We start from the raw sequence: 115,343 nt of genomic DNA, 5'->3' as shown, positions 1-115,343 counted from the left end.
GCCTGTTGACCCTGGACAACCAGGAGGCGCATATCCTGGTGGGGCAGAACGTCGCCTTCAAGACCGGCTCCTACGTTACCCCCGGCAGTGGTTCGGAGAACCCGTTCACCACGGTCGAACGCAAGGATATCGGTATCAGCCTGAAGGTGCGCCCGCACATCAATGAGGGGCAAAGCCTGCGCCTGGAGGTCGAGCAGGAAAGCTCCGAAATCGCGCCGAGCACGGCCGAGAACGACCTGATCACCAACAAGCGTACGCTCAAGAGCACCATCCTGGCCTCCGACGGCGAGATCATCGTGATTGGCGGCCTGATCAAGGACAGCATGCGCCAGGTCGAGCGTGGGGTACCGTTGCTCAGCCGCATTCCGTGGCTTGGCGGTCTGTTCCGCTGGCGCAGCGACATTCAGGAGAAAACCAACCTGATGGTCTTCCTGCGCCCGACCATTCTGCGTAGCCAGGCGGAGCGGGTCGAGGTAGGGCGCAGGGCCTACGACGGGGTGCGCGCCGCCGATGATTCGCCCTTGCCGGCTGATGCCCAGCGCCTGTTCGAGCCGCGTCGCTTGCCAAGCGCGCAAGTGCCACAGCCATGAGTCCTGAGCTGCCATTCGGCTTCGCCCGGCGTCACGGGATCCTGCTCGACCGCCAGGCGCCCGAGCCGGTGCTGCTGATGCGAGAAGGCGCCTCCCTGGCCGCCCTGGCCGAAGCCTGCCGCTTGCTGGGCAATACCTGGCCGCTGCGCCAGGTGAGCGAAGCCGACTTCGCCGAGCGCCTGGCCAGTTGCTACGGCCTGGGTGGGGATGCCGCGCAATCGATCGTCCAGGGCCTGGACCAGGAAATCGACCTGCCACGGCTGGCCGAGGCCTTGCCGCAAACCAGCGACCTGCTCGAGCAGCAAGACGATGCGCCGATCATCCGCCTGCTCAATGCCCTGTTCAGCGAAGCGGTGCGCTCGCGGGCCTCGGATATCCACCTGGAAACCTTCGAGCATCAGCTGCGCGTGCGCATGCGCATCGACGGCGTCATGCGCGAAGTGCTGTCACCCCCGCGGGAACTGTCTGCCCTGCTGGTTTCGCGCATCAAGGTCATGGCGCGCCTGGACATCGCCGAGAAGCGCGTGCCCCAGGACGGTCGCATCAGCCTGCGCCTGGCTGGCCATGAAGTCGACGTGCGCGTATCGACTTTGCCTGCCACCCATGGCGAGCGGGTGGTGCTGCGGTTGCTGGACAAGCAAGCCGTGCGCCTGGACATCGACCACATGCAGATGCCGGCGGCTGTGCGTGGTGGCTTCATGAGCATGCTGGAAAAGCCACACGGCATTTTCCTAGTCACCGGCCCAACCGGCTCGGGCAAGACCACCACCTTGTACACCGCGCTTGCGTACCTGAACCAGGAGTCGCGCAATATCCTCACCGTGGAGGACCCGATCGAGTACCACCTGGCGGGCATCGGGCAAACCCAGGTCAACCCCAAGGTCGACATGACCTTCGCCCGTGGCCTGCGCGCCATTCTGCGTCAGGACCCGGACGTGGTCATGGTGGGCGAAATCCGCGACAAGGAAACCGCCAACATCGCGGTGCAGGCGTCGCTGACGGGCCACCTGGTACTTTCCACCCTGCACACCAACAGCGCGCTGGGGGCAATCACGCGGCTTGCCGACATGGGCATCGATACCTGCCTGCTGGCTTCGTCGCTGGCCGGGGTGATGGCCCAGCGCCTGGTACGCCGGCTCTGCCCGCACTGCAAGGTGGCCTGCGAGGTGGACCAGGCCATGGCCAGCGCCTTGGGCAACCCTGCCGGGCTGCCCGCGCAGCTTTACCAGGCGCAGGGCTGCAGTGAATGCCAGGCGGGCTACAGTGGGCGCCTGGCCTTGCACGAGATGGTGGTGGTCAAGCCCGCACTGGCTCAGGCGATCCACACCCAGGCATCCCAGGCCGCCATGCATGAACTGATTCGCCAGGACACGCCGAGCCTGTTCCAGCACGGTGTTCAGCGTGTCTGCCAAGGGCAGACCAGCGTGGCAGAACTGCTGCGCGTGACCGGGCAGGACTGACATGCAGCTGTTTCGCTATCAGGCCCAGGATGCCAAGGGCGCCCGCCAGCGCGGTACGCTGGAAGCCCCAGGGGCGCGTCAGGCTCGGCAAACCTTGCGCGAGCAAGGCTGGCAGGTGCTGAAACTGCGCCCCGTGCCGCGGTCACTGCTGGCGGGCGTGCTGAACCGTAGCGGTTTGAGCCTGGCCCGGCGCTCGCTGCTGACCCGCCAGCTGGCGACCCTGCTGCAGGCCGGGCTGCCGTTGACCGAAGCCTTGCAGGCGGTTGCCGAGCAAGGCACCCGGCGCCAGGAGCGGCAGGTGTTGCGCGGCGTGGCAGAGCGGGTTGCCGAAGGCCATGCCCTGGCCCAGGCGCTGGCCCATTACCCGCGCGCGTTCCCGGTCATCTACCGGGCCACCGTGGCCGCTGCGGAGCGCTCCGGGCGCTTGGCGGACGTGCTCGAACGTTTGGCCGCGCATGGCGAGGACGAGCAAGCCTTGCGGCAGAAAGTGCAGCTGGCCATGGTCTACCCGGTGATTCTGCTGGCCGTCTCGTTGCTGGTGGTGGGGTTTCTGCTGGGCTATGTCGTGCCTGATGTGGTGCAGGCATTCTCCCGCGACCAGGCGCGCCTGCCGTTGGCCACGCAAGTGCTGATTGCCCTGAGCGATGCCGCCAACCAGTACGGCCTGACAGCGCTCACGCTGCTGCTGGCCGGCATTGCTCTGGGCGCGTGGGCCCTGCAACAACCGCCATGGCGTAGCCGGTGGCATGCCTTGGCACTGCGCCTGCCAGGTTATGGCGAATTCGCGCGGGCCAGCGAGGCGGCGCGGTTCATCAGCACCCTGGCGATCCTGGGGCGCAGCGGCGTGGCCTTGGTAGAAGCGATGAACATCGCTGCGGCGGTGATCGGCAACCTCACCCTGCGCGAGCGTCTGCTGCAGGCCGCCCGCGAGCTGGCCGAGGGCAGCGCCTTGGCCAGTTGCCTGACACGCAGCGACACCCTGCCACCGCTCATGCTGCACATGATCGCCAGCGGCGAACGCGCCGGTGAACTGGACACCATGCTTGAACGTGCCGCAGACCTCCAGGCCAGGCAACTGGCAGGGCGTATCGCGCTGCTGGTGAGCCTCTGCGAACCCCTGATGCTGCTGGTGATGGGGGGCATCGTGCTGTTCATCGTGCTGGCCATCCTGCTGCCGATCCTCAACCTCAACCAACTGGTCAACTGACATGTCCCTTCGTGCTACACGCCACGCGCAACGTGGCTTCACACTCATCGAAATCATGGTGGTGGTCATCATCCTGGGCGTGCTTGGCGCGCTGGTGCTGCCCAACGTGATGAGCCGTCCCGACCATGCCAAGCTGACCGCGGCCCGCACCGACCTGCAGTCGATCGCCACCGCGCTGGAAATCTATCGGTTGGACAACGGCCGTTATCCAACGTCCGCGCAGGGCCTGGACGCCTTGGTCACACGCCCCAGCGTGGCGCCATTGCCGCGCAACTGGAGTGCCCAGGGCTATCTGAAGCGTACGCCTACCGACCCTTGGGGCTCGCCTTACCAGTACGTGAACCCGGGCAGCCGTTCGAACCAGGGGTATGACCTTTACTCGCTGGGTGCCGACGGGCAGCCGGGCGGCGAACAGATGGATGCCGATATCGGCAACTGGTCTGAATGAAACGGCCCCGCGCGCAAGGCTTCACACTGCTGGAACTGTTGCTGGTCCTGCTGCTGCTGAGCATCGTCATGGGCATGGCGGGGCTCGGTATCGGGCGCGACCCGCAGCGCCTGGCCAGCCAGGAGGCCAACCTGTTTTTGCAAATGGTGCAACACGCACGGCAACAGGCTGTGCTGGAGGGCGTGGCGCTGGGTATCCGAATCGACCCGCAAGGCTATCAGCTGCTGAAGGCCCGCGGTGACAGCTGGGAGCCCGCGGGCCAGCAGCGCGATATTGGCCTGGACCTGCGCCTGCAGATCGATGGGCTGCCAGTGCCACCCGCCGTGCCTGGCAAGGCGCCGCAACTGGTGATGTACGGCAATGACGAGCACACGCCGTTTTCCCTGTATTTCGAGGCCGACACCGTGCGCCTGGTCTCCCTGTCTAGCGATGGCCTCAATGCCCCGCAGTTCCAGCCCTGAACGCGGCTTCACCCTGCTCGAGGTGTTGGTGGCGCTGGCGATCTTCGCGGTGCTGGCCGTGGCGGTGAGCACGGCCAGCCAGCGCATACTGGTGCAGTCGCAGGGGTTGCAGGACCGTCTTTTTGCCAGCTGGGTCGCCGACAACCACCTGATGGAGATGCGCCTGCAACCGGCCCTGGCGCCCGGCCAGCGCAGCATGGAGGTGATGTTCGGCCAGCGTCGCTGGCTGCTGCAGGAAAGCCGGCGACGGCTGGGCGGGGCTGGCCTGCTGGAGGTCGAGGTACACGTGGGCCTTGCGGCCGATCGCCAGGTGTTGCACCAGGCCACCGGGTGGCAGGGGGGCAGCGATGCTTCACGCTAGGCCCCGCCAGCGCGGTTTCACCTTGATCGAACTGCTGCTGGCCATGGCCCTCTTTGCCTTGTTGGCGGTGGGCAGTGCGCGTGTGCTGGATGTGGTCATGCGGGCCGAGCGTGCGCGCCAGGCCCAGGCCGAGCAGTTGCATGCGCTGGGCAGGGCCATGAGCCTGATCCAGCGCGATGCCTTGCAAGGGTATCTGCCGGCGAGCCTGGCCAAGGGCGGTTACGGCATCCTGCTGAACGGCGACCGGGCCCATTGGCTGACCCGCGAACCCGACCACCAGGCGCTCAAGCGCAGCGAACTGAGGGTGGTCGAATACTGGCTCGCCGACGGCGTGCTGTGGCGCCAGCGGCGCACCCAGGGGCAGGGCCAGCCGCGCCCGCAGCGTTTGCTCGAAGGTGTGGGCGAACTGCAGTGGCGCCTGTATGTACCCGGTAGCGGCTGGCAGGCGCATTGGCCAATGGCCCAGCGCCGGGCCCTGCCACCGCAGGCGCTGGAGGTGACCCTGTCCACCCGGCGCTTGGCGCAGATTCGGCGGGTACTGACGCTTGGCGGGGCCAGCCAGTGAAGCGGCAACGGCAGAAGGGGCTGGCGCTGATTACCGTGCTGCTGGTGATGGCGCTGCTGACGTTATTGATAGCCGGCATGTTGCACAGCCATCGCCTGCTGCTTGGCGGTGTTGCCCAGCAGCTCGAAGCCACGCGCCTGTTGCGCCTGGCGCAAGCCGGCGAACAACAGGCGCTTGCGAGCCTGCGGGGTGAGGTAGGGGAGATCCTCCAGGTGACCCACGGGCGGCAGGGCTGGGGCCAACCCCGTGTGTTGACCTTGGGCGAAGGCCGGGTGCAACTACAGCTGGAGGACCTTGCAGGGCGCTTCAACCTCGGCGCCCTGACCGCAGGTAAAACCCCCGACCCCTTGCTGCTCGAGCGTTGGCAGCGCCTGTGCCATGCACTGCAGGTGGCGCCGGCGGCCTTGGAGGCGCTGGCGGGCCAGCCGCTGCTGGACCCTACCCAGTTGCGGGCCCTGCCGGGCGTCACTGCCGAGGTGATGGCGCGTTTGCAGCCTTGGGTAGTGGTGTTGCCCAAGGAGGCGCGGCTCAACATCAACACGGCCCCGGCACGCCTGTTGGCAGCACTGGCGGAGTTGTCGCCAGCGGTGGCCGCCGACCTCATACGACAACGCCCCGAGGCGGGCTACCCGACGGTGGAGCGTTTTCTGGCCTCTGCGCAATTGGAAGGCGTGGGCGTGAACAGGCGCGGGCTTGCCGTGACCAGCCGCTGGTTTCGCCTTGAGGTGCAGGCACAGCAGGCGGGGAGGCGCATGTACCTGTACAGCGACCTGGAGATCGATTTGAACACGCACCAGGTTCGTGTGGTGCGGCGTGTATTTACTGCAATGCGGGAGCGAAGAGCAGATGAGTGAAACCTGGCTGTACCTATTGCCCGCGGGTGTTGCGGCGGCCGATGCGCAGTGGCCGGTGTGGCTGCGAGCAGGCGATGGCAGCGTGCGCAAGACGCGTCTGGACGCGCTCGGGGCGACCCTGGCCGGCCCTGTGATCCTTGTCTTGCCGATGGAAATGCTCGGCAGTTGCGAAATCGGCCCCGTGCCAGGCAAGCGGCCGAAGCCTGAAGCATTGGCCTACGCCGCCGAAGAGCAGTTGGCAGCGGCGCTGGAATCGGTGCACCTGGTTTTTGCCGCAGCTGATATGCAAGGGCACCGCCGTGCGCTGGTGGTAGAGCGTCAGGTGCTGCGCAATGTTTTGACCCTGTTGCAAACGCTGGGTATCGACCCGGTCGCGATCCATGCCGATGCCGACCTGCTGGGTGGCGAGCAGCCCAGTGCACTGTGGCTTGACGGGCGCTGGCTAGTGGGCGGCGGAGGTGGGCCGTGGCTGGTCGCCACGCCCCAGGCAGCCGAAATCGTGGCGCGGCAATTGCCGCCGATGGCCTGGCAGGCCGCTGCTGCCGATGGCGGGCAACCGCTGGTCAACCACAGGGTCGACAATGCCTTCCAGACCTTGCTGCAAGGGCGAGCCAAGGCGCTGGACCTGCGCCAGGGGCCATTCCGCCGTCAGCGCCTGGCGTTACCCTGGTCGGCGTTGGCGGGCGCAGTGCTGCTGGGCTTCGCCATGCTGTGCGTGGCCGATCATTGGCGTGTCGAGGGGCTGTTGCAGCGCGTGGCTCAACAGCATGCCGAAAACGTTCAGGCATTCCAGCGGTGGGCGCCCGGGCAGCCCGTCACCGGTGACCTGGCGGTGCGCGTCAGGGCGTTGCAGGCCGGCCCTCGTACGACCACCCGCATGGAAGGCCTGGCGGCCGTCGCGCAGCCGCTGGTGGAAACCGGGAACATTACCCTTGAACGGGCCGCGTTCAGCCCGGCGCAAGGGTGGCGTATGGATGTGCTGGCCCTGGGGTTCGATGACCTCGAGCGCTTGCGTTTGCTGGCCCCTGCCGTGCTGATGGACCAGGCCCGGCAGACTGCCCAAGGGGTGCGGGCAACCCTGACCTGGAGCGGGACTTGATGAAGCACAGGTTTGAGCAGGCTCTTGTTCGCCAATGGCAAACCCTACCCGCCACGCGGCGGGCACTGATCAGGGCCACGCTATGGGGGGTGGCCATGCTGGCGCTCTGGCAACTGGCTTGGCTGCCTGGTAAGCAGCGCATGCTGCAGGCCGAGCTTGCCCATGGGCAGGCGCTGGAGCTGGCCGGGCAGTTGCAGCAGGTGGCGTCAGCGCCGGTCGGGGGGCGCGAAGCGGTGCGGGCACTGACGCCCGCCGCGCTCAATGAGCGTGCCTTGGCCGCCGGTTTGCGCGTTGTCGGGCTGCAGGCTCGGGCCAATCAGCTCGATGTCAGCCTCGAAGGCCAGCCCACGGCAGTGCTGAGCTGGCTGCACACGCTGGAACGTGACGGCGCACAGCTGCGCAGTGTGCAGCTACAGGTGACTGGCGCGCAGTTGCAGGTGCAGCTGGCGCTGGAACTGGACGAAGCCTGGGGCGATTAAGATTGGATTCAGCCAGCTTCGGTAGGCTGTTCCCATCCAAACCGAAACAGGACCTGCCTCCATGAAAACCCGTTACCTTGCCCTGATCCTCGCCCCGCTGTTCAGCACTGCTGCCCTGGCTGCCGGCTATACCGGCCCGGGTGCACAAGCGGTAACCACCGTGGCCGCTGCGAACGATGCCGCCGATGACACGCCGGTGGTGCTGCAGGGCTTCGTCACCAAGAAGATCAACAACGACGACAAATACGAATTCAAGGACAACACCGGCACCATCACCGTGGAAATCGATGATGAAGACCTGCCACCGACGCCATTCAACGACAAGACCAAGGTCAAGCTGACCGGTGAGGTGGAGAAACACCTGATGAGCCGTGAAGTGGATGTGGATATCGTCGAAATCATCAACTGATTCCCGGGCCAGTTCGCGGGCGTGCCCGCGAATGCCTCACGCCGACTTCGGTGGTAACTTGCTCAGGTGTAGCGCCACCAGCAACGCCACTGCCAGCAAGCTGCCTATGAACAGGCCGATGCCATTCCAGCCCCATTGGTGCCAGAACACCCCGCCCGCCGTCCCGGCCACGCTCGAGCCGGCGTAATAGCTGAACAGGTACAGCGACGACGCCTGCCCTTTGGCCTTCAGCGCCCGCCGGCCGATCCAGCTACTGGCCACCGAGTGCGCGCCAAAGAAGCCGAAGGTGAACACCAGCATGCCCACGATCACCATGGCCAGTGGGCTGGCCAGGGTCATCAGCAAACCACACGCCATGACCACGATGCTGGCCCAGAACACCTTGCGTCGGCCCAGCTTGTCCGCCAAGGCGCCGACCTGCGCCGAGCTGTAGATGCCGGACAGGTACACCACCGACAGCAAGCCGACCAGTGCCTGGTTCATGTGATAGGGCTCGGCCAGCAGGCGGTAGCCGATGTAGTTGAACAGGGTGACGAAGGCACCCATCAGCAGGAAGGCCTCCAGAAACAGCCAGGGCAGGCCGGCATCCTTGAAATGCATGACGAACCCGTCCAGCAGGCTGCGCGGGCTCATCGTCTGCGGGCGGAAATTGCGTGACTCCGGCAGCACCTTCCAGAACACCAGGGCGGCGCCCAGGGCCAGGCCGCCGATGGTCAGCATGGCTGTGTGCCAGCTGACGAAGTCGATCAACACGCCAGTGATCAGCCGCCCGCTCATGCCGCCAATGGCGTTGCCGCCGATGTACAAACCCATGGCCAGGCCAATGTGCTGGGGGTGGATCTCTTCGCTCAGGTAGGTCATGGCCACTGCTGCCAGGCCGCTCAGCGACAGGCCGACCAGCGCGCGGGTGGCCAGCACCAGTTCCCAGCTCGGCATCACCGCGCTGGCCAGGGTGGAGAGCGCGGCGCACACCAGGGCGAACACCATCACCGGCTTACGGCCGATGCGGTCCGAGATCGGACCGGTGACAAGCAGGCCGAACGCCAGCATCGCGGTCGACACCGACAGCACCAGGCTGCTCTGTGCGGCGTTGATGGCGAATTCTTTAGACAGCAACGGCATCATCGGCTGTACGCAATACAGCAGGGCGAAGGTAGCGAAGCCGCCGCTGAACAGGGCCAGCACGGTCTTCATGAAGGCGGGGGTGCCTTTTTCGATCCACATGTCGGTCAAGGTGGCAGGTTCGAGCTGGATGGGCTGCGCGGCTACAGCAGTTTTCACGGCGGGTACCTCTGGTGCAATGAAAAAAGCATATAGCTGGCTAATGATTAGATCCAATATATTGTTCGACCTATTTAAGACGTTGTGCGACTTGTTTGGAGCGAACCATGGAACTGCGCCATCTGCGTTATTTCATTGCCGTGGCAGAAGAGCTGCACTTCGGCCGCGCCGCCCAGCAACTGGGCATTTCGCAACCGCCGCTGAGCCAGCAGATCCAGGCGCTGGAACAGGAGCTGGGGGCGTGCTTGTTCGAGCGCACCAACCGCCGGGTCGAGCTGAGCGAGGCAGGCCGGCTGTTCCTGGGCGAGGCGCGTCAGGTGCTGGCGCAGGTGGAGAAGGCGGCGGATGTGGCGCGGCGTGCACAACTGGGTGAATTGGGCGAGATGAAGATCGGCTTTACCTCCTCGGCCCCGTTCACATCGAAGATCCCCAAGGCCATTCATGCCTTTCGCCAGCGCTTCCCCGCAGTGCACCTGAACCTCAAGGAAATGAGCAGCCGCGATGTTGCCGAAGGGGTGTTCGATGAGTCCATCGAAATCGGCCTGATGCGGCCAATGCCGCTGCCGGAAGGGTTGCTGGCCACCGAGCTGTTCCGCGAGCCACTGGTGGCGGTGATCAATGCCTCACACCCGCTGGCCGAAGCCAGCGGGCAAGGCGTGCACATGGCGGCGCTGGCCCATGAGCCGTTCGTGTTCTTCCCGCGCAGCTATGGCAGCGGCTTGCATGCGCAGTTGCTGAGCCTGGCGCGGCAGGCCGGGTTCAGCCCGCATTTTGCCCAGGAGGCAGGGGAGGCGATGACCATCATCGGCCTGGTGTCGGCGGGGTTGGGGGTGTCGGTGCTGCCGGCCTCGTTCCAGCGCATGCGTATCGAAGGGGTGGTGTACCGCACCTTGCTCGACGAGGGGGCGATGACCGCGGTGTGGCTGGTGCAGCGCGAAGGCGGCGGGTCGGCCATGGCCAAGGCGTTTGCGCAGCTGCTTCAGGCGAATAGCACTGGCCATGGCGGCGACACCGCCACATACTCGGGCATTCGTTGAAACACGGAGGTCAACCATGCGGCGCGTGGTGTTCAATCAGAAAGGTGGCGTGGGCAAGTCGAGCATCGCCTGCAACCTGGCGGCGGTCAGTGCCAATGAAGGCTACCGGACCCTGCTGGTCGACCTGGATGCCCAGGCCAACTCGACACAGTACCTCACCGGGCTGACGGGTGAGGATATCCCCATGGGTATCGCCGATTTCTTCAAGCAGAGCCTGTCCAGCGGGCCATTCAGCAAGAAGAACAAGGTGGATATCTATGAAACCCCGTTCGACAACCTGCATGTGGTGACTGCAACGCCTGAACTGGCCGACCTGCAGCCCAAGCTCGAGGCCAAGCACAAGATCAACAAGCTGCGTAAGCTGCTCGATGAGCTAGACGAGGATTACGAGCGGATCTATATCGACACCCCGCCGGCGCTTAATTTTTATGCAGTTTCGGCGCTGATCGCGGCTGACCGTGTGCTGATTCCCTTCGACTGCGACAGCTTTTCGCGCCAGGCCCTGTATGGCCTGCTGGCCGAAATTGAAGACCTCAAGGAAGACCATAACGAAGACCTCGTAGTCGAAGGCATCGTGGTCAACCAGTTCCAGTCGCGTGCCAGCCTGCCGCAGCAGATGCTCGACGAACTGCTGGCCGAAGGGCTGCCGGTGCTGCCGGTGTACCTTGGCAGCTCGGTGAAGATGCGTGAATCGCACCACGCCAGCCTGCCGCTGATTCACCTGGAGCCCAGGCACAAGCTGACACAGCAGTTTGTCGAGTTGCATGATTTGCTGGAGCGCAGCGAGTAGGTATCTAGCCCGCTTCCTTATTGGGGGTAACAAGTACCGGCTTGTGGTTGATATGCAGTACCGCGCCGGTATCGCCTGGGTGAAGTTCGTCGGTACGCACAAGCGCTATGACGAGATTGACGTGGAGACAATCTGTGAATATTAAGCCGATTCGTAACGAGGACGATCCCCGAGCAGCATTCCAGCGCCTCGAAGCCATTTTTCAGTCTGAAGCGGGCACGCCTGAGGCTGATGAAATGGAAGTGCTTGTGACACTGATCGAAGTGTACGAGAACAGGCACTATCCCATTCACCCCGCCAATCCCATCGAGGCTATCAAGTTTTGTATGGATCAGCAGGGGCTCACGCCAAGAGATCTTGAACCGTACATCGGTCCAAGCGGGCGAGTTTCGGAAGTACTGAGCGGGAAGCGCGGGCTGAGCCTTTCCATGATCAAGCGCCTGCATGATGGCCTTCGCATTCCCTATGAGTCGCTGCTGGCAAGCGCTTGAAAACTAAACCCCCTGGCTGCGCACCCACTCCAACAACGCCTGGAGTGGAAACGCCCCGGCCTGGCGGCTGACTTCGCGGCCGTTCTTGAACAGCAGCAGGCTGGGGATCGAGCGGATGCCCAGTTGCCCGGCCAGGTTGCGGTTGGCTTCGCTGTCGAGCTTGGCCAGGCGGCAGCGGCCGGCCAGTTGGCGGGCGGCTTGTTCGAAGGTGGGGGCGAACGATTTGCACGGGCCGCACCAGTCGGCCCAGACATCCACCAACAGCGGTAGGTCGCCTTTGATTTGGCTGGCGTAGCTGGCTTCGGTGAGTTCGAAAGGGGCGCTCAGCAGGACCTGCTGTTTGCAGCGGCCGCATTTCGGCGCGTCGCCCAGGCGCTCGGCAGGCAAGCGGTTGAGGCCGTTGCAGTGGGGGCAGGGGATGACCAGTGGTTCGGACATATTGGTTCCTCGAGATTATTGGGGCTGCTTTGCAGCCCATCGCGACACAAGGCCGCTCCCACAGGGGTTAAGCGCCAATCAGGAAGAGCAGCTGATTTCCAGGTGCTTGCCCCATTCCGGTGGGCGCTCGGCGTAGGCCTGCATCCCGGGTTGCTCCTCGAAGGGGTTGCTGAGCACCTGGTGCAGCCGCCGCACTTCACTGTAATCCCCCGCTTCAGCTGCCTCGATGGCTTTCTGCGCCAGGTAGTTGCGCAGCACGTACAACGGGTTCACTGCATGCATGCGTTCGCGGCGCCCCTCGGCATTACCAGCTTCACGCTCGCAGCGGGCCAGGTATTCGGCGCCCCAGGCATCGAAGCCGGCCAGGTCGATGAAGTCATTGCGTACCACCTTCAACGCTTCGGCCACCGGTTGCCCGCCCAGCCGGCGGAAGAACAGGTTGTAGTCCACACCACCGCGCTGCATGCACTGCAGCAGGCGCTCGACCAGCGCCATGTCGTCATCCTCGGCCGTGGTCAGGCCCAGGCGCCTGCGCATCAGGTCCAGGTAATGGGCCTGGTACAGTGGCAGGAACAGGCTCAACGCCTGCTTCAACGGCTCCACCTCGACCACCGTGGTCAGCGCCTGGGCCAGCGCGCTGAGGTTCCAGTGGGCGATGGGCACCTGGTTGGCGTAGCTGTAACGACCACGGTCGTCGGAGTGGTTGCAGATGAAATTGGCGTCGAAGTCGTCGAGGAAGGCGTACGGGCCGAAGTCGAAGGTAATGCCGAGGATCGACATGTTGTCGGTATTCATGACCCCGTGGCAGAAGCCATAGGCCTGCCAGCGGGCGATCAGGTCGGCGTTGCGCTCGACGATGGTGCGGAACATCGCCAGGTAAGGTTGCTCGGCGGTGCCGCACTCGGCGTAGTGCTGTTGCAAGACGTGGTCGAGCAGCACCCGTTGCTGCTCAGGCTGCTTGGTGTAGTAGAAATACTCGAAATGACCGAAGCGTACGTGGCTCTGCGCCACGCGGGTGAGCATGGCCGCGCTTTCCCGTGTTTCGCGCCATACCGGGGTGCTCGAGCCGATGACGCACAGCGCGCGGCTAGTGGGAATGTGCAGGGCGTGCAGGGCTTCGGAGGCGAGGAACTCGCGGATCGATGAGCGCAGCACGGCGCGGCCGTCGCCCATGCGCGAGTACGGCGTCTGGCCGGCCCCCTTGAGGTGCAGGTCCCAGTGCTGATTGGCGTCGTTCAGGACCTCGGCCAGCAACAGGCCGCGGCCATCGCCCAGGCGCGGGTTGTACGAGCCGAATTGGTGGCCGGAGTACACCATCGCCCTTGGGTCGGCCTGGTCCCACAGCTTGTGGCCGCTGAACAGTTCGGCGAACAGAGGCAGTTCGGCCTGGGCCGGGTCGAGGTCCAGCAGCGCCATGGCCGACTCGCTCGCCACCACCAGGCGGGGCTCGGCGATGGGCTCGGGCAGCACCTGGGTAGAAAACGCATCGCCCAGGCGGGCGAAGCGGTTGTCGAAAGTGAGTTGGTCGAGGGCTTTCACGGGCTGCTCCTGGAAGTCGGTGCCATTGGGGCCGCTTTGCGGGGCCCAGCTGTGGGGGCTGGCTTGCCGGCGATCGAGGGCCAAGCCCTCGCAGGCATTCTGGGCGTTCATGCCCTATGGCGTCCACTCACACAGGTTGGGTGCCATCGGGTTTGGGCTGCTCCATCGGTATCAGCTGCTGCTTGCCGCCGGCTGCGTCCATCAGGAACACCTCGACCTGGCGTACCGAGATCTTGATGTCGTGCGCCTTGAACTCGCGGCTGATGAAGCGGTTGAGTTCATCCAGCGTCGGGTTGCGGTCACCCAGGTCGCGCACGTGCATGCGCAGTTCGTGGTCCAGCGAGCTTTCGCCGAAGTTGAGGAAGTACACGATCGGTTCCGGGTCCTTGAGCACCCGTGGGTTTTCATGCGCGCCCCTGAGCAGCAGCTCGCGCACCAGGTCGAGGTCGGAGCCATAGTCGATGCCCAGCTTCAGCGTGACCCGGGTGACCGTGTCGGTCAGCGACCAGTTGATCAGTTGGCCGGTGATGAAGGTCTTGTTGGGGACGATGATGTCCTTGCGGTCGAAGTCGGTGATGGTGGTGGCGCGGATGCGGATCTTACTCACCGTGCCCGACAGGTTGCCGATGGTGATGGTGTCGCCGATGCGTACCGGGCGCTCGAACAGGATCATGATGCCGGAAATGAAGTTGGCGAAGATTTCCTGCATGCCGAAGCCCAGGCCCACCGACAGCGCCGCCACCAGCCATTGCAGCTTGTCCCAGCTGACCCCCAGGGTCGACAGGGTGCTGACGATACCCACGCCGACGATGGTGTACGACAACAGGGTGGTGGTGGCGTAGGCGCTGCCCTGGGCAAGGTTCAGGCGTGACAGCACCAGCACCTCCAGCAGGCCTGGCAGGTTGCCGGCCAGGGCGAAGGTAATGCCGACGATCACCAGTGCCCCCAACAGGTCGCCCAGGCTGATGGGCACCATGCTGGCAGCGGCGCCGGTGCCGCTGGTGTATTCGTACAGCACGAAGTTGTTGAGGTAGGCGAACACCGAGAGCAGGTCGGCCCATACCCAGTACAGGCCAGCGATGAAACCGCCCAGCAGGGCCAGGCGGATCAGGCGCAGCGATTGCTGGTTGACCTGCTCGATGTCCAGGGTCGGCTCCTCGACGACCACTTCGCCGTCCAGCCCTTCCTTGGCCGCCGCGCGCTTGCTCAGTGCCCGTTGGTAGGCCAGGCGGCGGGCCGCAACCGACAGGCCGCGCACGAAGGCGGCCTCGATCACCAGCCAGAACAGCAGCAGGTAGAGGGTGTAGATCAGCCGGTCGGTGAGTTTCAGGGCGGTGTAGTAGTAGCCGAAGCACACCGCGACGAACAGGGCGATAGGCAGCGCAGTGAACGCCACGCCGACCGCCTTGCGGAACAGCGAAGTGTCACGGTGCGCCGGGCTGCTGAGCAGCAGGCGGCTGAGCAGCCAGGCCATCAGCGCATAGCAGGCCAGCACCACGCCAATACCCAGTACATCGTCGGCCAGCGCCGACGGCTGGTGCTCGGCCACCGCCACTACCCCGACCAGGGCCAGCACCACGGTGCCCAGGCGGCGTACCCAGCCCCGCAGGAACTCGACCTGGGGTTTGTACCAGCGGAAATGCACTTCCGCCACGCCGCCGGGTGCAAGGATGCGGTAGGCGGTATAGAACACCAGCCACGCCTGGGCCAGTTGCCACAGGGCCGCGCCAAGGTTGGCGTTCTGCCCGCGGGCGTCGATTTGCAGGGCATAGCTGCACAACGCCAGGACAAGGCTGACCGGCATCGCCAGCAGGATATTGATAAGAATCGCCTGTGGCGTATGCCACTGGCTGTCGCGGCGGAAATGGCCAATGTCCTGGTGCACCTTGCCCAGCCGTTGGTACAGGTACTTGCGCCGCCACAACAGAGCGCCGATCACCAGCAACAGCGGCAGGAACAGCAGCGGCCGGTGGCTGAGGCCGTCGGTCAGCTCGCTCAGGCTGGAGGCCCACGGCAGGTTGGCGACCTGGTCGGCCAGCCGTTGCGGCACGGTGCGCAGCCAGTCCCAGTCCAGGGGCTTGTTGCTGGGGATCCAGAACATCTGTTCGTCGAGGGTGGTGCGCAGGCTCTGGGCAGTGCCCAGCAATTGTTTCTGGTTGAGCTGCAGGGTGATCGATTCGTTGAGCAGCGCCGAAAGCTCGCGGTTCAGCCGCTCCAGCAGGTCGCTGCGGGTGATCGCCAGCTCCAGCAGGGCCTTGCGCAGCTGCGGGGTTACCTGTTCCTGCGGTTGGGCTGCCAGCAGCTTGTCGACATAGGTCACCGGGTTGCTCATCACCTCGCGCTGCTGGCTGACCTCGAACTGGTACAGGCGGGTGTCGGCGATCTGGTCGGCCAGGTCACGGTCGAGTTTCAGGTGTGGCAGGGTCTGTTTCTGTTTGTAGAGGATCTTGGACAGCAGCAGGCTACCCTTGAGCACGTTGATCTGCTCGTCCAGCGCCTGGTCGGCCTGGGTCAGGCTGTCCAGTTGCTGCTTGGTGCGCAGGTTCTGCTGGGTCAGCTCATTGAGGCGGTCGGTGCTTTTGAGCAGGTAGTCGGACAGCTTCAGGTTAGCTGCGCTTTCGGTGGCCAGCAGGCTGCTGCCGCCCGCCTTCTGCGCCTCGATCGATTGCTGGGTGACCGTTTCCTGGGACTGGGCCAGGCGCTTGTCGTTGATCAGCGTCTGCAGGTCCTGGATTTCCTGCTCAAGGCGCGCGGCACGCTCGATCAGCAGGTCATGGCGGGCGTTGCCAAGGTCCTGCAGCACGCTGTTGCCGGCCAGTTCCTGGCGGCGCAGCAGGGTCAGCGCGTTGAGCGAAGCCAGTTCTGCGTTCAGCTGGTTGCGCTGGTCGGCGTTGATCGACTTGCCACCGTCCTTGCCGGTCTTGAGGATGGTGTTGATCTGCTGGGCGCGGGTCTGGTTGCTGCTGATTTCGGCCTGGGCACGTTCGGGGCGGGTCTGCGAGTTGATGATCAGGCTGTTGGCGTCGGACAGCGACTTCTGCAGCTCGCCCTGCTGGGTGTTGCGCTCGCTGAGCATCTGTTCGAGCTGCTGCACGTTGAGGTTGGCATAGCGCTGGGCAACCGGCTGAACCTTGGTTTGCTTGAGCCGGGCCAGCTCTTTCTGGCTGTCGTCGGTTTCCTTGGGTGCGGCACTGAGTTGCTGCTTGAGGGCGGCCAGCTTCTTCTCGTTGTCGTCCTTGCTGGCCAGCAGGCTCAGGGTCTGTTCCAGCACCTGCTGCAAGGCCTTCTGGTCGGCCTCGGGCAGCTTGCGCTCGGCAATCTTGTCGAGGCTGTTCTGAATGCTGGCAGCCGTTGGCGGCTCTGCCGCGGTGGCCGCGAAGGAAAGGGACAGGCACAGCCCGAGCAGGGCTGTGCGAAGGTATGCGCGCAGGGACATAGGCAGACTACTTGTGGATCCGGCAGAAACGAAGTTTAGAGGAACAATCCTGGTCCGGGTCGCGTTCCTTCGGGGAATCTGACGCCCACTTTCTGGATCTTGTTCCCGACCATGGTCGCCACGGTCCAGATCGTGCCGTGCCATTCCACCTGGTCACCTACTACTGGAGCGCCTCCGACCTTCTGTCGGATGAACTGCGCCAGCGGCATTTTCGCGTCCAGGCCATCGAGTTTCAGGCCATACAGTGCGGCCACCGCACCCAGTTCGGCATCGCCTTCGAGAACGAAGTCGCCGAAGAAGCGCAGGTCCAGGCCACGCTGCGGCGCCTGGCTGAACAGTTTGCCCAGCGCCGGCAGGTTGTGTTCGTGGCCGATCACGCAGAGCATGTCGTCGACCTCCAGCACGGTGCTGCCAGAGGGGTGCAGCAACTGCTCGCCGCGGAACAGGGCGGCGATGCGTGTGCCTTCCGGCATCTTCAGCTCGCGCAGGGCGGCGCCGATGCACCACTTCTCCTTGCCCAGGCGGTAGACGAACATTTCCCACTCGCTGGTGATGTGCACCTCCAGCGCAGAGCGGGAGATGGGTGCCGGATCCGGTGGTACAGTCACCTTCAGCAGCTTGGCCATCCACGGCAGGCTGGTGCCTTGCACCAGCAGCGACACCAGCACGATGAAGAAAGCCAGGTTGAAGAACAGCTGGGCGTCCGGCAGGCCGGCCATCAGCGGGAACACCGCGAGAATGATCGGCACCGCGCCGCGCAGGCCAACCCACGAGATGAAGCCTTTTTCGCGGCCGTGGAAGGCCTTGAACGGCAGCAATGCCGCCACCACCGACAGAGGCCGCGCCACCAGGATCATCCACAACGCCAGGCCCAGTGCCGGCAGGGCAATGGGCAGCAGGTCGTGCGGTGTCACCAGCAGCCCCAGTACCAGGAACATGCCGATCTGCGCCAGCCAGGCCATGCCGTCGAGCATGTGCAGGATGCCATGGCGGCTGCGAATCGGCTTGTTGCCCAGCACCAGGCCGCACAGGTACACAGCCAGGAAGCCGCTGCCGTGCAGGGCGTTGGTCAGCGAGAACACCACCAGGCCACCGGCCACCACCAGAATGGGGTAGAGGCCACCGGCCAGGTTGATCCGGTTGACCATTTGCAGCATCAGCCAGCCGCCGCCCAGGCCCAGCAACCCGCCGATGCCGAACTCGCGCAGCAGGTGGGTGAGCAGGCTCCAGTGCAGGCCGGTCTGGCCGCTGGCAATCATGTCGATCAGCGTAACTGTCAGGAAGACCGCCATCGGGTCGTTGCTGCCCGACTCGATCTCCAGGGTGGCGGTAACCCGTTCGTTCAGGCCCTTGCCGCCCAGCAGCGAAAACACCGCTGCGGCGTCGGTGGAGCCGACGATGGCGCCGATCAGCAAGCCCTGGATCAGGCTCAGGTTGAACAGCCAGGCAGCAACAAGGCCGGTCAGGGCGGTGGTGATCATGACCCCGACCGTGGCCAGCGACAGTGCCGGCCATAGCGCTACGCGAAAGCTCGCCACCCGTGTGCGCAGGCCGCCGTCGAGCAGGATCACCGCCAGGGCGAGGTTGCCCACCAGGTAGGCGGTCGGGTAGTTGTTGAAGATGATGCCGCCACCATCGACACCAGCGACCATGCCCACGGCGAGAATGATGACCAGAATAGGGATGCCCAGGCGCGACGACAGCGAACTGACCAGAATACTCGCGCCCACCAGTAATGCGCCGATCAGGAACAGGCTGTTGATGGTGCTGGCATCCAAAGGCAGGTACTCCGGGATAACGCTGGAAAGGGGAATGACTGGCAAGTCGCGTGCCAATCGATTCTAACCTGATGAATTGGCAGCATGTAAAGCGTTTCTGCAGATGTGCAAAAGGCACCGCGGTGGGTGCCTTTTGTCATGTTGCCGGTGCTCAACCTCTGGCAGGCGGCTTGCCGGCGATGCGGCCGGTGCAGACTTACGCCTGCTTCACTTCACGCATCGGCTTGCCTTTGACCGGGGCATCACCAGCCACGTAGTACTTGGCGGTGCTGCGTGGCAACGGCTTGCGACCACGGATCTTGTCCGAGATTTTCTCCGCGATCATGATCGTGGTGGCGTTGAGGTTGCCGGTGATGATCAACGGCATGATCGAGGCATCCACTACGCGCAGGCCCTGCATGCCGTGCACACGGCCTTCGCCATCGACCACCGCCATGTCGTCGGTGCCCATTTTGCACGAGCAGGACGGGTGGAAGGCGGTTTCGGCGTGCTCGCGGATGAACTTGTCCAGCTCTTCATCGGTTTGCACATGCGCGCCGGGGCTGATTTCGCGGCCGCGGTACGGGTCCAGTGCCGGCTGGGCCATGATTTCGCGGGTCAGGCGGATGCCGTCACGGAATTCCTGCCAGTCCTGCTCGGAGGACATGTAGTTGAACAGGATGCTCGGGTGCTGGCGCGGGTCTTTCGACTTGGCCTGGATGCGGCCGCGGGACGGGGAGCGCATCGAACCCATGTGCGCCTGGAAGCCATGCTCCTTCACGCCATTGGAACCGTTGTAATTGATCGCCACCGGCAGGAAGTGGTACTGGATGTTCGGCCACTTGAATTCAGGGCGGCTGCGAATGAAACCGCCAGCCTCGAACTGGTTGCTGGCGCCGATGCCGGTGCCGTTGAACAGCCACTCGGCACCAATGGCCGGCTGGTTCCACCACAGCAGCGACGGGTACAGCGACACCGGCTGGGTGCAGGCGTACTGCAGGTAAAGCTCCAGGTGGTCCTGCAGGTTTTCACCCACGCCCGGCAGGTCGTGCACCACCGGAATGTCGAGGCTTTCCAGCAGGGCACGCGGGCCGACGCCGGAGCGCTGCAGCAGCTGCGGCGAAGCGATGGCGCCGGAGCTGACGATCACTTCCTTGCGGGCACGGGCTTCTACGCGCTCTTCGCTGTCGCCCACCAGGTAGGTGACGCCAACCGCGCGCTTGCCTTCGAACAGCACGCGGTCGCTGAGGGCGTGGGTCACGATGGTCAGGTTCGGGCGTTTCTTGGCCTGGTCCAGGTAGCCACGGGCGGTGCTGGAGCGGCGGCCGTTCTTGGTCACCGAACGGTCCATCGGGCCAAAGCCTTCCTGCTGGTAGCCGTTGAGGTCTTCGGTACGCGGGTAACCGGCCTGAACACCGGCTTCGACCATGGCGTTGAACAGCGGGTTGTTGCCTGCTTTGGGCGTGGCGACGCTGAGCGGGCCGTCACCGCCGTGGTAGTCGTTGGGGCCGATGTCGCGGGTTTCGGCCTTGCGGAAGTAAGGCAGGCAGTCGAGGTAGGTCCAGTCTTCCAGGCCTGGCAGTTCTGCCCAGCCGTCGAAGTCCATGGCGTTGCCGCGGATGTAGCACATGCCGTTGATCAGCGACGAACCACCCAGGCCCTTGCCGCGGCCGCACTCCATGCGGCGGCCGTCCATGAACGGCTCCGGGTCGGTCTCGTAGGCCCAGTTGTAGCGGCGGCCTTGCAGCGGGAAGGCCAGGGCTGCTGGCATCTGGGTGCGGAAGTCGAAGCGGTAGTCGGGGCCGCCGGCTTCCAGCAGCAGTACGGTGACGCCGGCATCTTCGGTCAGGCGGGTGGCCAGTGTGTTACCGGCGGAGCCGGCACCGACGATGATGTAATCGTATTCCATGGCATTTCTCCGAAATGCAGCGGCAAGTTTCTAGCTACAAGCTGCAAGAAAAAGCAGCTGGGCGAAGCTTGCGAATGGATGGTATCTGCAAGGGCCGGCGGTCTGACGCCGACCGGCTCTTTCTTGCAGCTTGAAGCTTGCGGCTTGCAACTGTCGGTCAGAAGACCGAGTTGTAGCCGCCCAGTTCGACCTGAACCGACTTGATACGGGTGTATTGGGCCAGCGAGCTGACGCCGTTTTCACGGCCTACGCCCGACTGCTTGTAGCCACCGACCGGCATCTCGGCCGGCGATTCACCCCAGGCGTTGATCCAGCAGATACCGGCTTCGAGCTTGTGGATGATGCGGTGGGCGCGGGTGATGTCGTTGGTGCAGACACCGGCGGCCAGGCCGTAGTCGGTGTCGTTGGCGCGGCGGATCACTTCTTCCTCGGTTTCATAGGTGAGGATGCTCATCACCGGGCCGAAGATCTCTTCCTTGACGATGGTCATGTCGTCGCTGCAGTCGGTGAACACGGTCGGGGCCACGAAGGCGCCTTTGGCGAACTCACCGGTGGTCAGACGCTCGCCGCCGCACAGCAGGCGGGCACCTTCCTCTTTGCCCTTGGCGATGTAGCCCAGCACGCTTTCCATGTGCTGGAAGCTGACCAGCGGGCCGAAGTTGGTGTTTTCGTCTTCCGGGTTGCCAACACGGATGCGCGCAACGCGCTCGGCGATCTTGGCTTCGAAGGCAGCCTTCATTTCAGCCGGGATGAACACGCGGGTACCGTTGGTGCATACCTGGCCCGAGCTGTAGAAGTTGGCCATCATGGCGATGTCGGCGGCCTTGTCCAGGTCGGCATCGGCGCAGATGATCAGCGGCGACTTGCCGCCCAGTTCCATGGTGACTTCCTTGAGCGACGAGCTCGAGGCGCTGGCCATGACCTTCTTGCCGGTGGTGGTGCCGCCGGTGAAGGAAACCTTTTCGATGCGGGGGTGCTCGGTCAGCCAGGTACCGACTTCACGGCCGCTGCCGGTCAGCACGTTGAACACGCCATTGGGCAGGCCGGCTTCGGTGTAGATCTCGGCCAGTTTGAGGGTGGTCAGCGACGTGACTTCCGATGGCTTGAAGATCATCGCGTTGCCAGCGGCCAGGGCCGGGGCGGATTTCCACAGGGCGATCTGGATCGGGTAGTTCCAGGCACCGATACCTACGGTCACGCCCAGCGGCTCGCGGCGGGTGTAGACGAAGGACGATTCACGCAGCGGGATCTGCTCGCCCTCGATGGCCGGTACCAGGCCTGCGTAGTACTCCAGCACATCGGCGCCGGTGACGATGTCGACGTAGCGGGTTTCCGAGTACGACTTGCCGGTGTCCAAGGTTTCCAGCATGGCCAGCTCGTCGTTGCGCTCGCGCAGGATGTCGACGGCGCGGCGCAGGATGCGCGAGCGCTGCATGGCGGTCATCGCAGCCCAGACTTTCTGGCCACGCTCGGCGCTTTCGACGGCTTTCTCGACGTCAGCCTCGGTCGCACGCTGCACGTGGGCAAGGACTTCGCCGGTAGCCGGGTTGATGGCTTCGAAAGTGGCATCGCTGCCAGCGTCGACGTAAGCGCCATCAATGTAGAGTTTTTGCGTTCCGAAACGGGCCATAGTGTCCTCGCAAGTGCAGTGTGTGGTTTGGCTTTGCGTCACGCTCCTGCCGGGTGGGCAAGGGCCGTGCGCGCTTGTTCAGCAGCCGGGTCGTTGGTGCCCAGGGTGTGCTGCTTAGCCAGTTGTAGATCCATGTATTCGTAAGCAATCCGTACTGCCTGGCCAGTGTCGAATGCATCGCCCGACAAGGCACCGCGCAGCCACAGACCGTCGATCAGGGCTGCCAGGCCGCGGGCGGCCTTGCGCGCATGGTAAAGCGGCAAGGCACGGCGAAACTGGCAACACAGGTTGGAGTACAAACGGTGGTCGTTGATCCGTTGCAACCTGTGCAAATCGGGCTGGTGCATGCTGGAAGCCCAAAAGGCCAACCAGGTTTTCATCGCCGGGCCGTTCACCTGGCTGGCATCGAAGTTGCCCTCGATGATCACTTTCAGGTGAGCGCGCGGGCTGTCGTCCGTCAGGGCCTGGCGACGTGCTCGAACGCCTTCGTTGAGCATATTCATGATGTAACCCATCGTCGCTGCTATCAGGCCGTTCTTGTCCCGAAAGTAGTGACTGATGATGCCGTTCGACACCCCGGCCAAACGGGCAATCAGCGCAATGCTGGCGTCCCCCAGGCCGACCTGGTCGACAGCCTGCAACGTGGCTTCGATCAACTGCTGGCGGCGGATGGGTTGCATACCGACCTTGGGCATCTTGCTATCTCCTCAGGCCTGCGAGCAGGCGACAGGCGGCTGACTCGGCGAAGACCAGTCTATTTTGTTTTGATTGAACGTTCAATCAATAAAGAATAAGCTCTGCGACAATTTGTGCCATTGACAGTCTTTCAGGTCGTCGAGCAGGCACGAATTGACACCCCAGGAAATCGCGTAACCCCCGTAATACAAGGCGTTGACGGGCATCAGCGATGCGAAATGCAGATTCTGCCATGTGGCCCCGGCCCTGCGGCGGGCCCTTGGAGCGGGCGGGGTGATCTGTGACGAATGCGCGCACCCAGCGGGTAAAGCGTGGCATTTACAGCAGACCACCTGTCTGTTTTTTGCAACGTATCGATTCGGGATCACGGTTTCCAGGGTGCTTTTATAACACCTGATGCAGTGGGGATATTCCACCAATTGCTCGGGAAAGAATGATTAGCCTCCACAGCCGCACTGCCCGGAGCATTCGTGCAATGAGTTCTGCCTCACTTACCAAGCCCCCCGCCGAGAGGGTACGGGTCAACCGCGTGGTGTTCTTCACCTCGGCGCTGATGATCCTTGTTCTGACTGCCTTGCTGATCGCTGTACCCGAAACTGCCGGCCAGGTGCTGGGCGTGGCCCAGAAGTGGCTGACGCGCACCTTTGGCTGGTACTACATGCTGGTGATCTGCGGTTACCTGCTGTTCGTCGTCTACCTGGCCTTCTCCGATTACGGCAGCCTCAAGCTCGGCGGCAAGGACGACCAGCCCGACTTCAGCTATGGCGCCTGGGCCGGCATGCTGTTCTCCTCGGGCATCGGTATTTCGCTGCTGTACTTTGGCGCCTCCGAACCGCTGGACCACTACTTCAACCCACCGGAGGGCACCCCGGCAAGCCTGGAAGCCGCGCGCCAGGGACTGCAGCTGACCTTCCTGCACTGGGGCCTGCATGGCTGGGCGATCTATGCGCTGGTCGGCCTGGCCGTGGGCTACTTCGCCTACCGGCATAACCAGCCGCTGGCGCTGCGCTCGGCGTTGTACCCCCTGGTCGGCGAACGTTGGGTCAAGGGTGCCGCCGGCAATGCCGTGGACATCTTCGGCATGTTCGTCACCCTGTTGGGCCTGGTCACCAACCTGGGCATCGGTGCCATGCAGGTGTCGTCCGGGCTGGAGTACCTGTTCGGCATGGACCACAGCAAGACCAACCTGCTGGTGGTGATCCTGGTGATGGCTGGCGTGGCTACCGTGGCGGCGGTTTCGGGTGTGGAAAACGGCATTCGCCGCCTGTCCAACCTGAACATCATGCTGTTCAGCGGCTTGCTGATCTTCGTCCTGCTGGGCGGCGAAACCCTGCACCTGCTGAACGGCTTCGTGCAGAACGTAGGCGATTACCTCAACGGGATCGTGCTGAAAACCTTCGACCTGTACGTGTATGAGGGCGAGGCTGGCAAGTCCGAACGCTGGTTGGGCCTCTGGACCGTGTTCTACTGGGCCTGGTGGATCTCCTGGGGCCCGTTCGTAGGCATGTTCATCGCCCGTATTTCCAAAGGCCGCACCGTGCGCCAGCTGGTCATGGGTGTGCTGCTGATCCCGCTGGGCTTCACCTTGGCCTGGCTGTCGATCTTCGGTAACACCGCGCTGGACCTGGTGATCAACCAGGGCGCGGTCGAGCTGGGCAAGACTGCGCTGGAACAACCCTCGATGTCGATCTACCAACTGCTGGAATACTTCCCGGCAGCCAAGCTCGTGATCGGGGTGGCGGTGTTCGTTGGCTTCGTGCTGTTCCTGACCCCGGCCGATTCCGGTGCGGTGATGATGGCCAACCTGTCCTGCAAAGGCGGCAAGGTCGACGAGGATGCCCCGCACTGGATGGTGGTGTTCTGGTCGGTGGTGATCACCCTGGTGACCATCGGTTTGCTGTTCGCCGGTAATTTCGAGGCCATGCAAACCATGGTCGTGCTGGCGGGCCTGCCGTTCTCGGTGGTGCTGGTGCTGTTCATGTTCGGCCTGTACAAGGCCATGAAACAGGACGTGGCGGTAGAGCAGGAGCGCGCCGAACTGGCTGCCCGTGGCCGACGTGGGTTCAGTGAGCGGCTGACCCAGCTGGAGCTGCAGCCGACCCAGGCCGTGGTGCAGCGCTTCATGGACAAGCAGGTCAGCCCGGCCCTCAAGGAGGCTGCTGCCCAGTTGCAGACCCTGGGCTTCGACGTGGAGTCCCGTGTTGGCCAGGCGCGCGACATGATGGGCTTGCGGGTGATGATGGAAGAAGGTAACCCGTTCGTCTACGAAGTGAGCCTGGACGGCTACCTGGCGGCACCGAGCGAGGCGCCGGTGGAAGGCGAGCCGGAAGTCCGTCAACGCTTCTACCGTGCCGAGGTTTACCTGCACGACGGCAGCCAGGAGTACGACCTGATGGGCTTTGCGCCCGAGCAGATCGTGCGTGACGTGCTGGACCAGTTCGAAAGCCATCGCCAGTTGCTGGGGCGAGTGTACAGCTGACGCTGCTGCGATGAAGAAAAGGCCTTGCCCACCGTGCAAGGCCTTTTTTTTGAGCAATATGTAGCGCGGGTATCGCACCTGAATACCGCAGCCTGCGTTTTTTTCAGCGGAGGCACCCAGCATGACGAGTTACAAGATACCCCCCTTCGATTTCCGCCAGGCCGTGGCCGGGCAGTTCGACGGCCGGCCGACCCTGCGCCAGGTCGCCAGTGCGCAGCTACTGCGCGTGCTGCTGTCGAACCTGCCGTGGTTGGCCTACGCCAAGCCTGCACTCACCAATGCTGACCCCTTGATGCTGGACAGCCCGGATCCCTCTACCACGTACTGGACCACGGCACCCTTTGTGGACCGAGTTCTGGAAGCCTTGCTCGACCCTCAGGCGTTGAGCCTGGAGCCACTGGCGGATGGGCGCCATTACAACCTCGGGCTGACGGGCATCCATCGTTTCTCCGGCTCGTCGAGCGAGTTCGACACCCGGCAGTTGCCAGACTTGTCAGCTGCCCTGAACCAGCTGGTTGAGGACTTGCCACGACACTTCTGCGAGGCCCAGCTCGAGTTCTGGCGAGGCAAGGGCAGCGCCGGGGTGAGTCGCGACGAATGGTTGCAGTTGCTGCTCAAGCTCGCGCTACTGCGCAGCTTGCCCTGGCAGGGACTGGGCCCGCAGGAGCAGGCCTGTATCCGCGGCCTGCTGCACGGCGGTGATGAGCAGCCCGCGGTGTACTTCGTGCAGACCCGGCTGACCAGTGCCTCCATGCAATACGATCAACTGCAATGCCAGATGCTGATAGCCGCCGAGTGGGATGAGCGTCAGGTCATCCTGTGGTGCGCACCTTCGGGGATAGTACGCAGTTTCGAGTCGTTGCACGCGTTCGGCCTGGCCTTGCGTGACGAACTGGCGCAACGCTACGCCTTCGAACGGATGAGTTGGCAACGCTATCCCGCCACCGGCAATGTGTTTGCCCAGCAGGTCTCGCTGCTGCTCGATACGGTGCTCGCCAGGGTCGAGCTTGCGCGTTATGCCGATATCCAGGATGTTCCGGCCCTTGAACAGCGTTTTGACCAGCTTGGCGACCCTTCTTCCTGGTTCGTGGGGTACCCGGATGAAACCCCGGCAGTGCAACCTCCCCCTGGGTTGATGGCCAGTGCGCAGGACAGTTTTGCCTGCAGCGCTGCCTTGCTGCAGCTCGCGCTTTACCAGCTCGACTCGGGTGGGGTCTCAGCACTGGATGGCGTTCAGTCGCTGACCGATTACGCCCGTCAACGGCTGACCAGGCAGATCCGCGAGGATCACGGGGCAGACAGCTCGCCGGACGATCTTGTATTCGACCTTTACCTGGCCCGTGGGATCCCTGGTGGGGCGGGCACAGGCACCGGCGGCGGCGAGCCATTGGCCTTCGTCGGGAGCAAGACGCTCACCGAATTTGCCATTGGCAACCTCGCGTCGCTCAAGGGGGCGGCAATCGAGCGCATTTACCTGCGTGGCGGGGGCGAGGCACCGGCATGGCTCGATGCCGACGCCGCCAGAGCCCTCGTAACCAAAGTGGATATCGGTAGCCATTATCCTGCCTATGTCGCGGCGCAACTGGACGATCCGGCCAAGCGCGCGGACCGTGTCACGCGCCTGGGGCGGGAATGGCGTGCAGCACTGCTGGCCGCTGCACTCACTGCCAAGATGGACGGCAAGATCAAAGAGCCAGGCCTGCAATGCGTGGTCGACTATTGTGCGGGGCACGTCGACCCCGACGCGCCGCGCATGATCCTGTTTCCGCTGGCGTTCAGGCGTAGCGCAGCGTCCAGGGTCACGGACCCGGTACGCTGCATGTACATCCTGTTTTGCGCGGAACCCTCGCTGGTGTTGCTGTACCGGCCCTTGTTCGCCAAAGACACGCTGCGTGAATATGCCAGCCTCTCGGCTTTGCTCGAACACGTGCGTGAATCGGAGATTTTGCAGGAGAGTATTCTCGACTGGATGCAGCCCAGCGTCAGGCCTGTCTACGACCATGGTGGTTTCCGCGAACCGCACATCAGCGTCATCGGCATCGACCCCTATGCGCTGCCTGAGCGTCCGGAACCTGCCAGGCTGGCGATCGAGTTCTGGCGTAGCAACATTGACGAGAAACTATATACAGCCAATCGGGACCTGCTGCTGACGCTCGCTGATGAACAGTCTGTGTCCAACGCCGAGAGCCGCTGGCAGACCTTGTGCGAGGGGGCATGGCTGCTGTTCGATGTCGTGACCTTGGCGCTTCGGGGGCCTGTGGCCTCGGTGGCCTGGTTGGTGCAATTGCTGAACGCGTTGCAGCAAGACATTGAGGCCTTGGAACGTGGCAATGAGTTTGATCGGTCGGCGGCAACGGTTGACCTGATATTGAACCTGGGCATGGTGTTGCTGCATGCCAGGCAACCCGCCAAAGCCTTTCCCTCCTATGCATTGCCCGGTGCGGCGGAGGTCGAGGGGCCTGAGGCGCAGCGCGGCGCATTTGCCGAAATTGCAATCGCGCCTATCGAGGAAACGCCTGCGCCTGGCCAAGCGCTGCCGAGCCGCTGGCTCGATTTTTCATGGCGAGGTCAGAGTGGCTTCAACTGGTTGCCGCGCGAACAGCGCGAAGCACTCAGGGCCATGCGTGCACCGGTCTCGCTTGCGGGCGTGCAGCCCTTGAACCAAGGTACGGCGACGGGCTTGTACCTGATCGACGGCGATCATTATGTAGCCCTGGCCAGTGATACCTACCGCGTGGAGCGGTTGCCAGAGGGTGTACGGGTGGTCGATGGTGGCGGAGCCGCGGGGCCCTGGCTGCGTTTCGTCGACGGCGTGTGGCGTGTGGACACGGCGCTTGGTCTGCGGGGTGGCATGGGGCGAGAGCGTACACAAAAGTGGCTGAGGGATCGGTTTCGCGACATGCACCAAAAGATAGAGGGCCTTGACAGTCGCGCCCGGGAGGCCAGAAAGCAAGCCGGGCCTTTTGCCAAGGCTGTGGACGAATTGCGCGAAAAACTGCTGAAACTCAGGGAGCTTCGGGCCACCGCATCCGAAAGGCTGGCCGCGTTGCCCGCCGAAGACGAAGCGGGTAAGTCGCAGTTGCGCACAACGCTCGCGCTTTACGATAAGCGCAAGATTACGTTCGAGCAGGACCACTTCACACAGATGAACCGGATGCTGAAGGAGCTGGAAGCTGCGGTCGGCGCCGATATTGAAATACTGGCGCTGCACGCGACCATGCGAGAAGACAAATTTGCCCGTGAGCGGGAAAAGGGGGGCTGGGACGGGGTGCTTGCCGAGCACGATAAAGTTGTTCGCAACAGCGCTATCAACGATGCCGAGATTACTTTCACCGAGCTCTGGAGCCTTGCGAATTACCCCGAGCTTGTGGAGATGCAAAACGCGCTGGATGGGCGGCCAGTCCGTGAATTCGCGGATTTGTATGAGAAGTTGCGCGTCAAACAGCAAGTCGTGATCGACGTGCAGGATCGCATGTTGGTCGGGAGTGAGCAGCTGGATCAATTGTTGACCGAAACGCCGGAAGATTTCGAGGTAAAGGATTGGGGGGGCAACGCCAAAGGCACCGTCGCAGACATAATTGCCAAGCGCAGCGTCAGTACAGTTCAACTGCGTTTCCACCAGGTGGTGAATCTGGCCGAGCTGGCGCTGCACCTGGAAAGCGACCGGCCAGACGTCATTGCAGGCTACAGAGCTGCCCTGGTCAGCTCAAGCCTGCGCAACGCGGCCGAAGCCCACGGCGAGCTGGCCTTCTCCAACCTGCCGGCGCAGGACAGGATCGTCATCCTGCACGAAGCCTGGGACGAATACAGTGCTGCGCTGGTCAACAGCGATCGCGTTCGCCGAGAGGGTGGGGCGTTGATCGAACCGGCCATGATCGAGCGCTATCGGGAGCACATCAGCAAACTCAAGCTCGATGTGAACGTACGTCTGGGCATAGCGTATGATGAGCAGGATCACCCCCTTCTACCGGCCGGGCGTAGGCCTTATCCGGCGTCCCGCGTGCCGCAGCGGTTGGTGCGTAATGGCCAGGGGCAACTGATGATCGGCAACCTTATCGAAGGGCAATCCTTGCTCGAGGTGCGTGAGAAGATCAGCGATAAGGTATTGGCCACCTTTGAACAAGTAGATGGCGAGTGGCGCGAGGTCCAGCAGCCATCGTTATCCGACGAAGCCCCCCTAGCCGATCTCGCTAGTTGGGTGCAGTCTCTACTGAATAAGAGCAATGCCCATCGAGCCTCAGCCAAGGCCTATGTCGAGATCGATATCAGCGGGTCGCTGGTGGCCAGGATATACGATCTTCAGCTGAACAAACTGACCGAGGCAGTGAGCGTAGTGCGCGATGCCGGTGGCGACGATGCGCTGATCAAGACCTTGGAACAGGAAGTGAATGCGCTGCGTGCAGAGAAGGAGGTGCAACTTACCACCCTGTACACCCACACCAGCCGCCCCACTGCCGAAGCCCTGCGCTTTCTTTACGATTTGAAGGCGATCAAGGTCGTATACCTCAAGCGGCATGTCATGGCGGACGGTAGCGCTTTCGATGAGTACCTGGTCCAGCTCTTGTCAAACAACCGTAAACTCTGGGCTGTGCATTTCCATTTGCGGTCGCAGGCTGCCTACGCCCGGGATTTTACTTCGGGGCACCTGAAGGTGTGGGCCCAGCGTTACCTGAGCAGCCAGGTTGCCAGGGATACAGGGCAGCAGCTTTACCGCGGCAAGCTGACACTACAGCAAGCCACGGGGATCATTCCTTTCGATCGTCCAGCAGCACAGTAGGTTCGGGTCATCGGTTGCTGTAGCGGCCCTGCCGGCCATGTGCCGGCATGGCCTGGTTGCTGCGCTCGGCAATCATCTGTGGCAGGCCCAGCAGCGTGATGCCCTGGCTTTTCAGGCGGGGCAGTTCGCGGGCCAGCACCTCCAGCGTTTGCGGGTAAGGGTGGCCGATCAGCACTGCCGAGCCTTGCTTGTGCGCCAGGGCCACGCCTTGTTGCAACTGCCCGGCAATGGCTTCGGTGGTGCGCACGTCATCGAGAAACACATCCCGCGAGACATGCGCCAGGCCTTGCGCCTGTGCTTCTGCAGCCGCGACGGTGGCGGCACTGGTGCGGCTGTCGACGAAGAACAGATGGCGACGTTGCAATTCGCCCATCAGCCAGGCCATGGGTTCGCGCTGGGCCGTCATGCGGCTGCCCATATGGTTGTTGATGCCGGCCGCGTAAGGCACCTTGAGCAGCGCGCTGTCCAGGCGCCGGGCCAGCTCTTCGCCGGCGATGCCGGGGTGCCAGGCATAGGGCCCGGTGGCCGGGTCCATTGGCATGTGCAGGATCACCGTTTTGCCAGCCTTGTGCGCTTGGCGGGCGAAGTCGGTTGCATGCGGGGTGTCGGGCATGATGGCCATGGTCACCGGGCCGGGTAGGGCCAAGGTGCGGCTGTCCCGGTTGGGGCTCTGGCCAAGGTCGTCGATGATGATGCTCATGTAGGCCTTGCCGGCCGGCGCCGCTTGCGCGACCCCGGCCAACAGGCAGAACACCAGGCACAGCAGGTACCGCACGGGCTGGATCATTTGCCCGAGGTGATGTTGAGGCCTTTGAGCAGGCTCAGTGCCTGGCTCAGTTGGAAGTCGTCGTCCTGTGGGCGCTCCTTGCGCTTGCTGCTGCCGGTCGGGCGGTCGGCGCCGCCGTTACCGTTGCCCAGGTGGCCCTGCAGGTCGGCTTCCTTGAAGTTGTCGGTGTCGACCTCGGCAGTGAGCTTGGCCTGACGTACTTCGATGTCGGGGACGATACCCTGGGCCTGGATCGAACGGCCATTGGGGGTGAAGTACAGTGCGGTGGTCAGCTTCAGGGCGCGGTCATTGGCCAATGGCAGCACGGTTTGTACCGAGCCTTTGCCGAAGCTGTCGGTGCCCATCAGCACGGCGCGCTTCTGGTCTTGCAGTGCGCCCGCTACAATTTCCGAAGCCGAGGCGCTGCCGCCGTTGATCAGCACCACCAGTGGCACCCCTTCGCTGGCGTCGGCCGGGTCGGCCGAGAAGCGCAGTTCGGAATTGGCGATGCGGCCCTTGGTGTAGACGATCAGGCCCTTGGTGAGGAAGTGGTCGGCCACTTCCACGGCCGATTGCAGCACGCCACCCGGGTTGTTGCGCAGGTCGAGCACCACCCCGCGCAGTTTCTTGCCGTTGTCCTTGCGCAGCTTGGCCAGGGCTTTGCCCACCTCGTCGCCGGTCTTGACCTGGAACTGGGTGATGCGGATATAGCCGTAGTCGTTTTCCAGCAGCTGGCTCTTCACGCTCTTGACCTGGATCACCGCGCGGGCCAGGGTCACGTCGAAGGGGTTACCGCCGTCGCGGACCAGGGTCAGGGTGATTTTGTCGCCGACCTTGCCGCGCATCTTGTCCACCGCTTCGGTCATGGTCTGGCCGCGGGTCGGGGCGCCGTTGATCTTGACGATCAGGTCGCCGGCCTGGACGCCTGCACGCGAGGCCGGGGTGTCATCGATCGGCGAGACCACCTTGATGAAGCCGTCTTCCTGGCCCACTTCGATACCCAGCCCGCCGAACTCGCCGCTGGTGCTTTCCTGCAGTTCCTGGAAGTCCTCGGGGCCTAGGTAGGCCGAGTGTGGGTCGAGGTTGCTGAGCATGCCCTTGATGGCATTCTCCAGCAGGGTCTTGTCATCTACCGGCTCGACATAGGCCGCCTTGATGCGGTCCATGACTTCGGCGAAGGTGCGCAGCTCTTCCAGTGGCAGTGGCGCCTTGGCAGTGACCTCGGTGGCCGGCACAGCTGCCGCCTTGGCCGGCTCCGCGGCAGTGGCCAGGGGCGCGCCGACCGCCAGGGCGATGGACAGGGCCAACTGGGTGAGACGAGGCGAGTGCAGCATGTCGAACGGACTCCTGATCCTGTAAGCGCTCCCTGCGGAGCATCGGTGCAGCGTTTGGGCCGCGCCGTAGAAAGTTGACTAACCCCGGCACCACTGCGAAGGGTCGGTAGGCCGGCCCTGCTGGCGGATGGCGAAGTACAAGCCTGCCGCGTCCTGGCCACCGCTGTCGCCGACGGTGGATATGGCTTCACCGGCCTTGACGATGTCACCGGCACTTTTCAGCAGGCTCTGGTTATGGCCGTACAGGCTCAGGTAACCGTTGCCATGATCGAGAATGACCAGAAGCCCGGCGCCGCGCAACCAGTCGGCGAACACCACACGCCCGCCGTGCACGGCGCGCACTTGTGTGCCGGGGTTGGCGCTGATCATCACACCGTCCCATTTGGCCCGGGCATCGTTGCCGCGTGCATCGCCGAAGCGTGCCAACAATCGACCATTGACTGGCCAAGGAAGTTTGCCCCGTGCTGCAGAAAATGCTCCGCCGTAGTTGGCTCCGTCGCTGGAAACCATCGGCCCGAGGGTGGTACGAGCCTTTTTCGGCGGCTCTACCGGCGCTTCAGGCTCGCGCGCCTGGTTGCGCGCAGCGGCGGCCAGGGCCTCTTGCTGCCGGCGTTTTTCCGCTTCCTGCTGCGCCAGCAAGGCTTTCTTGCGTGCCTCTTCAGCCTCGCGGGCCTGGCGTGCCAGGGTTTCCTCGATGGTCTTGAGGACTTTGGCCAGGTCGGCCTGGTCCTGCTGACGGGCCTGGAGCTTCTGGTCGCGGTCTTTCATGTCGCTGTTGAGCTTGGCCAATACCTGCTGGCGCTTGCCGCGTTCGCTCTCCAGGGCCTGGCGGCGGCTGTCAAGGTCGGCGCGCTGGGCCAGCAACTGTTGCTGCTGGGCAGACATCTGCTGCTCGACACTGGCCAGCTGGCGGAGGGTTTCGTTGAAGGTGCGCAGCTGCTCCAGGCGCGCCTTGCTCATGTAGTCGTAGTAGGTCAGGGTGCGGGCGAATTTCTCTGGGTTCTGCTGGTTGAGCAGCAGCTTGAGGTATTCCTCGCGACCGTTGTTCTGGTAGGCCGAGCGGGCCTGAATGGCGATCAGCCGTTGCTGTTCAACGCGGGCGGTCTGGAGTTTTTTTTTCTCGGTTTCAAGGCGCTCCAGCTCGCCCTCGGTCTTTTTTAGCGCTTGCTGCAGTGCCTCCACCTGCTTTTCGAGGTTGCCGATGTCGGTCTCGGTGGCTTTCAGGTCCTTTTGCACACCGGCTTTTTCTTCCTGGAGCTTGCCCAGTGTTTTCTTGAGCTCGGCAATGTCCTGGCGGGTGGCGTCCAGTTGCTGCTGGGTCTGTGCGCGCTCATCGGCGAAGGCCGGGCTGAGCAGGCATGACAAGGCTAGGAGGATCAGGGCGCGAAGCATGGGGTTTGGCGTACCAAGGATGGAGACTGGCCTAGTATGCCCGCCTGGGCGGGCAAAAAAAACGCCTCGCTGCCAGTGTCGCGAGGCGTTTGTCTGGAATTCAGGTGTTATCGGGGCCCTGTAGGAGCGGCCTTGCGTCGCGATGGGCCGCAAAGCGGCCCCAATACGCAGATTCAGGCGTCTACCAGAATCGAAGTGCCGGTCATTTCGGCAGGCTTTTCCAGCCCCAGCAGCTTCAACATGGTCGGCGCAACATCGGCCAGCACGCCGCCATCACGCACTTTCACGTTGCGCTTGCCGACATAGATGAACGGCACCGGCTCGGTGGTGTGTGCGGTGTGGGCCTGGCCGGTGGACTCGTCTTCCATCTGCTCGACGTTCCCGTGGTCGGCGGTGATCAGCGCTTCGCCACCGACCTTGTCCAGCGCCTCGACAATGCGGCCAACGCAGTTGTCCAGCGCTTCGACAGCCTTGACTGCCGCTTCGAACACGCCGGTGTGGCCGACCATGTCACCGTTGGCGTAGTTGACCACGATCACGTCGAAGCGCTGTTGCTCGATGGCTTCGACAATGCGGTCGGTCACTTGCGGTGCGCTCATTTCCGGCTGCAGGTCGTAGGTGGCGACCTTCGGCGATGGGATCAGGATGCGCTCTTCGCCTTCGAATGGCTCTTCGCGGCCACCGGAGAAGAAGAAGGTGACGTGGGCGTATTTTTCGGTTTCGGCGATACGCAGTTGGGTCTTGCCGTGCTTTGCCAGGTACTCGCCCAGTACATTGTTCAGGCTGGACGGAGCAAAGGCAGCGGGTGCCGGGATTTTCGCCGAATACTGGGTCAGGCCGATGTAGGCCGCCATTTCTGGCAGGCGCGCACGGGCGAATTCGGTGAAATCCGGCTCGACGAAGGCGCGCGACAGCTCGCGAGCGCGGTCGGCGCGGAAGTTCATGAAGATCACGGCATCGCCGTCTTCGACCTTGACTGCTGCGCCAATGCGCGTGGCCTTGACGAACTCGTCGCTCTCGTCACGGGCGTAGGCCGCTTGCAGGCCTGCCACGGCGGTGTCAGCGGTGTATTCGGCGCTGCTGTCGACGATCAGGTTGTAGGCGGCGCTGACGCGGTCCCAGCGGTTGTCGCGGTCCATGGCGTAGTAGCGGCCGATTAGGCTGGCGATGCGGCCCTTGCCCAGCTTGGCGAAGGTGGCGTCGAGCAGCTCGATGGACGACTGCGCGCTACGTGGCGGGGTGTCACGGCCATCGAGGAAGGCGTGCAGATAGATTTTTTCCGCGCCGCGCTGCGCGGCCAGTTCGGCCATGGCAACGATGTGGTCCTGGTGGCTGTGCACGCCGCCATCGGACAGCAGGCCAAGGATGTGCACGGCTTTGCCGGCACCGGCAGCCTTGTCCACCGCACCGGTGAGCACCGGGTTTTGGAAGAACTCACCGTCGCGGATGGCCTTGGTCACCCGGGTGAAGTCCTGATAGACGACGCGGCCCGCGCCCAGGTTCATGTGACCGACTTCGGAGTTGCCCATCTGCCCGTCCGGCAGGCCGACATCCATGCCCGAGCCGGAAATGAGGCCATGCGGCTGGCTGGCGCGCAGGCGGTCGTAGACCGGCGTGTTAGCGGCATAGATGGCGTTGTATTCAGGGCTTTCGCTGTGGCCGAAGCCATCCAGGATGATCAGGACCAGGGGTTTGGGCGTACTCGTCATCAATCAAACTCACGGTTGTTCAAAGATGATAAAGAAACGCATTTTAGGGCAAATACGCCACGTGCGGCGAATAATCGTCCCATCCCCCGACCGGCGCGCGTGCGCTGGCAACATGAAGCTGGTCTGGTGGCCGGCCCGTCGGGCTTTGGTGGTACCAAGGTGCTGTGTATACTGGCCGGCATTTTCAATCGCCTGGAACACCGCTGATGGTTGCTCACCTGATTCAATTCGCGACAGATCACTACATCCTGGTTGCGATCTTCTTCATTCTGCTGGCCCTGCTGCTCATCAATGAAATCCGCCGTGGCGGGCAGAGCCTGAGCAACGGTCAGCTGACTGCCCTGGTCAATGCCGACAAGGCGCTGGTGATCGATATCCGCCCGGCCAAGGAGTACTCCGCCGGTCACATCGTGGGTGCGGTGAACATTCCGCAGGACAAGCTGGCCAACCGCATGGCCGAGCTGGACAAGCACAAAGAGAAGACCCTGATCGTCGTCGACGCGATGGGCCAGCAGTCCGGCAGCATTTGCCGCGATCTGCTCAAGGCCGGTTACAACGCCGCCAAGCTGAGCGGTGGCGTTTCCAGCTGGAAAGCCGATAACCTGCCCCTGGTGAAGTGATATGAAGCCCGTCATCGTTTATTCCAGCGACTACTGCCCCTACTGCATGCGTGCCAAGTACCTGCTCGAGAGCAAGGGCGTGGCATTCGAGGAAATCAAGGTCGACGGCAAACCGCAACTGCGCGCCGAGATGGCCCAGAAAGCCGGCCGCACGTCGGTGCCGCAGATCTGGATCGGCAGTACCCATGTCGGTGGATGCGATGACCTCTATGCCCTGGAACGCGCCGGCAAGCTCGACGCGTTGCTGGCGGCCTGATTTGCACTGCATTCGAAAACATTAGGATAAGGATCTGCCATGACTGACCAACAGACCAACGGCGCTGCTGCTGAAGACAACAGCCCTCAGTTCTCCCTGCAGCGTATCTATGTGCGCGACCTGTCGTTCGAGGCCCCGAAAAGCCCGCAGATCTTCCGTCAGACCTGGGAGCCGAGCGTTGCCCTGGACCTGAACACCAAGCAAAAGGCCCTGGAAGGCGACTTCCATGAGGTGGTGCTGACCCTGTCGGTCACCGTGAAGAACGGCGACGAAGTCGCGTTCATCGCTGAAGTGCAGCAGGCGGGTATCTTCCTCATCGCCAACCTCGATGCTGCTTCTATGAGCCACACGCTGGGTGCGTTCTGCCCGAACATCCTGTTCCCGTATGCCCGCGAGACCCTGGACAGCCTGGTAACCCGTGGTTCGTTCCCGGCGCTGATGCTGTCGCCGGTCAACTTCGACGCCCTGTACGCGCAAGAAATGCAGCGCATGCAGGAAGCCGGCGAAGCGCCAACCGTTCAGTAACTGCTGCCGGTATCGGAAAAGCGCCTCTAGGGGCGCTTTTTTGTTGGCTGTGTGGGAAGCCGCACGTGGTCCCTGGGGGAGCCGGCTTGCCGGCGATAGGGCCAGTGCAGGCTTACACATCAGCTCCCGGCAAACCCGTTCTGCCGCCAGGCCTCATACACCGTCACCGCCACCGTGTTGGACAGGTTCAGGCTGCGGCAGCCTGGGCGCATGGGCAGGCGCAGGCGTTGCTCGGCGGGCAGGCTGTCGAGGACTTCTGCCGGCAGCCCGCGGCTCTCCGGCCCGAACAGGAACGCGTCACCCGGCTGGTACGCGACCTCGTGGAACGGGTGCGAGCCTTTGGTGGTAAAGGCGAACAGCCGTGGGTTGCCCAGGCTTTCCAGGCATTCGGCCAGGCTCTGGTGGCGCTTGAGCGTGGCATACTCGTGGTAATCCAGCCCCGCGCGGCGCAGGCGCTTGTCATCCAGTTCGAAGCTGATGGGTTCGATCAGGTGCAGGTGGCAGCCGCTGTTGGCGCACAGGCGAATGATATTGCCGGTATTCGGCGGAATTTCTGGTTGAAAAAGGATGACGTGAAACATGCACGGCTCCAAGCAAGAGGATGACGGGCATTCTACCCCCGAACCGGATGTGCGTTCGAAGGCGTTGCCGCGCATGCTGCTGTCGCTGGCGATCGTCGGGGTAATGGTGGGGCTGATGATCGGCCGCCTGACCGCCCCTGTAGAGCGCCAGTTGCAGCAGGTAGAGGTGTTGTCGAATGGGCTGGCGCTGTGGTTCAACGAAGAACCCAAGCTGCATGCCGAGAACGTCCAAGGCACGGTGGCTGTGCTGTTCCAGGCCCAGGGCACGGCCCGGCAGGGCCAATTGAGCCTGAACGGCAAACCGGTAAGCTGGCGGCTGCAGAACAGCCAGGAAGGGTTGTTGCTGACGGTGGTGGCCGCGCGCCCCCTGCACGGCCAATGGGCCGGTGCAGAAGACGCTGGGCGCTGGCGGCTGCAGGTGAGCCTGCAGGAATAAAAGAGGGGATATCCCGGCCTGCCTGTACCAGGGTCCCCAAAAGGGCTACGGCGTACTGCGTGTAAAGGGGGGATGGCCCGGCCTGCCTGTACCGAGGTCCCCAAAAACGGCGGTGTTGCTAATAAAAGAGGGGTTCACCCGGCCTGCCTGTACCAGGGCCCCCGAAACTGGGTATGTATTAGCTATTGCAGGGGGCGTGCCAATTTTGCAAAACCCGGAAATACTGGGCTTTGAGGGGGATTCGGCCGGTTTTTGAGGGGGTTTGTGCCTTGGCGAGGTGCAGCGGGCACAGGAACGGTGCATCGGAAGGCTGAAACAGCTGAGGCCGCTTTGCGGCCCTGTCGCGGCACAAGGCCGCTTACAATGGGCGGGGGTGGCCGGCAGTCCTGCGGAGCCGGGCCGGCATCATCAATCGATGTAGGAGCGCAAGCTTTTCAAATTTTGAGAAAGACAGTTGCTCCTGCAGGTAACCCACCAGCCCGGAAGCAGAGATGGTCCGTGTAGGAGCGGCCTTGTGTCGCGAAAGGGCTGCGCAGCAGCCCTAAAGATCTCGAGGGTTAACCTAGCGCTCAGTGCTCGTCACCTTCCTCGTCATCGCCACCCGCCACATTCATCCCCAGTTCCTTGATCTTGCGGGTCAGGGTGTTGCGGCCCCAGCCCAGCAACAGCGCCGCATCGCGGCGCCGGCCGGCGGTGTGCTTGAGGGCGGTCTCGATCATGATCCGCTCAAAGCTTGGCACCGCGCTGTCCAGCAGGTTGGATTGCCCACGCGCCAGTGCCTGGTCAGCCCACTGGCGCAGCGCCTGCTCCCAGTTGGTCACGGGGGCAGCGTCCTGGGGCAGGTTCAGCAACTCCGGCGGCAAGTCACCAATCAGTACCTCGCGGCTGGAGGCCATGACGGTGATCCAGCGGCAGGTGTTCTCCATCTGCCGCACGTTGCCCGGCCATGGCAGGTTGCGGATGAACTCCTCGGTTTCCGGCTTGAGCACCTTCGGCTCGACCGCCAGCTCTTGAGCGGCACGGGCAAGGAAATGGCGGGCGAGTGCGGGGATGTCTTCGCGCCGGTCAGCCAACCTCGGGATATGGATGCGAATCACGTTCAGGCGGTGGAACAAGTCTTCGCGGAACTTGCCAGCCTGCACCAGTGACTCGAGGTTCTGGTGAGTAGCGGCGATGATACGCACGTCTACCTTGACCGGCACGTGGCCGCCGACCCGGTAGAACTCGCCATCTGCCAGCACCCGCAGCAGGCGAGTCTGGGTTTCGGCGGGCATGTCGCCGATCTCGTCGAGGAACAGGGTGCCGCCATCGGCCTGCTCGAAGCGGCCCCGGCGCAGGTTGGCGGCGCCAGTGAAAGCGCCTTTTTCGTGGCCGAACAGCTCGGACTCCATCAGGTCCTTGGGGATGGCGGCCATGTTCAGGGCAATGAACGGTGCCGCTGCGCGCGGGCTGTGGCGGTGCAGGGCGTGGGCTACCAGTTCTTTGCCGGTACCGGACTCGCCATTGATCAGCACGGTGATGTTGGAGTGGCTGAGGCGGCCAATGGCGCGGAACACCTCCTGCATCGCCGGGGCTTCACCGATGATCTCCGGTGTGCGCGCCAGGCTTTGTGGCACGTCCAGCCCTTGCTGCTCCTGGGCGTGCTGGTTGGCCCGCTTGACCAGCGAAACCGCCTCGTCCACGTCGAACGGCTTGGGCAGGTACTCGAAAGCACCGCCTTGGTACGATGCCACGGCGCTGTCCAGGTCGGAATGGGCGGTCATGATGATGACCGGCAGGCGTGGGTGCTGCTCGCGAATCTGCGCCAGCAGGTCGAGGCCGCTGGCCCCCGGCATGCGGATGTCGGAAATGATCACGTCCGGCTGCTGGCGGGCCAGGCGGCCCATGACACCGTCTGCGCTATCGAAGCTCTGGGTGGTCATGCCTTCCTGTTGCAGGGCTTTTTCCAGGACCCAGCGGATGGAGCGATCATCGTCGACGATCCATACGGTTTCACTTCGGCTCATGAGGCGGTGGCTCCTTGTTCCAGAGGCAGGTAGATCGAGAAGGCGGTATGGCCTGCGTGGCTTTCACACTCGATCAGGCCCTGGTGCTGGCTGATGATGTTCTGGGTAATGGCCAGGCCGAGCCCGGTACCGTCCGGGCGACCGCTGACCATGGGATAGAAGAGGGTGTCTTGCAGTTCCAGCGGGATGCCCGGGCCGTTGTCGATGATCTCCACCCGGGCCACCAGGCGATGGCGCACGTGGCCGATGGTGAACTGGCGCAAGGCGCGGCTGCGCAAGGTGATGCGGCCCAGGCGCAGTTCGTTCTGCGAACTGATCGCCTGCATGGCGTTGCGCACGATATTGAGCACGGCCTGGATCATCTGTTCGCGGTCGATCAGGACATCCGGCAGGCTTGGGTCGTAGTCGCGCACCAATGTGATGCAGCCCTGGCTTTCGGCTTCGACCAGGCTGCAGACCCGCTCCAGTACTTCATGGATGTTGGTCATGGCCAGCGAGGGCAGCTTGTTCGAGCCCAGCATGCGGTCGACCAGGTTGCGCAGGCGGTCGGCCTCTTCGATGATCACATTGGTGTAGTCGCGCAGGCCGTCTTCGGGCAGCTCGCGGGCCAGCAGCTGGGCGGCGCCGCGGATGCCCCCGAGGGGGTTCTTGATTTCGTGAGCCAGGCCCCGCACCAGCATCTTGGTGGTTTCCTGTTTGCTCAGTTGCGCCTCTTCCTTGGTGATGCGCAGCAGCCGGTCGCGCGGGTGCACCTCCAGCAGCAGCAGGGTCTGGCCCTGGTGCAGGATTGGCGTTACCGCGTAGTCGACCGTGATCGTCTGCCCGGTCAGGGACGTCAGTTGTGCTTCGCGTTTGGTAAACGGGTGCGCCTGCTCGACCGCCTGGCGCAACGAGCTGAGCGCCTCGGTCGATTCAGTGAACAGTTCGCTGATGAACTGCCCGTGACTGCGCTGGCCACTGACCGCCAGCAACATTTCTGCAGCTGGGTTCATGTATTCCAGGCGCAGCTCACCGTTGAGCAATAGCGTGGCGGTGGTCAGGTTGTCCAGAAGCAGACGGTGCTGTGCATCGCTGATGGTCATAAGGCGTCGTTGACCTCTTTTGGCGCTTGTCTGGCAGGGTGCAGCCAGAACCCGGGGCGCAGTGAATCCGCTGATTCCAGTTTCAGTGCATAAAATGCAAGAAACAAACCAAAGCTCCGAAAAGAAGCGGAATTGTCCGATGAGCACCCGAAATCGCGCAGATTCGCACCAGAATGTTCTGGTTTAACGTTTCTTGTGACCTTTTTTGGGGTGCATTCAAGGGCGTCGCCCGCAAGAATGCACCAATAAGGAGCATAGAGCTTTCAGGATTTATCGCACAATTGACCGGTGGCGCGAACCAAGGCCTGGTGCAGTGGCTGGGGCGCGGAACGGCCGGCCAGTTCCTTGGCCAGCCGTGTGCTGCAGCCTGCCGCGGGCTCACGGTCGAAGGCTGCCAGCTTTTGCAGGAGTGTGCCCTGCAGGTCATCCAGTTGCGGGCGGATGTCAGTCTGCAAGTCGCGGCGTTGCGTGTGCGGCGCCGCGCCCTCGCGGTGCCAGTCGGACAGCAGGGTGTATTGCAGCAACTTGTTGGCTTCCATCTGGTCGGCGAAAAACGCCTCGGCGCGTTGTGGTGCCAGTCCGTGGCCAGGTGCGGCAGCACGGACATTCGCCAGCACTTGTTGCTCGCGCAGCGTTGCCTGCACGGGCTGGCCAGTGTCCCACTTGTGCAGCGCCACGGCTTCAGCCAGGGCCAGGCGACGTTCGATGTTGTCGAGCAGCGCGGATAACGCCGTATCCGGCGGTGCTTCTGCGGTGCAACCGGTCAGGGCCAATACAGCCACTGCGGCGAAGGGGAAATGACGCATGACAGACCTCCAGAGCATAGGGTGAAGGCCCGAGTGTGGCGGTGTTGCCTGATCCTCGGGGGTAGGACGCTTCCGAAAATAGTGACGGCAGAAACGAAAACGGCCTCCCGAGGGAGGCCGTTTGATCAGCTCACCGGCGCCGGGCGCCGATCAGATCAGCAGCTGTAGTACAGCTCGTATTCCAGCGGGTGCACGAAGGTGCGGACCTTGATTTCTTCTTCGCTCTTGAGCTCGATGAAGGCGTCGATGAAGTCGTCGGAGAACACGCCGCCCTTGGTGAGGAACGCACGGCCTTTATCCAGCTCTTCCAGAGCTTCTTTCAGGCTGCCGCACACTTGCGGGATGTTCTTGGCTTCTTCTGGCGGCAGGTCGTACAGGTTCTTGTCGGCCGCGTCGCCTGGGTGGATCTTGTTCTGGATACCGTCCAGGCCAGCCATCAGCAGTGCTGCGAAGGCCAGGTACGGGTTGGCCGATGGGTCCGGGAAGCGGGCTTCGATACGGCGGGCTTTAGGGCTGCCAACGTAAGGAATACGGATCGAAGCGGAACGGTTGCGCGCCGAGTAGGCCAGCATCACCGGGGCTTCGAAACCTGGAACCAGACGCTTGTACGAGTTGGTCGACGGGTTGGTGAAGCCGTTCAGGGCCTTACCGTGCTTGATGATACCGCCGATGAAATACAGGGCGGTGTCGGACAGGCCGGCATAGCCTTCGCCGGAGAAGGTGTTCTTGCCGTCTTTCCAGATCGACATGTGCACGTGCATGCCCGAACCGTTGTCGCCGTACAGTGGCTTCGGCATGAAGGTAGCGGTACGGCCGTAGGCGTCGGCAACGTTGTGCACAACGTACTTCAGCGCCTGGACTTCGTCAGCCTTCTTCACCAGGGTGTTGAACTTGACACCGATTTCGTTCTGGCCGGCAGTTGCCACTTCGTGGTGGTGAACTTCGACGGTCTGGCCCATTTCTTCCAGTGCGTTGCACATGGCAGTACGGATTTCGTGGTCGTGGTCGAACGGCGGAACCGGGAAGTAGCCGCCTTTCACGCCTGGGCGGTGGCCTTTGTTGCCGCCTTCCACGTCAGCGCCGGTCATCCACGAGCCTTGCTCGGAGAAGATCTTGAACATCGAGCCGGAGATGTCCGACTGGAACTTGACTTCGTCGAAGATGAAGAACTCTGGCTCCGGGCCGGCGAAGACAGTGTCACCGATGCCGGTGCTCTTCAGGTACTCTTCGGCACGCTTGGCGATGGCACGTGGGTCGCGGTCGTAGCCCTGCATGCTCGACGGGTCGACGATGTCGCAGGTGATGATCAGGGTTGGTTCTTCGGTGAACGGGTCCAGAACGGCGGTTTCGTCAACCGGCATCAGGATCATGTCGGAAGCTTCGATGCCTTTCCAGCCAGCGATGGAGGAACCGTCGAACATCTTGCCGACTTCGAAGAAGTCTTCGTCCAGCGCATCGCGCGCCGGCATGGTCACGTGGTGCTGAGTACCTTTGGTGTCCGTGAAACGCAGATCAATCCACTTGACGTCATGATCTTTGATGAGTTGAACCGACTTCGACATGTTGTCCTCCGGATGGTCTAGAGCGCGGTGGGCCGCTGCCCTGGAAAAAGGGTGTTGCCGGGCGCGGATAGTCGGCCAAGCTTACCTGCCTCACAAGGGAGCAAATTGCATGCCAGTGCCCGAAAATGGCGAGGGCGGGATAAAAGGGGGCGTTTGCAGGCATTTTGCGGGGGGCTGGGCTTGGAATGTGCACTTTTTAGATGCGTATTTTGGTATTGGTGCACCGGTATGGTGCACGACCTGGAGGGTGTGCTTTCTTTGAGGGCTTCATCGCCTGTGAGATCGAGCGCCGCCCGCGCGGCGCATCGCGAGCTACGCTCGCTCCTACGTTTGTTTCGGGCCAATTATTCCTGTGGGATTTGTGCGCGAACGCCTTGGCGCATGCCTCATTATCGCGCGGTACAAACAAGGCGGTCGCGCGCACCTGGCACAGGGGTTACTGGCCCGAAACAAACGTAGGAGCGAGCGTAGCTCGCGATGCGCCGCGCGGGCGGCGCTCGGTCTCACGGGCACCAAAAAATCCTGCGCTGACATTTATCTCAAAGCTTCTGATCAAAAGTTGGTCAAATCCTGAGCAATTTCCGATATAATTCGCGCCCCTCATTTTCGGCAGGCCCTGCGCGCGCTGTTAACCAATGAAACTCATCGTCAAAGTCTTCCCAGAAATCACCATCAAGAGCCGGCCGGTGCGCAAGCGCTTCATCCGCCAGCTCGGCAAGAATATCCGCAACGTGCTCAAGGACCTCGACCCTGAGCTTGCGGTGGATGGTGTGTGGGACAACCTCGAAGTGGTTACCCGCGTCGAAGACGAGAAAGTCCAGCGCGAGATGATCGAGCGCCTCACCTGCACCCCGGGTATTACCCATTTCCTGCAGGTAGAGGAATACCCGCTGGGTGATTTCGACGATATCGTCGCCAAGTGCAAGCACCATTTTGGCCACCTGCTGGCCGGCAAGCACTTCGCCGTGCGCTGCAAGCGCGGTGGTCACCATGACTTCACCTCGATGGACGTCGACCGTTACGTCGGCAGCCAGCTGCGCCAGCAATGCGGCGCTGCCGGCATCGCGCTGAAGAACCCCGAGGTGATGGTGCGCATCGAAATCCGCAACCAGCGCCTGTACGTGATCCACAACCAGCACAATGGCATTGGCGGTTACCCGCTCGGTGCGCTGGAGCAGACCCTGGTGCTGATGTCCGGTGGCTTCGACTCCACCGTGGCGGCCTACCAGATGATGCGCCGTGGCCTGATGACCCATTTCTGCTTCTTCAACCTTGGCGGCCGTGCCCACGAGCTGGGCGTGATGGAAGTGGCCCATTACCTGTGGAAGAAGTACGGCAGCAGCCAGCGCGTGCTGTTCATCAGCGTGCCGTTCGAGGAAGTGGTTGGCGAAATCCTCAACAAGGTCGACAACAGCTACATGGGCGTGACCCTCAAGCGCATGATGCTGCGCGGCGCCGCGCATATGGCCGACCGCCTGCAGATCGACGCATTGGTGACCGGCGAGGCGATTTCCCAGGTATCGAGCCAGACCTTGCCGAACCTGTCGATCATCGACTCGGCCACCGACAAGCTGGTGCTGCGCCCGCTGCTGGCCACGCACAAGCAGGACATCATCGACCAGGCCACCGAAATCGGCACCGCCGACTTCGCCAAGCACATGCCGGAATACTGTGGCGTGATCTCGGTGAACCCGACCACCCATGCCAAGCGCCACCGCATGGAGCACGAAGAAAAGCAGTTCGACATGGCCGTGCTGGAGCGCGCCCTGGAGCGCGCCAAGTTCATTTCCATCGACCACGTGATCGATGAATTGGGCAAGGACATCGAAATCGAGGAAGTGGCCGAGGCGCTGCCAGGCCAGATCGTCATCGACATTCGTCACCCCGACGCCCAGGAAGATCAGCCTCTGGTACTGGAAGGTATCGAGGTGCAGGCCATGCCGTTCTATGCCATCAACAGCAAGTTCAAGCACCTGGACCCCACGCGCCAGTACTTGCTGTATTGCGACAAGGGTGTGATGAGCCGTTTGCACGCACACCACCTGCTCAGTGAGGGACATGCCAATGTGCGTGTTTATCGTCCGACATAAGACGCCGGGGCTGTATGGCGGCAGTATCCGCCATCGCCCTCCCGACCGCCGGGCCCGCTGAGCCTTAAACAGTACATATTCGCCGCCTACCCTGGGCGGCAACCGAATCCTCTGATCGAGATACACTTGTGATCGAAAATCTGCGTAACATCGCCATCATCGCCCACGTTGACCATGGTAAAACCACCCTGGTCGACAAACTCCTGCGTCAGTCCGGCACCCTGGAGCGTAACGAGCTCAACGACGAGCGCGTCATGGACTCCAACGACCAGGAAAAAGAGCGCGGTATTACCATTCTGGCGAAGAACACCGCCATCAACTGGAACGGCTACCACATCAACATCGTCGACACCCCCGGCCACGCCGACTTCGGTGGCGAGGTCGAGCGTGTAATGTCGATGGTCGACTCGGTGCTGCTGCTGGTCGACGCCCAGGACGGCCCGATGCCGCAAACCCGCTTCGTGACCAAGAAGGCCTTCGAAGCCGGCCTGAAGCCCATCGTCGTGATCAACAAGGTCGACCGCCCGGGCGCGCGTCCGGACTGGGTTCTGGACCAGATCTTCGACCTGTTCGACAACCTCGGTGCCACCGATGAGCAGCTGGACTTCAAAGTCGTCTACGCCTCGGCCCTGAACGGCATCGCCGGTCTGGACCACACCGCCATGGGCGAAGACATGACTGCGCTGTACCAGTCGATCGTCGACAACGTACCAGCACCGTCTGTTGACCGTGACGGCCCGTTCCAGATGCAGATCTCCGCACTGGACTACAACAGCTTCCTCGGTGTTATCGGCGTTGGTCGTATCGCCCGTGGTCGCGTCAAGCCGAACACCCCGGTTGTCGCCATCGACACCAACGGCAAGAAGCGTAACGGCCGTATCCTGAAACTGATGGGCCACCACGGCCTGCACCGCGTCGACGTCGAAGAAGCCCAGGCTGGCGACATCGTCTGCATCAGCGGTTTCGACGAGCTGTTCATCTCCGACACCCTGTGCGCCCCAGACGCGGTAGAGGCGATGAAGCCGCTGACCGTTGACGAGCCAACCGTTTCCATGACCTTCCAGGTCAACGACTCGCCATTCTGCGGTAAAGAAGGCAAGTTCGTGACCAGCCGCAACATCAAGGACCGTCTGGACAAGGAGCTGCTGTACAACGTGGCCCTGCGCGTTCAGGAAACCGATTCCCCTGACAAGTTCAAGGTATCGGGCCGTGGCGAGCTGCACCTGTCGGTACTGATCGAAACCATGCGTCGTGAAGGCTTCGAGATGGCTGTTGGCCGCCCTGAAGTGATCATCCGCGAAGTCGACGGCGTGAAGCAGGAACCGTTCGAGAACGTCACCATCGACATCCCTGAAGAATCCCAGGGCAAGGTCATGGAAGAGATGGGCCTGCGTAAGGGTGACCTGACCAACATGGTGCCGGATGGCAAGGGCCGTGTTCGCCTGGAATACAACATTCCAGCCCGTGGTCTGATCGGCTTCCGTAACCAGTTCCTGACCCTGACCAACGGTGCAGGCATCCTGACCTCGATCTTCGACCGCTACGACACCATGAAGTCGGGCCAGATGTCTGGCCGCCTGAACGGTGTTCTGGTGTCGGTCGAAACCGGCAAGGCACTGACCTACTCGCTGGAAACCCTGCAGGCTCGCGGCAAGCTGTTCGTTGAACACGGCCAGGAGATCTACAACGGTCAGATCATCGGCCTGAACAGCCGTGACAACGACCTGGGCGTGAACCCGACCAAGGGCAAGAAGCTGGACAACATGCGTGCTTCGGGCAAAGACGAAGTTATCGCCCTGGTACCGCCAGTTCGCCACACCCTGGAACAGGCCCTGGAATTCATCCAGGACGACGAGCTGTGCGAAGTCACGCCTAAGTCGATCCGTCTGCGCAAGAAGATCCTGGACGAAGGCGAGCGTACCCGCGCTGCCAAGAAAGCCAAGAACTGAGTTAGCTCAGGCTGAATAAAAGCGCCCCCGGTCGAAAGGCCGGGGGCGTTTTTTTATGCTTGCAGAATTTGCGTTGGCCCTTTTCGCGGGCAAGCCCGCGAAGAGGCCCTTGACGGCTAACGCTTAGCGCCCGACCACCTTGGGCTTGTACGCACAATACCCCGGCCGGGGGCCAACCTTGGGGTGGTTGCGGCAGGTGTCCGGGCGCTTGTCATAAATGGTGCACAGGCGGCTTTTGCGATCCAGATACATGCAGTCGTCGTTGCTCATCCGGGTCAGGGTGAAGATGCCTGACTTCTGGTTGAAGCGCTCGATGATGCCTTCTTTCTGCAAACGCTTGGCCACGTTCTTCGGCGGTTCGTCTTTCTCGAATTCATCGACTACGCCGATGCGGATCAGATCCTTGATCTTCACCTCTACCGGCAGGGTGCAGCAGGTCGAATGGCAGCCATGGCACATGTTGCTGGTGTAGCGCTGCCAGGTCTCCAGGCGGTCGACTTCGGCTGCGGCGATCAGGGTCGTTTTCATCTTTATCAGGGGCGGATCACGGTCTTGGGGCGCGCGATGATACCGGAATTGTTCAATTTATGAACAACCTTTTGCCGGAATCACCAAGTCGGCATGAAAACTGCGAACCGTAACTGTCTCTCCCTGTCGAAGGGTCTAGTCTGAACACTCTCCCTCCGCTTTCGTCAACTTGCCCGAGGATGCCCCATGTCCCAGGAACCTGAAGCTCGTGACGCCGAAGTCGCGGATTTTCGCGCTGCCGTACTGAACAAGCTGACCTATGCGGTTGGCAAGGACCCGGAGCACGCCTTCGACCATGACTGGTTCGAAGCCATCGCCCTGGCCGCGCGCGATCACATGGTCGACCACTGGATGGACCACACCCGCCAGGCCTACCGGCGTAGCCAGAAACGGGTCTACTACCTTTCCCTGGAGTTTCTGATTGGCCGCCTGCTCTACGACAGCCTGAGCAACCTGGGCTTGCTGGACATCGCCCGAGAGGCCCTGCAAGACCTGGACGTGGACCTGGAGCGCATCCGCCTGCTGGAGCCCGATGCCGCACTGGGCAACGGTGGCCTGGGGCGTCTAGCCGCCTGCTTCATGGAAAGCATGTCGACCCTGGGCATTGCCGCCCATGGCTACGGTATCCGCTACGAGCATGGCTTGTTCCGCCAGGCACTGGTCGATGGTTGGCAGCAGGAGCAGACCGAGAACTGGCTGGACTTCGGCAACCCGTGGGAGTTCGAGCGTGCCGAAGTGATCTACCCGATCAGCTTTGGCGGTAGCGTCGAAACGGTGCACGACAACCATGGCAACCAACGCCAGGTGTGGTCACCTGGCGAGACCGTGCGTGCGGTAGCGTACGACACGCCGGTGGTCGGCTGGCGGGGTTCGAGCGTCAACACCCTGCGCCTGTGGCGGGCACGGGCGCTGGAAGAGCTGCACCTGGAGCGCTTCAACGCCGGTGACCACCTGGGCGCAGTGGCCGAGGTGGCACGTGCCGAAAGCATTTCGCGGGTGCTGTACCCGGCGGACAGTACCGAGGCCGGGCAGGAACTGCGCCTGCGCCAGGAGTATTTCTTCGTATCGGCATCACTGCAGGACTTGCTGCGCCGCCACCTGAACCAGCATGACTCGCTGCTCAACCTGCCCGATGCGGCCGCCATCCAGCTCAACGACACGCACCCGTCCATTGCCGTGGCGGAGCTGATGCGCTTGCTGGTGGACCAGCACGAAATCCCATGGGACAAGGCCTGGGAGCTGACCGTCGGCACCTTGGCCTACACCAACCACACCCTGTTGCCCGAAGCGCTGGAAACCTGGCCGGTGGCGTTGATGGAGCGCATGCTGCCGCGGCACATGCAGATCATCTACCTGATCAACGCGTACCATATCGACAGCCTGCGTGCCAAAGGCCTGCACGACTTCGACGTGCTGCGGGCGGTGTCGCTGATCGAGGAAGACAACGGCCGCCGAGTTCGCATGGGCAACCTGGCATTCCTCGGCTCGCACAGCGTCAACGGCGTTTCGGCGTTGCACAGCCAGCTGATGAAGAGCACGGTGTTCGCCGAGCTGCACAAGTTGTATCCGCAGCGTATCAACAACAAGACCAACGGCATTACCTTCCGCCGCTGGTTGTACCAGTCCAACCCGCAACTCACCGACATGCTGGTGGAGGCGCTGGGGCCGGAGCTCAAGGACGACCCGGAGGGGCGCCTGGCCGGTTTGGTGCCGTTCGCCGACAAGGCGGGTTTCCGCAAGCAGTTCGCGGCTCAGCGCCTGCACAGCAAGCGTGCCCTGGCCAGCATCATCCAGGACCGCGTTGGCGTCACGGTCAACCCCGAAGCGCTGTTCGACGTGCAGGTCAAGCGTATTCACGAGTACAAGCGCCAGTTGCTCAACCTGCTGCATACCGTGGCCCTGTACCAGGCCATGCGCAACGACCCTGGCACCAATTGGGTGCCGCGGGTGAAGATTTTCGCCGGCAAGGCGGCGGCCAGCTACCACCAGGCCAAGCTGATCATCAAGCTGACCAACGACATCGCCCGGGTGGTGAACAACGACCCGACCGTGCGTGGCCAGTTGAAGGTGGTGTTCCTGCCCAACTACAACGTCAGCCTGGCCGAGAGCATCATTCCGGCTGCGGACCTCTCCGAGCAGATTTCCACGGCCGGTTACGAAGCCTCGGGTACCAGCAACATGAAGTTCGGCCTGAACGGCGCACTGACCATCGGTACCCTGGATGGGGCCAACGTGGAAATGTGCGAGCAGGTTGGTGCCGACAACATGTTCATATTCGGCCTGACCGCCCAGCAGGTCGAGGCGCGCAAGCGGGCGGGTGATTTTGGCGCCACGGCGGCGATTGCTGCGTCCAACCGCCTCAACGACGTACTGCAGGCGATTCGCAGCGGTGTGTTCTCGCCGGACGACCCTTCGCGCTACACCGGCTTGATCGATGGGCTGGTGGCCTATGACCGCTTCCTGGTATGTGCCGATTTCGATGCCTACTGGGATGCCCAGCAGCGCGTCGAGGACTTGTGGCACACGCCGGAGCAATGGTGGCGCATGGCGGTGCTGAACACGGCGCGGATGGGCTGGTTCTCGTCGGACCGGACCATTCGCGAATATGCTACGCAGATCTGGAAAGCGCTGGATTGAAGGTGCCTGCACCGCCTTCTTCACGGGCTCGCTCGTGAAGAAGGCGGGCGCCGACCACCGGCCTGGCACACGCTGAACTACCGACCTATTGTGCCGTCAGAGTGCCGTGGCGAGTCTCATCACTCGCTAGCCTGCAACTCTCCCTGTAAACTGCGGGGGTTTTTCATCTCCCCCATCCTTTCGGAGCCATACATGTCCCGCGTTACCCTGAGTCGCTATCTGATTGAGCAGACCCGCAGCAACAATACCCCTGCCGATCTGCGCTTCCTGATCGAAGTGGTGGCGCGTGCGTGCAAGGAAATCAGCCATCACGTGTCCAAGGGCGCCCTCGGCGGTGTGCTGGGCAGCATGGGCACGGAAAACGTGCAGGGCGAAGTCCAGAAGAAACTGGACGTGATTTCCAACGATATCCTGCTGGAGGCCAACGAGTGGGGCGGCCACCTTGCCGGCATGGCCTCGGAAGAAATGGACAACGCCTACCAGATTCCGGGCAAGTACCCCAAAGGCGCCTACCTGCTGGTCTTCGACCCGCTGGACGGTTCGTCGAACATCGACGTCAACGTGTCGGTCGGCACCATCTTCTCGGTACTGCGTTGCCCTAACGAGTACCTGAGCCAGAACGAAACCCTGAACGAAAACGCCTTCCTGCAGCCAGGCACCCAGCAGGTGGCTGCCGGCTACGCCATCTACGGCCCGCAGACCATGCTCATCCTCACCCTGGGCAACGGCGTGAAGGGCTTCACCCTGGACCGCGAGCTGGGCAGCTTCGTGCTTACCCACGAGAACATCCGCGTGCCGGAAACCACCGCCGAGTTCGCCATCAACATGTCCAACCAGCGCCACTGGGAAGCCCCGGTGCAGCGCTACGTCGGCGAGTTGCTGGCAGGCGAGACCGGCCCGCTGAAAAAGAACTACAACATGCGCTGGATCGCCTCGATGGTGGCCGACGTGCACCGCATCCTGACCCGTGGCGGCCTGTTCATGTACCCACGTGACGCCCGCGAGCCAAGCAAGCCGGGCAAGCTGCGCCTGATGTACGAAGCCAACCCGATGTCGTTCATCATCGAACAGGCCGGTGGCGCTTCTACCAATGGTTACGATCGCATCCTCGACATCAAGCCAGAAAGCCTGCACCAGCGTGTGTCGGTCATTCTTGGCTCGAAAGAAGAGGTCGAGCGCGTTACCGCCTACCACAAGGAGTAAGTCATGCTCGCACCTTGGCAGCCGTTGCTGGAATGGTGGTTCGGTTGGGGCACCAGTGCCCAGGCCGTGGCTGACGAGAAGAGCACGCTGTGGTTCGGCAAGCACCACGATGCCGAGGCCCATGCGCAGTTCGGTGAACTGGTGGAGCACGCCCTGGCCGGCGGGCTCGACGAGTGGCAGCAAAGCCCGCAGGGCTGGTTGGGCCTGCTGCTGCTGCTCGACCAGCTGCCACGCATGATCTACCGCGACACGCCGCGCGCCTTCGAGGGTGACCGGCGTGCCCAGGTGGTGGCCATGCAGGGCCTGCAGAAGGGCTGGGACTACCAGCTGCTGCCGATCCAGCGGGTATTCGTGCTGGTGGTGCTGGAGCACGCCGAGGTGCTGGACTGGCAAAACCTGTGCGTCGAGCGCTTTCAGGTGCTGCTGGGCGAACAGCCCGAGGCCAGCCGCCGGTTGTTCGAAGGCTTCCTCGACTACGCCGAGCAGCACCAGCGGGTGATCGCCCGGTTTGGTCGCTTCCCGCACCGCAACCTGGTGCTGGATCGCCCGAGCACCAGCGAAGAGATGGACTTCCTGCTGGAGCCTGGGTCCAGGTTCTGAGATGGCACGGCCCTGCTGCGCAGGCCATCGCCACATAAGGCCGCCCCTACAAGGGGCGGCTTTTTTATTGGCCGTTGACTAATGCTTTGTGATTAATCGCACAGTAGTGGCCATCCGACCAATGGTGTAGGGGTACGGGGGGCAGGGCAGGGAACAAAGGAGGGATTTTCACGTCGAAGGTCACTGCAGGCCACTCGCCTGTCTCATTTTCCCAGGAGTGTCCTTCAATGTCGTTGCGTTCCCTCGCCCTGTTGTCGCTGTGCGTCGTGCTGACTGCCTGCAGCAAGATCAACCAGGAAAACTATTCCAAGATCAAGGCCGGTATGAGCAAGGCCGAGGTCGAGCAGCTGCTCGGCACGCCGACCGAATGTTCCGGCGCGTTGGGCATGAGCAGCTGCACCTGGGGGGACGAGAAGAGCTTCATCAGCGTGCAGTATGCGGCTGACAAAGTGTTGATGTACTCAGGGCAGGGCCTCAAATGAGGCGTGTGTACCTGCTGATGGCGGTATGCCTGGCGGTGCTGCTGGGCGGTTGCGCAGGCTCTGTGCATGACCCGCTGGCGCCGAAAACCGCCGGCAACGTAGACCTCAAGCGTTACCAGGGCAAATGGTACGAGCTGGCACGCCTGCCCATGCGCTTCCAGGAGGGCTGCGAACAGTCCGAGGCCCATTACAACCTCAAGCCCGATGGCAGCTACGGGGTACTCAACCGTTGCCGCACCATGGGTGACGAATGGTTGCGCGCTGAGGGGCATGCCAATATCCAGGAGCCGGGCCATACCGATAAATTGTGGGTCGAGTTCGATAACTGGTTCACCAAGCTGGTGCCGGGCGTGGCGCGGGGTGAATACTGGATTCTGTACGTTGACGAACACTACCGCACCGCCATCGTTGGCAGCCCGGACCGCAAGTACCTGTGGATCCTGTCACGCACGCCGACCCTGCCGGCCTGGCAGCGCGAGAGCCTGCTGGCCAAGGCCCGTCAGCAGGGCTATGACACCAGCCGCTTGATCTGGCGCGCTTCCGACCAGCAGATCGTCAAGATGCATTGATGGCAGCATTGCCGGCCTTATCGCCGGCAAGCCATCTCTCATAGAACACTACATAACTTACTGATTTAGTAGGGTCCTTGTGGGAGCGGGCGTGTCGAGGCGTCGAACCGCCGCGAACACCGGCGTAGCCGGTGCCAGCCACCGCGGTGTATTGTTCGCGGCGGTTCGACGCCTCGACACGCCCGCTCCCACAGGTACTACACAGTTCTCAAGCTTGGTGATGGCCCTGCATTACCCCAGCAACTGCCGCAGTACCTCGGCAAATGCCACCCGGCTTTGTTCCTCCTGTGCATGCCGCCCCTGGCGCACTACCCACTGCCCATTCACCATCACATCGCGCACCTGGCGATCGCCGCCGGCAAACAGCCAGCGGTTGAGGATGGCATCATCCTCGGCAATCGCCAGGTAAGGGTCCTGCCCGTCGAGCACCAGCCAGTCGGCACGTTTGCCCACGGCCAGCGCGCCGATTGGCTGCCCCAGCGCCTGGGCGCCGCCCGCCAGCGCGGCGTCATACAGGGTGCGCCCGACCATTGGCTGATCACCCCGATACAGGCGGTTGCGGCGCTGGTCACGCAGCCGCTGGCCATATTCCAGCCAGCGTAATTCCTCGACCACGCTCAGCGATACATGGCTGTCTGAACCAATGCCCATGCGCCCGCCCTGGGCCAGGAACTCCACGGCCGGGAAAATCCCGTCGCCCAGGTTGGCTTCAGTGGTCAGGCACAGGCCTGCCACCGCGCCGCTGCGGGCCATGGCTGCGACCTCGTCGGGAGCTGCGTGGGTGGCGTGTACCAGGCACCAGCGCCGGTCGACGTCGACATGCTCATACAGCCACTGCAGGGGCCGCAGGCCGCTCCAAGCCAGGCAGTCGTCGACTTCCTTCTGCTGCTCGGCGATATGGATATGCACCGGTGCTTGCGTGTCACTGGCCGCCAGCACTTCGGCGAGCTGCACCGGCGCCACCGCCCGTAGCGAGTGGAAGCACAGGCCCAGGCGCTGCGCGGGCTGTGTGGCCAGCGCGGGGGCCAGCTGCGCCTGCAGTTGCAGGTATTGGTCGGTGGTATTGATGAAGCGCCGCTGGCCGTGGTTCGGCGCCAGGCCACCGAACCCGGCATGGCTGTACAGCACCGGCAACAAGGTCAGGCCGATACCACTGTCAGCGGCGGCCGCACTGATGCGGCGGGATAACTCGGCGGGGTCGGCGTAGGGCTTGCCGGCCTGGTCATGGTGCACATAGTGAAACTCGGCGACCGCGGTGTAGCCGGCCTTGAGCATCTCGATGTACAGCTGCCGGGCAATGACCTGCAGTTGTTCTGGGCTGATCTGGCCGACCAGCCGGTACATCAGGTCGCGCCAGGTCCAGAAGCTGTCGTTGGGGTTGCCAGCAACCTCGGCCAGCCCCGCCATGGCGCGCTGAAAGGCATGCGAGTGCAGGTTGGGCATGCCGGGGACCAAGGGCCCGGCGAGCCGTTCGGCACCCTCGGGCGCAGCCCCTGGCTCGATACTGGCCACGTAGCCATCGCCGGCGACCTCGATGCGGACATGGCGGGCCCAGCCGCTGGGCAGCAGGGCACGTTCGGCGAAGTAGGCGGGCATGGTGCGAATCCTGTTATTGTTAGCTTGTATATACATATACAGGCGTTTGCCTGCCGGGTAAACTGCGGCAAGCTACAGCCCATTAAATTCGCACAAGGATCCAACGCCGTGCCGACACCTCCTGTCTCCGCGCTGGTTGCCCAGATGGGCGAGGGCCCGGCGCCGCTGTATGCGCGGGTCAAACAGATGATCGTCCAGCAGATCGACAACGGCAGCTGGCCGCCGCATCACCGGGTCCCCTCGGAGAGCGAGCTGGTCAACGAGCTCGGCTTCAGCCGCATGACCATCAACCGCGCCCTGCGTGAACTCACGGCCGAAGGCCTGCTGGTGCGCATGCAAGGGGTGGGCACTTTCGTGGCTGAGCCCAAAGGTCGGTCGGCGCTGTTCGAGGTGAACAACATCGCCGACGAAATTGCCGCCCGTGGCCACAAGCATACGTGTCAGGTCATCACCCTCACCGAGGAAGCGGCCGGCTCGGAGCGCGCCTTGGCCCTGGACATGCGCGAGGGCCAGCGGGTGTTTCATTCGCTGATCGTGCATTTCGAGAACGGCGTGCCGGTGCAGATCGAGGACCGTTACGTCAATGCGGCGATCGCCCCCGACTACCTCAAGCAGGATTTCACCCGGCAGACGCCCTACGCCTACCTGTCCCAGGTGGCGCCGTTGACCGAAGGCGAGCACGTGGTCGAGGCGATCCTCGCCGAGCCGGAGGAATGCCGGCTGTTGCAGATCGAACGGGGCGAGCCTTGCCTGCTGATTCGGCGCCGCACCTGGTCGGGCCGCCAGCCGGTGACTGCCGCGCGGCTGATCCACCCCGGATCCCGTCATCGCCTGGAGGGGCGTTTCAGCAAATGAGCCAGTTGCAGGTGTTGCGCGCGCAGGATTACCCGCGCATGCCATGGAAGAACGGTGGCGGTTTCACTGAAGAAATCACCCGCGACAGCGGCGAAGGCCTGGACGGCTTCGGCTGGCGCCTGTCGATCGCCGATATCGAGGACTCGGGCGGCTTTTCCACGTTTGCCGGTTACCAGCGGATCATCACTGTGCTGCAGGGCGACGGCATGCGCCTGGTGGTGGACGGCCAGGCCAGCCGGCCATTGCTGGCCTGCGATGCATTTGCCTTCAGTGGCGAGAGCCAGGTCAGTTGCAGGTTGCTGGGCGGTGCGATTCGGGATTTCAACCTGATCTATGCGCCGCAGCGTTACCGGGCGCGGTTGCAGTGGCTGGACGGTACCCAGCGAATGTACACCTCGGCGTCGACGGTGTTGCTGTTTGCGGCCTGTAATCAGGTCGAGGTGGCCTTGGCTGGGCGTGAGGCGCAACGGCTGGGGTTGTATGACTGCCTGCGGCTGGAGGGCAACGAAGCGTTGCTGGAGCTGGATGTGCAGGGGCGGTGCTGCCTGATCGAACTCATTCCAACTTGAGATAGCCGGGGCTGCGTTGCAGCCCAATCGCCGGCAAGCCAGCTCCCACGGGGATCGCATCAGGGCTGACAGGTGTTTGCCACAAGGTATGCAGCGCCTGTTAGAGCGAGCGCCGCCCGCGCGGCGCATCGCGAGCTGCGCTCGCTCCTACGTTTGTTTCGGGCCAATTATTCCTGTGGGATTTGCGCGCGAACGCCTTGGCGCATGCCTCAATATCGCGCCGTACAAACAAGGCGGCCGCGCGCGCCTGTCACAGGCGTTACTGGCCCGAAACAAACGTAGGAGCGAGCGCAGCTCGCGATGCGCCGCGCGGGCGGCGCTCGATCCCACAGGCACTGAAGATGCAGCGGCTACCCTTGCCAGAAACCATAGAATCTCCCACAGGTATGCCACAAGTCTCGAAGGCTAGGTTCACCTGCGGGAGCTGGCTTGCCGGCGATTGGGTCGCGCAGCGGCCCCTCTGTTGCCCGATCCATTCAACGGACCGTTCCGATTATTTTGGTTGTCCATGCTTGTACATACAAGTAAAGGTGTGTTTGTATATTGTTCACGACATACCCGCCCGCGCTCGACCGCAGAGGACCCTTCCCGTGACCGACAACAATAAATACCGTGACGTTGAAATCCGTGCCCCACGTGGCAACAAGCTCACCGCCAAAAGCTGGCTGACCGAAGCGCCACTGCGCATGCTGATGAACAACCTCGACCCGCAGGTCGCGGAGAACCCGAAGGAGCTGGTGGTTTATGGGGGCATCGGCCGCGCCGCGCGCAACTGGGCATGCTACGACAAGATCGTCGAAACCCTGACCCGCCTGGAAGACGACGAAACCCTGCTGGTGCAGTCGGGCAAGCCGGTCGGGGTGTTCAAGACCCACAGCAACGCCCCACGTGTATTGATCGCCAACTCCAACCTGGTGCCGCACTGGGCCAGCTGGGAGCACTTCAACGAGCTGGATGCCAAAGGCCTGGCCATGTATGGCCAGATGACCGCCGGCAGCTGGATCTACATCGGTAGCCAGGGCATCGTCCAGGGCACCTATGAAACCTTCGTCGAAGCCGGTCGCCAGCACTATGGCGGCAACCTGAAGGGCAAGTGGGTACTCACCGCCGGCCTGGGCGGCATGGGCGGTGCCCAGCCACTGGCGGCGACCCTGGCCGGGGCTTGCTCGCTGAACATCGAATGCCAGCAGAGCCGCATCGACTTCCGCCTGCAAACCCGCTACGTCGACGAGCAGGCCACCGACCTCGAAGACGCCCTGGCACGCATCGCCAGGTACACCGCCGAAGGCCAGGCAATCTCCATCGCCCTGCACGGCAACGCCGCTGAAATCCTGCCCGAACTGGTCAAGCGCGGCGTGCGCCCGGACATGGTCACCGACCAGACCAGCGCCCACGACCCACTCAACGGTTACCTGCCCGTCGGCTGGACCTGGGAACAGTACCGCGACCGCGCGCAGACCGAACCTGCGGCAGTGGTCAAGGCCGCCAAGCAGTCGATGGCCGTGCACGTGCAGGCCATGCTCGACTTCCAGAAGCAGGGCGTCCCGACGTTCGACTACGGCAACAACATCCGCCAGATGGCCAAGGAAGAAGGCGTAGCGAACGCCTTCGACTTCCCAGGTTTCGTACCCGCTTACATCCGCCCGTTGTTCTGCCGCGGCGTTGGCCCGTTCCGCTGGGCGGCGCTGTCCGGTGAGGCCGACGACATCTACAAGACCGACGCCAAGGTCAAGGAGCTGATCCCCGACGACGCCCACCTGCACCGCTGGCTGGACATGGCCCGCGAGCGCATCAGCTTCCAGGGCTTGCCGGCGCGTATCTGCTGGGTTGGTCTGGGCCTGCGTGCCAAGCTGGGCCTGGCGTTCAACGAAATGGTCCGCAGCGGCGAGCTGTCGGCGCCGGTAGTGATTGGCCGCGACCACCTGGACTCCGGGTCGGTGGCCAGCCCCAACCGCGAAACCGAAGCCATGCGCGACGGCTCGGACGCTGTCTCCGACTGGCCGCTGCTCAACGCCTTGCTCAATACCGCGGGCGGCGCCACCTGGGTCTCGCTGCACCACGGTGGCGGCGTGGGCATGGGCTTCTCGCAGCACTCGGGCATGGTCATCGTCTGCGACGGTACCGATGAAGCCGCCGAGCGTATCGCCCGCGTGCTGACCAACGACCCGGGGACCGGTGTCATGCGCCACGCCGATGCCGGCTACGACATCGCCATCGACTGCGCCAGGGAGCAGGGCCTGGACCTGCCGATGATCACGGGCTGACCCCCGGCTTTGGCTCGCACCCCGCCAGGGGTGATACTGAACAACAAGAAGGAGCGCACAGGCACCACAGACGGGCCTGTGGCTCCAAGCGACTGGAGTAGCAACGTGACCGAATTGACCCTCAAGCCAGGCACCCTGACCCTGGCCCAGCTGCGCGCCATTCACGCCGCGCCCGTGCGCTTGCAGCTGGATGCCAGCGCCGCGCCCGCCATTGACGCCAGTGTGGCCTGCGTTGAGCAGATCATTGCCGAAGACCGCACCGCCTACGGTATCAACACCGGCTTTGGCCTGCTGGCGTCGACCCGTATCGCCAGCCACGACCTGGAAAACCTGCAACGCTCGCTGGTGCTTTCCCACGCTGCCGGTGTCGGTGCGCCGCTGGATGACGACCTGGTGCGGCTGATCATGGTGCTGAAGATCAACAGCCTCAGCCGCGGGTTCTCCGGCATTCGCCGCAAGGTCATCGACGCGCTGATCGCCCTGGTCAATGCCGAAGTCTACCCGCACATCCCGCTGAAAGGGTCGGTGGGGGCTTCCGGTGACCTCGCCCCCTTGGCGCATATGTCGCTGGTGCTGCTGGGCGAAGGCAAGGCACGCTACAAGGGCCAGTGGCTGTCAGCGACCGAAGCCTTGGCGGTGGCCGGCCTCGAGCCATTGACCCTGGCCGCCAAGGAGGGCCTGGCCCTGCTCAACGGCACGCAGGCTTCCACCGCCTATGCGCTGCGCGGCCTGTTCCAGGGTGAAGACCTGTACGCCGCCGCCATTGCCTGCGGTGGCCTGAGCGTCGAAGCCGCGCTGGGTTCGCGTTCGCCATTCGATGCGCGTATCCACGAAGTGCGGGGCCAGCGTGGCCAGATCGACACCGCGGCGTGCTTCCGCGACCTGTTGGGCGACGCCAGCGAAGTGTCGCTGTCGCACAAGAACTGCGACAAGGTGCAGGACCCGTATTCGTTGCGCTGCCAGCCGCAGGTCATGGGTGCGTGCCTGACCCAGTTGCGCCAGGCCGCCGAAGTGCTGGCGGTCGAAGCCAACGCCGTATCCGACAACCCGCTGGTGTTCGCTGCCGAAGGGGACGTGATTTCCGGCGGCAACTTCCACGCCGAGCCGGTGGCCATGGCCGCCGACAACATTGCCTTGGCCATCGCCGAAATCGGCTCGCTCAGCGAGCGCCGCATCTCGCTGATGATGGACAAGCACATGTCCCAGCTGCCGCCGTTCCTGGTGGAAAACGGCGGGGTCAACTCCGGCTTCATGATTGCCCAGGTGACCGCTGCTGCGCTGGCCAGCGAGAACAAGGCCCTGTCCCACCCGCACAGCGTCGACAGCCTGCCCACCTCGGCGAACCAGGAAGACCACGTTTCGATGGCCCCGGCTGCCGGCAAGCGCCTGTGGGAAATGGCCGAGAATACCCGAGGCGTCCTGGCCATCGAATGGCTGGGTGCCTGCCAGGGCCTCGACCTGCGCAAAGGCCTGAAGACCTCCACCAAGCTGGAGCAGGCGCGCCAGGCGCTGCGCAGCGAAGTGCCGCACTATGACCGTGACCGTTTCTTTGCGCCAGACATCGAGAAGGCCGTGGAACTGCTGGCCAAGGGGAGCCTGACCGGTTTGCTGCCGGCCGGTGTGCTGCCAAGCCTGTAATGCCCCTGGGGCCGCCATGCGGCCCACTCGCCGGCAAGCCGGCTCCCACAGTGAGGGGGCTGGCTTGCCGGCGATCTGGCTGCAAGGCAGCCCCCTCTCGACCTCACGACCACAAAAACAATTCAAGGACGTGACATGCAACAAGCTCAAGGTCTCAAGCGTGGGCTAAGCGCCCGCCACATCCGTTTCATGGCCCTCGGTTCGGCCATCGGCACCGGGCTGTTCTACGGCTCTGCCTCGGCCATCCAGATGGCCGGCCCGGCCGTGTTGCTGGCCTACCTGATCGGCGGCGCCGCCGTGTTCATGGTCATGCGCGCCCTCGGCGAAATGGCCGTGCACAACCCGGTGGCCGGCTCGTTCGGCCACTACGCCACCACCTACCTCGGCCCCATGGCCGGCTTCATCCTCGGCTGGACCTACGCCTTCGAGATGGTCATCGTCGCCATTGCCGACGTGACCGCCTTCGGCATCTACATGGGGTTCTGGTTCCCCGAGGTCGCCCGCTGGATCTGGGTGCTGGGCATCGTGTTCCTGATTGGCGGCCTGAACCTGTGCAACGTCAAGGTCTTTGGCGAAATGGAGTTCTGGCTGTCGTTGCTCAAGGTCGGCGCCATCGTGGCGATGATCCTGGCCGGCCTGGGCATCATGGCCTTCGGCTTCAGCCAGGTGGGCAGCGGGCATGCCATTGGCGTGAGCAACCTGTTCGACCATGGCGGCTTCATGCCCAATGGCGTCGGTGGCCTGATCGCCTCGTTCGCCGTGGTGATGTTCGCCTTTGGCGGCATCGAGATCATCGGTGTCACGGCCGGTGAGGCCAAAGACCCACAGCGCGTGATCCCCAAGGCGATCAACGCGGTGCCGCTGCGCATCCTGCTGTTCTATGTGCTCACCTTGTTCGTGCTGATGTGCCTGTACCCATGGCCGCAGATCGGTAGCCAGGGCAGCCCGTTCGTGCAGATCTTCAGCAACCTGGGTATCGGTTCGGCGGCTGCGGTGCTGAACGTGGTGGTGATCTCGGCGGCGATTTCGGCCATCAACAGCGACATCTTCGGTGCCGGCCGCATGATGTATGGCCTGGCCCAGCAAGGCCATGCGCCGCGCGGCTTCAGCAAGTTGTCCAGGCACGGCGTGCCGTGGATGACCGTGGTCGTGATGGGGGCGGCACTGCTGGTCGGCGTGCTGCTCAACTACCTTATCCCCGAGAACGTGTTCCTGCTGATCGCCTCGATCGCCACCTTCGCCACCGTCTGGGTGTGGCTGATGATCCTGGTTACCCAGGTGGCCATGCGCCGCAGCCTGCGCCGTGAAGAGGTCGCCCAGCTGAAGTTCCCGGTACCGTTCTGGCCCTATGGCCCGGCCATGGCCATTGCCTTCATGGTGTTCATCTTTGGCGTGCTCGGTTACTTCCCGGATACCCAGGCGGCGTTGGTCGTCGGGGTGGTCTGGGTAGTGTTCCTGGTGGCGTCCTACCTGCTGTGGTGCAAGCCGCGGGCAGGGCAGGGCCAGCCAGTTGCAGAGCCGGCCGAGCTACACCGCTAGTACAGGAGATTGTGCATGAGAACCCTCTGGCAGCACTGCCATGCGGCAACCATGGCCGAAGGTCGTTATTCGCTTATCGAAGATGCGGCCATCGTCACCCACGCCGGGCTGATCGAATGGATCGGCCCGCGGGCCGGGCTAGGCCCGGTCGAGGCCGGGCGCACGGTGGACCTGGGCGGCGCCTGGGTCACCCCCGGGCTGATCGACTGCCATACCCACGCGGTATTCGGTGGCAACCGCAGTGGCGAGTTCGAACAGCGCCTGCAAGGCGTCAGCTATGCCGAAATCGCCGCCCAGGGCGGGGGCATTGCCAGCACCGTGCGGGCCACCCGTGCGGCCAGCGAGGATGAGCTGTTCGCCAGTGCGCGCCAGCGGGTTCAAGCCTTGATGCGCGACGGCGTGACAACCCTCGAGGTCAAGTCCGGCTACGGCCTGGACCTGGCCAACGAACGCAAGATGCTGCGCGTGGCCAGGCGGCTGGCGGATGCCCTGTCACTGACGGTGCGGGCCACCTGCCTGGCTGCCCACGCCTTGCCACCGGAATACGCCGGCCGGGCGGACGACTACATTACGCACATCTGCGACGAACTGCTGCCAAGCCTGGTCGGCGAAGGCCTGGTGGACGCAGTGGACGCCTTCTGCGAGCACCTGGCGTTCACCCCGGCCCAGGTCGAGCGGGTGTTCATCAAGGCGCGGGCGTTGGGGGTGCCGGTCAAGCTGCACGCCGAACAGTTGTCTTCGCTACACGGCTCCAGCCTGGCTGCGCGTTACCAGGCGCTGTCGGCCGACCACCTGGAATTCATGACTGAAGAAGACGCCATCGCCATGGCCAAGGCGGGCACGGTCGCGGTGCTGCTGCCGGGCGCTTTCTATTTTTTGCGCGAAACCCAACTGCCGCCGATGGACGCCTTGCGCCGCCATGGGGTGAAGATCGCCCTTGCCAGCGACCTCAACCCGGGTACCTCGCCCGGGTTGTCGCTGCGGTTGATGCTGAACATGGGCTGCACGTGCTTCCGTATGACGCCGGAAGAAGCCCTGGCCGGCGTCACGGTGCATGCCGCCACCGCGCTGGGCCTGGGTGACAGCCACGGCTCGCTGGAAGTTGGCAAGGTGGCCGACTTCGTCGCCTGGCAGGTCGAGCGCCCCGCCGACCTGGCGTACTGGCTCGGCGGCGACCTGCCCAAGCGCGTGGTGCGCAGTGGCCATGAAATTTTCAATTGAGGGAGGCAAGATGGACAAGGTATTGAGTTTCCACCAGGGGCATTTGCCGTTGCTGATCAGCATGCCCCACGCCGGCCTCAAGCTCACCCCGGCCGTGGACCAGGGCCTGGTCGACCAAGCGCGCAGCCTGCCCGACACGGATTGGCACATACCACGTCTCTACGACTTTGCCCGGGAACTGGGGGCCAGCGTGGTCGCCGCGCAGTATTCGCGGTTCGTCATCGACTTGAACCGCCCGGCTGACGACAAACCGTTATATGCCGGTGCTACAACCGGCTTGTATCCGGCCACGCTGTTCGATGGCGTGCCTTTGTTCAAGCAGGGGCTGGAGCCCACTGCCGAAGCGCGCGAGGCCTGCCTGGCGACGATCTGGCAGCCTTATCACCAAACGATCCGCAACGAGCTGGCGCGCCTGCGGGAAATCCACGGCTACGCGCTGCTGTGGGATGCCCACTCGATTCGTTCGCTGATCCCGCACCTGTTCGATGGCAGGCTGCCGGACTTCAACCTGGGCACGTTCAATGGCGCCAGTTGCGACCCGGACCTGGCCGAGCGGCTGGTGCAGGTGTGCAGCCAAGCCCAGGGTTACAGCCATGTGCTTAACGGGCGTTTCAAAGGCGGCCACATCACCCGGCATTACGGCGACCCGGCGCATGACATCCATGCCGTACAGCTGGAGCTGGCGCAAAGCACCTACATGGAAGAGCAGGAGCCGTTTACCTACCGCGAAGACCGCGCCCAGCCGACGCGCGAGGTGTTGAAGGCGTTGCTCCAGGCCGCATTGGCGTGGGGCCGGGAGCATTACGGCAAGTAATGAGCGGCGCGCCGTCGCGTGGGTTGGCTCAGCTATTACCCACGAAGGTGAGGGTGAGTTCGCGCAGCAGCGCCAGCTCTTCCTGCTGCTTGTCCTCCCAAAGGCCCTGCTGCAGAGCGACTTCCTCGTGCAGCGGGTGCTCGCTGCCGGACAGCTCCAGTACCCGCTGGCGGTAACGGGCCTCTATCTGCGCGAAGCGCGGCGCATGTTCGCCGCGCAGGCGCTGGGCCCAGCTGCTATTGGCCAGCAGGTAATCGATGAACATTTCACTGTGTTCGCTCTGGCGCACGCTTTCCAGTACCCGCGACAGCTCGCCACGGGCCAGGTTTGCGGCCCCGCGAAAACGCATGCTGTCGGCGATCGGCAGGTCCAGCTCCCTGGCCAGCTCGCGACGGTAGGCCAGGCGCACCGAGACCAGGTCGCCCGAACCGGTGCGCGTGGCGGCAAGCTTTTCCAGCTGGTCCACGCGGAACAGCCGTAACAGGCGCTGGTGCAGGCTGTGCAGGGTATCGCCAGCGTCGATCAGCAGGCGGTTGGCCATGAGGTACAGTTCGATGTTGTTGAACTCCTGAAGTGCGCCGTCGTGGCACGTCTGCGAGCCCGTCTCTGGGTCGGGCAGCGCCGCTGCGGCAATGCTTTCCATGATCGGCCGTTCATCCTGGTTGGCTGCGGCTGCCACCAGCATCAGGCGCACCCGCGCACAGAAGTCGCCCCGGGTGGTAGGGTCGACGAACGGCGCGGCATTGTGCAAACGGCCTGCTAGCCGCAACAGGTCGCTGCCCTCCAGCTGTTGCCAGCAGCTGCGCAAGGCTTCGTTCTGAGCCTCGTCACCCAGCAGCCAGTCTTCGAGCCTGGGGGTGTCGTCGCCCTGCAACGGGAAGTGCGGATGGTCGAGCGAGCCTTCACTGGACGAGTTGACCAGCATCAGGTTGTCTGGAATGTCCAGGGCGAACGAGTAACTGCGCTGGCTATCCGAGTAGGCCCGCACGCGCAGGATGGTGGCGTCGGGCAAGGGGTTGTCGAACAACGAAATCGACGAAATCGGCATGGCGTTGTTCAGGTTGGAGAGGATGTGCTCGGGCAGTTGGGTGATGTTGTTCGAGCTGAGGTCCAGCAACTCCAGGGGTAGCAGCGCGTCGCACCAGTCTGGCCACGCGTGCAGGTTCATGTTGGTCAGTTCGAGGGACGTCAGGTTGGCGGACAACCGCGCAGGCACCTGGGTGATGTTGCCGACCCGGTTGCCAGACAGGTCGAGCGAGGTCAGGTGCTCAAGCTCGGCAAAGGTTTCCAGCATGGCCTGGTCGACCTCCAGGCCCATGTTGCGAAACTCCAGGTAGGTCAGGCGCGGCAGGCGCGGCAAGGCCGATGCCAGTGCAGGCGTAGCACCTTGGTGAGCATCGATGGTCAGGCGGGTGATGTTCGGAAAGCGGGCAAGCAGTTCGCTGAGTTGTGCTGAGGTGCCACTGAGGCGGGTCAGGGTCATGGCATGCACACGCTCGCCGAAGAACGCCGGGAGGCGACGCGGGAAGTGTTCGATGGCAACGTCCTCCAGTTGCAGGCGAAGGTATTGCTGGCCCTGCTCCTGGCGCTCCCAGAATGCGTTTATCGCTGCTGCCATACGCTGCCGGTCGGTCAGGGCCGCCTGGGTCAACGGGTTGCTCGAACTCGAGGCATGGACCCAGCCATCGATCGCATCGCGCATGAGTTGCCGCTCGCTGCGGAGGCGTTCCAGCCGTTGGTTCAGCGCCGGGGGCTGATCCACGGTGACCTGGGCGGTTTCCGGGCGTTCGTTCAGCAGCAGGCGTTGCAGGTGCGTTTCATTGATGGGGTTGCCTTGCAGCGAAATCACCGGCGCGCGTTGCAGCGGCGTTTCCCCCAGCAGGAACGCGGGCAGTGACGTCAGGTTGTTGTCCTGTAACGACAGGTGCCCGATACGGCTCAGGGTTTCGCTGTCGATACCGGTGGGCCATTGGCTCAGTTGCATCCGGTTCAAGCCCAGGTAATCCAGGGTAAACCAGTGGAAGCTGGCCCTGTCGATGCCTTGCTGCAGCCGGTTGCCACTGAGGTCCAGATGGGCAAGCCGTGCATGGCCTGCCAGCTCGCCAAGGTGGCTGTTGCTGAACGCCAGGTTCTGGTTGGTCATGGCCAGCCTGCGCAGGTTCGGCAGGGTCGAGGCAATGGTCGGCACGCTGGGCAGCAGTAGCGAGGGGGTTGCCCTGGGGTTGTACGGCCTGCTGATTTCCAGTGCTTCCAGCCCGGGCATCAGCCGCAGCAAGCGTTGCATCAGCCGCTCGCTCTGGCCCCAACCTGCCAGGGTGCCGCTTGGCAGGTCGAGCAGGTGCAGGCTGCGCACGCGGCGGTAGAAGAAATCGGGCAGGGTCAGCGGGATGTCGGTCAGCGGTACGCCTTGCACGCGCAGCTCGGCACCGAGCGCGGCATCATCCTCCAGGGCGGTGTCGTACCAGTGCTGCATGATCGCTTCACGCAGGGTGTCATAGGTGCGGGCCGCCTGGTCGGAGGCCGGTGAAATGGCTTCGCTCCAGTCGTCCAGGCTGCGTTGCAAGGCGTTGCGTTGCTCCATCAGCGTGGTCAGGTATTCGAGGATCTGCAGCCGGCTGCGGCCGTTGGCGGCAAGCGACATCAGCACCTGCTCGGCCGGCCTGCCGGTGCGTTCCGGAATGCCGGTGGCCCTCAGCGTGCTCAGCAGGTGCTGGCGCATGCTGCCCTGGCTTTGGTCATCACCGCTGCTCAAACGGTAGCCAACGCGGCCATCGGCAAGGCGCATCGGCGAGCGATAGCCGGGCCGGGGCGGTTGCATGCCCAACGCATCGCGTAAGGCCGGGCGGGGTAACAACGGGCTCTGTTGCAGCAGGTGCTGAAGGGCCTCGCCGCTGGTGACGCCCAGGCCTTGCATGGCGTCGGGCAAGGCTGCATGCAGCGCGCTGAAGAGCTGCGGGTAGCGACGCACCACCGCCCCGGGCTCGCCCTGCGCGTGAACGATGTAGCCGGCTGGCGAGTGGGTGATGGTCGCCCAGGGGCTGCTGCCCTGCGCGCCGATGGCATGGTCCTGGTCGGGCCAGTGACTGCGCTGCAACAGGCGCAGCCGCGTGTCTGCTGGCCAGCCCGGCAGGTGGGGCAGGGTTTGCATGATCAGCCGGTCGCTGTCCCAGCTTTGCGCGCCGGCCAGGTACAGGCCCTCATAAGCTCGGGCAAGGCGCACGTGTTGTTGGTAGGCGCGTATTTCCTCGGCCAGGTGCAGGGGCACCTTGCCGGCACCAAGGGCTTGCAGGTCAATGGCACTTGCGTTGCGCACCAGCTCATCGATGATCGGCGCTGGCAGGCTGGGGTAGACCCGGCGGATCACCTCGCCGTTGGCCGGCAGGGGGCTAGCGATGCGCGCGTACGCCGTGGTGAACGCTGCAGGCCAGGCGCTTTGGTCTGGCAGCTGGCGGATGTGGGCATCCAGCTTGAACCGCTGCAGGGTGTCTTCCAGCAGTGCGGGCAGCCGCCGGTTGTGGGCCAGGCAGTGGCGCAGCGTGTCTTCGTGGATATCGCAGACGTGCAGGATTCGCTGCAACGTCGCTTCATCGAAAGACCCGCTCAGGTGCCCCAGGCGGCGCAGCAGGCGTGCGCCGTCCCAGCTTTGCGGCTGCTCGGACTCCAGCAACCATGCCCCTGCACCATTGTGCAGCGCTTTGGGCTGGTAGCCTGCCGGGCGGGTCGGGTGTTCAAGGCGGTAACCCGTGGCAGCGGGGGTCACCGAGTAGACCCGGTTTTCCACGGGCAGCCAGGTTTTGCCGCCGTAGTGAAGCAGGCCGGATTCGTCTGGCTCCAGCCCACCCGGCAATACCCGGTCGTGGGCAAAGGGCGCCAGGTCCGCATGCCACAGGCGGCGCTCGCCGTCGGCCAGGTCGATTGGCTGCAGTTCTTCGATGAATGATGGCGTCTCCACGGGGATCCGCTCGACCACCGGCGTAGCCTGCCCCCCGCCGGCTGCCGCGAGCGCGGCCATGATGGCGACGTTGTCGATCACGTCCATCAAGTAGTCGAATGCCTGCTGGCGATCACCGTCAAGCCAGCTGTCGATGCCCTCGAACGTTTCATTGGCCAGCTGCAGGGCCGTTACCCCAAGCATCGCGGCGCCAAGCGGGGGGATGAACAGGGCGGCAACGTTCAGGCTGACGAAGGCCAGGGCCTTGAAGTAGTCAAGGTGGCGTTGCGCGGTCTTGCCGTTTTGCATGGCTGTCGGCACCGCATGGAACAGCCCGTCATCCCTCAGCCGCTTCTGCCGCTGGCAGGCCAGCTCGTCCAGGTACGGGCGGGTGAAGGGCTGCACGTGCAGACGCACCTGCGCGTTGGCGATGCGCTCCAGGAAGTGGCGCTTGTGCCGATCGGGTAGCAGGCGCTGGCATTCCGGGCGGCGGAAGGCAGGCAGCTGTTCACGCAGGAACGCTTCGGCATCGGCCCTGCTGGCGTGCTGGGTCAACGGCTCGGGCATGCCGGGCAGGTAAAGCACCACCCAGCCCGCATACGGGTACACTGGCCCTGGTGGGAATCGGCCGGCGCCCACCGGCCGGCGTGCGTCGAGGCCAATCGCCATGGCCCCGGTCAGCGGAACATGCAGCAACTCGATGCCCGCACACAGGACCGGGCGGCCATCGTGCTCAACCTTTGGCTCAGTGGCGAGCTTGAGCAAGGTTGCATGGAGGGCCGTGTCGATCCGGCCCAGCAGGCAGGCGTAGTGAACCTGCAACTCGAATGTGGAGCGCTCGGCAGCCTTGAACACGCCGGCAATGGCCGGCGCGTTGGGCTGCTCGCCCGGTGGGTCGAGCGCGTCGAGCAGCCGTTGATACTTGCCGCCGATATCCAGCTCGCGTGCCAGGGCCGCGAACGCTTCCGCGACGATGGGCAGTGGCACCGCCTGGGAGGCCAGGCCAACGTCGTTGCTATCGAGAATGGCCGAGGCGTGGCCGCCGGCGCGCAAGCCGTCCGGCTGGGCCTCGAAGGCCTCGAAGTTCTGCAAGGCACAATGCAGCAGGGGTTGGGTTGCCAGCTTCAGCGCGCGGGACGAAGTGACGAAAGGATCGCCGCCAGGGCTGGAGAGCGCCTCGGTAAGGGCGGCCGCCCTGTTCAGGTTCATCAGGTAGGTACGCTCGACATCGAGTGTGGTGCCCAAGCGCTGGCTGACCGCGGTGGACAGCAGCTCGGTGGCATAGCGCTGCAGGTCAGGCAGGGTTGCCAGGAGGGCACTCAGGTTCGCTTCGGCTTGCACGTGTTGGCCATAGGTTTGCACCAGGGCCTTGGCCACCGTTGGGTGTGCCAGGCATGCGCGTTCCAGCCTGGGGTCGCGCTGGCTGGCCGCCTGACGCAGCTGGCGGCGCTGCTCTGGCCGGGCGTCGACCACCCAGGCGGGTAGCTTGCTGCTGACCAACTGGTGGTAGAAGTCGGGCTCGCAGGCTGCAGGTTTGGTGGCGTCGATCATGGGGAGTCTCACTTCGAGGGTGTTCCCCGATGCTAGGGAGGCTCGCCTGCGCCCTGCACATAAGATGATCTCGCTTAGGTACATGCTCTAAGCGCAATTCAGGTTTATGATGGCCAACGGCCGAATATATCCTCACACGGAGTGCGCGATGCAGACCCTCTACCCGCAGATCAAACCCTACGCCCGGCACGATCTGGCCGTGGAAGCGCCGCATGTGTTGTATGTCGACGAAAGCGGCTCGCCGGAAGGTTTGCCCGTGGTGTTCATCCACGGTGGCCCTGGCGCTGGTTGCGACGCCCAGAGCCGCTGCTATTTTGACCCCAACCTGTATCGCATCATCACCTTCGACCAGCGCGGCTGTGGCCGCTCCACGCCCCATGCCAGCCTGGAGAACAACACCACGTGGCACCTGGTCAAAGACATGGAGCGTATCCGCGAGCACCTGGGTATCGATAAATGGGTGCTGTTCGGTGGCTCGTGGGGCTCCACCCTGGCCCTGGCTTACGCCCAGACCCACCCCGAGCGGGTGCATGGCCTGATCCTGCGCGGCATATTCCTGTGCCGGCCCCAGGAAATCCAGTGGTTCTACCAGGAGGGCGCCAGTCGCCTGTTCCCCGACTACTGGCAGGACTACATTGCGCCGATCCCCGCGCAGGAGCGTGGAGACCTGGTGGCGGCCTTCCACAAGCGCCTTACCGGCAATGACCAGATCGCCCAGATGCACGCCGCCAAGGCCTGGTCCACCTGGGAAGGTCGCACCGCCACCCTGCGCCCCAATCCGCTGGTGGTCGACCGCTTCTCCGAGCCGCAGCGGGCCCTGTCGATTGCCCGTATCGAATGTCACTTCTTCATGAACAACGCGTTCCTCGAGCCGGACCAGCTGATCCGCGACCTGCCGAAAATCGCCCATTTGCCGGCAGTGATCGTGCACGGCCGCTACGATGTGATCTGCCCGCTGGACAACGCCTGGGCCCTGCACCAGGCCTGGCCGAACAGCGAGCTGAAGGTGATCCGTGACGCTGGCCATGCGGCCTCCGAGCCTGGCATTACCGATGCACTGGTCCGTGCCGCCGACCAAATGGCACGCCGCTTGCTCGACCTGCCGCTGGAAGAAGCATGAGGGGCCTGCTGCAACGGGTGCGTGGGGCGCGGGTAGAAGTCGCGGGCGAGGTGGTGGGTGCCATCGACCAGGGGTTGCTGGTGCTGGTTGCCGTAGAGCCTGAAGATTCCCGCGAGCACGCCGATAAGCTTTTGCACAAGCTGTTGAACTACCGGGTGTTCAGCGACGAGCAGGGCAAGATGAACAAGTCGCTCAAGGATGTGGGCGGCGGCTTGCTGCTGGTGTCGCAGTTCACCTTGGCGGCAGACACCCGCAACGGCCTGCGCCCGAGCTTCTCGACGGCTGCGCCGCCGGCGCTCGGGGCCGAATTGTTCGACTATCTTTTGCAGCAGGCCAACAGCCAATACGCCCCTGTGGCCAGCGGCCGATTTGGCGCAGATATGCAGGTGCACTTGGTAAATGATGGCCCCGTGACATTTATGTTACAAATTTGAGGTCAATAAACCCCTTGTTCACAGGAAAACAAGGGGTTTTGTACGATAAATAGTTGTTCCAGCCTGATGCGTTGTCACGCGACCTGCTGGATAATCGCGCGCTGCATGGACCTGCGTTCGCAGGTTCGTTTCACTCTGACTCGAGCATTGTCTGGAACCGTTTGGGGAATCATTACGCCCTCTCGGGGTCCGAACAGTGCTCGCCAACCCGGCATTTGTCGCTGGCCGTTGGTTTCATGATCTGTTTTCGGCGAGGGTTGCTCGTGATTGTTAGTCCCCAAAAAGCATCAAGAATCCCCGGCATCCGGTTGCGCAAGGCCCTGATGGCCAGCATGGCCCTGGTTGGCCTGATGAGCGCGGGCCAGCTGTGGGCATTCAATCTTGACGATGTTGCAGCCAAGGCAAAGGATCTGGCCGGCCAGAAGTACGAGGCACCGAAAAGCAACCTGCCGGCAGTGTTCCGCGACATGAAGTTCGCGGACTACCAGAAGATCCACTTCCTGCAGGAAAAGGCCGAGTGGGCCAAGGACAAGACTCCGTTCAAGCTGTCCTTCTACCACCAGGGCATGCACTTCGACACACCGGTGAAAATCAACGAAGTCACCGCGACCAAGGTCGAGGAAATCAAGTACGACCCGAGCCGTTTCGAGTTCGGTGACGTGCCACACGACCCGGATACCACCAAGAACCTGGGGTACGCCGGTTTCCGTGTGCTGTACCCGATCAACAAGGCAGACAAGCAGGACGAAATCATGACCCTGCTGGGTGCCAGCTACTTCCGCGTAGTCGGCAAGGGCCATGTATACGGCCTGTCGGCCCGTGGCCTGGCCATCGACACCGCGCTGCCGTCGGGCGAGGAGTTCCCGCGCTTTACCGAATTCTGGGTCGAGAAGCCCAAGCCGGCTGACAAGCATTTGGTGATCTACGCCCTGCTGGACTCGCCGCGTTCCACCGGCGCCTACAAACTGATCCTGCGCCCAGGCACCGACACCGTGGTCGACGTGCAGTCCCGCGTGTTCCTGCGTGATCAGGTCAGCCGCCTGGGCATTGCCCCGCTGACCAGCATGTACCTGTTCGGCCCTAACCAGCCGTCCAAAGTGCTCAACTACCGGCCGGCCCTGCATGACTCCGAAGGCCTGTCCATCCACGCTGGCAACGGCGAGTGGATCTGGCGCCCGCTGAACAACCCGAAACACCTGTCGGTCAGCAACTTCAGCGTGGAAAGCCCACGCGGTTTCGGCCTGATGCAGCGTCAGCGTGCCTTCAGCGACTACGAAGACCTCGACGACAACTACCAGAAGCGCCCAAGCGCCTGGATCGAGCCGAAGGGTGACTGGGGCAAGGGCACCGTCGACCTGGTCGAAATCCCGACTGCCGACGAGACCAACGACAATATCGTGGCGTTCTGGAGCCCGGAAAAGCTGCCTGAACCCGGCAAGCCGTTCGAGTACGACTACCGTCTGCACTTCACCATCGACGAACCCAAGTTCCAGGCCCCTGACCTGGGCTGGGTCAAGCAGACCCTGCGCTCCACGGGTGACGTCAAGCAGTCCAACCTGATCCGCCAGCCAGACGGCAGCGTGGCCTTCGTGGTCGACTTCGCCGGCCCGGCGCTGGCTGCCCTGCCTGAGGACACTCCGCTGCGCAGCCAGGTCAGCGTGGGCGACAACGCCGATGTGGTCGAGAACAACCTGCGCTATAACCCAGAGACCAAGGGCTGGCGCCTGACCCTGCGGCTGAAGGTCAAAGAGGCCAACAAGTCGACCGAAATGCGTGCCGCGCTGGTGCGTGATGTGCCAGCCGAACCGGCCAAGCCTGCCCAGGACGCCAAGCAAGACAAGGCCGCCGCCAAGCCTGCCAAGGCCGACAAAGCGGACAAGGCCGCCAAGGCCGAACAACCTGCCGCCGACGCGGCGCCCACCAACGGGGCCCCGGCCACCACCGAGAAGGTGCTGACCGAGACCTGGAGCTATCAGTTGCCTGCCGATGAGTAACTCAAGCGCAAGGCCGGAATCGCTTGGCGAGTACCTGGCCCACCTACCACTTGGCGACGAGCAGCGGGCAGAACTGGCCAGCTGCACCTCGTTCAGTGAGCTGCACCAACGCCTGGCGGCCAACCCGGCCGCCAGCCCTGCCGAGGCCGTGCAGGCCTCGGTGGGCCCGCGCCTTACCGTAGGCAGCGCCGCGGAGCTGGAAGAGGCCGAAATGCTCGGCGTCGACGGCAGCGGCCGCCTGTGCCTGAAGATTGCCCCGCCTATCAAGCGTACCAAGGTCGTACCGGAGCCGTGGCGCACCAACCTGTTGGTCCGCATGTGGCGCCGCATGACCGGCCGCCCCAATGCGCCGCAGCCGCCCAAGCGCGAGCTGCCGGCAGCGCGCTGGCGCACCGTCGGGTCGATCCGCCGTTATATCCTGCTGGCCCTGATGATCGGTCAGACCATCGTTGCCGGCTGGTACATGAAGAGCATCCTGCCGTACCAGGGCTGGTCGTTCGTCGACCTCGACGAAGTGCTCAACCAGCCGTTGTGGGATACGGTGGTGCAGGTATGGCCCTATGCCTTGCAGACTTCCATCCTGATCCTCTTCGGCATCCTGTTCTGCTGGGTGTCGGCGGGCTTCTGGACCGCGCTGATGGGCTTCCTGGAGCTGCTCACCGGGCGCGACAAGTACAAGATCTCCGGCAGCAGCGCCGGCAACGAGCCGATTGCGCCCGAGGCGCGTACCGCGCTGGTGATGCCGATCTGCAACGAGGACGTGCCGCGGGTATTCGCCGGCCTGCGGGCGACGTTCGAATCGGTGGCCGCCAGTGGCAACCTCGACCGTTTCGACTTCTTCGTGCTCAGCGACACCAACGACACCGACATCGCCGTGGCCGAACAGCAGGCCTGGCTGGACGTGTGCCGTGAAACCAAAGGCTTTGGCCGGATCTTCTACCGCCGCCGCCGGCGGCGCGTGAAGCGCAAGAGCGGCAACCTCGACGACTTCTGCCGTCGCTGGGGTGGCGAGTACAAGTACATGGTCGTGCTCGACGCCGACAGTGTCATGAGTGGCGAATGCCTGAGCAGCCTGGTGCGCCTGATGGAGGCCAACCCGGACGCCGGTATCATCCAGACCGGGCCGAAAGCCTCGGGCATGGACACCCTGTATGCGCGCATGCAGCAGTTCGCCACCCGCGTGTACGGCCCGCTGTTCACTGCCGGGCTACATTTCTGGCAACTGGGCGAGTCGCACTACTGGGGCCACAACGCGATCATCCGCATGAAGCCGTTCATCGAGCACTGCGCCTTGGCGCCGTTGCCGGGCAAGGGCGCCTTCGCCGGCGCCATCCTGTCCCACGACTTCGTCGAAGCGGCGTTGATGCGCCGTGCCGGCTGGGGCGTGTGGATCGCCTACGACTTGCCGGGCAGTTACGAAGAGCTACCGCCGAACCTGCTTGACGAGCTCAAGCGTGACCGTCGCTGGTGCCACGGCAACCTGATGAACTTCCGCCTGTTCCTGGTCAAGGGCATGCACCCGGTGCACCGTGCGGTGTTCCTTACAGGGGTCATGTCGTACCTGTCGGCACCGTTGTGGTTCCTGTTCCTGGTGCTGTCGACCGCGCTGCTGGCGACCAACACGCTGATGGAGCCGCAGTACTTCATCGAGCCGTACCAGCTGTACCCGCTGTGGCCACAGTGGCACCCGGAAAAGGCCGTGGCGCTGTTCTCCACCACCATCGTGCTGCTGTTCCTGCCCAAGCTGCTCAGCGTCATCCTGATCTGGGCCAAGGGCGCCGTCGAGTTCGGCGGGCGAATCAAGGTCACCTTGTCGATGCTGATGGAGATGCTGTTCTCCATGCTGCTGGCGCCTGTGCGCATGATCTTCCATACCCGCTTCGTCCTCGCGGCGTTCCTCGGTTGGGCGGCGACCTGGAACTCGCCGCAGCGCGACGACGACTCCACACCGTGGAGCGAAGCGCTACGCCGGCATGGCCCGCAGACGCTGCTGGGCATTGCCTGGGCCGGGCTGGTGGCATGGCTGAACCCAAGCTTCCTGTGGTGGCTGGCGCCGATCGTCGGTTCGCTGATGCTGTCGATTCCGGTATCGGTCATTTCCAGCCGCACCCGCCTGGGGCTGGCGGCCAAGGACGAGAAGCTGTTCCTGATCCCCGAGGAATACGCGACGCCGCAGGAGCTGCTGGCAACCGACCAGTACACCCACGAAAACCGCTGGCATGCCCTGCATGACGGTTTCGTGCGTGCTGTGGTCGACCCGCGGCAGAACGCCCTGGCCTGCGCCATGGCCACGGCCCGCCACGGGCAGGCGGCGCCGATCGAGGCGCTGCGTGCCGAGCGCGTGGCCAAGGCCATCGAGGTCGGGCCGAAAGGGCTGGACCTCAATACCCGCCTGGCGTTGCTCAGCGACCCGGTCGCCTTGAGCCGCCTGCACGAGCAGGTATGGGCCGGGCACAATGCGGCGTGGATCGATGTGTGGCGTGCCTCGATCAAGAACGACCCGCATTCGCCGCTGCTGCCGTTGCATCCGGAGAATGAAGGCCAGCCGGCACTCGCCGGCGCCTGACCGGCCCTTTCGCGGGCACGCCCGCTCCCACAGGGTTCCGCATTTCCCTGGACTGCCCCCAAGAAGTTGGACACCAATCCAATTTCTTGGGGTGTCCATATGAGCAAGTACTCAGACCAATTCAAGCTTACAGCCGTTCATGCCTACCTGGAGGGTGGTGAAGGTTTCCGAAAAGTAGCCCAGCGACTTGCAGTGGACTTCAGCCTGCTGCGGCGCTGGGTCTCCAGCTTCCAGAAACATGGCCAGTTCAGTCTGCGTAAACCAGGCCAGCGGTACAGTGCGACCTACAAGCGCTCAGTCCTTGAGTACATGCACAAGCATCAGCTTTCCTTGCGCCAGACCGCCGCCCATTTTGGTCTTGGTCAGTCTTCGCAGATAGGCATTTGGGCGCGGCAGTACTACAGTGGAAGTCCGGCTTCGCCTGCTCCCAAGAGAAGAAAACCTGCTGCCATGTCGAAAAAGCCTTACCCCATCAAACCCACAACCTCTGATGACACCGATAAAAGCCGCGACCAGTTGCTGGCTGAGCTTGAATGGCTGCGCATGGAGAACGCTTACCTAAAAAAGCTGGAAGAGTTGAAGAAGCAGGAGCGAAGGCAGCCCAAAAAACCCTGATCGTGTCTGCGCTCAAGGACAGGTTTCCTTTGGCCGCTGTTCTGGAGTTGGCGGATCTGCCGCGCAGTACGTTCTATTACCAGCTTCAAGCGCAGGCCAAACCTGATAAGCATGCTGCTCTGAAGCAGATGATTCAGCGTGTCTATCACGAGGAAAAAGGGCTTTACGGTTACCGGCGCGTTGCGATCGTGATCCGCAATGGCGGGACCTTGGTTAACAAAAAAGTGGTGGAGCGTTTGATGATCGAGCTTGATCTTCGCTCACTCGTGCGGCCGAAAAAATATCGGTCGTACAAGGGAGTCGTCGGCACCATCGCGCCCAACCTGCTGGAGCGAAACTTTATCGCCCAGCGCCCGAATCAGAAGTGGGTGACCGATGTGACCGAGTTCAAAGTGGCTCAGGAAAAAGTCTACCTCTCCCCCGTGATGGACTTGTACAACGCCGAAATTGTGGCCTACGAAGTGGCCAGCAGGCCATGCCTTGGGCTGGTTACCAACATGCTGGGCAAGGCCTTCAAGCGCCTGGGAAACAAGCCGAAACTGGTACTCCACTCGGATCAAGGCTGGCACTACCAACACTCGCAGTACCGCCACAAGCTGGCCGAGCAAGGGGTGAAGCAGAGCATGTCACGCAAAGGAAACTGCTTGGATAATGCGGCTATGGAGAGCTTTTTTGGTACGCTTAAGTCCGAATTTTTCTACCCGCAGCGCTTCAAGAGCGTTGAAGAACTGAAATCCGGTCTGGATGAGTACATCCACTACTACAACCATGACCGCATCAAGCTAAAGCTCAATGGCATGAGCCCTGTGAAATACAGGGCTCATGCTGCAGGGGCTGCTAGCTGAAACTGTCCAACTTATTGGGGGCAGTCCACCCTGTGGGAGCGGGCGTGCCCGCGAAGCTTTAAGGGCCCACCCCTGATTTTGGCCAACAAAGTCCCCCCCAGTGCTAGGTCCCCGGGCCGGCATGCGTTAGCATCCCTCTCCGATACGAAGCATCGGCCGGTACGGCCGTGCCAACACAATAAGCTTCGCTACTTTTCTTGCTAGGGGACTTGGTGATGATCAAGAAATACCTTTCGCGACTGCTGGTCGGTGTCACGGCCCTGGTCGCCGTGACAGCGGCGCAGGCCGGCGCCATCGATGATGCGGTCAAGCGCGGCACCTTGCGGGTGGGCATGGACCCGACCTACATGCCGTTCCAGATGACCAACAAGCGTGGCGAGATCATCGGCTTCGAGGTCGATATCCTCAAAGCCATGGCCAAGTCGATGGGCGTCAAGTTCGAGGCGGTGTCCACCGCTTACGACGGCATCATCCCGGCGCTGTTGACCGGCAAGTTCGACATGATCGGCAGCGGCATGACCCTTACCCAGGAACGCAACCTGCGCCTTAACTTCAGCGAACCCTTCATCGTGGTTGGCCAGACCCTGCTGATCCGCAAGGAGCTGGCAGGCGAGATCAAGTCGTACAAGGACCTGAACAACGAGAAGTACCGCCTCACCTCCAAGCTTGGCACCACCGGCGAAATGGTTTCCAAGAAGCTGATCGGCAAAGCCAAGTACCATGGCTACGACAACGAGCAGGAAGCCGTGATGGATGTGGTCAACGGCAAGGCTGACGCCTTTGTCTACGACGCGCCCTATAACGTGGTGGCGGTGGACAAGGCCGGTGCCGGCAAGCTGCTGTTCCTCGAAGAGCCCTTCACCTACGAGCCGCTGGCCTTCGGCCTGAAGAAAGGCGACTACGACAGCATCAACTTCATCAACAATTTCCTGCACCAGATCAAGCACGACGGGACCTACGATCGTATTCACGACAAGTGGTTCAAGAACAAGGACTGGCTGAAGGAAATGGAATAAAAGCTGGCTTCAAGCCGCAAGCTTCAAGCTGCAAGAACAAGCGGGTCGGTGCGCGGTCCGCTTGTGCTTGCAGCTTGGAGCTTGCGGCTTGACGCTTTCTGGAGTACCCACGTGATCAAACACAAGAAAGCCCAGTGGCCCTGGCACGGGCTGACCGCGCTGGTCCTGGTGGGCCTGGCGTTGAGCCTGTACATGGCCACCTCGATGATTTCCTACGAGTGGCGCTGGAACCGCGTTCCGCAGTACTTCGCCTACAAGGCCGAGGAAACCCAGCGTGCAGCCGATTATGGCACCGTGCAGGAAATCGTCATTTCCGGCGATAACGCCCGCGTGACGCTGAAGGGCGAAAGCGGCGCCGAGCAGGTGCTGGATGTGGACGCGGACAGCCTGCAACTGAGCCGCGGCGACGATGTTGCCGAGGGCGACCAGATCGGTGTGACCCGCCACTGGGCCGCCGGGCCGCTGGCCTGGGGCCTGTGGACCACGCTATGGATCTCGGTCGTGTCCGGCGCCTTGGGCCTGGTGATCGGCCTGTTCGCCGGCCTGTGCCGGTTGTCGACCAACCCGACCCTGCGCGACCTGTCGACGGTGTACGTCGAACTGGTGCGTGGCACCCCGTTGCTGGTGCAGATCTTCATCTTCTACTTCTTCATCGGTACCGTGCTCAACCTGTCCCGCGAATTTGCCGGGGTGGCTGCACTGGCGTTGTTCACGGGCGCCTACGTGGCAGAGATCGTGCGGGCCGGGGTGCAGTCGATTGCCAAAGGCCAGAACGAAGCTGCACGCTCGCTGGGCCTGAATGCCGGCCAGTCGATGCGCCACGTGATCCTGCCCCAGGCTTTCAAACGCGTACTGCCGCCCTTGGCCGGCCAGTTCATCAGCCTGGTCAAGGACACCTCGCTGGTGTCGGTGATCGCCATTACCGAACTGACCAAGAGCGGCCGCGAGGCCATTACCACCTCGTTCTCCACCTTCGAGATCTGGTTCTGTGTGGCAGGCCTGTACCTGCTGATCAACCTGCCGCTGTCGCACATTGCCAGCCGGCTCGAGCGGAGGCTTGCGCAAAGTGATTGAAGTCCGTGACCTGCTGAAAATATTCGACACCCGCGGCCAGGTGGTCCGGGCTGTGGATAACGTCACCACCCAGGTGGCCAAGGGCGAAGTGGTGGTGGTACTGGGCCCGTCGGGCTCGGGCAAGTCCACCTTCCTGCGTTGCCTTAACGGGCTGGAGCACTTCGACCAGGGCCATGTCGCCATCGACGGCCTGCAACTGGCTGATCCGAAGACCGACATCAACGCCTACCGCCGCGAAGTCGGCATGGTGTTCCAGCATTTCAACCTGTTCCCGCACATGACCGTGCTGGAAAACCTGTGCCTGGCGCAGAAGGTGGTGCGCAAGCGCAACAAGGCGGACCGTGAGGCCAAGGCGCGGGCGTTGCTGGAGAAGGTGGGCATTGCACAGAAGGCCAACGAATACCCGTCACGGCTTTCCGGCGGTCAGCAGCAGCGTGTAGCGATTGCCCGCGCCTTGTGTATGGAGCCCAAGGTCATGCTGTTCGATGAACCGACTTCTGCGTTGGACCCTGAAATGGTCGGCGAGGTGCTGGACGTGATGAAGACCCTGGCCCAGGAAGGGATGACCATGGTCTGCGTCACCCACGAAATGGGCTTTGCCCGCGAAGTGGCCGACCGGGTGCTGTTCTTCGACCACGGCAAGCTGCTGGAAGACTCGGCCCCGGCCGCGTTCTTTGCCGCGCCGAAAGACCCGCGCGCGCAGGCCTTCCTGCGTCAGGTGCTTTAACCTGCACCGGCCTCTTCGCGGTTAAAGCCGCTCCTACACGCAACGTGGTCGGTGTAGGAGCGGCTTTAGCCGCGAACACCGGCAATGCCGGTGCCATCCACTGCGATGTCTGCGTCGCGGCCCTCAGATATTGAACCGCCCGACCATCCCCCGCAGCTGCTGCCCCAGCTGTTCCAGCTCGCCGCTCGACATCGCTGTCTGCTCACTGGCCGCACTGGTCTGGTCCGACACATCCCGCACATTCAGCACGCTCCGGTTGATCTGCTCGGCCACCACGCTCTGTTCTTCGCTGGCCGTGGCGATCTGCTGGTTCATGCCCTGGATGTTCGACACCGTGTTGGTGATCTGGCCCAAGGCATCGCCGGCCCTGCGGCTCAGCTCCACACTTTGTTCGGTCAGCTGCTTGCTGTTGTCCAGCAAGCGGGTGACCTCGTCGGTGCCGCTGTGCAGGCTGTCGATCAACTGGCCGATCTCTTCGGTTGCGGTGGAGGTGCGCTGGGCCAGGCCGCGTACCTCGTCGGCCACCACGGCGAAACCTCGCCCGGCTTCACCGGCCCGTGCCGCTTCGATGGCGGCGTTCAGGGCCAGCAGGTTGGTCTGCTCGGAGACCGACTTGATGACATCGAGAATGCTGCCAATCCGCTGGCTTTCGCCCGCCAGGTGATGCATGGCCGCCAGGCAATGGTCCATCTGCCCGGCCAGTTGCTCGATGCGGCCGATGGCTTCGGCCACCACCTGGTCGCCCACTTGGGCCTGCTGGTCGGCGCTGGTGGCGGCCTGCGAGGCCTGCTCGGCGTTTTGCGCCACTTCCTGAACCGTGGCGCTCATCTGGTTCATGGCGGTGGCAACCTGGTCGGTTTCCTCGCGCTGCTGGTTGATGCGCAGCTTGGTGTCTTCGCTGCTGGTCGCCAGCTGCGAGGCCGCCTGCGACAGCTGGCCGACGCCCTGGTCGATGCCCCCGATCAGTTCGCGCAGGCTCAAGGTCATCTCCCGCATGCTGGTCTGCAACTGGCCCATTTCGTCACGGCGCTGCACGGTGTCGACCTGGCTCAGGTCGCCCTTGGCGATGCGCGCCGCCACCGCCAGGGTCTGGCGCAAGGGTTGGGTGATCTGCAGGGTGATCAGCCAGGCAGCCAGGGCCCCCGCTACCAGTGCCAGCAACGCAACGCTGGTCAGCAGCGAGCGGGCGGCCAAGGCTTCGCGGTCACGTTGCTCGACCTTGCGTTTACCCAGTTCCAGGCTGAGCGCGCGCAACTCGTTGCCCATTCGCTCCATGTTGTTCTGCAATTGCTCGACCCGCACGGCGGCGCGCCGGTATTGGTCCAGGCTGGCGCGGTATTTGGCCAGCTCGACACCGGGCTGCTCGCTGACAGCGCGTGGCAGGCCAAGCGGCGCCAGGCCTTTGAGCAGTTGCTCGAGGCTGGCCTGGGCTGCGTCCAGGGCGCTGTCGCCGACTTTGGCAAAGTCCTCGACCGGGGCGAACGTGTAGGCGGGTACCAGGCTTTGCTGGTTGGCACCATCCACTTGCCGGCTGAGGGTGTCCATTTGCGCCAGGGCACCATTTTGCTGGCTGTGGGCCGGCATGTTCAGCAACGCCTGGGTCTGCAGCTCATCGATGGCATCGTTGAGCTTCTGCTCCTGCTCCTGCATTGCCTGGCGCAAGGCCACCCGGTTGGCGACGGTGCGCTGCAACTCGGTGAAGTCATCGCGCAGGCGCTGCAGCAGGGTCAGCTTTTCGGTCAGCATCTGGCGCGACTCATCGACGTTGCTGCGCTGCTGCAGGGTGCTGAGCATGCTGTTGAGCTGGTCGAGGATGTTGCCGATAGTGGCCTTGCTGGCGTCGTCGTTGAGCACGCGGAAGGTGATGCGCTCTGCGCGCAGGTCTTTGGTCAGGTCGTTGATCCGGCCGATTTCGCTGAGCTGTTGCGAGCGGACGATGGCGTCGTCCAACGCACGCCAGCCGCTGATGGTGGTGGCCAGGGTAAGCAGCAGGACCACAGCGAAGCCGAGGGCCAGCTTGGCAGCCACGCTGATGTTGCCGAGCTTGCGGTTGAGGTAGCCGAGCATGGTGAGTCTCCGTGCGAAAGGGGGAGGGCATGCAGGCGTATTGCCGGCATGACACCTTTGCCCATCGGCAGCGGAGCTGTAGGACTTGACCTGATAATCAGGTAGGAAATTTCGCTGCGGCTAGTAGGAAATGTGTCGCCTGTGCCTGGCCGCTCCGCGCCGAACTGACGCGAAGAGGCCAGGCACACCCGATCAGAGCCTGAAGCGCCCCACCAACCCTTGCAAATGGGTGCCCAGCCGCGCCAGCTCCACGCTGGAGCTGGCCGTCTCCTCACTGGCCGCCGAGGTCTGGTCGGAAATGTCCCGCACATTCATCACGCTGCGGTTGATCTCTTCGGCCACGGCCGTTTGCTCTTCTGCCGCGGTGGCGATCTGCTGGTTCATCGCCTGGATGGACGATACGGTGCGGGTGATGGTTTCCAGCGAACTGCCGGCGCGGCGGGTCAGCTCGACGCTGCTGTCAGTCAGTTGGCGGCTACTGTCCATCACGCTGGCCACCCGCTGGGTTCCGCTTTGCAAGCCGGCAATCAGTTCTTCGATCTCTTCGGTCGACTGCTGGGTGCGCTGTGCCAGGCTGCGCACCTCGTCGGCCACCACGGCAAAGCCGCGCCCGGCTTCGCCTGCACGGGCAGCCTCGATCGCTGCGTTGAGCGCCAGCAAGTTGGTCTGTTGAGCCACCGACTTGATCACGTCGAGCACGCTGCCGATCTTGTCGCTCTCGGCCTTGAGCTGGTTCATCGCTTCGCTGGAGTTGATCACTTCGCCGGCCAGGCGCTCGATCTGCGCCACCGCTTCGCCCACCACCCGGTCACCTTCACGGGCCTGCTGGTCGGCCATCAAGGCCGCTTCCGAGGCTTGCTCGGCGTTGCGTGCCACGTCGTGCACGGTCGCGGTCATCTGGTTCATGGCAGTCGCCACCTGATCGGTCTCGACCTTCTGGTTGTTGACCCCGGCGCTGGTCTGCTCGGTCACCGCCGACAGTTGCTCGGCCGCACTGGCGATCTGCGTTACCCCATCGCCGATGCCACCGATCAGCTCGCGCAAGCCTTGGGTCATGCGCTGCATGCTGGCTTGCAACTGGCCCAGCTCGTCACGGCGGTCTACCGGCAGGTTGTGGCTGAGGTCGCCGCTGGCTACCCGCTCGGCGGCGCTCAGGGTCTGGCGCAAGGGCACGACGATCTGCCGGGTAATCGCCCAGGCTGCCAGCAGGCCAAGGGCCAGCGCCAGCACGGTGGCGATCAGCAGCAGGGTCTTGGCCTGGGCGGCCGCGCTATCCCGTACGGCGGTCTGGGAGGTGGTCATCGCCTCGCTGGTCTGCAGCAGCGCGGTGCCGAGCTCGACCATGCGTTGCAAGGCTTGATCGCTGGCCGTCTGGGCTGCGCCGAACTGGTTGACCGCATCCCGGTAGCCGCCCATGGCAGTGGTAGCGTCGTCCAGGCTGGCGGCATAGTCGGCCGGTACCTTGGCCGGCAGCGCGCGCAGTTCGAGCAAGGCCTGGTCGATGGCTTTGAAGGCGGTTTGCTGGTACTCGGCATTGCCGCTGTAGGTATAACCGCGTACCTGGAAGCGGGCTTGCTGCAGCAGGGCGTTGACCTCCACGGCCGACTGGTATTGGCTTATGTCGCCGCCCTGGCGCAGGCGCTGTTGCACCCGGTTCAGCAGTTCCACGGCCTTGTCGGCGCTATCGCCGAGCACTGCGCGGCTTGCCTCGCGGCGTTGGCCGGCCTGCTTCAGCTCGCCCAAGGCTTGCTGGTAGCCGCGCACGGCCTCGCGCTGCTGCTCCAGGCGCTGGTGGTCGGCGGGCTGCTCGATCTGGCCGAGCATCACTTGCACCTGGCGGTCCAGCGTGGCCAGGGTTTTTTCCACGTCTGCGATCGAGGCCTCATCACGCTCGCGTTGATAGCGCTGGCGGGCGATACGCAGTTCCTGGGTGTGCTGCTGAATGACCGAGATATTCCCCAGCTTGTCGCCACGGGCGGTGATGCTGTCCATGCCGTGCCAGCCGGTCAGGGTGATGGCCACGGTCAATAGCAGGACCAGGCCGAAACCCATTCCCAGTTTGCGGTTCACGCTCATATTGCCCAGCGATTGGGCTAACCATTGATACATGTAGACTCCCGGTCGGCTTGGCAGCACGAAACTTTGTTGTGTTGCCAAGGCCATCGGCCCGGGAAGGGGAAACTTGATGGGCGATTAGGTGGCGTTTGCGTCAGAAAATGCGCGAAAGCAGCGCAGTGACGGCCGTTTCCACGCGCAGAATGCGCTCACCCAGCTGCACGGGCGCCAGGCCTGCCTTGCCCAGCAGGTCGATTTCGTAAGGAATCCAGCCACCTTCGGGGCCGATGGCCAGGGTCACGGGCTGGTCCACGGCGCGCGGGCAGGCAGGGTACGGGCCGGGGTGACCGACCAGGCCCAGGGTACCAGCAGCGATCGCGGGCAGGCGGTCTTCGACGAACGGCTTGAAGCGCTTCTCGATGATCACCTCGGGCAGTACCGTGTCGCGGGCCTGTTCCAGGCCGAGGATCAGGTTGTCCCGAATGTTTTCCGGCTGCAGGAACGGCGTTTGCCAGAAGCTTTTCTCGACCTTGTAGCTGTTCAGCAGGATCAACCGCGGTACACCCAGGGTAGCCACGGTCTGGAACAGCCGGCGCAGCATCTTCGGGCGGGGTACAGCCAGCACCAGGGTCAGCGGCAGTTTGGCCGGCGGTTGCTGGTCGAAGGCCACCTCCAGCTCGGCCTGATGCGGTGCCAGGCGCAGCACCGTGGCCTGGCCCATCAAGCCGTTGACGCGGCCCACGCGCAGCTGGTCGCCGACCGCCACGCGGTGGATTTCCTGCATGTGGGTGAAGCGCCGGTCAGCCAGCACCACGCGGTCGGCCGCAACGAAGTCGGCCTGTTCAAGCAGCAGCAGGTTCACGGTTGAGTCGCTGGCGGCTGGTCGTTGGAATCGTCGGCAGTTTCGTCGTGGGCACTGCGCTTGCGCACCAGGCTGCCGCACAGCACGCCGACTTCGAACAGCAACCACATGGGCACGGCCAGCAGGGTCTGCGAGAAGATGTCCGGTGGCGTGAGGATCATGCCGACCACGAAGCAGCCGATGATCACGTAAGGGCGGATCTTCTTCAGGTACTTCACGTCGACCACGCCGATCCACACCAGCAGCACCACCGCCACCGGGATCTCGAAGGCCACGCCAAAGGCGAAGAACAACGTCATCACGAAATCGAGGTAGTTGGCGATGTCGGTCATCATGGCCACGCCTGCCGGGGTGGCTGCCGCGAAGAACTTGAACATCAGCGGGAACACCAGGAAATAGGCAAACGCCATACCGGCATAGAACAGCAGGATGCTCGACACCAGCAGCGGGATCGCGATGCGCTTTTCGTGGCGGTACAGCCCCGGTGCGATGAAGCCCCAGATCTGCTGGAGGATGAAGGGGATGGCCAGGAACAGCGACACGATCATGGTCAGCTTGAACGGCGTGAGGAACGGCGAGGCCACGTCGGTGGCGATCATCGTTGCATTGGCCGGCAAGTGATCACGCAGGGGGGCGGAGACCAGGGTGTAGATCTGCTGGGCGAAGGAGAACAGCCCGGCAAAGATCAGGAAAATGACCGCAACGCAGCGCAGCAGGCGGGTGCGCAGTTCGGTCAGGTGCGAAACCAGCGGCATTGGCTGGTCGTGTTCCGGATTCTCGCTCATGGGGCTCGCGGCGGTTGAGGCGGTTCAGTGGTTGTGCCCGGGGTGGCCGGTGTTTCCACTGGCCTGGCTGCGACCCCGGCGGGTGGCTGCACGGTGGCGGTGGTCACGGGCGGCTGTGCCGGTGGCGTCAGCGGGTTGAGGATGCGCTTGGCTTCCTCTTCCATCTGCAGGATGTGCTCGTTGTGCAGCTGGCGGCGGATGTCGTCGGCGCCGATTTCACGCTCCACTTCCATCTTGATGCTGTTGAAGCTGCGCTTGAGCCGCCCGATCCACAAACCTGCGGTGCGGGCGGCGCCTGGCAGGCGCTCGGGGCCGAGCACCAGCAGGGCGACCAGGCCGACGAGCAGCAGCTCGCTGAAACTGATGCCGAACATGGGTCAGTCTTTCCGCTGTGGCTCTTGGACCGGCTGTGCCTGGCCCTCGATGGTGTGGCCTGGCTGTGGCTGGGCGGTGTTCTGCACTGGCGGCACAGGCTGGGCAGGCGGCGGGGTTTGCTCGGCCGGCTTGTGCTCTTCATCGTTCATGGCCTTGCGGAAGCCCTTGATCGACTCGCCCAGGTCACTGCCGAAGTTCTTCAGCTTCTTGGTGCCGAATACCAGCACCACGACCACCAGCAGGACGATCCAGTGTTTCCAGTCAAAGATACCCATTTCGTACTCCTGAAAAATGTCAGTGAAGCTTCAGGGGCGCCCGGCGCCCCCCGCAAATGCATCAGGCAGAAGGCGTTCGCGCAGCCTTCTCATCATGCCCGGACAGCCCGAAGCGGCGCTCCAGCTCGTCCAGCACCGCTTGCGGATGCTGGCCCAGCGCGCTGAGCATCACCAGGCTATGAAACCACAGGTCGGCGGTTTCGTAGATGACATCGCTGTAATCCTTGCTGTGCGCGGCGTCCTTGGCGGCGATGATGGTCTCGACCGACTCTTCGCCGAGCTTTTCAAGGATCTTGTTCAGGCCCTTGTGGTACAGGCTGGCCACATAGGAGCTGTCGGGCGCCGCTTGCTTGCGTTCTTCAAGCACGGCGGCCAGGCGGTTGAGGGTGTCGCTCATGTCAGTGTCCTGCGCTGTAGATGGCATCCGGGTCCTTGAGGACCGGGTCGACGATTTTCCACTGGCCGTCTTCGTAGACGCGATAGAAGCAGCTTTCGCGGCCGGTATGGCAGGCGATATGGCCCAGTTGCTCGACCATCAGGATGATGACGTCGGCGTCGCAGTCCAGGCGCAGTTCATGCAGCTTCTGCACATGCCCGGACTCTTCGCCCTTGCGCCACAGCTTGCCACGCGAGCGCGACCAGTAGATGGCGCGTTGCTCGGCGGCCGTGAGCGCCAGCGATTCGCGGTTCATCCAGGCCATCATCAGCACCCGTCCGGTCTTGTGGTCCTGGGCGATCGCTGGCACCAGGCCATCGCTGTTCCACTTGATCTCGTCCAGCCAGTCTTTCATCGTCGACTCCAAAGCGAGCCCGCTCCTGTACCGGGCCATTTGCGCTAGTGTGCCAGCCACAGGCGCGGCTGGCTATTGGCGCACGATCAGGTAAAGGCCGGCGGCCAGCATCAGCCAGGCGGGCCAGGCTGCAGGCGCGGCCAGGCTGGCGGCCTCGGCAGCACCCGCGGCCAGTACCGCGCCCCCGCCCAGCAGGCCGGCACCCAGCAGGCGCAGCGCCCAGCGGTCGCCCTTGCGGCGCTCTGGCAGTTGCGGGTCATGCAAATGCGGTTGCGACAGGCGTTCGAGCAGGTCGCGGGTCATACCGGCCAGGTGCGGCAACTGCTCGACCTGGCTGTGCAGGTTGCCGAACATGGCCTTGGGGCTGTAGCGCTCGCGCATCCAGCGTTCCAGGTAGGGCTTGGCGGTACTCCACAGGTCCAGGTCGGGGTACAGCTGGCGGCCGAGGCCTTCGATGTTGAGCAAGGTTTTTTGCAGCAGCACCAACTGCGGCTGCACTTCCATGTTGAAGCGCCGTGCGGTCTGGAACAGGCGCATCAGCACCTGGCCGAAGGAAATATCCTTTAACGGTTTTTCGAAGATCGGTTCGCACACGGTGCGGATCGCGGCTTCGAATTCGTTGACCTTGGTATGCGCCGGGACCCAGCCCGAATCGATGTGCAGCTCGGCCACACGCCGGTAGTCGCGCTTGAAGAAGGCAAACAGGTTGCGCGCCAGGTAGTCCTGGTCTTCGGCGGTGAGGCTGCCGACGATCCCGCAGTCGATGGCGATGTACTGCGGGCTCCACGGTTTGACCGTGCTGACGAAGATGTTGCCCGGGTGCATGTCGGCATGGAAGAAACTGTCGCGGAACACCTGGGTGAAGAACACCTCCACACCCCGTTCGGCCAGCAGCTTCATGTCGGTGCGCTGGTCGGCCAGGGTAGCCATGTCGGTCACGGGCACGCCATAGATGCGCTCCATGACCAGCACCTTGGGGCGGCACAGGTCCCAGTACACCTGGGGCACGTACATCAGCTCGGACCCTTCGAAGTTACGCCGCAGCTGGCTGGCATTGGCCGCTTCACGCAACAGGTCGAGCTCGTCGTAGATGGTTTTTTCGTAGTCGCCGACGATGTCCACCGGGTGCAGGCGGCGGGCATCGGCCGAGGCGCGCTCGGCGGCCTTGGCAATCAGGAACAGCCAGGCCAGGTCCTGGGCGATGACCGGCTTGAGGCCGGGGCGGACCACCTTGACCACCACCTCTTCGCCCGTTTTCAGGCGCGCGGCATGCACCTGGGCGACCGAGGCCGAGGCCAGCGGCTCGACGTCGAAGCGGCTGAACAGCTCGCCCACCTTGGCACCCAGTTGCGCTTCGATCAACGCCACGGCGTGTTTCGGGTCGAATGGCGGCACGCGGTCCTGCAGCAGCATCAGCTCGTCGGCGATGTCGGGGGGCAGCAGGTCGCGGCGGGTGGACAGCAACTGGCCGAACTTGATGAAGATCGGCCCCAGGTCCTGCAGCGCCAGGCGCAGACGTGCGCCACGGTTGAGCTCGGACGGCTTGCGTGGCAGCCAGCGCCACGGCATCAGCAGGCGCAGGCTGGCCAGCCACCAGGGCAGCAGGGGTTGATCGAACAGCAGGTCATCCAGGCGGTAGCGGATGACCACACGCTGAATGCGGAAAAGGCGGCGGACGGCGAGCAGCTTCATGCGTTATCGCTGGAATCAAGGGATCGGGAAAGGCGCTTGAGGCGCGCCTCAAGGCGTTCGGTGTCGAGTTTCAGGGCATCGAGTTCGCTGAAGGCAGCCTCGGCTTCGCGCTTGCCGACCAGCGTGCGCGACTCTTCGGCCAGGTACTCGGACAAATTCTGGCTGAAGCGCGCCAGGCCCTGGCGGGTCCAGCGTGCGCGCAGGCGGATGTGGCCGGCCAGCATGGCCGTGGCCACCGGGCCGAGCCAGCGTTGCAACTCGTGCTCCCAGTCCAGTTCCAGGTCCTGCAGCACACCGAACAGGTCGAGCAGCACGGCGCTGTCGCCGTGCAGCTCGACCTGCGGGCTGTGCAACACGCCAGTCTTGTCCTTGGCCATGGCCAGTTGCGCCAGGCTGCCGGCCGGGGCGCGCAGGCTGCAGTCGACCTCGCCTTCCCAGTGGGCGGCGAGCATCAGGCCCTCTTCATCGGGCAGGATGAACACCTGCAAGGCCGGTTGGCGGCAGTCTATCTCGATGACCTTGCCCGCCAGCGCGCCCAGCCGCGGCAGGGCCGTGCTGTCCATGCGCAGGACGCGGTTCAGGCCCTGTTCGACACTGGCGAGCAGCCCGGCCAGCAGCATCAGGGCTTGATTCCCCGGTGCACGGCAACAATGCCGCTGGTCATGTTGTGGTAGGTGACGCGGTCGAAGCCGGCCTCGACCATCATGCTCTTGAGGGTTTCCTGGTCGGGGTGCATGCGGATCGACTCGGCGAGGTAACGGTAGCTTTCGGAGTCGTTGGTGATCAGCTTGCCGGCCAGTGGCATGAAGGCGAACGAGTAGGCATCGTAGGCCTTGGACATGAGCTTGTTGGTCGGCTTGGAGAACTCCAGGATCAGCAAGCGGCCGCCGGGCTTGAGTACACGCAGCATCGAGCGGATGGCTGCATCCTTGTGGGTGACGTTGCGCAGGCCGAAAGCGATGGTCACGCAATCGAAGTGGTTGTCCGGGAACGGCAGCTTTTCCGCGTCGGCCTGCACGAATTCGATGTTGCCGGCCACGCCGCGGTCCAGCAGGCGGTCACGGCCAACCTTGAGCATCGAGTCGTTGATGTCGGCCAGTACCACTTGCCCGGTCGGGCCGACCAGGCGCGAGAACTTGGCGGCAAGGTCGCCGGTACCACCGGCGATGTCCAGCACGCGGTTGCCGCTGCGCACACCCGAGAGCTCGATGGTGAAGCGCTTCCACAGGCGGTGCATGCCGCCGGAGAGCACGTCGTTCATCAGGTCGTACTTGGCAGCTACCGAATGGAATACCTCGGCAACTTTCTTGGCTTTCTGGCTTTCAGGGACGTCCTGGTAGCCGAAATGGGTGGTGGGTTCGGCGTGGTCGCCTTTGCGCTGGTCGTTCATATCGCTTCACCGGAAAAAATTACCGCCATTCTAGGGCGAACGGGCGGATTTGTCTTGGCAGGGTGTGCCTGTGGCCGGGGGCGGGCATAATGCCGATTATGTCTACATCTTCAGGAACACCCGCATGACCCAGATCAGCGTCGAACGCAAACACTCCCTCGGCCGTGACGCCGCCCGTGCCAAGGCCCAGGCGCTGGTCGACAAGCTCAGCCGCGAGTACGACCTCCAGGCCACCTGGAACGGTGACCGGGTCGATGTGGCGCGCAGCGGCGCCAAGGGTAGCGTGCAGATCGGCGAAGACAGCATCCGCGTGGAGCTGAAACTGGGCATGATGCTGTCGATGATGAGCGGCACCATCAAGGGCGAGATCGAGCGGGCGCTGGACAAGGCACTGGTCTGACGCCCGCTTTATTCAGCTGGCGGGGAACGGGATCAGGTCTTCGATCTGGTCCAGGCGCAGGTCACCCCGTTGCAAGCGCTCGTCGCGGCCCATGGCCTCCGGAAACTTCAAATGGCCTTTGGCAAAGCGCCGGGCATTGGCGTTGGCGGTGGTGTAGTGGAAGTGCGCCTCCCAGAGCTTCTGCCTGGGCTGCAGGCGATATCTGCCTGGGCTGCAGGCGATAGATGTCGTACACATCCAGAAAGTCATTGGGCTTGAGCTGTTTGCGCGCCCTGTGGGTCAGTGGTTGCTCGGGTACTGCATCCTGGCGATCGGTCGCGGCCGCCAGGTTGGCCATGTCATCCTCGCCCAGGCTTATCAGTATACTGAGCTCAACGATGTAGGCCTCGAGTTGGCTGCTGTCCACCGCAGGCATGTTGCGTGAAAGCAAGTACTGGGTATTGCTCAGGGCCAGCTTGTATTCGCGAAGGGCGCTCTCCAGGGGCGCCTTCTGCTGTTCGGGCGTCAGGCCGGCGGCAGCCAGGCTGTCGTGGCTCAGCAGTGCTTCGTGAAAATGCTTGCTGCGCAGGGTTTGCTGGGCGAGCAGGGTACTTTCGAAATCGTCTGCGCTGAGCCGGTCCCTGCGGACGACGAGTTGATGCGGGTCACTGATGATCTGGCCCGGGTAATGAGGGTCGAGTACTGCCGGGTGCTGATGATGCCGTCGAGCTTCTTGCGTTTGCCGGGGAACTGGATCTGCCCGTCTTGCATGGCCTCGGCAAGATTATGGTCCAGGCGTTGGCTGACACTGAGGATGCGCCTGTGCACAGCCAGTGCGGCTTCGATGTGCTTGCTGAAGTCCAGGTACAGCTCTGCCTGTTCCTGGCCGAACGGCAATTGCACCAGGCGACGGGACTGGGTCTTGAGCACCTCGTAGTCATTCATGTCGAGCAGGCGGCGGAACTGCTGCAGGTCAGTTTGCAGCAACTGCTCCCACCATTGGCCTCGCGCGAATGAAGCGGTGGCTTGCGGGTCGAACCTGAGGTACTTCGGTTCGCCCATGCGGGTGTAGAGTTGTATCTGCTCCCTGATCAGCGTGGCCTGTTTCTCATAGGTGAGTGCCAACACATCGAGGTTGGCGCGCGTCTCCTGGCGAAGCGCCTGCAGGGCGCGCAGGCGCTCCTGCAGGTGCTCCGGCAAATTGTCGAGCGAAGCGCCGGGGTGCTCATCGAGCGACTTCAGGAATGCCTCGAGTGCCTGGTCGTAGGGTTCCACCCGCTTCAGGTAGACACCGACGAAGGTTTCCGTGTTGGCATCCATTCACCGTTCCAGCGTTTCAGCCAAGGGCCACGGCTGCGTTCGCGGCTGGGGAGGTAGTAGCCGTCAGGCTCCGCCCCCCATGACTTCGCGCAAGCGCGGGCGATTGGCGAACTGGGTGGCTACAAGCTGCCTGAACGAGAGGGGCGATGACGATGGCATGGCAGGAGGCTCCGGTTGATGGGAGCCGAATGCTGGAGCAGCGGGCTGCTGCGTCTGTGGTAGATAAAGCAGTGCGCCGATCTTAGGGTGAAGATTCTAATTCCTGCCTCTACCTTATGCTCAAGCCCACCCTCCATGGGCGGTTCCTCCTCCACTCATGAGCATGAGGTACAGAGCATGGCCAAAGTGAATGTGAAGAAAAAGGCGGACGCGCCGGGCACGCTGGGTGAGGTGCGGGGTTACGCACGCAAGATCTGGCTGGCGGGCATCGGCGCCTATGCGCGTGTCGGCCACGAAGGCGCCGACTATTTCCAGGCGCTGGTCAAGGCCGGCGAAGGTGTCGAGAAGCGGGGCAAGAAGCGCATTGATAAAGAGCTGGACGCCGCCAACCAGCAGATCGATGACGCCGCCCAGGAAGTGAGCCGCGTACGTGGCAAGGTTGAAATTCAACTCGACAAGATCGAAAAAGCTTTCGACGCACGGGTAGGGCGCGCCTTGAATCGCCTTGGCATACCGTCTAAACATGACGTTGAGGCGCTGTCGATCAAGCTTGAACAGCTGCACGAGCTGCTTGAGCGCGTCGCGCACAAACCATAAGGAGAGCAGGATGGCTGGCAAGAAGAATACCGACAAAGCAGGCAGCTCCTGGGTCGGCGGGATCGAAAAGTACTCCCGCAAGATCTGGCTGGCGGGGCTGGGTATCTATTCGAAGATCGACCAGGACGGCCCCAAGCTTTTCGACTCGCTGGTGAAAGATGGCGAGAAGGCCGAAAAGCAGGCCAAGAAGAGCGCCGAAGATGTGGCCGAAAGCGCCAAGTCTTCGACCACTTCGCGGGTGTCCGGCGTGAAGGACCGGGCGCTGGGCAAGTGGAGCGAACTCGAAGAGGCTTTCGATAAACGCCTGAACAGCGCCATCTCGCGCCTGGGTGTACCAAGCCGCAACGAAATCAAGGCCCTGCACCAACAGGTAGACAGCCTGACCAAGCAGATCGAGAAGCTGACCGGTGCCTCGGTGGCGCCGGTTTCGTCGCGTGGGGCCGCAGCCAAGCCGGCAGCCAGCAAGGCGGCAGCCAAGCCACTGGCCAAGGCGGCAGCGGCCAAACCCGCAGCCAAAACCGCTGCGGCGAAACCTGCAGCCAAGGCGGCCGCGGCAAAACCTGCGGCTGCCAAACCTGCAAGCAAGGCGGCAGCAGCGAAACCCGCCGCCAAGCCTGCGGCAGCCAAACCGGCAGCAGCCAGGAAGCCTGCAGCGAAGAAAGCACCGGCCAAGCCGGCGGCCAGCGCCGCACCTGCCGCAACCGACGCCCCGGCCCCGGCTGCAGCCCCGGCCAGCAACACGCCGTCGGCGGCCAACGGGACCGGTACCCTGATCTGATACCGCAACGGCCTCTTCGCGGGTGGCCCCGCGCCTACAGGTTCAGCACAACCCTGTAGGCGCGGGTTCACCCGCGAATGCGTTGGCGGCGGCAGCACAGCCCCTGCAGGGCTAGTCCTCCAGATACTTCATCGCCAACTGCTCGGCTGCCCCCCGGGCCTGAGCCTGCAGGTGCGGCGCCACCAGCATCATCACCTGGTACACCACGATTCCCACATCCCCTGCGCGCCCCAGCACCCGCTGGTAATCCAGCGAGAACAGCAGCGTCAGGGTGATCTGTTCCACCAGTTGCCCCAAGGCCTGGGTGTCACTCTGTACCAGGCCCTGGCCCTTGAGGCTGGCCAGCAGTGCCGCCAGCGTGCGCTTCAGGGCGTTGATCAGGCTGCGCATGCCGCGGGCCAGCTTGGGCAGGCGCCCGGTCAGGTTCGACAGGTCCTGGAACAGAAACCGGTACTGCGCCATGTGCTCGACGATCAGGTGCAGGAACAGCCAGTAGTCCTCGGCATCCAGGCGCACTTCCAGCGGCGGGTCCAGCAGCGGCATCAGCGCTTCTTCGAAGCGCTCGAACAACCCCAGTACCAGGGGCTCCTTGCCGTGGAAGTGGTAGTAGAGGTTGCCCGGGCTGATACCCAGCTCGTTGGCAATCTCCAGGGTCGATACGTTCGGCTCGCCCTGCTGGTTGAACAGCTGCAGGGCGCACTCAAGGATACGATCGCGGGTTTTCATCCGGTCGGTCTGCTCATCGGGTCAGCACATAGGTGCCGGGCGCAGGGGCCAAGGGCGGGTGGGTGGCGTTGCCCAGGTCGTTGCGTGGCGCCTTGAGCGGCCCGGAGCGCTGGGTGATCCACGCCAGCCACAACGGCCACCAGCTACCCTCGCTGCGCGTAGCCTCGTGGAACCAGGCGCGCGGGTCACTGCTCAGGCTGGGGTTGGTCAGGTAATAGGCCTTGGGGTTGCCTGGCGGGTTGATGATGCTCTGGATATGCCCGCTGTTGGCCAGCACGAAGCGGCGCTCACCGCCCAGCAGCAAGGCCGACCGGTACACCGCGTCCCAGGGGGTGATGTGGTCGTTGCTGCCGGCGACGGTAAAACTGTCCACGCTGACCTGTTGCAGGTCGATTGGCGTGCCGCAGACCTCCAGCCCGGCCGGGTAGGTCAACGGGTTGAGCTTGAAGAAATCCAGCAGGTCGCCATGCAATGCGGCAGGCAGGCGCGTGCTGTCGGCGTTCCAGTAGAGAATGTCGAACGCAGGCGGTGTCTTGCCGAGCAGGTAGTTGTTGACCCAGTAGTTCCAGATCAGGTCGTTGGGGCGCATCCAGGCAAACACCCGCGCCACTTCGGCGCCGTCCAGCACGCCGCGCTGGTGAGAGCGGCGTTTGGCTGCCTGCAGGGTCTGCTCGTCGGCGAACAGGCTGGCCGGGCTGTCGAACTTGCTGTCCAGCAGGCTGACCAGGTAGGTGGCACTGCGCACCCGGCGCAACTGGTTCCTGGCTTGCAGGTGGCCTTGCAAGGCGGCCATGGTCAGGCCGCCGGCGCAAGCGCCCATGAGGTTGGGGTCGCGGTTGCCGCTGATGCGGCGGCAGGCATCCAGGGCTTCTTCCAGCGCCTGCACGTAGCTGGACAGGCCCCATTCACGGTGGCGCGGGTCTGGGTTGCGCCAGCTGACCATGAACACCTGCAAATTGTTCTTGAGCATGTACTGGACGAAGCTGTTGTTCGTGCTCAGGTCGAAGATATAGAACTTGTTGATCTGCGGCGGCACCACCAACAGCGGGCGGCTGTGCTGTTTTTCACTCATCGGCCGGTACTGGATCAGCTCCAGCAGCTCGTTGCGAAATACCACGGCCCCAGGGGTGGCGGCCAGGTTGCGGCCCACGTCGAAGGCCCGCTCATCGACCTGGCGCGGCAGGCCATCGTTGTGGCGCAGGTCTTCGAGCAGGTGGGCCAGGCCGCGCACCAGGCTCTGGCCACCGGTGTTGAACAGTTCCTTCACGGCCAGCGGGTTGAGCAGCGAGTTGCTGGGGGCCAGCGCATCGTTGAGCAGGTTGAACAGAACGTGGGCGCGGGCCCGGTCATCGTCATGCAGCTGGCTTTCGTCGATCCACTGGCGGGTCTGCTGCTGCCAGGCCAGGTAGGCTTGCAGGCCTCGGCGGTAGAACGGGTTCAGGCTCCATGCAGGGTCGCTGAACCGGTTGTCACGCGGGTTGGGTTGAAGCGGTGAATCGCCCAGCATCACCCGCCCCAGTTGCCCGCCAAGGGCCAGCAGGTGATGGGCGGTATGCAACGGGTGGCGCAGCCCGTGGCGGCCGACATTGCGTAGCGTGGCCAGCAGGTCGCGGCCGCGCAGGCCGAGCATGGCATGCTGCACGGTCATTCTGCCGGCAGGGAGCGTTTGCGATCCTTTGGCCGGTTTGTCTGTCATGGCAACACTCCCTTGTCTGACCCATTGCGCGTTTTAGCCCCTTTCGCGGTGCTGGCGCTTACCCTCCCGAGGCCGGGCGCGGGTGCATCACGGCGCGCTGACGTTCTTGCTGCAGGAACTTCATGATGATTGGCGCGACAGCCTCGGCTCGGGTGATCAGGAACAAATGGCCGTCGTCGATAATATGTAGCTCGGCGTTGGGAATCCGCCAGGCCAGCAGGCGCATGTTAACCAGCGGGATAAGCGGGTCGTCGTCGCCCGCCAGCACCAGGGTCGGCTGCTGGATCTTGTGCAGCCAGTGAATGCTGGTCCAGCCGAGGCCGGCGAACAGCTGCCAGTAGTAGCCCATCTTGCCGCCGGAGCGCACCTTGGCTGCGTGGTGCATGGCCAGCTCCGGGTCCCGGCGAAAACCGCCGCCGTAGATCAGCGGGGCAATGCGCAAGACATGGGACGGCTGCACATAGCGCCTGGGGCTGGCCATCATCCACAGCACCTTGGGCTTGCCGGGTACCATCACCGCACCGGCGGCAGTGGCGGCGAGTATCAGCTTCCTGCAGCGTTCGGGGTAGTCGTGGGCGAACTGCTGGGCCAGGGCGCCGCCCCAGGACACCCCAATCACATTGACCTGGCCGTAATCGAGGTAATCGAGCATCCGTGCCGTCAGCTTGGCCAGCCCGGGGAAGCGATACGGGTGGCGCGGGGTGGACGAGCCGCCGACACCGGGTACGTCGAAAGCGATCACTTCCAGGTCCGGGTCCAGTGCTTCGATGAACGGGAATACCAGCTCCAGGTTGGCGCCGATGCCATTGAAGATCAGCAGCGGCGTCAAGTGCGGCTTGCCGGGGCGGACGGCGGTGCGGATGGACTGGTTGTCCAGCTCGACGGTCCGGAAGATATACGGTTGCGTCATGCGCGTGACTCTTGGGTGAAATGAACACCGTGGCGCCCTGAGGGCCGCCACGGCGCTGCCACTCAACGCTCGTGAACGTAGGTGCCTGGGGCCGCCTCGCCCGCAGCATAGGCACGGTTGCCCAGGCGGGTCGGCGCTTTTTTCAGTTCGCCTGCGCGCTCGGCCAGCCAGCCTTGCCAGTGCAGCCACCAGGAGTCGGCATGCTTGGTGGCATTTTCCTGCCAGGCCAGCGGATCACCCGGGCGGTCGTTACCGGTCATGAAGCGTGCCTTGGGGTTGCCCGGCGGGTTGAGAATGCTCTGGATATGCCCGCTGTTGGACAGCACGAACTCGATCTTGCCCCCGAACAGGTGGGCCGAGCGGTAGCACGACTGCCACGGGGTAATGTGGTCAGCGGTACCCGCCACGCTGAAAATGTCGCACTGCACGTTTTTCAGGTCGATGGGGGTGCCGCACACTTCCAGGGCGTTGGGGCGCGTCAGCGGGTTGGTCTTGAACACTTCGATCAGGTCGCCATGGAAGGCGGCGGGCAGGCGCGTGGTGTCGTTGTTCCAGAACAGGATGTCGAACACCGGCGGCTCGTTGCCGAGCAGGTAGTTGTTCACCCAGTAGTTCCAGATCAGGTCGTTGGGGCGCATCCAGGCGAACACCTTGGCCATCTCGCTGCCTTCCAGCACACCGGCCTGGTAGGAGTGGCGCTTGGCGGCTTCCAGGGTCTGCTCGTCGACGAACAGCGCCACCTGGGTATCCATCGTAGTGTCCAGCACGCTGACCAGCAGGGTCAGGGCATTGATCTTGTGCTCGCCGAGGGCTGCGTAGTGCCCTACCAGTGCCGTGCAGGTGATGCCGCCAGAGCAGGCACCGAGCATGTTCAGGTCCTTGCTGCCGGTAATCGCCAATACGGCGTCGACGGCTTCCTTGAGTGCGTCGATGTAGGTGGACAAGCCCCATTCACGCTGGGCCTTGGTCGGGTTGCGCCAGCTGATGATGAAGGTTTGCTGCTGCGAGCGCAGGCAAAAACGAGCCAGGCTCTTTTCCGGGCTCAGGTCGAATACGTAGAACTTGTTGATCTGCGGCGGCACCACCAGCAGTGGCCGGGCGTGCACCTGTTCGGTGATCGGGCTGTACTGGATCAGTTCCAGCACATCATTGCGGTACACCACCGCGCCTTCGCTGGTGCCCAGGTTCTTGCCCACCTCGAAGGCGTCCATGTTCACCTGGCTAGGCATGCCGCCGTTGTTGACCATGTCCTTGGCCAGGTTGGACAAGCCGTCGAGCAGGCTCTTGCCACCGGTCTCGAAGAAGCGCTTGACCGCCGCCGGGTTGGACAAGGTGTTGGTCGGCGCCATGGCTTCGGTCATCAGGTTGATGACGAACTGGCCGCGGCTGATGTCCTGAGGTGACAGGTCACTGCTGCCGATCCAGTCCTGCAGTTCGTTGCGCCAGGCCAGATACGTCTGCAGGTAGCGGCGGTACAGCGGGTTGCTGCTCCAGGCCGGGTCGTTGAAGCGTCGGTCGTCGCTTTCCGGGGCCAGGCTGGACTTGCCCAGCAGGACGTTTTTCAGTTCCAGGCCAAAATGGGCCACGTGCTTTGCGCTGTGCAGCGGTTGGCGCACGGCCTGGCGCAATACGGTACGTGCCGAACTCAACAGGTCTTTGCGGCGAATGCCGATGATCGGGTTCAGCCCCAGGGTGTTTTCCGAGGCCTGCCGCTGCAGCTCATCGTTGTTCTTGTTACTCATCTACGACGCTCCGTTGTCCTGAGACGAGTACCGGTTGCTGTGACGGGGGCACAGCCCTGAGCCCGGTACTGCTACTCGGGTGACCAGTGATAAGGAACAGCGGTGCTGCGGGGTTCTGTATACCTGCAGCGTGATGCAGGGAACTTGCCACTCACATTGGTTACCCGACTTTCATGTAATGCGCAAGACAGCCCGTCACTGGGCCGTCTGCCCATCATTCAAACAGATGAAACTAGAAAATGCGCTCTAAACCTTGCAGCCCTTGCGCTAGAGCATGAATTTGACGACCGACTCCGCCGGGTCGCGGGACTTGCCGGCCTTGTGCAGCTCGTCGAGGTATTCGGCCCACAGCTCGTTTTGGCGCAGGCACAGCTGTTCCAGGTATTCCCAGGTGAACAGGCCGCTGTCATGGCCGTCGTCGAAGGTCAGTTTCAGTGCATATTGGCCGGCTGGCTCGATGCCGCTGAGGCCGACGTTGAGCTTGCCGAATTGCAGAATGGGGTTGCCGTGGCCCTGGACCTCGGCGGAGGGGGAGTGCACGCGCAGGAACTCGGCGGGCAGGGTGTAGACCTCACCGGGCGCATAGGTAAGGCTGAGGGTTTTCGAGGCTTTGTGCAGGTTGATGGCGGTGGGCATGCGGGCCATGGGCTGAATCTCTTCTTGGCGACAAGACTCAAGCTTCAAGCTTCGAGCCTCAAGCTGCAAGAGGAGATGGCCAAGACATGTAACGGCCATGTTTTGCGGTACTGCAAGCGACGTCGAACAGCTCGTCGCTTGCAGCTTGCCGCTTACAGGATGTAACGCGACAGGTCTTCGTTCTGCGCCAGCTCACCCAGGTGGCTGTTCACATAGGCCGCGTCGATCTGGATCGGCGTTTCGTCATGGGCGCTGGCCAGGTCACCGGCACTGAACGACACCTCTTCAAGCAGGCGCTCCAGCAGGGTATGCAGGCGACGGGCACCGATGTTCTCGGTCTTCTCGTTGACCTGATAGGCAATTTCGGCCAGGCGCTTGATGCCGTCGGCGACGAACTCGATGTTCAGGCCTTCGGTTTTCAGCAGCGCCTGGTACTGTTCGGTCAACGACGCGTGCGGCTCGCGCAGAATACGCTCGAAGTCTTCCGGGGTCAGTGCCTTGAGCTCTACACGGATCGGCAGGCGGCCTTGCAGCTCGGGTACCAGGTCGCTGGGCTTGCTCAGGTGGAACGCGCCCGAGGCAATGAACAGGATGTGGTCGGTCTTGACCATACCCAGCTTGGTGTTGACGGTGCAGCCTTCGATCAGCGGCAGCAGGTCGCGCTGCACGCCTTCACGGGACACATCGGCACCGCCCACATTGCCGCGCTTGGCGACCTTGTCGATTTCGTCGATGAACACGATACCGTGCTGCTCGACCGCTTCCAGGGCCTTGGCCTTGAGCTCTTCCTCGTTGACCAGGCGGCCCGCTTCTTCATCGCGGACCATCTTCAGCGCTTCTTTGACCTTCAGCTTGCGCGCCTTGCGCTTGCCCTTGCCCATGTTGGCGAACAGGCTTTGCAGCTGGTTGGTCATTTCTTCCATGCCGGGCGGCGCGGCAATTTCGACACCTACGGCATCGGCGACTTCGATCTCGATTTCCTTGTCATCCAGCTGGCCTTCGCGCAGGCGCTTGCGGAACAGCTGGCGGGTGTTGGAGTCGCTACTGGTCTGCGCGGCTTCCTCGCTGAAGCTGGTCACCCGCGCCTGTGGCAGCAGGGCATCGAGGATACGGTCTTCGGCGGCGTCTTCGGCGCGGTGGCGCACGCGGATGATCTCCTGCTCGCGCAGCATCTTCAGTGCGGCATCGGCCAGGTCGCGGATGATCGACTCGACGTCACGGCCGACGTAGCCGACCTCGGTGAACTTGGTGGCTTCGACCTTGAGGAACGGGGCGTTGGCCAGCTTGGCCAGGCGGCGGGCGATTTCGGTCTTGCCGACACCGGTCGGGCCGATCATCAGGATGTTCTTCGGCGTCACTTCGGCGCGCAGCTCAGCCGGCAGCTGCATCCGCCGCCAGCGGTTGCGCAGGGCAATGGCCACGGCGCGCTTGGCGTCGTCCTGGCCGATGATGTGGCGGTTGAGTTCGTGGACGATCTCGCGGGGGGTCATGGACATGATCAATTGGGTCCTTGGGCAGATGAGTCAGCGTGGAAAAGCCCCATCACCGGGATGGGGCGCCAGAACAGCTGAGTCAGTCGGCCAGGTCCTGCTCCTCGATGGTCAGGTTATGGTTGGTGAACACGCAGATGTCGCCGGCGATGTTCAGGGCGGTCTCGGCGATTTCACGGGCCGAGAGGTCGGTCTTGTTCAGCAGTGCGCGGGCGGCAGCCTGGGCGTAGGCACCACCGGAACCCATGGCGATCAGGCCATCTTCGGGTTCGACCACGTCGCCGTTGCCGGTGATGATCAGCGAGGCATCCTTGTTGGCCACGGCCAGCATGGCTTCCAGGCGGCTCAGGGAACGGTCGGTACGCCATTCCTTGGCCAGCTCGACGGCGGCACGGATCAGGTGGCCCTGGTGTTTCTCCAGCTGCCCTTCAAAGCGCTCGAACAGGGTGAAAGCGTCGGCGGTGGCACCGGCGAAACCGGCGATGACCTGGCCGTGGTACAGGCGGCGCACTTTCTTGGCGTTGCCTTTCATTACCGTGTTGCCGAGGGATACCTGGCCGTCGCCGCCCATGACGACTTTGCCGTTACGGCGGACAGAAACGATGGTGGTCAAGGGGAGAGTCTCCACGCAGCGGGGCGAAAGTGCCTGATGCAGACTCATATGGGGGTGGGGGGAAGGATTTCAACCGTGGGGGATGAATGGTCGCGCCAGGCCGGGGGCGCGGTGTGAGGGCATTCGCGGGCATGCCCGCTCCCACAGGATCACCACAATCTCGAAGCATGTGGTAACCCTGGACTGCCCCCAATAAGTTGGACAGTTTCAGCTAGCAGCCCCTGCAGCATGAGCCCTGTATTTCACAGGGCTCATGCCATTGAGCTTTAGCTTGATGCGGTCATGGTTGTAGTAGTGGATGTACTCATCCAGACCGGCTTTCAGTTCTTCAACGCTCTTGAAGCGCTGCGGGTAGAAAAATTCGGACTTAAGCGTACCAAAAAAGCTCTCCATAGCCGCATTATCCAAGCAGTTTCCTTTACGTGACATGCTCTGCTTCACCCCTTGCTCGGCCAGCTTGTGGCGGTACTGCGAGTGTTGGTAGTGCCAGCCTTGATCCGAGTGGAGTACCAGTTTCGGCTTGTTTCCCAGGCGCTTGAAGGCCTTGCCCAGCATGTTGGTGACCAGCCCAAGGCATGGCCTGCTGGCCACTTCGTAGGCCACAATTTCGGCGTTGTACAAGTCCATCACGGGGGAGAGGTAGACTTTTTCCTGAGCCACTTTGAACTCGGTCACATCGGTCACCCACTTCTGATTCGGGCGCTGCGCGATAAAGTTTCGCTCCAGCAGGTTGGGCGCGATGGTGCCGACGACACCCTTGTACGACCGATATTTTTTCGGCCGCACGAGTGAGCGAAGATCAAGCTCGATCATCAAACGCTCCACCACTTTTTTGTTAACCAAGGTCCCGCCATTGCGGATCACGATCGCAACGCGCCGGTAACCGTAAAGCCCTTTTTCCTCGTGATAGACACGCTGAATCATCTGCTTCAGAGCAGCATGCTTATCAGGTTTGGCCTGCGCTTGAAGCTGGTAATAGAACGTACTGCGCGGCAGATCCGCCAACTCCAGAACAGCGGCCAAGGGAAACCTGTCCTTGAGCGCAGACACGATCAGGGTTTTTTGAGCTGCCTTCGCTCCTGCTTCTTCAACTCTTCCAGCTTTTTTAGGTAAGCGTTCTCCATGCGCAGCCATTCAAGCTCAGCCAGCAACTGGTCGCGGCTTTTATCGGTGTCATCAGAGGTTGTGGGTTTGATGGGGTAAGGCTTTTTCGACATGGCAGCAGGTTTTCTTCTCTTGGGAGCAGGCGAAGCCGGACTTCCACTGTAGTACTGCCGCGCCCAAATGCCTATCTGCGAAGACTGACCAAGACCGAAATGGGCGGCGGTCTGGCGCAAGGAAAGCTGATGCTTGTGCATGTACTCAAGGACTGAGCGCTTATAGGTCGCACTGTACCGCTGGCCTGGTTTACGCAGACTGAACTGGCCATGTTTCTGGAAGCTGGAGACCCAGCGCCGCAGCAGGCTGAAGTCCACTGCAAGTCGCTGGGCTACTTTTCGGAAACCTTCACCACCCTCCAGGTAGGCATGAACGGCGGTAAGCTTGAATTGGTCTGAGTACTTGCTCATATGGACACCCCAAGAAATTGGATTGGTGTCCAACTTCTTGGGGGCAGTCCACCCTGTGGGAGCGGGCGTGCCCGCGAAAAGGGTTACTCAGGCCTCATGGCAAACGTGCCCATCGACCAAGGTATAACGCACCGCACCCGGCAGGCAGTGGCCGATGAACGGGCAGTTCTCACCCCGCGACAGCCATTGCTCGCCGGCAACGGACGAGGCTTGCGGGTCGAACAGCACCAGGTCGGCCGCGCCGCCTGCTTTCAACTCACCGGCAGGCAGGCGCAGGGCGGCAGCCGGGCCGCTGCTCAGGCGGGCGAGCAGGGTGGGCAGGTCGAGCAGGCCGTCCTGCACCAGGGTCATGGCCAGCGGCAGCAGCAACTCGACGCTGCTGATACCCGGTTCGGTAGCACCGAAAGGGGCCAGCTTGGCATCGCGTTCGTGCGGCTGGTGGTGGCTGGAAATCGCCTGGATCACGCCAGACTTGACCGCTTCACGCAGGCCGTCACGGTCAGCAGCAGTACGCAGCGGTGGCTGCACGTGGTACAGGCTGGAGAACTCGCGCAGCGACTCGTCGGTGAGAATCAGCTGGTACAGCGCCACGTCAGCGGTTACCGGCAGGCCAAGTGCCTGGGCCTGGGCGATCAGCCGCGCGCCACGGGCGCTGGTGATCTGGCTGAAGTGCGCGCGCACGCCGCTCTGCTCGACCAGCAGCAGGTTGCGCGCCAAGGCCACGGTTTCGGCACTTTCCGGAATGCCCGGCAAGCCAAGGAAACTGGCCATGGCGCCTTCGTGGGCCAGGCCGCCCTGGGCCAGGTCGCGGTCCTGGGAATGGAACACCACCGTCAGGTCGAAGGTGGCGGCATACTCCAGGGCGCGGGCCAGGGTACGGTTGTTGGGGATTTCCTTCAGGCCGTTGCCGAATGCCACGCAGCCGGTGTCACGCAGGGCCACCAGTTCCGCCAGTTGCTCGCCATCCAGGCCCTTGGTCAGGGCGCCGATCGGGTAGACCTTGCTGTTGGCCGCTTCGCGGGCACGGTCGAGAATCAGCTCGGCCACGGCCGAGGTGTCCAGCACCGGCTTGGTTTGCGGTGGGCAGCACAGGCTGGTCACGCCGCCGGCCACGGCTGCGCGGGTTTCGCTGGCGATGTTGCCTTTGCGGCTAAAGCCCGGTTCGCGCAGGGACACGCCAAGGTCGACCAGGCCAGGCGCTGCAACCAGGCCTTGCGCCTGGATCGTGCGGCTGGCGCTGAAACCGGCCGGGGCGGCGCCGATGGCAGCAATGCGGCCACCGTCCAGGTGCAGGTCGGTGACCTGGTCCAGGCCGCTGTTGGGGTCGATGACCCGGGCGCCAAGAATGCTGATGGTCACTGGGCGTTCTCCTGGTCGAATTGACGTTGCGCGTTTTGCCCGCTCATGGCCATGGACAGCACTGCCATGCGTACAGCGATGCCGTAGGTAACCTGGTTGAGGATCACCGAATGCTTGCCGTCGGCCACCGCCGACTCAATCTCCACGCCTCGGTTGATCGGGCCTGGGTGCATGACGATGGCATCCGGCTTGGCCCCGGCCAGGCGGGCGGTGGTCAGGCCGAACAGGCGGTAGAACTCGCCTTCGCTGGGCAGCAGGCCACCGGCCATGCGCTCACGCTGCAGGCGCAGCATGATCACCACGTCGACATCCTTCAGGCCCTCGGCGAGGTCGGTATAGACCTTCACGCCGTACTGCTCGATACCGACCGGGATCAGGGTTTTCGGCCCGATCACGCGAATGTCCGGGCAACCCAGGGCCTTGAGCGCCAGCATGTCGGAGCGGGCTACCCGCGAGTGCAGGATATCGCCGACGATCGCTACCGACAGGTTCTCGAAACTGCCCTTGTGGCGACGGATGGTCAGCATGTCGAGCATGCCCTGGGTCGGGTGCGCATGGCGGCCGTCACCACCGTTGATCACGGCAACGTGCGGGCACACGTGCTCGGCGATGAAATGCGCAGCCCCCGAGTCGGAGTGGCGCACAACGAACATGTCGGCGGCCATGGCTTCGAGGTTGCGCAGGGTGTCGAACAAGGTCTCGCCCTTGCTGGTCGAGGACGTCGACACATTCAGGCTGATCACGTCGGCAGACAGGCGCTGGGCTGCCAGCTCGAAGGTGGTGCGGGTACGGGTCGAGTTCTCGAAGAACACGTTGCACACGGTCTTGCCGCGCAGCAAAGGGACTTTTTTCACGGCCCGGGCACCGACTTCCAGGAAGGAGTCGGCGGTGTCGAGGATCTCGGTGAGCAGTTCGCGGGGCAAACCGTCAAGCGAGAGGAAGTGGCGCAGCTGGCCCTGGTCATTGAGCTGCAGCGGGCGCTTGGCGTCGATTGGCGTCATCGCGGGGGACTCTTAAAGGGCGGAAGCGGGGGCGAGGTCCTGGCGCTCGAGGGCGAGCGGTGCGGGCCCGGTCAATTTTACCCGTTCATCGGGGGCCAGCGACAGGGTGGCGCCGACCACATTCGGGCGGATTGGCAGTTCGCCGGCATCCAGGTCCACCAGGCAGACCAGGGTGACGCTGGCCGGGCGGCCATAATCGAACAGTTCGTTGAGCGCCGCGCGGATGGTGCGGCCGCTCATCAGCACGTCATCCACCAGCACCAGGTGCTGGCCTTCGACTTCGAACGGCAGCTCGGACGGGCGTACCTGCGGGTGCAGGCCATTCTGGCTGAAGTCATCGCGGTAGAACGAGACGTCCAGGGTACCCATGGCACTCTCGTCGCCCATGGCCTCCTGCAGGGCCTGGGCAACCCAGACACCACCTGTACGAATACCGATGTAACGCGGCCCGCTGATGCTGCGGCGGGCCAGGTGGGCGCGAAGGTCGACAGCCATCTGCCGGACCAGCTCGGCGGGGTTGGGTAGGCTCATTGCGGGCTCCTCGGAAGGGTGCGCCGGGCATGGCCGGCGGCAAAGATGATCAGGTATTGGCCTCCAGCCAGCCTTGCAGCAACAGGGCCGCGGCGATGGCATCGACCGGGTTGTCGCGGTAGCTGCCGCGCTGGCCGCCACGGGCCATGCGCTCGCCTTTGGCCTCGAAGGTGGTCAGGCGCTCGTCGTGGGTGTGCACGGGCAGGTTGAAGCGGCCATTGAGGCGGCGGGCAAATTTTTCGGCGCGGGCGCTCATTTCGCTGGGCGTGCCGTCCATGTTCAATGGCAGGCCGACGACGATGGCGTCCGGCTTCCATTCGGCAATCAGCTTTTCCACCTGGGCCCAGTCCGGCACGCCGTTCTGCGCCTTCAGCGTGCACAGCTCGCGGGCCTGGCCGGTGATGACCTGGCCGACGGCCACACCGATCTGTTTGCTGCCATAGTCGAAACCCAGCAGCAGGCGTAGTTCGGCCATCAGGCGTGGCCCGCCTGGCTGGTCAGCAGGTGCAGGTTGATGCCCAGGCTGGCGGCGGCGGCCTCCAGGCGCAGGTCACTGGCCATTTCAAAGATGATTTGCGGGTCGAACGGGCAGTTGAGCCAGGCATTGTCGGCCAGCTCCGCTTCCAGCTGGCCGGCTTCCCAGCCGGCATAGCCGAGCGTGATCAGGCTTTGCTTGGGGCCGACCCCGGCGGCAATGGCCAGCAGGATGTCTTGCGACGTGCTCAGCGTCAGCCCTTCCAGCGCCACGCTCGCCTGGAAGCTGCACTCGCTGCTGTGCAGCACGAAGCCACGGTCGGTCTGCACCGGGCCGCCCTGGTAGATCGGCACCTGCAAAGTGCTGTCCGGCGGCGTTTCGTCCGGGCGCAATTGCTCGAGAATATCGGCCAGGCTCAGTTCCTGCGGCCGATTCACCACCAGGCCCATGGCGCCATGGGCGTTGTGCTCGACAATGTACGTGAGGGTCTGGGCGAAGTTCGGATCGGCCATGTGCGGCATGGCGATCAGGAACTGATGCTTGAGGTAGCTCGGGGCGAGGGTTTTCATGGGGGATAGTGTGGCGCCAGGTGGCGGGGCTGACAAGGTCCGCTTTGTGTCGTTTGGTTGGTCAGTGTCTTGAGGGTTTTGTTGGTTGTGAGATCGAGCGCCGCCCGCGCGGCGCATCGCGAGCTGCGCTCGCTCCTACGTTTGTTTCGGGCCAATAAATCCTGTGCCCATCGCGCGCGACCGTCTTGGCGCATGGCTCACTATCGAAGGGTACAGACAAGGCGGTCGCGCGCCGCCATCACAGGCATGACTGGCCCGAAACAAACGTAGGAGCGAGCGCAGCTCGCGATGCGCCGCGCGGGCGGCGCTCGATATCCGCGCCACCGCATATCGCAAGCCCTGAACCCAAGGCATAACTCAGTTACTGGACAAACGGTCCCCACGGGCAAAGCGCCAGGTGCGGATGATCTCCAGGCGGTCGAATTCGGCCAGGTCCCCGGTAAACGGTGCGAACGGCGCCGCCAGCCGCACGATACGCTGCGCTGCCTGGTCCAGCACCGGCTGCCCGGACGACTCCAGTACCAGCACTTCGTACAGCGAGCCGTCGCGGTTGATCGAGACCATCATGCGCAGGTTGCCGTAGATCTGCTGCCGGCGCGCCTCGTCGGGGTAGTTGAGGTTGCCCACCCGCTCGACTTTCTTGCGCCACTCTTCCTTGTACCAGGCGCCCTTGTCGCGCATGGTCGAGGCAGCGTTCAGGCGGTGGATGCGCGGGCGCTTGGCGTACAGTTGCTGTTCGTTGGACAGCTCTGCCTCCAGGCTGGCGATCTGGCTGGACAGCTGCGAGCTGTCGAAGTCCGGGGCGGGCGCGGCTGGCTTGGGTTGGGCCTTGCTCGGTTTGGGCTTGGGCTCGACCTTGTGCGCCTTGGGCGCGGTGGTCACCACCGCCGACTTCTGCGGGGTTGGTGGCGGCACCACTTCCGGCTTGGCTGCCGGCGGGGGGGTGATCTTGTTGATCTTGCTGTCCTGGAACGGCGCCAGTTCGGTGGTCTTGGGCACCGCCTTCTTGTCCAGGGTGCCGCTGCCTTGCTGGTTGTCCTGGGCCTGAAAATCAGCTTTCTCCGGCGGTTTTTCGCTTTTGAAGGTGGCCAGGGTAATGTCCATGGTATGGCGGATTTCGGCAGGCTTGACCACGGTGAAACCGACGCCGAGGATCAGCGCCAGGTGCACCAGCGCAGCCAGGAACAGCGTGAAACCGAGCCGGTCCACTGGGCGAACGCGTGGGGGCAGCAGGTCGGAAGGGATATCAGCGGGCAGCGTCATCGGGTATCCAGCAACCGCAGGGCGGGGCAGCAGGCCAGGCAAATGGGACCCGCATCATACCCCACTCCGGGTAAATGCCGTGCGTCGGCGGTCAGCGCGCCTGCAACTGGCGATCAATGGCATCCATCAGCTTGCCGCCGATATCGGTGTTGTAGGCGTTGTCGATTTCGCGAATGCAGGTCGGGCTGGTGACGTTGATCTCGGTGAGGTAATCGCCGATCACGTCGAGGCCCACGAACAACAGGCCTTTCTCGCGCAGGGTTGGCCCCACCTGGGCGGCAATCCAGCGGTCCCGGTCGCTCAGCGGGCGCGCCTCGCCGCGGCCACCGGCAGCCAGGTTGCCACGGGTTTCGCCGCTGGCCGGAATGCGCGCCAGGCAGTAGTCGACCGGCTCGCCGTCGATCATCAGGATGCGCTTGTCGCCGTCCTTGATCGCCGGCAGGTAGGCCTGTGCCATGATCTGCTGGGCACCCAGCGCGGTCAGGGTTTCGAGGATCACCGACAGGTTCGGGTCGCCCACCCGGTGGCGGAAGATCGACGTGCCGCCCATGCCATCCAGCGGTTTGAGGATCACGTCACCATGCTTGGCGGCAAACTCGCGGATGATGTCCGGGCGGCGGCTGACCAGCGTCGGTGGCGTGCACTGTGGGAACAGCGTGGCGAACAGTTTTTCGTTGCAGTCACGCAGGCTTTGCGGGCGGTTGACCACCAGCACGCCATCGTTCTCGGCTTGCTCCAGCAGGTAGGTGCTGTAGACGAACTCCATGTCGAACGGCGGGTCCTTGCGCATCAGGATCACGTCCAGCTCGGCCAGGGGGCTGTCCTGTTCTTCGCCCAGCTCGAACCAGCGGGCCGGGTCGGCGAAAACGTTCAGTGGGCGCATGCGCGCACGGGCTTTGCCTTCGCCCTGGTACAGGTCGCGCTGCTCCATGTAGAACAGGCTCCAGCCGCGTGCCTGGGCGGCCAGCAGCATGGCCAGCGAGCTGTCCTTTTTGTAGGAGATGGACGCGATCGGGTCCATGACAATGCCGAGGCGAACGCTCATGGGGTGGTTCCTCTTGGCGGCGCGTTGCCGCGATGGGTCGAAAGAAAAGTGGCTCAGGGTGGCGCTGTGAACGCCGCTGGTCAAGGGGCGGCGCAGATGGAACGGCCACCCGGAGTGTGTTAAAAATGCAGCTGCAAGCCCTTGGCTCCAAGCCTCAAGAGAAAAGCAGCCGCGTGCCGGCTGGGCTTTTGTTGTAACTTGCCGCTTGCAACTTGCAGCTCAATTCCCACGGGTAGGCGTCTATGGAACAACCCCTGAAGGTGATGGTGATCGACGACTCGCGCACGATCCGCCGCACTGCGCAGATGTTGCTCGGTGAAGCCGGCTGCGAGGTGATCACCGCCAGCGATGGCTTCGATGCCCTGGCCAAGATCGTCGATCACCGCCCCGGCATCATCTTCGTCGACGTGTTGATGCCGCGCCTGGACGGCTACCAGACCTGCGCCATCATCAAGCACAACAGCGCCTTCAAGGACACCCCGGTGATCCTGTTGTCGTCGCGCGACGGGCTGTTCGACAAGGCCCGCGGCCGGGTAGTCGGCTCTGATCAGTTTCTGACCAAGCCGTTCAGCAAGGAAGAACTGCTCGACGCAATCCGTGCCCATGTGCCCGGGTTTGCGGCACCTGAACCACAAGCACCCTGACCGCGCCCCGCCATGGCACGGTTCTACTTTCCTGATGGGGTAACAGCATGGCCCGAGTTCTGATTGTCGACGACTCGCCGACAGAGATGACGAGTTTGACCCAGTTTCTTGAAAAGAATGGCCACGAGGTGCTCAAGGCCAACAACGGTGCCGACGGCGTGGCACTGGCCCGGCAGGAAAAGCCGGACGCCGTGCTGATGGACATCGTCATGCCGGGCATGAACGGCTTCCAGGCCACCCGCCAGCTCAGCAAAGACCCGGAAACCAGTGCCATTCCGGTGATCGTGGTCACCACCAAGGACCAGGAGACCGACCGCATCTGGGCCACCCGCCAGGGCGCCCGCGACTTCCTCACCAAACCGGTGGGCGAAGAGGCGCTGATCGCCAAGCTCAAAGAAGTGCTGGGGGCTTGACCACCCGCCCGCAGGGCGCGTCACTGACCGCCTTCGAGTTGTTGCTGGACATCGACCGGCGCTGCCGTTTGCTGGTCGCTGACCAGCCGCCGCAAGACAACCGCCTGCAAGAGTGGAGTGGCATTGGCTTTCGCACCGCCGGGCAATGGTTCGTCGCGCCCATGGGCGAGGTGGCCGAGGTGCTGCGCGAGCCGCGTAGCAGCCGGGTACCGGGGGTGCAGCCATGGGTCTGCGGCGTGGCCAACCTGCGTGGCCGGTTGTTGCCGGTAATGGACCTGAGCAGCTTCTTTGGCCTGGGCCACGCCGCCCCGGGCAAGCAGCGCCGGGTGCTGGTGGTGGACCACGACGACCTGTTCGTCGGCCTGCTGGTGGACGAAGTGCTCGGTTTGCAGCACTTTACCCTCGACAGCCTGCAACTGTCCCCGCCACAGCCGTTGATTCGGGCTGCTGCGCGCTTTGTGCAAGGGCACTTCCCGCGTGAACGCAATTGGGCGATCTTCAGCCCCTTCGCCCTGGCCCAGGCGCCGGGCTTTCTCGATGTGGCGCTATAGGACCTGCGAACGTGAACACACCCGCCGCCCCCGTCACGGCCACCACCGTGACCCCGCGTACCCGTAGCATCGCGCAGATCACCGTGCTGTTCCTGATCCTGATCCTGTCGATCATCCTGCTGTTCGCCAATTTCGCTTACCTGAACACCCAGTCCAACTACGACAAGCAGTACATCGGCCATGCCGGCGAGTTGCGCGTGCTGTCACAACGCATCGCCAAGAACGCCACCGAAGCCGCTGCAGGCAAGGCGTTGGCGTTCAAGTTGCTGTCGGATGCGCGCAACGATTTCGAGCGGCGCTGGGGCTACCTGCGCCAAGGTGACAAGGCCACCGGCCTGCCGCCGGCGCCGCCCGCCGTGCGTGATGAAATGGAAGCGGTGCGGCGTGACTGGGAAAACCTGCGCAAGAACACCGATACCATCCTGGCCACTGAACAGACGGTGCTGTCGCTGCACCAGGTGGCGGCGACACTGGCCGAAACCGTGCCGCAACTGCAGGTGGAGTACGAAAAGGTCGTCGAGATCCTGCTGCAGAGCGGCGCCCCGGCCAACCAGGTGGCGGTGGCCCAGCGCCAATTGTTGCTGGCCGAGCGGATCCTCGGCTCGGTCAACACCGTGCTGGCCGGTGATGACGCGGCAGCCCAGGCGGCCGATGCATTCGGGCGTGATGCCGGGCGTTTCGGCCAGGTGCTGCAAGGGATGCTCAACGGCGATGCGGGCATCCAGGTAACCCGAGTTGCAGATGCCGACGCCCGTGCCCGGTTGGCCGAAATTGCCGAGCTGTTCCAGTTCGTTGCCGGTTCGGTGGACGAAATTCTCGAAACCTCCCCAGAGCTGTTCCGGGTGCGCGAGGCGGCGGGCAATATCTTCAGCCTGTCGCAAACCCTGCTCGACGAGGCCTCGCACCTGGCCAACGGTTTTGAAAACCTGGCCGGCGGGCGCACCCTCGATACCGTGGGTGGCTACGCCCTGGGCCTGCTGGCCCTGGCTTCGATCATCCTCATCGGCCTGGTGATGGTGCGTACCACCAACCGCCAGCTGCGCGAGACGGCAGAAAAGAACGAACGCAACCAACAGGCAATCATGCGCCTGCTCGATGAAATCGAAGAGCTGGCCGATGGCGACCTGACGGTGACGGTTTCGGTCACCGAAGACTTCACCGGCGCCATTGCCGACTCGATCAACTATTCGGTCGACCAGCTGCGTGACCTGGTCGCTACCATCAACCACAGTGCGGTGCAGGTTGCCGCCGCCGTGCAGGATACGCAGAACACCGCGCGGCAGCTGGCCAAGGCCTCCGAGCAGCAGGCTGAGCAGATCAGCGAGGCGTCCGAGGCGGTGGGCGACATGGTCGAGTCGATCGACCGGGTTTCCGCACATGCCTATGAATCTGCCAAGGTTGCCGAGCGGTCGGTGGCCATCGCCAACAAGGGCAACGAGGTGGTGCACAACACCATCAACGGCATGGACAACATTCGCGAGCAGATTCAGGACACCGCCAAGCGCATCAAGCGGCTGGGCGAGTCGTCCCAGGAAATCGGCGATATCGTCAGCCTGATCGACGATATCGCCGACCAGACCAATATCCTTGCCCTGAACGCGGCAATCCAGGCCTCGCTGGCGGGCGAAGCCGGGCGCGGCTTTGCCGTGGTCGCCGACGAAGTGCAGCGCCTGGCCGAGCGCTCGTCGTCGGCCACCCGCCAGATCGAGGCGTTGGTGCGCACCATCCAGGCCGACACCAACGAAGCCGTCATATCCATGGAGCAAACCACCGCCGAGGTGGTGCGCGGTGCCCGCCTGGCCCAGGATGCCGGGGTGGCGCTGGCCGAGATCGAAGGGGTGTCGCAGAACCTTGCCGACCTTATCCACAGCATTTCCGACGCCGCGCAGTTGCAGACCTCTTCGGCCGGGCAGATTTCCCACACCATGGCGGTGATCCAGCAGATCACTGCGCAGACTTCCGCCGGTTCTGGTGCGACCGCCGACAGTATTCGCCACCTGGCGCGCATGGCCAGCGAGATGCGCCGTTCGGTGTCTGGCTTCACCTTGCCACCACCTGCCGAGCCCAAGTGAACCGGCCTTGTGATGAGCCGTACTGATATGCCGCGCTGAGGAGTGCCCATGGCTGTAGCAGCACTAAGCCCCGAGCGCCACGATACCGTGGCGCTGGCCTGGACCAAGGCCGCCATCCTCGATTGCCTGGGCCAGGCCCGCCAGGCGCTGGAGCGCTTTGCCGGCGAGCCGGGCGAGCTGTCGATGCTGGCCTTCGTGGTCGACAACCTGCACCAGGTGCATGGTTGCCTGCGTATGCTCGAATTGCGCGGTGCAACACGGCTGGCCGAGGAGCTGGAGCTGTTCGCCAAGGCCTTGGCCGATGGTCAGGTCAGCCCGCGCGGGGATTGCCTGGGCGCATTGTTCCGCGGCCTCGAGCAATTGCCGGCGTACCTTGAACGCTTGCGTGGCGCGCGCCATGACCTGCCATTGGTGATGCTGCCGTTGCTCAACCAGTTGCGCGCCTGCCGGGGTGTCGAGCCGCTGGCCCAGGCCAGCCTGATCAGCGGCACGGCGCACCGCTTCGCCGGTGCCGATGACCTGGCCAACCTCGATCTGTCGCTGGGCAATTGGCGTGAACAGCTGCAGGCCGGGCCGGGCCGGGACGCCTTGCGCTCGGTAGTGACCGCGCTGTGCGACGACCTGATGCGCATCAAGGAGCGGCTTGACCAGTTCGTGCGGGGCGACCGTGAGCACCGTGAACAGCTTGACGCTTTGCTGGCGCCCCTGCGGCATGTCGCCGATACCCTCGCCGTGCTGGGCTTTCAGCAGCCACGGCGGGTGATCATCGACCAGGTGCTGGCCTTGCAGGCGCTGGCCGAAGGGGCGCGTGCCGTTGACGATGCGGTGCTGATGGATGTGGCAGGTGCGCTGCTGTACGTGGAGGCTACCCTCAACGGCATGGTCGGCCCGCTGGAGGAAAACGGCCAGGGCGGCCTGGCTGGCTCGGACCTGGCCGAGATTCGCCAGTTGGTGCTGAACGAGTCGCTGAATGTGCTGCAGCAGGCCAAGGACCTGATTGGCGATTGCCTGGAGTCCGGCTGGCCGCGGCAGCGCCTGCAACCCCTGCCGGGGTTGTTGCAGCAGGTTCGCGGGGCACTGGCCATGTTGATGCTGCCTGCGGTGGCCGAGCTGTTTGGGGGGTGTGCCGGCTATGTGCAGGGTTGGCTGCAACACCTGGAAGCGGAGCCGCCGGCCGATGAGCTGGCTCACCTGGCGCAGGCCCTGAGCGCGGCCGAGTGTTATCTGCAATGGCGTGTCGCAGATCCGCTGGCCGATGGCCAGCCGTTTATCGACACCGCACGGGCCAGCCTGGCTGCGCTTGGGGTGCAGTGTACGCAACCCGCCGCCACTGAAGGCGCCGATGACAGCAGCGATGGCATCGATGATGAGCTGCGCGAGGTGTTCCTCGAAGAGGCCGGTGAGCTGTTACCGGAAATCGAGCGGCACTGGCTGCGCTGGCGTGCCGATAACCAGCAGATGGCAGCACTGGGCGATGTTCGGCGCGCCTTGCACACGCTCAAGGGCAGTGGGCGTATGGTCCATGCCGAAGCCGTGGCCGAACTGGCGTGGGGCGCCGAACACCTGTTGAACCGTGTAATCGAAGGCCGCAGGGCGCTCAGCGCCCAGGGCGTGGTGGCGCTGCAGCAAGCGTTCGTGCAGTTGCCAGACCTGCTGGCCGACTTTGCCGCAGGCCAGTCACCGCAGCTGAGTGACATCGAACGACTGGCTGGGCATCTGCATGGCCTGGCTGAAAACGACCCACCCGCGGTCGCCGACCTCGATGGCCTCGACCCGCAGTTGCTGGACATCTTCCGCAGCGAAGCGCAAGGCCACCTGGCCAGTCTCGACGCCTTCCTGCAGGGTGCCGGCGGCCATGACACGCCGGTCAGCGATGACCTGCAACGTGCCTTGCACACGCTCAAGGGCAGCGCCGCCATGGCCGGGGTGATGCCGCTTGCCGAACTGGCCACGGCCTTCGACCGCCTGGTACGCGAATACAAGGTCCACCAGTTACTGCTGCAGATGGCTGAAGTCGAGTGGCTTGAGGCTGCCCGGGCGTTGTTCCAGCTGGGCCTGGCACAACTGGACAGCACCCCGCTTGCCCCCATTGCCGGGGCCTCGGACCTGATCGAGCGGGTTGGCCAGGCAGTGGACGAGCGGCTGGCCAGCCTGCACGCCGACCCTCAGCAGCAGCGGCGCGGCAGGCATGACCCGCAGTGGGTGGCCAGTTTCCTCGCGCAAGCGATGGATACCCTGCTCAACGCCGAATCGTTGCTGTCGCGTTGGCAGCAGCAGCCCGGCCAACGCGATGCGCTGGACACCCTGCTGGATGAAATGACCACGCTGGGCCATGCCGCGCACCTGGCCGACCTTTGCCCAATGGATGACCTGTGCGAGGCCCTGCTCGACCTCTATGGTGCCGTGGAGGAGGGCAGCCTGGCTGCCGAAGCAGGTTTTTTCGCCCTGGCCCAGGGTGCCCATGAAGCCCTGATGGACATGCTCGATGAAGTGGCGGCCGGCCAGGATGTAGCGCCGCGCCCGGAACTGGTCGAGCGCCTGCGTGCGCTGCTGGACCAGGCGCTGGCCCCGGATGCCACCGGCCTGGTGGGTATCGACGCGGTCACCCCGCTGCACCCGGACATGGACCTGACCGACGCCTTGGGCCTGGGCTTGCCACGCCCGTCACTGCCGCCGGAAGTGGCCGAGCCCCAGGTCGAGGAGGCCGAAAGCCCTGGCGAGGAGTTGTTGGAGGTATTCCTCGAAGAAAGCTCGGACATCGTCGAAAGCGCCGCTGCAGCCCTGGCCCGCTGGCAAGCCGACCCGCGCAGCAGCGTCGA

Annotated in this window: 99 protein-coding genes (2 of these 99 cut by a window edge); 51 read left to right on the top strand and 48 right to left on the bottom strand. The window is 63.6% G+C overall.

Annotation, left to right across the window (positions count from 1 at the left end):
• The 11 genes from gspD to FPB55_RS24120 form a co-directional block, all read left to right on the top strand.
• Window positions 1–590, top strand: partial view of a type II secretion system secretin GspD gene (gspD, locus tag FPB55_RS24170; RefSeq protein ID WP_144189467.1) — the final stretch only. Its footprint begins 1,252 nt before the window's first position; 590 of the gene's 1,842 nt are visible here — the last part of the coding sequence; the start codon falls outside the window, past its left edge; the stop codon is at window positions 588–590.
• Window positions 587–2,050, top strand: coding sequence for a type II secretion system ATPase GspE (gene gspE / locus FPB55_RS24165; RefSeq protein WP_144189466.1), 1,464 nt, complete (start codon window positions 587–589; stop codon window positions 2,048–2,050). The genes gspD and gspE overlap by 4 nt, the downstream gene beginning before the upstream one ends.
• 1 nt (window position 2,051) lies before the next feature.
• A complete protein-coding gene (gene gspF / locus FPB55_RS24160; protein ID WP_144189465.1) occupies window positions 2,052–3,257 on the top strand; it encodes a type II secretion system inner membrane protein GspF in 1,206 nt (401 codons plus the stop codon).
• Window position 3,258: 1 nt separating this feature from the next.
• Window positions 3,259–3,705, top strand: a complete 447-nt coding sequence (gene gspG, locus FPB55_RS24155; RefSeq protein WP_009684967.1) for a type II secretion system major pseudopilin GspG — start codon at window positions 3,259–3,261, stop codon at window positions 3,703–3,705.
• On the top strand, window positions 3,702–4,166 hold the full coding sequence (gene gspH / locus FPB55_RS24150; protein WP_009684968.1) for a type II secretion system minor pseudopilin GspH: 465 nt from the start codon (window positions 3,702–3,704) through the stop codon (window positions 4,164–4,166). Before gspG ends, gspH begins: the two co-directional genes overlap by 4 nt.
• Window positions 4,144–4,527 (top strand): type II secretion system minor pseudopilin GspI, encoded by a 384-nt coding sequence (gspI, locus tag FPB55_RS24145; RefSeq protein WP_009684969.1) that lies wholly within the window; start codon window positions 4,144–4,146, stop codon window positions 4,525–4,527. The genes gspH and gspI overlap by 23 nt, the downstream gene beginning before the upstream one ends.
• The gene (gene gspJ, locus FPB55_RS24140) at window positions 4,514–5,092 is read left to right on the top strand and encodes a type II secretion system minor pseudopilin GspJ (RefSeq protein WP_047149601.1); all 579 of its coding nucleotides are present in this window, start codon (window positions 4,514–4,516) and stop codon (window positions 5,090–5,092) included. The genes gspI and gspJ overlap by 14 nt, the downstream gene beginning before the upstream one ends.
• Entirely contained in the window at window positions 5,089–5,946 is an 858-nt protein-coding gene (locus tag FPB55_RS24135) for a type II secretion system protein GspK (RefSeq protein WP_125854355.1), read from the top strand. The genes gspJ and FPB55_RS24135 overlap by 4 nt, the downstream gene beginning before the upstream one ends.
• Window positions 5,939–7,045 carry a type II secretion system protein GspL gene (gene gspL / locus FPB55_RS24130; protein WP_144189464.1) on the top strand — a complete coding sequence of 369 codons (1,107 nt, stop codon included), beginning with the start codon at window positions 5,939–5,941 and terminating at the stop codon, window positions 7,043–7,045. The genes FPB55_RS24135 and gspL overlap by 8 nt, the downstream gene beginning before the upstream one ends.
• A complete protein-coding gene (locus FPB55_RS24125; protein WP_047149599.1) occupies window positions 7,045–7,524 on the top strand; it encodes a hypothetical protein in 480 nt (159 codons plus the stop codon). The genes gspL and FPB55_RS24125 overlap by 1 nt, the downstream gene beginning before the upstream one ends.
• A 61-nt stretch (window positions 7,525–7,585) precedes the next feature.
• Window positions 7,586–7,933 carry a NirD/YgiW/YdeI family stress tolerance protein gene (locus FPB55_RS24120; RefSeq protein WP_047149598.1) on the top strand — a complete coding sequence of 116 codons (348 nt, stop codon included), beginning with the start codon at window positions 7,586–7,588 and terminating at the stop codon, window positions 7,931–7,933.
• Window positions 7,934–7,969: 36 nt separating this feature from the next.
• On the opposite strand, the gene FPB55_RS24115 is transcribed toward FPB55_RS24120, so the two are convergent.
• A complete protein-coding gene (locus FPB55_RS24115; RefSeq protein ID WP_154211596.1) occupies window positions 7,970–9,157 on the bottom strand; it encodes an MFS transporter in 1,188 nt (395 codons plus the stop codon).
• A gap of 164 nt (window positions 9,158–9,321) precedes the next feature.
• Between FPB55_RS24115 and FPB55_RS24110 the strand changes: the two genes are divergently transcribed.
• Genes FPB55_RS24110 through FPB55_RS24095 form a run of 4 tightly spaced genes read left to right on the top strand, consistent with a single transcriptional unit; the run spans window position 9,322 to window position 11,532 of the window.
• Complete coding sequence (locus FPB55_RS24110; RefSeq protein ID WP_144189463.1) at window positions 9,322–10,251, top strand: LysR family transcriptional regulator; 930 nt, start codon at window positions 9,322–9,324, stop codon at window positions 10,249–10,251.
• Window positions 10,252–10,267: 16 nt separating this feature from the next.
• A complete protein-coding gene (locus FPB55_RS24105) occupies window positions 10,268–11,041 on the top strand; it encodes a ParA family protein (protein ID WP_009684980.1) in 774 nt (257 codons plus the stop codon).
• Window positions 11,016–11,186, top strand: a complete 171-nt coding sequence (locus tag FPB55_RS26880; RefSeq protein WP_144189462.1) for a type II toxin-antitoxin system HigB family toxin — start codon at window positions 11,016–11,018, stop codon at window positions 11,184–11,186. Before FPB55_RS24105 ends, FPB55_RS26880 begins: the two co-directional genes overlap by 26 nt.
• Complete coding sequence (locus FPB55_RS24095) at window positions 11,176–11,532, top strand: transcriptional regulator (protein ID WP_144189461.1); 357 nt, start codon at window positions 11,176–11,178, stop codon at window positions 11,530–11,532. Before FPB55_RS26880 ends, FPB55_RS24095 begins: the two co-directional genes overlap by 11 nt.
• A 3-nt stretch (window positions 11,533–11,535) precedes the next feature.
• On the opposite strand, the gene trxC is transcribed toward FPB55_RS24095, so the two are convergent.
• From trxC to betI, 7 genes are all read right to left on the bottom strand, one after another.
• Window positions 11,536–11,970, bottom strand: a complete 435-nt coding sequence (gene trxC, locus FPB55_RS24090) for a thioredoxin TrxC (protein WP_054904607.1) — start codon at window positions 11,968–11,970, stop codon at window positions 11,536–11,538.
• A gap of 78 nt (window positions 11,971–12,048) precedes the next feature.
• Entirely contained in the window at window positions 12,049–13,509 is a 1,461-nt protein-coding gene (locus FPB55_RS24085; RefSeq protein WP_144189684.1) for a YdiU family protein, read from the bottom strand.
• A 127-nt stretch (window positions 13,510–13,636) separates the two neighbouring features.
• Window positions 13,637–16,945: a mechanosensitive channel MscK gene (mscK, locus tag FPB55_RS24080; RefSeq protein WP_009684984.1), complete on the bottom strand. Its 3,309-nt coding sequence runs from the start codon at window positions 16,943–16,945 to the stop codon at window positions 13,637–13,639.
• Between the two features lie 35 nt (window positions 16,946–16,980).
• Complete coding sequence (locus FPB55_RS24075; protein WP_047149596.1) at window positions 16,981–18,723, bottom strand: potassium/proton antiporter; 1,743 nt, start codon at window positions 18,721–18,723, stop codon at window positions 16,981–16,983.
• A 196-nt stretch (window positions 18,724–18,919) separates the two neighbouring features.
• Window positions 18,920–20,611: a choline dehydrogenase gene (gene betA, locus FPB55_RS24070; RefSeq protein WP_009684987.1), complete on the bottom strand. Its 1,692-nt coding sequence runs from the start codon at window positions 20,609–20,611 to the stop codon at window positions 18,920–18,922.
• A gap of 157 nt (window positions 20,612–20,768) precedes the next feature.
• Complete coding sequence (gene betB / locus FPB55_RS24065; protein WP_009684988.1) at window positions 20,769–22,241, bottom strand: betaine-aldehyde dehydrogenase; 1,473 nt, start codon at window positions 22,239–22,241, stop codon at window positions 20,769–20,771.
• A 38-nt stretch (window positions 22,242–22,279) separates the two neighbouring features.
• The gene (gene betI / locus FPB55_RS24060; protein WP_009684989.1) at window positions 22,280–22,936 is read right to left on the bottom strand and encodes a transcriptional regulator BetI; all 657 of its coding nucleotides are present in this window, start codon (window positions 22,934–22,936) and stop codon (window positions 22,280–22,282) included.
• A 533-nt stretch (window positions 22,937–23,469) separates the two neighbouring features.
• Between betI and FPB55_RS24055 the strand changes: the two genes are divergently transcribed.
• Complete coding sequence (locus FPB55_RS24055; protein WP_223809683.1) at window positions 23,470–25,416, top strand: BCCT family transporter; 1,947 nt, start codon at window positions 23,470–23,472, stop codon at window positions 25,414–25,416.
• A 163-nt stretch (window positions 25,417–25,579) separates the two neighbouring features.
• Window positions 25,580–30,193, top strand: coding sequence for a DUF6543 domain-containing protein (locus FPB55_RS24050; RefSeq protein ID WP_238706608.1), 4,614 nt, complete (start codon window positions 25,580–25,582; stop codon window positions 30,191–30,193).
• 7 nt (window positions 30,194–30,200) lie between these two features.
• Here FPB55_RS24050 and FPB55_RS24045 read toward each other — a convergent pair whose 3' ends face one another.
• From FPB55_RS24045 to gpmM, 4 genes are all read right to left on the bottom strand, one after another.
• Entirely contained in the window at window positions 30,201–30,968 is a 768-nt protein-coding gene (locus FPB55_RS24045; protein ID WP_054881144.1) for a divergent polysaccharide deacetylase family protein, read from the bottom strand.
• A gap of 8 nt (window positions 30,969–30,976) precedes the next feature.
• Window positions 30,977–32,293, bottom strand: coding sequence for a S41 family peptidase (locus tag FPB55_RS24040; protein ID WP_009684994.1), 1,317 nt, complete (start codon window positions 32,291–32,293; stop codon window positions 30,977–30,979).
• Window positions 32,294–32,371: 78 nt separating this feature from the next.
• Window positions 32,372–33,685 (bottom strand): murein hydrolase activator EnvC, encoded by a 1,314-nt coding sequence (locus tag FPB55_RS24035; protein ID WP_009684995.1) that lies wholly within the window; start codon window positions 33,683–33,685, stop codon window positions 32,372–32,374.
• Window positions 33,686–33,858: 173 nt separating this feature from the next.
• Window positions 33,859–35,394: a 2,3-bisphosphoglycerate-independent phosphoglycerate mutase gene (gpmM, locus tag FPB55_RS24030; RefSeq protein WP_009684996.1), complete on the bottom strand. Its 1,536-nt coding sequence runs from the start codon at window positions 35,392–35,394 to the stop codon at window positions 33,859–33,861.
• Window positions 35,395–35,600: 206 nt separating this feature from the next.
• Here gpmM and FPB55_RS24025 point away from each other — a divergent pair, with 206 nt between their 5' ends.
• Genes FPB55_RS24025 through secB form a run of 3 tightly spaced genes read left to right on the top strand, consistent with a single transcriptional unit; the run spans window position 35,601 to window position 36,795 of the window.
• Complete coding sequence (locus tag FPB55_RS24025) at window positions 35,601–36,014, top strand: rhodanese-like domain-containing protein (protein ID WP_009684998.1); 414 nt, start codon at window positions 35,601–35,603, stop codon at window positions 36,012–36,014.
• A gap of 1 nt (window position 36,015) precedes the next feature.
• On the top strand, window positions 36,016–36,270 hold the full coding sequence (grxC, locus tag FPB55_RS24020) for a glutaredoxin 3 (RefSeq protein ID WP_029886544.1): 255 nt from the start codon (window positions 36,016–36,018) through the stop codon (window positions 36,268–36,270).
• Between the two features lie 39 nt (window positions 36,271–36,309).
• Window positions 36,310–36,795 (top strand): protein-export chaperone SecB, encoded by a 486-nt coding sequence (gene secB / locus FPB55_RS24015; protein ID WP_009685000.1) that lies wholly within the window; start codon window positions 36,310–36,312, stop codon window positions 36,793–36,795.
• Between the two features lie 119 nt (window positions 36,796–36,914).
• On the opposite strand, the gene trmL is transcribed toward secB, so the two are convergent.
• Entirely contained in the window at window positions 36,915–37,376 is a 462-nt protein-coding gene (gene trmL / locus FPB55_RS24010) for a tRNA (uridine(34)/cytosine(34)/5-carboxymethylaminomethyluridine(34)-2'-O)-methyltransferase TrmL (protein WP_009685001.1), read from the bottom strand.
• On the opposite strand from trmL, the gene FPB55_RS24005 reads away from it, so the two are divergent.
• Entirely contained in the window at window positions 37,375–37,812 is a 438-nt protein-coding gene (locus tag FPB55_RS24005) for a hypothetical protein (protein ID WP_009685002.1), read from the top strand. The two genes, trmL and FPB55_RS24005, sit on opposite strands and share 2 nt — an antisense overlap.
• A 569-nt stretch (window positions 37,813–38,381) precedes the next feature.
• On the opposite strand, the gene ntrC is transcribed toward FPB55_RS24005, so the two are convergent.
• From ntrC to glnA, 4 genes are all read right to left on the bottom strand, one after another.
• Entirely contained in the window at window positions 38,382–39,818 is a 1,437-nt protein-coding gene (ntrC, locus tag FPB55_RS24000; protein ID WP_009685003.1) for a nitrogen regulation protein NR(I), read from the bottom strand.
• Entirely contained in the window at window positions 39,815–40,900 is a 1,086-nt protein-coding gene (gene glnL / locus FPB55_RS23995; RefSeq protein ID WP_009685004.1) for a nitrogen regulation protein NR(II), read from the bottom strand. The genes ntrC and glnL overlap by 4 nt, the downstream gene beginning before the upstream one ends.
• 263 nt (window positions 40,901–41,163) lie before the next feature.
• On the bottom strand, window positions 41,164–41,706 hold the full coding sequence (locus FPB55_RS23990; protein ID WP_029887412.1) for a chorismate mutase: 543 nt from the start codon (window positions 41,704–41,706) through the stop codon (window positions 41,164–41,166).
• Between the two features lie 155 nt (window positions 41,707–41,861).
• The gene (glnA, locus tag FPB55_RS23985; protein ID WP_009685006.1) at window positions 41,862–43,268 is read right to left on the bottom strand and encodes a type I glutamate--ammonia ligase; all 1,407 of its coding nucleotides are present in this window, start codon (window positions 43,266–43,268) and stop codon (window positions 41,862–41,864) included.
• 635 nt (window positions 43,269–43,903) lie between these two features.
• On the opposite strand from glnA, the gene thiI reads away from it, so the two are divergent.
• The gene (gene thiI / locus FPB55_RS23980) at window positions 43,904–45,358 is read left to right on the top strand and encodes a tRNA uracil 4-sulfurtransferase ThiI (protein ID WP_009681219.1); all 1,455 of its coding nucleotides are present in this window, start codon (window positions 43,904–43,906) and stop codon (window positions 45,356–45,358) included.
• 128 nt (window positions 45,359–45,486) lie between these two features.
• Complete coding sequence (gene typA, locus FPB55_RS23975) at window positions 45,487–47,307, top strand: translational GTPase TypA (protein WP_009681218.1); 1,821 nt, start codon at window positions 45,487–45,489, stop codon at window positions 47,305–47,307.
• A gap of 123 nt (window positions 47,308–47,430) precedes the next feature.
• Here typA and FPB55_RS23970 read toward each other — a convergent pair whose 3' ends face one another.
• Window positions 47,431–47,835, bottom strand: coding sequence for a YkgJ family cysteine cluster protein (locus FPB55_RS23970; RefSeq protein WP_003249225.1), 405 nt, complete (start codon window positions 47,833–47,835; stop codon window positions 47,431–47,433).
• Between the two features lie 186 nt (window positions 47,836–48,021).
• Here FPB55_RS23970 and FPB55_RS23965 point away from each other — a divergent pair, with 186 nt between their 5' ends.
• From FPB55_RS23965 to FPB55_RS23945, 5 genes are all read left to right on the top strand, one after another.
• Window positions 48,022–50,472, top strand: a complete 2,451-nt coding sequence (locus FPB55_RS23965) for a glycogen/starch/alpha-glucan phosphorylase (RefSeq protein ID WP_009681217.1) — start codon at window positions 48,022–48,024, stop codon at window positions 50,470–50,472.
• Between the two features lie 192 nt (window positions 50,473–50,664).
• Window positions 50,665–51,675, top strand: a complete 1,011-nt coding sequence (locus tag FPB55_RS23960) for a class 1 fructose-bisphosphatase (RefSeq protein WP_009681216.1) — start codon at window positions 50,665–50,667, stop codon at window positions 51,673–51,675.
• A 3-nt stretch (window positions 51,676–51,678) separates the two neighbouring features.
• The gene (locus FPB55_RS23955) at window positions 51,679–52,275 is read left to right on the top strand and encodes a DUF924 family protein (protein ID WP_009681215.1); all 597 of its coding nucleotides are present in this window, start codon (window positions 51,679–51,681) and stop codon (window positions 52,273–52,275) included.
• Window positions 52,276–52,502: 227 nt separating this feature from the next.
• Window positions 52,503–52,757, top strand: a complete 255-nt coding sequence (bamE, locus tag FPB55_RS23950; RefSeq protein WP_009681214.1) for an outer membrane protein assembly factor BamE — start codon at window positions 52,503–52,505, stop codon at window positions 52,755–52,757.
• The gene (locus FPB55_RS23945) at window positions 52,754–53,326 is read left to right on the top strand and encodes a lipocalin family protein (RefSeq protein ID WP_033690008.1); all 573 of its coding nucleotides are present in this window, start codon (window positions 52,754–52,756) and stop codon (window positions 53,324–53,326) included. Before bamE ends, FPB55_RS23945 begins: the two co-directional genes overlap by 4 nt.
• Before the next feature lie 231 nt (window positions 53,327–53,557).
• Here the strand turns inward: FPB55_RS23945 and FPB55_RS23940 are convergent, their stop codons facing one another.
• Window positions 53,558–54,922, bottom strand: a complete 1,365-nt coding sequence (locus tag FPB55_RS23940) for a formimidoylglutamate deiminase (RefSeq protein WP_144189460.1) — start codon at window positions 54,920–54,922, stop codon at window positions 53,558–53,560.
• A 144-nt stretch (window positions 54,923–55,066) separates the two neighbouring features.
• Here FPB55_RS23940 and hutC point away from each other — a divergent pair, with 144 nt between their 5' ends.
• The 7 genes from hutC to hutG all read left to right on the top strand — a co-directional run bounded on the left by hutC (window position 55,067) and on the right by hutG (window position 63,822).
• A complete protein-coding gene (gene hutC / locus FPB55_RS23935; protein ID WP_154211989.1) occupies window positions 55,067–55,777 on the top strand; it encodes a histidine utilization repressor in 711 nt (236 codons plus the stop codon).
• Window positions 55,774–56,346, top strand: a complete 573-nt coding sequence (locus tag FPB55_RS23930; RefSeq protein WP_009683255.1) for a HutD family protein — start codon at window positions 55,774–55,776, stop codon at window positions 56,344–56,346. Before hutC ends, FPB55_RS23930 begins: the two co-directional genes overlap by 4 nt.
• A gap of 590 nt (window positions 56,347–56,936) precedes the next feature.
• Window positions 56,937–58,610 (top strand): urocanate hydratase, encoded by a 1,674-nt coding sequence (hutU, locus tag FPB55_RS23925; protein WP_144189459.1) that lies wholly within the window; start codon window positions 56,937–56,939, stop codon window positions 58,608–58,610.
• A 105-nt stretch (window positions 58,611–58,715) separates the two neighbouring features.
• Window positions 58,716–60,248 (top strand): histidine ammonia-lyase, encoded by a 1,533-nt coding sequence (hutH, locus tag FPB55_RS23920; protein WP_125855079.1) that lies wholly within the window; start codon window positions 58,716–58,718, stop codon window positions 60,246–60,248.
• 135 nt (window positions 60,249–60,383) lie between these two features.
• Window positions 60,384–61,787 carry an amino acid permease gene (locus FPB55_RS23915; protein ID WP_125855078.1) on the top strand — a complete coding sequence of 468 codons (1,404 nt, stop codon included), beginning with the start codon at window positions 60,384–60,386 and terminating at the stop codon, window positions 61,785–61,787.
• A 15-nt stretch (window positions 61,788–61,802) separates the two neighbouring features.
• The gene (gene hutI / locus FPB55_RS23910; RefSeq protein WP_144189458.1) at window positions 61,803–63,008 is read left to right on the top strand and encodes an imidazolonepropionase; all 1,206 of its coding nucleotides are present in this window, start codon (window positions 61,803–61,805) and stop codon (window positions 63,006–63,008) included.
• 10 nt (window positions 63,009–63,018) lie between these two features.
• Window positions 63,019–63,822: an N-formylglutamate deformylase gene (gene hutG, locus FPB55_RS23905; protein ID WP_009684271.1), complete on the top strand. Its 804-nt coding sequence runs from the start codon at window positions 63,019–63,021 to the stop codon at window positions 63,820–63,822.
• A gap of 28 nt (window positions 63,823–63,850) precedes the next feature.
• On the opposite strand, the gene FPB55_RS23900 is transcribed toward hutG, so the two are convergent.
• The gene (locus FPB55_RS23900; protein ID WP_144189457.1) at window positions 63,851–69,304 is read right to left on the bottom strand and encodes a DUF6543 domain-containing protein; all 5,454 of its coding nucleotides are present in this window, start codon (window positions 69,302–69,304) and stop codon (window positions 63,851–63,853) included.
• Between the two features lie 148 nt (window positions 69,305–69,452).
• Here FPB55_RS23900 and pip point away from each other — a divergent pair, with 148 nt between their 5' ends.
• The 8 genes from pip (at window position 69,453) to FPB55_RS23860 (ending at window position 79,695) form a co-directional block, all read left to right on the top strand.
• Window positions 69,453–70,424, top strand: a complete 972-nt coding sequence (gene pip / locus FPB55_RS23895; RefSeq protein ID WP_009684268.1) for a prolyl aminopeptidase — start codon at window positions 69,453–69,455, stop codon at window positions 70,422–70,424.
• A complete protein-coding gene (gene dtd / locus FPB55_RS23890) occupies window positions 70,421–70,858 on the top strand; it encodes a D-aminoacyl-tRNA deacylase (protein WP_009684267.1) in 438 nt (145 codons plus the stop codon). Before pip ends, dtd begins: the two co-directional genes overlap by 4 nt.
• Before the next feature lie 263 nt (window positions 70,859–71,121).
• On the top strand, window positions 71,122–72,852 hold the full coding sequence (locus FPB55_RS23885; protein ID WP_202981962.1) for a glucan biosynthesis protein G: 1,731 nt from the start codon (window positions 71,122–71,124) through the stop codon (window positions 72,850–72,852).
• Window positions 72,845–75,418: a glucans biosynthesis glucosyltransferase MdoH gene (mdoH, locus tag FPB55_RS23880; protein ID WP_054905299.1), complete on the top strand. Its 2,574-nt coding sequence runs from the start codon at window positions 72,845–72,847 to the stop codon at window positions 75,416–75,418. Before FPB55_RS23885 ends, mdoH begins: the two co-directional genes overlap by 8 nt.
• A 99-nt stretch (window positions 75,419–75,517) precedes the next feature.
• Window positions 75,518–76,878, top strand: a protein-coding gene (locus tag FPB55_RS23875) for an IS3 family transposase (RefSeq protein ID WP_238706607.1) whose coding sequence is annotated in 2 segments (ribosomal slippage) — window positions 75,518–75,986 and window positions 75,986–76,878 — 1,362 coding nt in all. Because the reading frame shifts where the segments join, the coding sequence is not laid out codon by codon here.
• Between the two features lie 218 nt (window positions 76,879–77,096).
• Complete coding sequence (locus FPB55_RS23870; protein ID WP_033690660.1) at window positions 77,097–77,894, top strand: transporter substrate-binding domain-containing protein; 798 nt, start codon at window positions 77,097–77,099, stop codon at window positions 77,892–77,894.
• A 111-nt stretch (window positions 77,895–78,005) separates the two neighbouring features.
• Window positions 78,006–78,968: an amino acid ABC transporter permease gene (locus FPB55_RS23865; protein ID WP_115294936.1), complete on the top strand. Its 963-nt coding sequence runs from the start codon at window positions 78,006–78,008 to the stop codon at window positions 78,966–78,968.
• Window positions 78,961–79,695, top strand: a complete 735-nt coding sequence (locus FPB55_RS23860) for an amino acid ABC transporter ATP-binding protein (protein WP_029886375.1) — start codon at window positions 78,961–78,963, stop codon at window positions 79,693–79,695. Before FPB55_RS23865 ends, FPB55_RS23860 begins: the two co-directional genes overlap by 8 nt.
• Window positions 79,696–79,818: 123 nt before the next feature.
• Here FPB55_RS23860 and FPB55_RS23855 read toward each other — a convergent pair whose 3' ends face one another.
• The 11 genes from FPB55_RS23855 to ubiE all read right to left on the bottom strand — a co-directional run bounded on the left by FPB55_RS23855 (window position 79,819) and on the right by ubiE (window position 89,987).
• Entirely contained in the window at window positions 79,819–81,762 is a 1,944-nt protein-coding gene (locus FPB55_RS23855) for a methyl-accepting chemotaxis protein (RefSeq protein ID WP_144189456.1), read from the bottom strand.
• Window positions 81,763–81,954: 192 nt separating this feature from the next.
• A complete protein-coding gene (locus FPB55_RS23850) occupies window positions 81,955–83,871 on the bottom strand; it encodes a methyl-accepting chemotaxis protein (protein WP_144189455.1) in 1,917 nt (638 codons plus the stop codon).
• A gap of 100 nt (window positions 83,872–83,971) precedes the next feature.
• On the bottom strand, window positions 83,972–84,679 hold the full coding sequence (locus FPB55_RS23845) for a 16S rRNA (uracil(1498)-N(3))-methyltransferase (RefSeq protein WP_144189454.1): 708 nt from the start codon (window positions 84,677–84,679) through the stop codon (window positions 83,972–83,974).
• A complete protein-coding gene (gene tatC, locus FPB55_RS23840; RefSeq protein WP_009684304.1) occupies window positions 84,676–85,464 on the bottom strand; it encodes a twin-arginine translocase subunit TatC in 789 nt (262 codons plus the stop codon). Before tatC ends, FPB55_RS23845 begins: the two co-directional genes overlap by 4 nt.
• On the bottom strand, window positions 85,461–85,838 hold the full coding sequence (gene tatB, locus FPB55_RS23835; RefSeq protein ID WP_009684305.1) for a Sec-independent protein translocase protein TatB: 378 nt from the start codon (window positions 85,836–85,838) through the stop codon (window positions 85,461–85,463). Before tatB ends, tatC begins: the two co-directional genes overlap by 4 nt.
• Window positions 85,839–85,841: 3 nt before the next feature.
• A complete protein-coding gene (locus FPB55_RS23830; protein ID WP_029886370.1) occupies window positions 85,842–86,114 on the bottom strand; it encodes a twin-arginine translocase TatA/TatE family subunit in 273 nt (90 codons plus the stop codon).
• A 61-nt stretch (window positions 86,115–86,175) separates the two neighbouring features.
• The gene (locus tag FPB55_RS23825; RefSeq protein WP_009684306.1) at window positions 86,176–86,511 is read right to left on the bottom strand and encodes a phosphoribosyl-ATP diphosphatase; all 336 of its coding nucleotides are present in this window, start codon (window positions 86,509–86,511) and stop codon (window positions 86,176–86,178) included.
• 1 nt (window position 86,512) lies between these two features.
• Window positions 86,513–86,905 carry a phosphoribosyl-AMP cyclohydrolase gene (gene hisI, locus FPB55_RS23820; protein WP_003249284.1) on the bottom strand — a complete coding sequence of 131 codons (393 nt, stop codon included), beginning with the start codon at window positions 86,903–86,905 and terminating at the stop codon, window positions 86,513–86,515.
• Between the two features lie 72 nt (window positions 86,906–86,977).
• Window positions 86,978–88,597, bottom strand: a complete 1,620-nt coding sequence (gene ubiB, locus FPB55_RS23815) for a ubiquinone biosynthesis regulatory protein kinase UbiB (RefSeq protein WP_029886369.1) — start codon at window positions 88,595–88,597, stop codon at window positions 86,978–86,980.
• Window positions 88,594–89,217, bottom strand: coding sequence for an SCP2 sterol-binding domain-containing protein (locus FPB55_RS23810; protein WP_009682368.1), 624 nt, complete (start codon window positions 89,215–89,217; stop codon window positions 88,594–88,596). Before FPB55_RS23810 ends, ubiB begins: the two co-directional genes overlap by 4 nt.
• A complete protein-coding gene (gene ubiE / locus FPB55_RS23805; RefSeq protein WP_009682367.1) occupies window positions 89,217–89,987 on the bottom strand; it encodes a bifunctional demethylmenaquinone methyltransferase/2-methoxy-6-polyprenyl-1,4-benzoquinol methylase UbiE in 771 nt (256 codons plus the stop codon). The genes FPB55_RS23810 and ubiE overlap by 1 nt, the downstream gene beginning before the upstream one ends.
• Window positions 89,988–90,111: 124 nt before the next feature.
• Between ubiE and FPB55_RS23800 the strand changes: the two genes are divergently transcribed.
• Entirely contained in the window at window positions 90,112–90,387 is a 276-nt protein-coding gene (locus FPB55_RS23800) for a polyhydroxyalkanoic acid system family protein (RefSeq protein WP_144189453.1), read from the top strand.
• Between the two features lie 12 nt (window positions 90,388–90,399).
• Here the strand turns inward: FPB55_RS23800 and FPB55_RS26795 are convergent, their stop codons facing one another.
• Entirely contained in the window at window positions 90,400–90,624 is a 225-nt protein-coding gene (locus tag FPB55_RS26795; RefSeq protein WP_052960509.1) for a hypothetical protein, read from the bottom strand.
• A 297-nt stretch (window positions 90,625–90,921) separates the two neighbouring features.
• On the bottom strand, window positions 90,922–91,686 hold the full coding sequence (locus FPB55_RS26790; protein WP_225786362.1) for a hypothetical protein: 765 nt from the start codon (window positions 91,684–91,686) through the stop codon (window positions 90,922–90,924).
• 336 nt (window positions 91,687–92,022) lie between these two features.
• On the opposite strand from FPB55_RS26790, the gene FPB55_RS23790 reads away from it, so the two are divergent.
• Window positions 92,023–92,442, top strand: a complete 420-nt coding sequence (locus FPB55_RS23790) for a phasin family protein (RefSeq protein ID WP_009682364.1) — start codon at window positions 92,023–92,025, stop codon at window positions 92,440–92,442.
• A gap of 10 nt (window positions 92,443–92,452) precedes the next feature.
• Window positions 92,453–93,220, top strand: coding sequence for a phasin family protein (locus FPB55_RS23785; RefSeq protein ID WP_115294928.1), 768 nt, complete (start codon window positions 92,453–92,455; stop codon window positions 93,218–93,220).
• A gap of 111 nt (window positions 93,221–93,331) precedes the next feature.
• Here the strand turns inward: FPB55_RS23785 and FPB55_RS23780 are convergent, their stop codons facing one another.
• The 15 genes from FPB55_RS23780 to gshB form a co-directional block, all read right to left on the bottom strand.
• Window positions 93,332–93,946, bottom strand: a complete 615-nt coding sequence (locus FPB55_RS23780) for a TetR/AcrR family transcriptional regulator (protein WP_047150172.1) — start codon at window positions 93,944–93,946, stop codon at window positions 93,332–93,334.
• A 13-nt stretch (window positions 93,947–93,959) separates the two neighbouring features.
• A complete protein-coding gene (gene phaC / locus FPB55_RS23775; RefSeq protein ID WP_009682359.1) occupies window positions 93,960–95,642 on the bottom strand; it encodes a class II poly(R)-hydroxyalkanoic acid synthase in 1,683 nt (560 codons plus the stop codon).
• A 58-nt stretch (window positions 95,643–95,700) separates the two neighbouring features.
• Complete coding sequence (gene phaZ, locus FPB55_RS23770) at window positions 95,701–96,552, bottom strand: poly(3-hydroxyalkanoate) depolymerase (protein WP_029886363.1); 852 nt, start codon at window positions 96,550–96,552, stop codon at window positions 95,701–95,703.
• 62 nt (window positions 96,553–96,614) lie between these two features.
• Window positions 96,615–98,294, bottom strand: coding sequence for a class II poly(R)-hydroxyalkanoic acid synthase (phaC, locus tag FPB55_RS23765; RefSeq protein ID WP_144189451.1), 1,680 nt, complete (start codon window positions 98,292–98,294; stop codon window positions 96,615–96,617).
• Window positions 98,295–98,561: 267 nt separating this feature from the next.
• The gene (locus FPB55_RS23760; protein WP_029886361.1) at window positions 98,562–98,939 is read right to left on the bottom strand and encodes a DUF971 domain-containing protein; all 378 of its coding nucleotides are present in this window, start codon (window positions 98,937–98,939) and stop codon (window positions 98,562–98,564) included.
• Between the two features lie 143 nt (window positions 98,940–99,082).
• Window positions 99,083–100,426 (bottom strand): ATP-dependent protease ATPase subunit HslU, encoded by a 1,344-nt coding sequence (hslU, locus tag FPB55_RS23755; protein ID WP_054913958.1) that lies wholly within the window; start codon window positions 100,424–100,426, stop codon window positions 99,083–99,085.
• A 76-nt stretch (window positions 100,427–100,502) separates the two neighbouring features.
• Window positions 100,503–101,033: an ATP-dependent protease subunit HslV gene (hslV, locus tag FPB55_RS23750; RefSeq protein WP_009682353.1), complete on the bottom strand. Its 531-nt coding sequence runs from the start codon at window positions 101,031–101,033 to the stop codon at window positions 100,503–100,505.
• 207 nt (window positions 101,034–101,240) lie between these two features.
• A protein-coding gene (locus FPB55_RS23745) for an IS3 family transposase (RefSeq protein ID WP_225786126.1) occupies window positions 101,241–102,601 on the bottom strand; the annotation gives its coding sequence in 2 pieces (ribosomal slippage) (window positions 101,241–102,133 and window positions 102,133–102,601; 1,362 coding nt in all).
• Between the two features lie 87 nt (window positions 102,602–102,688).
• Window positions 102,689–103,960 (bottom strand): dihydroorotase, encoded by a 1,272-nt coding sequence (locus FPB55_RS23740; protein ID WP_144189449.1) that lies wholly within the window; start codon window positions 103,958–103,960, stop codon window positions 102,689–102,691.
• Window positions 103,957–104,961, bottom strand: a complete 1,005-nt coding sequence (locus tag FPB55_RS23735; RefSeq protein ID WP_009684474.1) for an aspartate carbamoyltransferase catalytic subunit — start codon at window positions 104,959–104,961, stop codon at window positions 103,957–103,959. Before FPB55_RS23735 ends, FPB55_RS23740 begins: the two co-directional genes overlap by 4 nt.
• A gap of 12 nt (window positions 104,962–104,973) precedes the next feature.
• Window positions 104,974–105,492, bottom strand: a complete 519-nt coding sequence (pyrR, locus tag FPB55_RS23730; protein ID WP_115294922.1) for a bifunctional pyr operon transcriptional regulator/uracil phosphoribosyltransferase PyrR — start codon at window positions 105,490–105,492, stop codon at window positions 104,974–104,976.
• Window positions 105,493–105,541: 49 nt separating this feature from the next.
• Window positions 105,542–105,967 carry a Holliday junction resolvase RuvX gene (gene ruvX, locus FPB55_RS23725; protein ID WP_003249316.1) on the bottom strand — a complete coding sequence of 142 codons (426 nt, stop codon included), beginning with the start codon at window positions 105,965–105,967 and terminating at the stop codon, window positions 105,542–105,544.
• Window positions 105,967–106,536 carry a YqgE/AlgH family protein gene (locus FPB55_RS23720; RefSeq protein ID WP_009684472.1) on the bottom strand — a complete coding sequence of 190 codons (570 nt, stop codon included), beginning with the start codon at window positions 106,534–106,536 and terminating at the stop codon, window positions 105,967–105,969. The genes ruvX and FPB55_RS23720 overlap by 1 nt, the downstream gene beginning before the upstream one ends.
• A gap of 357 nt (window positions 106,537–106,893) precedes the next feature.
• Window positions 106,894–107,799 carry an energy transducer TonB gene (locus FPB55_RS23715; RefSeq protein ID WP_029887365.1) on the bottom strand — a complete coding sequence of 302 codons (906 nt, stop codon included), beginning with the start codon at window positions 107,797–107,799 and terminating at the stop codon, window positions 106,894–106,896.
• Window positions 107,800–107,890: 91 nt separating this feature from the next.
• Window positions 107,891–108,844, bottom strand: a complete 954-nt coding sequence (gshB, locus tag FPB55_RS23710; RefSeq protein WP_009682817.1) for a glutathione synthase — start codon at window positions 108,842–108,844, stop codon at window positions 107,891–107,893.
• A 242-nt stretch (window positions 108,845–109,086) separates the two neighbouring features.
• Here gshB and FPB55_RS23705 point away from each other — a divergent pair, with 242 nt between their 5' ends.
• The 5 genes in view from FPB55_RS23705 to FPB55_RS23685 are tightly spaced (at most 48 nt apart) and all read left to right on the top strand, a layout consistent with a single transcriptional unit that may run on beyond the window.
• The gene (locus FPB55_RS23705) at window positions 109,087–109,488 is read left to right on the top strand and encodes a response regulator (RefSeq protein WP_009682818.1); all 402 of its coding nucleotides are present in this window, start codon (window positions 109,087–109,089) and stop codon (window positions 109,486–109,488) included.
• A 47-nt stretch (window positions 109,489–109,535) separates the two neighbouring features.
• Entirely contained in the window at window positions 109,536–109,901 is a 366-nt protein-coding gene (gene pilH / locus FPB55_RS23700; protein WP_009682819.1) for a twitching motility response regulator PilH, read from the top strand.
• Window positions 109,898–110,452: a chemotaxis protein CheW gene (locus FPB55_RS23695; RefSeq protein WP_009682820.1), complete on the top strand. Its 555-nt coding sequence runs from the start codon at window positions 109,898–109,900 to the stop codon at window positions 110,450–110,452. The genes pilH and FPB55_RS23695 overlap by 4 nt, the downstream gene beginning before the upstream one ends.
• A gap of 47 nt (window positions 110,453–110,499) precedes the next feature.
• A complete protein-coding gene (locus FPB55_RS23690; RefSeq protein WP_223809682.1) occupies window positions 110,500–112,524 on the top strand; it encodes a methyl-accepting chemotaxis protein in 2,025 nt (674 codons plus the stop codon).
• 48 nt (window positions 112,525–112,572) lie between these two features.
• Window positions 112,573–115,343: the 5' portion of an Hpt domain-containing protein gene (locus FPB55_RS23685; protein ID WP_144189447.1), read on the top strand. The gene runs 2,179 nt beyond the window's last position; 2,771 of the gene's 4,950 nt are visible here — the first part of the coding sequence; it begins with the start codon at window positions 112,573–112,575; the stop codon falls past the right edge of the window.

Source organism: Pseudomonas sp. BJP69, assembly GCF_007633355.1.
GTDB lineage: Bacteria > Pseudomonadota > Gammaproteobacteria > Pseudomonadales > Pseudomonadaceae > Aquipseudomonas > Aquipseudomonas juntendi.
Note: the sequence above shows the minus strand (reverse complement) of the source record. Positions and strands in the feature narration are given on the sequence as shown.

Coding starts and splice junctions, on each gene's coding strand:
- gspE (WP_144189466.1), top strand. CDS start 587: ATGAGTCCTGAGCTGCCATTCGGCTTCGCCCGGCGTCACGGGATCCTG.
- gspF (WP_144189465.1), top strand. CDS start 2,052: ATGCAGCTGTTTCGCTATCAGGCCCAGGATGCCAAGGGCGCCCGCCAG.
- gspG (WP_009684967.1), top strand. CDS start 3,259: ATGTCCCTTCGTGCTACACGCCACGCGCAACGTGGCTTCACACTCATC.
- gspH (WP_009684968.1), top strand. CDS start 3,702: ATGAAACGGCCCCGCGCGCAAGGCTTCACACTGCTGGAACTGTTGCTG.
- gspI (WP_009684969.1), top strand. CDS start 4,144: ATGCCCCGCAGTTCCAGCCCTGAACGCGGCTTCACCCTGCTCGAGGTG.
- gspJ (WP_047149601.1), top strand. CDS start 4,514: ATGCTTCACGCTAGGCCCCGCCAGCGCGGTTTCACCTTGATCGAACTG.
- gspL (WP_144189464.1), top strand. CDS start 5,939: ATGAGTGAAACCTGGCTGTACCTATTGCCCGCGGGTGTTGCGGCGGCC.
- FPB55_RS24125 (WP_047149599.1), top strand. CDS start 7,045: ATGAAGCACAGGTTTGAGCAGGCTCTTGTTCGCCAATGGCAAACCCTA.
- FPB55_RS24120 (WP_047149598.1), top strand. CDS start 7,586: ATGAAAACCCGTTACCTTGCCCTGATCCTCGCCCCGCTGTTCAGCACT.
- FPB55_RS24115 (WP_154211596.1), bottom strand. CDS start 9,157: ATGTGGATCGAAAAAGGCACCCCCGCCTTCATGAAGACCGTGCTGGCC.
- FPB55_RS24110 (WP_144189463.1), top strand. CDS start 9,322: ATGGAACTGCGCCATCTGCGTTATTTCATTGCCGTGGCAGAAGAGCTG.
- FPB55_RS24105 (WP_009684980.1), top strand. CDS start 10,268: ATGCGGCGCGTGGTGTTCAATCAGAAAGGTGGCGTGGGCAAGTCGAGC.
- FPB55_RS26880 (WP_144189462.1), top strand. CDS start 11,016: ATGATTTGCTGGAGCGCAGCGAGTAGGTATCTAGCCCGCTTCCTTATT.
- trxC (WP_054904607.1), bottom strand. CDS start 11,970: ATGTCCGAACCACTGGTCATCCCCTGCCCCCACTGCAACGGCCTCAAC.
- mscK (WP_009684984.1), bottom strand. CDS start 16,945: ATGTCCCTGCGCGCATACCTTCGCACAGCCCTGCTCGGGCTGTGCCTG.
- betA (WP_009684987.1), bottom strand. CDS start 20,611: ATGGAATACGATTACATCATCGTCGGTGCCGGCTCCGCCGGTAACACA.
- betB (WP_009684988.1), bottom strand. CDS start 22,241: ATGGCCCGTTTCGGAACGCAAAAACTCTACATTGATGGCGCTTACGTC.
- betI (WP_009684989.1), bottom strand. CDS start 22,936: ATGCCCAAGGTCGGTATGCAACCCATCCGCCGCCAGCAGTTGATCGAA.
- FPB55_RS24040 (WP_009684994.1), bottom strand. CDS start 32,293: ATGCTGCACTCGCCTCGTCTCACCCAGTTGGCCCTGTCCATCGCCCTG.
- FPB55_RS24035 (WP_009684995.1), bottom strand. CDS start 33,685: ATGCTTCGCGCCCTGATCCTCCTAGCCTTGTCATGCCTGCTCAGCCCG.
- gpmM (WP_009684996.1), bottom strand. CDS start 35,394: ATGACGAGTACGCCCAAACCCCTGGTCCTGATCATCCTGGATGGCTTC.
- FPB55_RS24025 (WP_009684998.1), top strand. CDS start 35,601: ATGGTTGCTCACCTGATTCAATTCGCGACAGATCACTACATCCTGGTT.
- grxC (WP_029886544.1), top strand. CDS start 36,016: ATGAAGCCCGTCATCGTTTATTCCAGCGACTACTGCCCCTACTGCATG.
- secB (WP_009685000.1), top strand. CDS start 36,310: ATGACTGACCAACAGACCAACGGCGCTGCTGCTGAAGACAACAGCCCT.
- FPB55_RS24005 (WP_009685002.1), top strand. CDS start 37,375: ATGCACGGCTCCAAGCAAGAGGATGACGGGCATTCTACCCCCGAACCG.
- trmL (WP_009685001.1), bottom strand. CDS start 37,376: ATGTTTCACGTCATCCTTTTTCAACCAGAAATTCCGCCGAATACCGGC.
- ntrC (WP_009685003.1), bottom strand. CDS start 39,818: ATGAGCCGAAGTGAAACCGTATGGATCGTCGACGATGATCGCTCCATC.
- glnL (WP_009685004.1), bottom strand. CDS start 40,900: ATGACCATCAGCGATGCACAGCACCGTCTGCTTCTGGACAACCTGACC.
- FPB55_RS23990 (WP_029887412.1), bottom strand. CDS start 41,706: ATGCGTCATTTCCCCTTCGCCGCAGTGGCTGTATTGGCCCTGACCGGT.
- glnA (WP_009685006.1), bottom strand. CDS start 43,268: ATGTCGAAGTCGGTTCAACTCATCAAAGATCATGACGTCAAGTGGATT.
- thiI (WP_009681219.1), top strand. CDS start 43,904: ATGAAACTCATCGTCAAAGTCTTCCCAGAAATCACCATCAAGAGCCGG.
- FPB55_RS23970 (WP_003249225.1), bottom strand. CDS start 47,835: ATGAAAACGACCCTGATCGCCGCAGCCGAAGTCGACCGCCTGGAGACC.
- FPB55_RS23965 (WP_009681217.1), top strand. CDS start 48,022: ATGTCCCAGGAACCTGAAGCTCGTGACGCCGAAGTCGCGGATTTTCGC.
- FPB55_RS23960 (WP_009681216.1), top strand. CDS start 50,665: ATGTCCCGCGTTACCCTGAGTCGCTATCTGATTGAGCAGACCCGCAGC.
- FPB55_RS23955 (WP_009681215.1), top strand. CDS start 51,679: ATGCTCGCACCTTGGCAGCCGTTGCTGGAATGGTGGTTCGGTTGGGGC.
- bamE (WP_009681214.1), top strand. CDS start 52,503: ATGTCGTTGCGTTCCCTCGCCCTGTTGTCGCTGTGCGTCGTGCTGACT.
- FPB55_RS23945 (WP_033690008.1), top strand. CDS start 52,754: ATGAGGCGTGTGTACCTGCTGATGGCGGTATGCCTGGCGGTGCTGCTG.
- FPB55_RS23940 (WP_144189460.1), bottom strand. CDS start 54,922: ATGCCCGCCTACTTCGCCGAACGTGCCCTGCTGCCCAGCGGCTGGGCC.
- hutC (WP_154211989.1), top strand. CDS start 55,067: ATGGGCGAGGGCCCGGCGCCGCTGTATGCGCGGGTCAAACAGATGATC.
- FPB55_RS23930 (WP_009683255.1), top strand. CDS start 55,774: ATGAGCCAGTTGCAGGTGTTGCGCGCGCAGGATTACCCGCGCATGCCA.
- FPB55_RS23915 (WP_125855078.1), top strand. CDS start 60,384: ATGCAACAAGCTCAAGGTCTCAAGCGTGGGCTAAGCGCCCGCCACATC.
- hutI (WP_144189458.1), top strand. CDS start 61,803: ATGAGAACCCTCTGGCAGCACTGCCATGCGGCAACCATGGCCGAAGGT.
- hutG (WP_009684271.1), top strand. CDS start 63,019: ATGGACAAGGTATTGAGTTTCCACCAGGGGCATTTGCCGTTGCTGATC.
- FPB55_RS23900 (WP_144189457.1), bottom strand. CDS start 69,304: ATGATCGACGCCACCAAACCTGCAGCCTGCGAGCCCGACTTCTACCAC.
- pip (WP_009684268.1), top strand. CDS start 69,453: ATGCAGACCCTCTACCCGCAGATCAAACCCTACGCCCGGCACGATCTG.
- dtd (WP_009684267.1), top strand. CDS start 70,421: ATGAGGGGCCTGCTGCAACGGGTGCGTGGGGCGCGGGTAGAAGTCGCG.
- mdoH (WP_054905299.1), top strand. CDS start 72,845: ATGAGTAACTCAAGCGCAAGGCCGGAATCGCTTGGCGAGTACCTGGCC.
- FPB55_RS23855 (WP_144189456.1), bottom strand. CDS start 81,762: ATGCTCGGCTACCTCAACCGCAAGCTCGGCAACATCAGCGTGGCTGCC.
- FPB55_RS23850 (WP_144189455.1), bottom strand. CDS start 83,871: ATGTATCAATGGTTAGCCCAATCGCTGGGCAATATGAGCGTGAACCGC.
- tatC (WP_009684304.1), bottom strand. CDS start 85,464: ATGAGCGAGAATCCGGAACACGACCAGCCAATGCCGCTGGTTTCGCAC.
- tatB (WP_009684305.1), bottom strand. CDS start 85,838: ATGTTCGGCATCAGTTTCAGCGAGCTGCTGCTCGTCGGCCTGGTCGCC.
- FPB55_RS23830 (WP_029886370.1), bottom strand. CDS start 86,114: ATGGGTATCTTTGACTGGAAACACTGGATCGTCCTGCTGGTGGTCGTG.
- FPB55_RS23825 (WP_009684306.1), bottom strand. CDS start 86,511: ATGAGCGACACCCTCAACCGCCTGGCCGCCGTGCTTGAAGAACGCAAG.
- hisI (WP_003249284.1), bottom strand. CDS start 86,905: ATGAAAGACTGGCTGGACGAGATCAAGTGGAACAGCGATGGCCTGGTG.
- ubiB (WP_029886369.1), bottom strand. CDS start 88,597: ATGAAGCTGCTCGCCGTCCGCCGCCTTTTCCGCATTCAGCGTGTGGTC.
- FPB55_RS23810 (WP_009682368.1), bottom strand. CDS start 89,217: ATGCTGCTGGCCGGGCTGCTCGCCAGTGTCGAACAGGGCCTGAACCGC.
- ubiE (WP_009682367.1), bottom strand. CDS start 89,987: ATGAACGACCAGCGCAAAGGCGACCACGCCGAACCCACCACCCATTTC.
- FPB55_RS23800 (WP_144189453.1), top strand. CDS start 90,112: ATGACCCAGATCAGCGTCGAACGCAAACACTCCCTCGGCCGTGACGCC.
- FPB55_RS26795 (WP_052960509.1), bottom strand. CDS start 90,624: ATGTGTACGACATCTATCGCCTGCAGCCCAGGCAGATATCGCCTGCAG.
- FPB55_RS26790 (WP_225786362.1), bottom strand. CDS start 91,686: ATGGATGCCAACACGGAAACCTTCGTCGGTGTCTACCTGAAGCGGGTG.
- FPB55_RS23790 (WP_009682364.1), top strand. CDS start 92,023: ATGGCCAAAGTGAATGTGAAGAAAAAGGCGGACGCGCCGGGCACGCTG.
- FPB55_RS23785 (WP_115294928.1), top strand. CDS start 92,453: ATGGCTGGCAAGAAGAATACCGACAAAGCAGGCAGCTCCTGGGTCGGC.
- FPB55_RS23780 (WP_047150172.1), bottom strand. CDS start 93,946: ATGAAAACCCGCGATCGTATCCTTGAGTGCGCCCTGCAGCTGTTCAAC.
- phaC (WP_009682359.1), bottom strand. CDS start 95,642: ATGACAGACAAACCGGCCAAAGGATCGCAAACGCTCCCTGCCGGCAGA.
- phaZ (WP_029886363.1), bottom strand. CDS start 96,552: ATGACGCAACCGTATATCTTCCGGACCGTCGAGCTGGACAACCAGTCC.
- phaC (WP_144189451.1), bottom strand. CDS start 98,294: ATGAGTAACAAGAACAACGATGAGCTGCAGCGGCAGGCCTCGGAAAAC.
- FPB55_RS23760 (WP_029886361.1), bottom strand. CDS start 98,939: ATGGCCCGCATGCCCACCGCCATCAACCTGCACAAAGCCTCGAAAACC.
- hslU (WP_054913958.1), bottom strand. CDS start 100,426: ATGTCCATGACCCCCCGCGAGATCGTCCACGAACTCAACCGCCACATC.
- FPB55_RS23735 (WP_009684474.1), bottom strand. CDS start 104,961: ATGACGCCAATCGACGCCAAGCGCCCGCTGCAGCTCAATGACCAGGGC.
- pyrR (WP_115294922.1), bottom strand. CDS start 105,492: ATGAGCCTACCCAACCCCGCCGAGCTGGTCCGGCAGATGGCTGTCGAC.
- ruvX (WP_003249316.1), bottom strand. CDS start 105,967: ATGGCCGAACTACGCCTGCTGCTGGGTTTCGACTATGGCAGCAAACAG.
- FPB55_RS23720 (WP_009684472.1), bottom strand. CDS start 106,536: ATGAAAACCCTCGCCCCGAGCTACCTCAAGCATCAGTTCCTGATCGCC.
- FPB55_RS23715 (WP_029887365.1), bottom strand. CDS start 107,799: ATGACGCTGCCCGCTGATATCCCTTCCGACCTGCTGCCCCCACGCGTT.
- gshB (WP_009682817.1), bottom strand. CDS start 108,844: ATGAGCGTTCGCCTCGGCATTGTCATGGACCCGATCGCGTCCATCTCC.
- FPB55_RS23705 (WP_009682818.1), top strand. CDS start 109,087: ATGGAACAACCCCTGAAGGTGATGGTGATCGACGACTCGCGCACGATC.
- pilH (WP_009682819.1), top strand. CDS start 109,536: ATGGCCCGAGTTCTGATTGTCGACGACTCGCCGACAGAGATGACGAGT.